This is a genomic window from Ferruginibacter lapsinanis (assembly GCF_020783315.1).
Lineage (GTDB): Bacteria > Bacteroidota > Bacteroidia > Chitinophagales > Chitinophagaceae > Ferruginibacter > Ferruginibacter lapsinanis.
In genome coordinates this window covers 403,700-519,042 of the sequence record NZ_CP086063.1, presented here as the reverse complement: position 1 = coordinate 519,042, position 115,343 = coordinate 403,700, and the positions used below count along the sequence as shown (strand labels likewise).

The 115,343-nt window shown below is 37.1% G+C and carries 90 protein-coding genes and 2 tRNA genes (2 of these 92 running past the window's edge); 56 read left to right on the top strand and 36 right to left on the bottom strand.

Features of this window, described 5'->3' with window-relative positions:
- Window positions 1-689: the final stretch of a methionine--tRNA ligase gene (gene metG, locus LK994_RS02180; RefSeq protein WP_229761243.1), read on the top strand. The gene continues 1,402 nt to the left of window position 1, outside the view; the window shows 689 of its 2,091 coding nt (coding positions 1,403-2,091); the start codon falls outside the window, past its left edge; the stop codon is at window positions 687-689.
- Window position 690: 1 nt separating this feature from the next.
- Here the strand turns inward: metG and LK994_RS02175 are convergent, their stop codons facing one another.
- Window positions 691-2,931 carry a PAS domain-containing sensor histidine kinase gene (locus LK994_RS02175; RefSeq protein WP_229761242.1) on the bottom strand — a complete coding sequence of 747 codons (2,241 nt, stop codon included), beginning with the start codon at window positions 2,929-2,931 and terminating at the stop codon, window positions 691-693.
- Window positions 2,932-3,200: 269 nt separating this feature from the next.
- On the opposite strand from LK994_RS02175, the gene LK994_RS02170 reads away from it, so the two are divergent.
- Both LK994_RS02170 and LK994_RS02165 read left to right on the top strand, forming a co-directional pair.
- Window positions 3,201-5,582: a 3-hydroxyacyl-CoA dehydrogenase/enoyl-CoA hydratase family protein gene (locus LK994_RS02170; RefSeq protein ID WP_229761241.1), complete on the top strand. Its 2,382-nt coding sequence runs from the start codon at window positions 3,201-3,203 to the stop codon at window positions 5,580-5,582.
- 45 nt (window positions 5,583-5,627) lie between these two features.
- Window positions 5,628-7,412 carry a chloride channel protein gene (locus tag LK994_RS02165; RefSeq protein ID WP_229761240.1) on the top strand — a complete coding sequence of 595 codons (1,785 nt, stop codon included), beginning with the start codon at window positions 5,628-5,630 and terminating at the stop codon, window positions 7,410-7,412.
- A 9-nt stretch (window positions 7,413-7,421) separates the two neighbouring features.
- Here the strand turns inward: LK994_RS02165 and LK994_RS02160 are convergent, their stop codons facing one another.
- Complete coding sequence (locus LK994_RS02160; RefSeq protein ID WP_229761239.1) at window positions 7,422-8,336, bottom strand: TIGR01777 family oxidoreductase; 915 nt, start codon at window positions 8,334-8,336, stop codon at window positions 7,422-7,424.
- A gap of 98 nt (window positions 8,337-8,434) precedes the next feature.
- Between LK994_RS02160 and LK994_RS02155 the strand changes: the two genes are divergently transcribed.
- From LK994_RS02155 to purQ, 3 genes are all read left to right on the top strand, one after another.
- Window positions 8,435-9,943 carry a hypothetical protein gene (locus LK994_RS02155; RefSeq protein WP_229761238.1) on the top strand — a complete coding sequence of 503 codons (1,509 nt, stop codon included), beginning with the start codon at window positions 8,435-8,437 and terminating at the stop codon, window positions 9,941-9,943.
- Between the two features lie 76 nt (window positions 9,944-10,019).
- On the top strand, window positions 10,020-11,000 hold the full coding sequence (locus LK994_RS02150) for a DUF6427 family protein (protein WP_229761237.1): 981 nt from the start codon (window positions 10,020-10,022) through the stop codon (window positions 10,998-11,000).
- Between the two features lie 75 nt (window positions 11,001-11,075).
- Window positions 11,076-11,747 carry a phosphoribosylformylglycinamidine synthase subunit PurQ gene (purQ, locus tag LK994_RS02145; protein ID WP_229761236.1) on the top strand — a complete coding sequence of 224 codons (672 nt, stop codon included), beginning with the start codon at window positions 11,076-11,078 and terminating at the stop codon, window positions 11,745-11,747.
- A 95-nt stretch (window positions 11,748-11,842) separates the two neighbouring features.
- Here purQ and LK994_RS02140 read toward each other — a convergent pair whose 3' ends face one another.
- On the bottom strand, window positions 11,843-12,424 hold the full coding sequence (locus LK994_RS02140) for an RNA polymerase sigma factor (protein ID WP_229761235.1): 582 nt from the start codon (window positions 12,422-12,424) through the stop codon (window positions 11,843-11,845).
- 300 nt (window positions 12,425-12,724) lie between these two features.
- Between LK994_RS02140 and uvrA (LK994_RS02135) the strand changes: the two genes are divergently transcribed.
- Window positions 12,725-15,571, top strand: a complete 2,847-nt coding sequence (uvrA, locus tag LK994_RS02135; protein ID WP_229761234.1) for an excinuclease ABC subunit UvrA — start codon at window positions 12,725-12,727, stop codon at window positions 15,569-15,571.
- 30 nt (window positions 15,572-15,601) lie between these two features.
- On the opposite strand, the gene LK994_RS02130 is transcribed toward uvrA (LK994_RS02135), so the two are convergent.
- The 3 genes from LK994_RS02130 to LK994_RS02120 form a co-directional block, all read right to left on the bottom strand.
- On the bottom strand, window positions 15,602-16,021 hold the full coding sequence (locus LK994_RS02130) for a hypothetical protein (RefSeq protein ID WP_229761233.1): 420 nt from the start codon (window positions 16,019-16,021) through the stop codon (window positions 15,602-15,604).
- Between the two features lie 46 nt (window positions 16,022-16,067).
- Window positions 16,068-16,481, bottom strand: a complete 414-nt coding sequence (locus LK994_RS02125; RefSeq protein WP_229761232.1) for a DUF4293 family protein — start codon at window positions 16,479-16,481, stop codon at window positions 16,068-16,070.
- 118 nt (window positions 16,482-16,599) lie between these two features.
- Window positions 16,600-17,880: a serine hydroxymethyltransferase gene (locus LK994_RS02120; protein WP_229761231.1), complete on the bottom strand. Its 1,281-nt coding sequence runs from the start codon at window positions 17,878-17,880 to the stop codon at window positions 16,600-16,602.
- A gap of 217 nt (window positions 17,881-18,097) precedes the next feature.
- Between LK994_RS02120 and LK994_RS02115 the strand changes: the two genes are divergently transcribed.
- The 4 genes from LK994_RS02115 to LK994_RS02100 all read left to right on the top strand — a co-directional run bounded on the left by LK994_RS02115 (window position 18,098) and on the right by LK994_RS02100 (window position 23,535).
- The gene (locus LK994_RS02115; protein ID WP_229761230.1) at window positions 18,098-19,090 is read left to right on the top strand and encodes a sugar phosphate nucleotidyltransferase; all 993 of its coding nucleotides are present in this window, start codon (window positions 18,098-18,100) and stop codon (window positions 19,088-19,090) included.
- Window positions 19,091-19,173: 83 nt separating this feature from the next.
- Window positions 19,174-20,115: an NAD(P)H-dependent flavin oxidoreductase gene (locus LK994_RS02110; RefSeq protein WP_229761229.1), complete on the top strand. Its 942-nt coding sequence runs from the start codon at window positions 19,174-19,176 to the stop codon at window positions 20,113-20,115.
- A gap of 48 nt (window positions 20,116-20,163) precedes the next feature.
- Complete coding sequence (locus tag LK994_RS02105) at window positions 20,164-22,518, top strand: polysaccharide biosynthesis/export family protein (RefSeq protein ID WP_229761228.1); 2,355 nt, start codon at window positions 20,164-20,166, stop codon at window positions 22,516-22,518.
- A gap of 9 nt (window positions 22,519-22,527) precedes the next feature.
- On the top strand, window positions 22,528-23,535 hold the full coding sequence (locus LK994_RS02100; RefSeq protein WP_229761227.1) for a Wzz/FepE/Etk N-terminal domain-containing protein: 1,008 nt from the start codon (window positions 22,528-22,530) through the stop codon (window positions 23,533-23,535).
- On the opposite strand, the gene LK994_RS02095 is transcribed toward LK994_RS02100, so the two are convergent.
- The 4 genes from LK994_RS02095 to LK994_RS02080 form a co-directional block, all read right to left on the bottom strand.
- A complete protein-coding gene (locus tag LK994_RS02095; protein WP_229761226.1) occupies window positions 23,536-24,873 on the bottom strand; it encodes an ABC transporter permease in 1,338 nt (445 codons plus the stop codon).
- A 93-nt stretch (window positions 24,874-24,966) separates the two neighbouring features.
- Window positions 24,967-25,887, bottom strand: coding sequence for an ABC transporter ATP-binding protein (locus LK994_RS02090; protein ID WP_229761225.1), 921 nt, complete (start codon window positions 25,885-25,887; stop codon window positions 24,967-24,969).
- Window positions 25,888-25,966: 79 nt separating this feature from the next.
- Window positions 25,967-27,535 (bottom strand): NAD(P)/FAD-dependent oxidoreductase, encoded by a 1,569-nt coding sequence (locus LK994_RS02085; protein WP_229761224.1) that lies wholly within the window; start codon window positions 27,533-27,535, stop codon window positions 25,967-25,969.
- 88 nt (window positions 27,536-27,623) lie between these two features.
- The gene (locus LK994_RS02080) at window positions 27,624-28,025 is read right to left on the bottom strand and encodes a DUF3127 domain-containing protein (protein WP_229761223.1); all 402 of its coding nucleotides are present in this window, start codon (window positions 28,023-28,025) and stop codon (window positions 27,624-27,626) included.
- A 115-nt stretch (window positions 28,026-28,140) separates the two neighbouring features.
- Here LK994_RS02080 and LK994_RS02075 point away from each other — a divergent pair, with 115 nt between their 5' ends.
- From LK994_RS02075 to LK994_RS02050, 6 genes are all read left to right on the top strand, one after another.
- Complete coding sequence (locus LK994_RS02075) at window positions 28,141-28,890, top strand: 5'-nucleotidase C-terminal domain-containing protein (RefSeq protein ID WP_229761222.1); 750 nt, start codon at window positions 28,141-28,143, stop codon at window positions 28,888-28,890.
- Window positions 28,880-29,809 (top strand): bifunctional metallophosphatase/5'-nucleotidase, encoded by a 930-nt coding sequence (locus LK994_RS02070; protein WP_229761221.1) that lies wholly within the window; start codon window positions 28,880-28,882, stop codon window positions 29,807-29,809. The genes LK994_RS02075 and LK994_RS02070 overlap by 11 nt, the downstream gene beginning before the upstream one ends.
- A 106-nt stretch (window positions 29,810-29,915) precedes the next feature.
- Window positions 29,916-31,352, top strand: a complete 1,437-nt coding sequence (gene dnaA / locus LK994_RS02065; protein ID WP_229761220.1) for a chromosomal replication initiator protein DnaA — start codon at window positions 29,916-29,918, stop codon at window positions 31,350-31,352.
- Between the two features lie 235 nt (window positions 31,353-31,587).
- A tRNA-Ser gene (locus LK994_RS02060) sits at window positions 31,588-31,676 on the top strand.
- 72 nt (window positions 31,677-31,748) lie between these two features.
- A tRNA-Pro gene (locus LK994_RS02055) sits at window positions 31,749-31,823 on the top strand.
- A 421-nt stretch (window positions 31,824-32,244) separates the two neighbouring features.
- The gene (locus LK994_RS02050; RefSeq protein ID WP_229761219.1) at window positions 32,245-37,395 is read left to right on the top strand and encodes a beta strand repeat-containing protein; all 5,151 of its coding nucleotides are present in this window, start codon (window positions 32,245-32,247) and stop codon (window positions 37,393-37,395) included.
- Between the two features lie 110 nt (window positions 37,396-37,505).
- Here the strand turns inward: LK994_RS02050 and LK994_RS02045 are convergent, their stop codons facing one another.
- A complete protein-coding gene (locus LK994_RS02045) occupies window positions 37,506-37,673 on the bottom strand; it encodes a hypothetical protein (protein WP_229761218.1) in 168 nt (55 codons plus the stop codon).
- Window positions 37,674-37,970: 297 nt separating this feature from the next.
- On the bottom strand, window positions 37,971-38,444 hold the full coding sequence (locus LK994_RS02040) for an Lrp/AsnC family transcriptional regulator (protein ID WP_229761217.1): 474 nt from the start codon (window positions 38,442-38,444) through the stop codon (window positions 37,971-37,973).
- Between the two features lie 126 nt (window positions 38,445-38,570).
- Here LK994_RS02040 and LK994_RS02035 point away from each other — a divergent pair, with 126 nt between their 5' ends.
- The 10 genes from LK994_RS02035 (at window position 38,571) to LK994_RS01990 (ending at window position 51,582) form a co-directional block, all read left to right on the top strand.
- On the top strand, window positions 38,571-40,028 hold the full coding sequence (locus tag LK994_RS02035; protein WP_229761216.1) for a CoA-acylating methylmalonate-semialdehyde dehydrogenase: 1,458 nt from the start codon (window positions 38,571-38,573) through the stop codon (window positions 40,026-40,028).
- 182 nt (window positions 40,029-40,210) lie between these two features.
- On the top strand, window positions 40,211-41,554 hold the full coding sequence (locus LK994_RS02030; protein ID WP_229761215.1) for an aminotransferase class III-fold pyridoxal phosphate-dependent enzyme: 1,344 nt from the start codon (window positions 40,211-40,213) through the stop codon (window positions 41,552-41,554).
- 44 nt (window positions 41,555-41,598) lie between these two features.
- Complete coding sequence (locus tag LK994_RS02025) at window positions 41,599-43,041, top strand: NCS1 family nucleobase:cation symporter-1 (RefSeq protein ID WP_229761214.1); 1,443 nt, start codon at window positions 41,599-41,601, stop codon at window positions 43,039-43,041.
- A 5-nt stretch (window positions 43,042-43,046) separates the two neighbouring features.
- Window positions 43,047-44,426 (top strand): dihydropyrimidinase, encoded by a 1,380-nt coding sequence (hydA, locus tag LK994_RS02020; RefSeq protein ID WP_229761213.1) that lies wholly within the window; start codon window positions 43,047-43,049, stop codon window positions 44,424-44,426.
- A 97-nt stretch (window positions 44,427-44,523) separates the two neighbouring features.
- Window positions 44,524-45,108, top strand: coding sequence for a TMEM175 family protein (locus LK994_RS02015; protein WP_229761212.1), 585 nt, complete (start codon window positions 44,524-44,526; stop codon window positions 45,106-45,108).
- An 84-nt stretch (window positions 45,109-45,192) separates the two neighbouring features.
- Complete coding sequence (locus LK994_RS02010) at window positions 45,193-46,059, top strand: nitrilase-related carbon-nitrogen hydrolase (RefSeq protein WP_229761211.1); 867 nt, start codon at window positions 45,193-45,195, stop codon at window positions 46,057-46,059.
- A gap of 27 nt (window positions 46,060-46,086) precedes the next feature.
- Window positions 46,087-47,427, top strand: coding sequence for an NAD(P)-dependent oxidoreductase (locus LK994_RS02005; protein ID WP_229761210.1), 1,341 nt, complete (start codon window positions 46,087-46,089; stop codon window positions 47,425-47,427).
- Window positions 47,428-47,560: 133 nt separating this feature from the next.
- Window positions 47,561-48,829 carry an NAD-dependent dihydropyrimidine dehydrogenase subunit PreA gene (gene preA, locus LK994_RS02000; RefSeq protein ID WP_229761209.1) on the top strand — a complete coding sequence of 423 codons (1,269 nt, stop codon included), beginning with the start codon at window positions 47,561-47,563 and terminating at the stop codon, window positions 48,827-48,829.
- Window positions 48,830-48,964: 135 nt separating this feature from the next.
- Window positions 48,965-50,200, top strand: a complete 1,236-nt coding sequence (locus LK994_RS01995; RefSeq protein ID WP_229761208.1) for a M20 family metallo-hydrolase — start codon at window positions 48,965-48,967, stop codon at window positions 50,198-50,200.
- A 5-nt stretch (window positions 50,201-50,205) separates the two neighbouring features.
- On the top strand, window positions 50,206-51,582 hold the full coding sequence (locus tag LK994_RS01990; RefSeq protein WP_229761207.1) for a hypothetical protein: 1,377 nt from the start codon (window positions 50,206-50,208) through the stop codon (window positions 51,580-51,582).
- Window positions 51,583-51,589: 7 nt separating this feature from the next.
- Here the strand turns inward: LK994_RS01990 and LK994_RS01985 are convergent, their stop codons facing one another.
- Together LK994_RS01985 and LK994_RS01980 are read right to left on the bottom strand one after the other, a co-directional pair.
- Window positions 51,590-52,870, bottom strand: a complete 1,281-nt coding sequence (locus LK994_RS01985) for a UDP-N-acetylmuramoyl-tripeptide--D-alanyl-D-alanine ligase (protein ID WP_229761206.1) — start codon at window positions 52,868-52,870, stop codon at window positions 51,590-51,592.
- 88 nt (window positions 52,871-52,958) lie between these two features.
- Window positions 52,959-54,530, bottom strand: a complete 1,572-nt coding sequence (locus tag LK994_RS01980) for an SUMF1/EgtB/PvdO family nonheme iron enzyme (protein ID WP_229761205.1) — start codon at window positions 54,528-54,530, stop codon at window positions 52,959-52,961.
- Between the two features lie 470 nt (window positions 54,531-55,000).
- On the opposite strand from LK994_RS01980, the gene porV reads away from it, so the two are divergent.
- The 5 genes from porV to LK994_RS01955 all read left to right on the top strand — a co-directional run bounded on the left by porV (window position 55,001) and on the right by LK994_RS01955 (window position 59,559).
- A complete protein-coding gene (porV, locus tag LK994_RS01975; RefSeq protein ID WP_229761204.1) occupies window positions 55,001-56,197 on the top strand; it encodes a type IX secretion system outer membrane channel protein PorV in 1,197 nt (398 codons plus the stop codon).
- A 111-nt stretch (window positions 56,198-56,308) separates the two neighbouring features.
- On the top strand, window positions 56,309-56,788 hold the full coding sequence (ispF, locus tag LK994_RS01970; RefSeq protein WP_229761203.1) for a 2-C-methyl-D-erythritol 2,4-cyclodiphosphate synthase: 480 nt from the start codon (window positions 56,309-56,311) through the stop codon (window positions 56,786-56,788).
- 60 nt (window positions 56,789-56,848) lie between these two features.
- Window positions 56,849-57,292 carry a dUTP diphosphatase gene (gene dut / locus LK994_RS01965; protein ID WP_229761202.1) on the top strand — a complete coding sequence of 148 codons (444 nt, stop codon included), beginning with the start codon at window positions 56,849-56,851 and terminating at the stop codon, window positions 57,290-57,292.
- Window positions 57,293-57,314: 22 nt separating this feature from the next.
- Window positions 57,315-58,133: a DUF4292 domain-containing protein gene (locus LK994_RS01960; protein ID WP_229761201.1), complete on the top strand. Its 819-nt coding sequence runs from the start codon at window positions 57,315-57,317 to the stop codon at window positions 58,131-58,133.
- 94 nt (window positions 58,134-58,227) lie between these two features.
- A complete protein-coding gene (locus LK994_RS01955) occupies window positions 58,228-59,559 on the top strand; it encodes a murein hydrolase activator EnvC family protein (protein WP_229761200.1) in 1,332 nt (443 codons plus the stop codon).
- On the opposite strand, the gene bshA is transcribed toward LK994_RS01955, so the two are convergent.
- Complete coding sequence (bshA, locus tag LK994_RS01950) at window positions 59,545-60,687, bottom strand: N-acetyl-alpha-D-glucosaminyl L-malate synthase BshA (protein ID WP_229761199.1); 1,143 nt, start codon at window positions 60,685-60,687, stop codon at window positions 59,545-59,547. The two genes, LK994_RS01955 and bshA, sit on opposite strands and share 15 nt — an antisense overlap.
- Window positions 60,688-60,808: 121 nt before the next feature.
- Between bshA and LK994_RS01945 the strand changes: the two genes are divergently transcribed.
- Complete coding sequence (locus LK994_RS01945) at window positions 60,809-61,240, top strand: hypothetical protein (RefSeq protein WP_229761198.1); 432 nt, start codon at window positions 60,809-60,811, stop codon at window positions 61,238-61,240.
- 5 nt (window positions 61,241-61,245) lie between these two features.
- Here the strand turns inward: LK994_RS01945 and LK994_RS01940 are convergent, their stop codons facing one another.
- The 10 genes from LK994_RS01940 to LK994_RS01895 form a co-directional block, all read right to left on the bottom strand.
- Window positions 61,246-61,947: an SAM-dependent methyltransferase gene (locus LK994_RS01940; protein WP_229761197.1), complete on the bottom strand. Its 702-nt coding sequence runs from the start codon at window positions 61,945-61,947 to the stop codon at window positions 61,246-61,248.
- Entirely contained in the window at window positions 61,944-62,711 is a 768-nt protein-coding gene (locus LK994_RS01935; protein ID WP_229761196.1) for an EI24 domain-containing protein, read from the bottom strand. The genes LK994_RS01940 and LK994_RS01935 overlap by 4 nt, the downstream gene beginning before the upstream one ends.
- 119 nt (window positions 62,712-62,830) lie before the next feature.
- Window positions 62,831-64,063, bottom strand: coding sequence for a cation:proton antiporter (locus tag LK994_RS01930; protein ID WP_229761195.1), 1,233 nt, complete (start codon window positions 64,061-64,063; stop codon window positions 62,831-62,833).
- 3 nt (window positions 64,064-64,066) lie between these two features.
- Entirely contained in the window at window positions 64,067-65,374 is a 1,308-nt protein-coding gene (locus LK994_RS01925) for a DUF389 domain-containing protein (protein WP_229761194.1), read from the bottom strand.
- A gap of 193 nt (window positions 65,375-65,567) precedes the next feature.
- A complete protein-coding gene (locus tag LK994_RS01920) occupies window positions 65,568-67,007 on the bottom strand; it encodes an amidohydrolase family protein (RefSeq protein WP_229761193.1) in 1,440 nt (479 codons plus the stop codon).
- Window positions 67,008-67,247: 240 nt separating this feature from the next.
- A complete protein-coding gene (locus LK994_RS01915) occupies window positions 67,248-67,889 on the bottom strand; it encodes a DUF4272 domain-containing protein (RefSeq protein ID WP_229761192.1) in 642 nt (213 codons plus the stop codon).
- A 245-nt stretch (window positions 67,890-68,134) separates the two neighbouring features.
- Entirely contained in the window at window positions 68,135-68,638 is a 504-nt protein-coding gene (locus tag LK994_RS01910) for a barstar family protein (RefSeq protein WP_229761191.1), read from the bottom strand.
- Between the two features lie 228 nt (window positions 68,639-68,866).
- Window positions 68,867-69,694, bottom strand: coding sequence for a hypothetical protein (locus LK994_RS01905; protein WP_229761190.1), 828 nt, complete (start codon window positions 69,692-69,694; stop codon window positions 68,867-68,869).
- 220 nt (window positions 69,695-69,914) lie between these two features.
- On the bottom strand, window positions 69,915-70,619 hold the full coding sequence (locus tag LK994_RS01900) for a TPM domain-containing protein (RefSeq protein ID WP_229761189.1): 705 nt from the start codon (window positions 70,617-70,619) through the stop codon (window positions 69,915-69,917).
- 199 nt (window positions 70,620-70,818) lie between these two features.
- Window positions 70,819-71,382 carry a hypothetical protein gene (locus LK994_RS01895; RefSeq protein ID WP_229761188.1) on the bottom strand — a complete coding sequence of 188 codons (564 nt, stop codon included), beginning with the start codon at window positions 71,380-71,382 and terminating at the stop codon, window positions 70,819-70,821.
- Window positions 71,383-71,948: 566 nt separating this feature from the next.
- On the opposite strand from LK994_RS01895, the gene LK994_RS01890 reads away from it, so the two are divergent.
- Entirely contained in the window at window positions 71,949-72,275 is a 327-nt protein-coding gene (locus tag LK994_RS01890) for an MmcQ/YjbR family DNA-binding protein (protein WP_229761187.1), read from the top strand.
- Here the strand turns inward: LK994_RS01890 and queA are convergent, their stop codons facing one another.
- Both queA and LK994_RS01880 read right to left on the bottom strand, forming a co-directional pair.
- Window positions 72,276-73,325 carry a tRNA preQ1(34) S-adenosylmethionine ribosyltransferase-isomerase QueA gene (queA, locus tag LK994_RS01885; protein ID WP_229761186.1) on the bottom strand — a complete coding sequence of 350 codons (1,050 nt, stop codon included), beginning with the start codon at window positions 73,323-73,325 and terminating at the stop codon, window positions 72,276-72,278. It abuts the gene before it with no gap.
- 249 nt (window positions 73,326-73,574) lie between these two features.
- Entirely contained in the window at window positions 73,575-75,257 is a 1,683-nt protein-coding gene (locus tag LK994_RS01880) for an ABC transporter ATP-binding protein (RefSeq protein ID WP_229761185.1), read from the bottom strand.
- Window positions 75,258-75,667: 410 nt separating this feature from the next.
- Here LK994_RS01880 and LK994_RS01875 point away from each other — a divergent pair, with 410 nt between their 5' ends.
- A complete protein-coding gene (locus tag LK994_RS01875) occupies window positions 75,668-76,378 on the top strand; it encodes a YebC/PmpR family DNA-binding transcriptional regulator (RefSeq protein WP_229761184.1) in 711 nt (236 codons plus the stop codon).
- Between the two features lie 74 nt (window positions 76,379-76,452).
- Here LK994_RS01875 and LK994_RS01870 read toward each other — a convergent pair whose 3' ends face one another.
- The 4 genes from LK994_RS01870 to LK994_RS01855 all read right to left on the bottom strand — a co-directional run bounded on the left by LK994_RS01870 (window position 76,453) and on the right by LK994_RS01855 (window position 80,305).
- Window positions 76,453-77,247 (bottom strand): PhzF family phenazine biosynthesis protein, encoded by a 795-nt coding sequence (locus LK994_RS01870; protein ID WP_229761183.1) that lies wholly within the window; start codon window positions 77,245-77,247, stop codon window positions 76,453-76,455.
- A gap of 148 nt (window positions 77,248-77,395) precedes the next feature.
- Window positions 77,396-77,752: a four helix bundle protein gene (locus tag LK994_RS01865; RefSeq protein ID WP_229761182.1), complete on the bottom strand. Its 357-nt coding sequence runs from the start codon at window positions 77,750-77,752 to the stop codon at window positions 77,396-77,398.
- Window positions 77,742-77,885 (bottom strand): hypothetical protein, encoded by a 144-nt coding sequence (locus tag LK994_RS01860; RefSeq protein ID WP_229761181.1) that lies wholly within the window; start codon window positions 77,883-77,885, stop codon window positions 77,742-77,744. The genes LK994_RS01865 and LK994_RS01860 overlap by 11 nt, the downstream gene beginning before the upstream one ends.
- Before the next feature lie 44 nt (window positions 77,886-77,929).
- Window positions 77,930-80,305, bottom strand: a complete 2,376-nt coding sequence (locus tag LK994_RS01855; protein WP_229761180.1) for an alpha-ketoacid dehydrogenase subunit alpha/beta — start codon at window positions 80,303-80,305, stop codon at window positions 77,930-77,932.
- Between the two features lie 116 nt (window positions 80,306-80,421).
- On the opposite strand from LK994_RS01855, the gene LK994_RS01850 reads away from it, so the two are divergent.
- The 6 genes from LK994_RS01850 to LK994_RS01825 all read left to right on the top strand — a co-directional run bounded on the left by LK994_RS01850 (window position 80,422) and on the right by LK994_RS01825 (window position 86,857).
- A complete protein-coding gene (locus LK994_RS01850; RefSeq protein ID WP_229761179.1) occupies window positions 80,422-80,859 on the top strand; it encodes a DUF1573 domain-containing protein in 438 nt (145 codons plus the stop codon).
- A gap of 32 nt (window positions 80,860-80,891) precedes the next feature.
- Window positions 80,892-81,380, top strand: a complete 489-nt coding sequence (locus tag LK994_RS01845; RefSeq protein WP_229761178.1) for a DUF1573 domain-containing protein — start codon at window positions 80,892-80,894, stop codon at window positions 81,378-81,380.
- A gap of 226 nt (window positions 81,381-81,606) precedes the next feature.
- On the top strand, window positions 81,607-82,929 hold the full coding sequence (locus LK994_RS01840; protein ID WP_229761177.1) for a glycoside hydrolase family 88/105 protein: 1,323 nt from the start codon (window positions 81,607-81,609) through the stop codon (window positions 82,927-82,929).
- A gap of 71 nt (window positions 82,930-83,000) precedes the next feature.
- A complete protein-coding gene (gene mnmA, locus LK994_RS01835) occupies window positions 83,001-84,116 on the top strand; it encodes a tRNA 2-thiouridine(34) synthase MnmA (RefSeq protein WP_229761176.1) in 1,116 nt (371 codons plus the stop codon).
- Between the two features lie 20 nt (window positions 84,117-84,136).
- Window positions 84,137-84,874 (top strand): hypothetical protein, encoded by a 738-nt coding sequence (locus LK994_RS01830; RefSeq protein WP_229761175.1) that lies wholly within the window; start codon window positions 84,137-84,139, stop codon window positions 84,872-84,874.
- 54 nt (window positions 84,875-84,928) lie between these two features.
- Entirely contained in the window at window positions 84,929-86,857 is a 1,929-nt protein-coding gene (locus LK994_RS01825; RefSeq protein ID WP_229761174.1) for a S8 family serine peptidase, read from the top strand.
- Window positions 86,858-86,859: 2 nt separating this feature from the next.
- Here LK994_RS01825 and LK994_RS01820 read toward each other — a convergent pair whose 3' ends face one another.
- Both LK994_RS01820 and odhB read right to left on the bottom strand, forming a co-directional pair.
- Window positions 86,860-88,035 carry an RsmB/NOP family class I SAM-dependent RNA methyltransferase gene (locus tag LK994_RS01820; RefSeq protein WP_229761173.1) on the bottom strand — a complete coding sequence of 392 codons (1,176 nt, stop codon included), beginning with the start codon at window positions 88,033-88,035 and terminating at the stop codon, window positions 86,860-86,862.
- 61 nt (window positions 88,036-88,096) lie between these two features.
- Window positions 88,097-89,305, bottom strand: coding sequence for a 2-oxoglutarate dehydrogenase complex dihydrolipoyllysine-residue succinyltransferase (odhB, locus tag LK994_RS01815; RefSeq protein ID WP_229761172.1), 1,209 nt, complete (start codon window positions 89,303-89,305; stop codon window positions 88,097-88,099).
- 309 nt (window positions 89,306-89,614) lie between these two features.
- Between odhB and LK994_RS01810 the strand changes: the two genes are divergently transcribed.
- Together LK994_RS01810 and LK994_RS01805 are read left to right on the top strand one after the other, a co-directional pair.
- Window positions 89,615-91,255, top strand: a complete 1,641-nt coding sequence (locus LK994_RS01810; protein ID WP_229761171.1) for a hypothetical protein — start codon at window positions 89,615-89,617, stop codon at window positions 91,253-91,255.
- Window positions 91,256-91,284: 29 nt separating this feature from the next.
- Window positions 91,285-92,445, top strand: a complete 1,161-nt coding sequence (locus LK994_RS01805; protein WP_229761170.1) for a T9SS type A sorting domain-containing protein — start codon at window positions 91,285-91,287, stop codon at window positions 92,443-92,445.
- 146 nt (window positions 92,446-92,591) lie between these two features.
- Here LK994_RS01805 and LK994_RS01800 read toward each other — a convergent pair whose 3' ends face one another.
- Together LK994_RS01800 and LK994_RS01795 are read right to left on the bottom strand one after the other, a co-directional pair.
- Window positions 92,592-95,336, bottom strand: coding sequence for a 2-oxoglutarate dehydrogenase E1 component (locus LK994_RS01800; RefSeq protein WP_229761169.1), 2,745 nt, complete (start codon window positions 95,334-95,336; stop codon window positions 92,592-92,594).
- Between the two features lie 70 nt (window positions 95,337-95,406).
- A complete protein-coding gene (locus LK994_RS01795) occupies window positions 95,407-95,829 on the bottom strand; it encodes a paraquat-inducible protein A (RefSeq protein WP_229761168.1) in 423 nt (140 codons plus the stop codon).
- A gap of 164 nt (window positions 95,830-95,993) precedes the next feature.
- Between LK994_RS01795 and rpsT the strand changes: the two genes are divergently transcribed.
- From rpsT to LK994_RS01745, 10 genes are all read left to right on the top strand, one after another.
- Complete coding sequence (gene rpsT, locus LK994_RS01790; protein WP_229761167.1) at window positions 95,994-96,251, top strand: 30S ribosomal protein S20; 258 nt, start codon at window positions 95,994-95,996, stop codon at window positions 96,249-96,251.
- 141 nt (window positions 96,252-96,392) lie between these two features.
- A complete protein-coding gene (locus LK994_RS01785; protein ID WP_229761166.1) occupies window positions 96,393-99,146 on the top strand; it encodes an endonuclease in 2,754 nt (917 codons plus the stop codon).
- Between the two features lie 88 nt (window positions 99,147-99,234).
- Window positions 99,235-99,630, top strand: a complete 396-nt coding sequence (locus tag LK994_RS01780) for a hypothetical protein (RefSeq protein WP_229761165.1) — start codon at window positions 99,235-99,237, stop codon at window positions 99,628-99,630.
- 70 nt (window positions 99,631-99,700) lie between these two features.
- Window positions 99,701-101,392 carry a c-type cytochrome gene (locus LK994_RS01775; protein ID WP_229761164.1) on the top strand — a complete coding sequence of 564 codons (1,692 nt, stop codon included), beginning with the start codon at window positions 99,701-99,703 and terminating at the stop codon, window positions 101,390-101,392.
- A gap of 76 nt (window positions 101,393-101,468) precedes the next feature.
- Window positions 101,469-103,298, top strand: coding sequence for an aspartate--tRNA ligase (gene aspS / locus LK994_RS01770; protein WP_229761163.1), 1,830 nt, complete (start codon window positions 101,469-101,471; stop codon window positions 103,296-103,298).
- A 90-nt stretch (window positions 103,299-103,388) separates the two neighbouring features.
- A complete protein-coding gene (locus tag LK994_RS01765; RefSeq protein WP_229761162.1) occupies window positions 103,389-104,648 on the top strand; it encodes a replication-associated recombination protein A in 1,260 nt (419 codons plus the stop codon).
- A 23-nt stretch (window positions 104,649-104,671) separates the two neighbouring features.
- A complete protein-coding gene (locus LK994_RS01760) occupies window positions 104,672-105,937 on the top strand; it encodes a hypothetical protein (protein WP_229761161.1) in 1,266 nt (421 codons plus the stop codon).
- A gap of 15 nt (window positions 105,938-105,952) precedes the next feature.
- A complete protein-coding gene (locus LK994_RS01755) occupies window positions 105,953-106,348 on the top strand; it encodes a group III truncated hemoglobin (protein WP_229761160.1) in 396 nt (131 codons plus the stop codon).
- Entirely contained in the window at window positions 106,348-106,803 is a 456-nt protein-coding gene (locus LK994_RS01750; protein WP_229761159.1) for a GNAT family N-acetyltransferase, read from the top strand. Before LK994_RS01755 ends, LK994_RS01750 begins: the two co-directional genes overlap by 1 nt.
- Before the next feature lie 110 nt (window positions 106,804-106,913).
- A complete protein-coding gene (locus tag LK994_RS01745) occupies window positions 106,914-107,930 on the top strand; it encodes a DUF6089 family protein (protein WP_229761158.1) in 1,017 nt (338 codons plus the stop codon).
- Here LK994_RS01745 and uvrA (LK994_RS01740) read toward each other — a convergent pair whose 3' ends face one another.
- A complete protein-coding gene (uvrA, locus tag LK994_RS01740) occupies window positions 107,931-110,798 on the bottom strand; it encodes an excinuclease ABC subunit UvrA (RefSeq protein WP_229761157.1) in 2,868 nt (955 codons plus the stop codon).
- 121 nt (window positions 110,799-110,919) lie between these two features.
- Between uvrA (LK994_RS01740) and LK994_RS01735 the strand changes: the two genes are divergently transcribed.
- From LK994_RS01735 to LK994_RS01725, 3 genes are all read left to right on the top strand, one after another.
- The gene (locus tag LK994_RS01735; protein WP_229761156.1) at window positions 110,920-114,351 is read left to right on the top strand and encodes a T9SS type A sorting domain-containing protein; all 3,432 of its coding nucleotides are present in this window, start codon (window positions 110,920-110,922) and stop codon (window positions 114,349-114,351) included.
- 4 nt (window positions 114,352-114,355) lie between these two features.
- Window positions 114,356-114,907 carry a hypothetical protein gene (locus LK994_RS01730; protein WP_229761155.1) on the top strand — a complete coding sequence of 184 codons (552 nt, stop codon included), beginning with the start codon at window positions 114,356-114,358 and terminating at the stop codon, window positions 114,905-114,907.
- A 261-nt stretch (window positions 114,908-115,168) separates the two neighbouring features.
- A protein-coding gene (locus tag LK994_RS01725; protein ID WP_229761154.1) for a tetratricopeptide repeat protein crosses the window boundary here: on the top strand, window positions 115,169-115,343 show its start. Its footprint extends 971 nt past the window's final position; only the first 175 of its 1,146 coding nucleotides appear in the window; the start codon lies at window positions 115,169-115,171; its stop codon lies beyond the right edge, outside the window.

Below are 115,343 nucleotides of genomic sequence, written 5' to 3'. Positions count from 1 at the left end.
TTGCAAAGCAGACGGCTGACGATGGCAGACCGACGACAGATGCACAGAAAAGTATTGACAATTGCTTACACTTATGTTTGCAATTAACGGCTAATCTGGCGATATTTATCAATCCGTTTTTGCCCACTACAGCCCAGAAGATGCTGGCGATGATGAAGGTAGTTGATAAAATGCTGGATTGGGACAATGCAGGGAAGATCAAATTATTGAGTGTTGGTTATAGTTTGAGAGAACCTCAATTGTTGTTCAGAAAAATTGAGGACGAAGAAATAGCGGCTCAAATTGAAAAATTAAAATCAGGATTAGTTAAAATGGAAACACCGAAAATTGAAGAAGCCACACCTCCGGTATCAAATCTAAAACCAGAAATAGTTTTCGATGATTTTGCAAAGATAGATCTGAAGGTAGGGACAATACTTTCTGCTGAAAAAGTAGAAAAGGCTGATAAATTATTGAAACTGGAAGTTGATCTTGGGTTTGAAAAGAGAACCATTGTTAGCGGTATTGCATTGCATTTTTCCCCGGATGAGATAGTTAATAAGCAAGTGGTAGTTGTAGCCAATCTAGCGCCTCGTAAAATGAGAGGCATAGAAAGCAACGGAATGATATTAATGGCAGAAGATACAGCCGGAAAGCTGCATTTTGTTAAGCCAGAAAATATCATTGATTCCGGAGCCGGAGTAAGTTGATTTAAAAGTATAAAAACGGAAAAGAAATAGTTATTGCACATCCATTTCCAGGAGAGGTTTCAATATCTACTTTACCATTATAGGCATCAGCACGATTAAAGATATTGATCAGGCCGATGCCTTTACTTTTTTGTGTTTTCTTGTCAAAACCTTTTCCGTTGTCGACAATACTAAGCTGGCATTTGCCATTTTTTTCATGGATAGATATAGATGTTTTGCTGGCACCAGAATACTTGATAATATTATTAGTTTGTTCCTGTACTATCCTGAATACCATTAATTTTTGCTCTGTGGAGAGCTTGTCTATTACTGCTTCACTAATATCTGTCTCAACGGTTATATTATTTAATTTTTCCAGATTCTCTGCTATATCAGCAATTCCTTTTTCGAGTCCTACTACAGATACCACTTTGGTGCTAAGTGATTTTGAAAGAGACCTGATCTCATCTACAGCCATCATTAAATATTCGGTTGCCTTGCTTAATAATTCATCCTGGTTGCCCTGATTTTTTTTAGCGGCACCAATATGTAATTTTGAACTCATCAATAATTGGTTAACATTATCGTGCAATTCTTCGCTGATCCTGTTTCTTTCTTTTTCCTGCGCTTCGATAGTGGCCTGATTGATCTGTTTTTGTTTTTGTATCTGTTCGTTCAATAATTCACTTTCAATTTTTTTTCTTTCGGTGATATCCAATGCATGTCCGCCAACAAATCTTTTTTTATTCCCAAAAGGGAGTAAGAAATAGTGAGCAATGAAATGTTTGACATTGCCATGTTTGTCGATCAATTTATCTTCAGATATGATTGCTTCTCCTGTGGCCAGTACTTTTTTATTTTTGATCAGAATTTGCTTTGCAATTCCCAAATAAGGTAGTGTTGTTATATTTCTTCCAAGGGCTTCTTCATCAATTCCTAGTGTTTCCATCAGTAAAGGATTGCCATAGACGAAATTTCCATCTTCATCATATACCCATCCAAGATTTTGGCTATTTGTCATAAAGCCTCTGAAGAGCACTTCACTGTCTTGTAATTTTTGAAGCGCATTTTTTTGTTCGGTGATGTCAATAGCCTGTCCACCGATCAATCTTTTATTTCCGGGTATTGTAATTAAAAAAAGATAAGATAAAAAACTTCTGTGAGAGCCATCTGCCTGTGGTAATGTGCTTTCAAAAATTGCAGGTTTGCCGGTTTCAAAAAAGTTTTTATTTCTTTCAATTAATTGCTTGCCATATTCATTCGGAAAGATCTCTGTGATATGTTTACCAATTGCATTTTCCGGGAAATTGCTTATTTTATTATATTCATTATTGGCTACCACTACATAACCATCCTCATCATAGATCCAATTGGCTGTTTGACTGTTATTGATAAATGAACTAAAAAGAATTTCGCTTTGTTGTAATTTTTTATTTGCTTCGATAATATTCGTTATATCTTCAAATGAAGCAACCACCGCATTTGGTTTTGTTGCCCCTTCTTTAAATATGCCTCTGCTATTGATCGATATCCATACAATATTACCATCTGGTTTTGCAATCCCCATTATTACATTATTTTGTTCAATTCCTGTTTCCAGTGTAACAATAGCGGGGAATTCATTTATGGGAAATGGGCTGCCATCTTGCTTGATTGTTTTCCAACTTGGGCAAGCTATCACTTTACCGTTAATTTCGTCTTCTGTTAATCCAAGGATCTCAATAGCTCTTTTGTTTGCAGTAGCAATTCTGCCATCAGCTCCAATCATCATTACACCATCAGACAATGATTCAACTACTGTTTCATATTTTTTTTCTGCCAGATCAAGATTTTTTCTTTGAATTACTTTCTCAGTTATATTACTGTTTACAATTACAATTCCGGATACTTTACCTGTATCATCTTTGATGAGTGTACAACGGGTATTAAAAAAAACTTTTTGATTTGTAGACGTGTAATAGATAATATCTCCACTCCAGAATTCATGTTTCTGTAAATGGCTGATTGCTTCTTCACGTGTAGTTGAGCCAATAAATTCGAATCTGATGAAGTCAAAAAGTGGTTGCCCAACAGCTTCATTTAAGGGGGAACCATAAATTTGTTCTGCAACAGGATTCAATCCGGTTATGTTGAAATGTGTGTCGGTCGTAATTATAGCTTCAGGAACTGAGTTTAACAAATCGCTGATACGAAACGACGACTTATAGATTACCGATAATTTCGATTCACTAGCGTTTACTAGTTTAGCAGCCAGGTTTGTCATTAGATTAAGGGATTTAACGGAAGTAAACGTATTTTCCGATGTATTATTGTAATTGCTACACATTAATATATATTAAAAAATCAATATAATTTTTTAATAAATTATTTCTTTCAATTATCCTTGTTCCAAACTATGTCTCTTTAATTGCTTTATACATATTGTTTATTTATAAATTGATTATAAAATAATTTACTCATCTTGAAAAAATATTTGCAGATAAAAACTACCTTAGAGGTATAATAGTTGTTTAACTAACTAATTTTTGCCATATGTCTAAAAGAAACATAAAAAAAGTCGCTGTATTAGGAAGTGGTGTAATGGGCAGCAGAATTGCTTGTCATTTTGCAGGGGTTGGTCTGCAGGTATTACTGTTGGATATTCAACCAAAAGATGTAGCCATTGATGCCAGACCAGCTGAAAAAAATAAAATCGTAAATGACGCATTGGCTGCTGCAATCAAATCAAATCCATCTCCGGTTTATACAAAGGATGTTAGTAAGAAAATTGCGACAGGAAATTTCACAGACAATATGAAAGATATTGCCGATTGTGATTGGGTGATAGAAGTAGTGGTAGAAAGATTAGATATCAAGCAAGCGGTTTTTACAGAAGTAGAGAAATATCGTAAACCCGGAACATTGATCACATCTAATACATCAGGGATTCCCATTCATATGATGACGGAAGGTAGAAGTGATGATTTTAAAAAGCATTTTTGCGGCACACATTTTTTTAATCCTCCAAGATATTTACGTTTATTGGAAATTATTCCAACACCGTTCACGGATAGTTCGGTCGTTGATTTTTTAATGAATTACGGAGATCTGTATCTAGGTAAAACGACAGTTCTTTGTAAAGATACACCTGCATTTATAGCAAATCGTATAGGTGTGTTTGGAATGATGGCTATAATGAATGCAATGGATAAGTTACAGTTAAGCATAGACGAAGTAGACGCATTAACAGGTCCGATCATCGGTCGGCCTAAATCAGCCACTTTCAGAACCGCAGATGTTGTAGGTATTGATACATTGGTAAAGGTAGCTAAAGGAGTGTATGATAATTGTCCTGATGACGAAGCAAAAGAACAGTTTGTTATCCCCTCTTGGTTAAATAAAATGGTAGAGAATAATTGGCTAGGAGATAAGACAGCACAGGGATTCTTTAAAAAAATAAAAGGAGCAGATGGCGCAAAGGATATTCAAACGTTGAATTTATCAACGATGACTTACGAACCGAGAGTGAAGGCAAAATTTGCTACGGTAGAAACAGCTAAACCAATAGAAGATCTCAAAACTAGATTGAAAGCCCTGTGTTCGGGTACAGATAAGGCAGGAGATTTTTATCGTCAGTTTCATTACAGTTTATTCTCTTATATTTCTCATCGTATTCCTGAAATAAGTGATGAATTATATAGGGTAGATGATGCGATGATGGCTGGTTTTGGTTGGGAGATAGGAGCTTTTGAAAGTTGGGATGTATTAGGTGTTGCAAAAACTGTCGAGGCGATGAAAGCTGCCGGTTATAAAGTAGCTTTTTGGATAGAAGATATGTTGGCAAGTGGTGCTAGATCTTTTTATAAAATCGAAAACGGAAAGCGTTTGTGCTATGATGTTAGTAGTAAGTCTTATTTAGCTATGCCAGGTGGTGATGCATTTATTGTAATGAAAAACTTTGAAGGTCAGACAGTTTGGAAAAACTCTGCCTGTAGAACGTATCATTTGGGGAATGATGTATTAGGGCTGGAATGGTATACCAAAATGGGTAGTATTGGCGGCGAGGTATTAGAAGGTATTCAAAGATCAATTGCATTAGCGGAAGAAAAATATAAAGGATTAGTAATAGCAAATGACGGGACCAATTTTAGTGCAGGAGCTAATGTTGGAATGATATTTATGCTGGCCATAGAACAAGATTATGATGAAATAGATATGGCTATTCGCCAGTTTCAGCAAACAATAATGAGGGTTAGATATTCGAGCATTCCGGTAGTAGTAGCTCCACACGGTTTAGCGTTGGGTGGTGCCTGCGAAATGAGTTTGCATGCGGATAAAGTGATTGCTGCTGCAGAAACTTATACCGGTTTGGTAGAAGTGGGCATTGGTGTTATTCCGGGTGGTGCAGGTACAAAAGAATTTGTATTAAGGGCCGCAGACGAAATGCATGTAGGAGAAGTGGATACGCTTACTTTACAAAATCGCTTTCTCACCATTGCTACAGCAAAAGTTGCTACCTCGGCACACGAAGCATTTGAACTAGGGATTTATAGAAATGGTAATGATAGAATTAGTATTAACCAGGGAAGAAGAATTGCAGAAGCAAAACAAGCTGTGATCGATCTGTTTGACGATGGGTATGTGATGCCGGTTCAGCGTAAGGATATTAAAGTTTTAGGGAGAACTGCTTTAGGAACATTGCTGGCTGGCATCAATGGTATGCAAACGGCTAACTATGCAACTGCACACGATGCCACTGTTGCTAAAAAATTAGCATATGTAATGTGTGGCGGTGATTTGAGTGAACCAACTTTAGTAAGTGAGCAATATTTACTTAATCTTGAGAGAGAAGCTTTTTTGTCATTATGTGGCGAAAAGAAAACTCTGGAAAGAATACAATCTGTACTCAAGAGTGGAAAGCCTTTGCGGAATTGATTTTTGCGACTGTATATTTGTATTCCAATTAAATGGATGTAATTGATGGCCATAAAAATACTTTATCAAAGAATTGCCAATTTATTACGAACTAAATTAAGCAGAATACAATTTATGATGCTGATCGCTACATTGGTAGGATTGGTGTCTGGTATGGTTGCCGTCTTATTAAAAACACTGGTGCATTATCTTCAACAGTGGATTGAAAGGATCCCTGTTTCACATTTCGCTTTTTTATTATTTCCCACTATAGGATTATTAGTAACAGTTTTTATTATCAGGTATCTTTTTGGCGGGCAGATAGACAAAGGGATTGCGATGGTATTAAAAGCTATTGCAAGAAAATCTTCTTTTATTCCGTTAAAGGATACGTATGCACATGTTCTTACAAGTTCCTTTACAGTAGGACTGGGAGGCTCGGTTGGGCTTGAAGCGCCAATTGTTGCAACAGGTTCTGCTGTTGGTTCAAATATTTCCCGAATCAGTGATCTGAATTATCAGGAAAGAACTTTATTAATTGCCTGCGGCGCTGCAGCCGGAATTTCTGCGGTATTTAATGCGCCGATCGCAGGAGTAATGTTTACCATTGAGGTATTACTTGCTGAAACTATTGTCAGTTATTTTATTCCTCTTATTATTTCTTCAGTAGTTGGAGCCTTGTGTTCGAAAATAATATTGCAGGAAGCATTTTTATTCAATTTTGTATTAAAGCAAAATTTCAATTATAAGAATATTCCATTCTATGTTTTATTAGGCTTGTTGGCGGGATTGATCTCTTTGTATTATGCCAGGATGTTTAAGTTTACAGAAAGAAGAGTGCATGGCTGGAAAATAAATGGGTATATAAAAGCAATAGTAGGAGGAATGTTATTGTTGTGTTTATATTTTTTATTTCCACCATTATTTGGTGAGGGGTACCACAGTATTAAGTTGCTTGCAGATGGATCCCTGAATACCTTTGATGATAATACGAGCTTGCTATCAAAACTGGGTGATCACTGGGGGTTGTTGTCTTTTGCTGCTTTGATCGTATTGTTTAAGCCGATCGCTGCTGCTATCACTATCGGTAGTGGAGGTAACGGAGGTAATTTTGCACCTTCGTTATTTGTTGGGTCATACCTTGGTTTCTTCTTTTCTAAACTGATCAACAGTATCCCATCGATAAAAATTCCCGAAGGAAATTTTACACTTATAGGGATGGCCGGTGTTTTAAGTGGAGTGATGTATTGCCCTTTAACAGCTATATTTTTAATTGCAGAAATCACCAACGGATATGAGCTGTTCATCCCGTTAATGATCGTTTCATCGATTTCTTTTTTCATTGTTAAAACATATGAGCCTTTTTCGATGGAGACAAAAAAACTGGCTATGGATGGAGAGATATTCACCCATAAGAAAGAAAAGAATATTTTAACCTCAATACAAATAGATGATATTATTCAGGATAAATATGAAAGTATCTGCATTGATAAGAAATTGAAAGACCTGGTTGAAATAATCAAGCATAGTGAGAAAAATATATTTGCAGTACATGATAATAAGGGGAGGTTTGCAGGTATTATAGAGTTGAATGATGTTAAACAAAAATTATTTCAACCTGAGCGGTTTGATAAAATTTCTGTTAAGTCATTGATGAGAAAACCTCCGGAAGTATTAAGAAGAGGAGAAGATGCCAATACAGTGATGCAAAAGTTTGATGCTACTCAAAGTTGGTATTTACCAGTATTGGAAGAGGATAAAAAGTTTGTCGGATTTATTTCCAAGACAAAGCTTTTCAGTAAATACAGAGAGATACTTTCTTCACAAGGAGACTTATATGATACTGAATAAAATCAAAGATTAACTACATAGGTCTTCTACAGCTTCTTTACAGGTGGGATATAAAAATTCGAACCCCGTTCGTTGAACTTTAGTACTGCTCACTTCATTACTCTTTAATACTTCAATGCTCCTGTTGCCCATTATTATTTTTAAAACGAATGCAGGGATATGTACAGGGATAAAAAACTTTCCTTTCATTTTATTAGCTAGTAGCAGTGTAAGTTCTTTGTTGCTGACGGGTGTTGGTGCAACCGCATTGTAGGTCCCTGTCCATTGCTCATTTTCAATAGCATTGATGAAAAGATTGCATAGGTCATTAATATGTATCCAGCTAACGATTTGCTTCCCGGTTCCTAAAATTGCAGCTATACCCAATCGGATAGGTTTTTTAAATTCAACTAAAGCGCCACCATCATTACTCAATACAATACCTATCCTTAACGTCACCAGTCTTTTATCAAGTGCTGCAAATGGCAATACGCTTTCTTCCCAAAGCTTACAGGTTTCACCTAAGAAGCTTTCGTCTGCAGGCTCATCCTCTGTATGTAATTTATCTGTTGGTTTGTACCAGCCAATAGCAGATGCACTCACAACTGCTTTTACTTTATTCGTATTGTCTCTTAAAGTATCAATTAATAGTTTACTGCTTAATGTACGACTGTTGCGTATTTCAGCTTTATAAGAATCTGTCCATTTTTTGTCTACCACTCCTGCACCTGCCAAATGAATGATGTAATCTGCTTTTTGCACAGCGGCAATATCAACGGTTTGTTCATCTACATTCCATTGGGCAAATTCAATGTTTGCATCACTATTTGCTGAAGGATTTTTTTTTCTGCTAAGGATAATTACATGGTATCCTTTTTGCAGCAAAAATTTAGTAAGTGTTTTACCTACTAATCCGGTACCTCCTGTAATTAAAACAGTTTTCATGATTATAATACAAAATAAGTTAAATAAAGTTTATTTGCTTAAAAATTAATGAGCTGTAAATTTTTATGCCGTAAATTTAGAGTGCAAAAAATCATCGTATGAGAGCAGGATTGCTGAAGATATTATTGTTTTTGTTATTGCCGGTTTTTTCATCTGCTCAGCGGATTCTTTATACTGAACCTTTAGCAGTGGATAATCGTGATATGGATTTTGAAATTATCGGCAAGGTAAAAAGCAATATCCTGATATTTAAAAATATTCGTTTTAAGTATGCTATTTCTGTATATGATGATAGCATGAAATTGATAGAAAAGAAACCACTTGATTTTATAGAAGGTAAAACTTTCAATGTTGATTTTATTACTTATCCGGATTTTCTCTATCTAATTTATCAATATCAGAAAAAGCGGGTCGTTTATTGTAAGGCAGTTAAGCTGGATGCAGCAGGTAATATGTTAGATAAGCCTGTTACGTTAGATACTACTGAAATCGGTTTCCTGGGGGATAATAAGATTTACAGTGTCATTAACAGTGAGAACAAACAATATATTTCTATTTTCAAAATTCAGAATAAGAATGAGAAATTGAACTTTGCAACACTGCTGTTCGATAATCAATTGCAAAAAATAAGTAAAGACAATTATACATTACCTTATATAGAAAGAAGAGATGTATACAATAATTTTTCGCTGGATAATGAAGGTAATTTTGTATTTACCAAGTCTTCAACGATAGGCAATACTGAAGTGCTGGCCAATCTTCAAATTTTAGTGAAGCCTCCGATAAAGGATACATTATTATGGCATAAAATACAATTGAATGATCTTTTTCTGGATGAGGTTAAGTTAAAAATAGATAATGCGAACAAGCGATATCTCCTGAATTCATTTTACTATAAGCAAAAGCGAGGCAATGTTGTTGGCTTGTTTTCGGCGATATGGGATCGGCCGGCAGATTCTGTTGTAGTGAATAGTTACTTGCCATTAGATGATACTATTCGGTCTTTGGCGAAGAAAGATGCTTCTGTAAAAGCGGCATTCAACAATTATTTTATTAAAAATATAATAGTGAGAAAAGATGGTGGCTACATACTGATAGCTGAAGATTATTATACCCAAACACTCAATACTAATCCCTGGAACCGATGGGATAATTTGTATTCTCCTTATGCAAATTACTATCGATACTATAATTATTATGATCCTTTCTACCGGTCGTTTTATAGCTTTAATAACACACCCAATACAAAATTCATTTACAATAATATAATTGCAATAAGCTTTGATAAGCATTCAGCTATGGAATGGTGCAGGATAATCAGCAAGGAGCAATTTGCGGAAGAAAATGACAACTATCTGTCGTTCATTAATTTTAATACAGGCGGACAAATTCATTTTTTATATAACCTTGTGGAAAGAAAAAGGCAATTATTATCGGACTATAGTATAGCTGCCGATGGAACAACTAAACGTAATCCGGTATTCAGAACATTAGACGAAGGGTATGAATTTATGCCCCAATTCAGTAAGCAGGTAAGTTCCAGGCAATTGATATTACCCTGCACGTACAGAGGGAATTTGATCTGTTTCGCAAAAGTTGATTACTAAAGGATTTTTTAAACCCACAATTATTATTGACTTTTGCAGAACAAATACATTTACGTTTATCATTTAATCTAAGACAGTGACGGGCACATTTAAAGCCAACAATCCTTATAATACTTTTCTGCTGCTGGTTTATGGGCTTTTATTAAAGCTGCATATGTTTTTGTATCCCGTAATCCCGACACCACAGCAAACAGATGGTTTCTTATTTAAAGCCTTATTGGAGCAATTGTCCGGATTAGGAAAAAGCATCCCGGCAATTTACCCCGCCATTGTTTTTGTGCTCTTATATACTCAGGCGATTGCATTCAATAAATTAGTGATCGATCAACGATTAATGTCCAAACCTAATTACCTGACTGCGATGAGTTACTTACTCATTACTTCTTTATTTAGCGAATGGAGTGTGTTATCAGCGCCGCTCATTATAAATACCCTATTGATATGGGTTTGGGCCAGAATGAGTGGCTTATACAACAATCAAAAACCCAAAGCTTCTCTCTTTAATATTGGTGTTGCTATTGGTATTTCAACGTTTTTTTATTTTCCATCCATTGCTTTTTCCGCATTGATCGTTTTTGGATTGGTTGTTACCAGACCTTTTAAACTGGCCGAATGGCTGATTGCCTTATTGGGGATCTTTACACCTTATTATTTTGTGCTGGCTTGGGCTTTTTTAACGGATAAATTGCATGGGTATAAATTTCCGGGAATTGCTATTAGTTTTCCAAAGTTTTATGAGTCTTCATGGGCATTGGCAGCTATCATTATTGTATTGTTTGCTACAGTGATCGGACTTTATTTTATCCAGAAGAATTTTTTGCGTCAACTGGTGCAATCCCGTAAAAGCTGGCAGTTGGTATTTCTGTATTTTTTGGTAGCAGTTTTTATCCCATTTATCAACGCCACACACACTTTTCATTACTGGATACTGTGTGCTGTGCCTTTATCTGCCTTTGTAGCATGTGCTTTTCTCTATCCTCAAAAAAAATGGTTTCCCACTTTGCTGCATTGGTTAATGGTGGCTTTTGTAATTGCATTCAGCTACTTCGTAAAATAATGCTAAATGAATTACATTTGCATCGATTTTCAAGAAATATACCATAATCAATAACATATTGTAAAATAATAGCACATGAAATTTGGCGTAGTGGTTTTTCCGGGTAGTAATTGTGATAGAGACATGATCGAATCTTTAAAGAAAGATCTGGGACAGGAAGTGATTGAGCTTTGGCATAAGGATAAGGATCTGAGCATGTTTACTACAGAAGACTGTATCGTTTTGCCGGGTGGATTTAGTTATGGAGATTATTTACGTTGCGGTGCAATCGCAAAATTTAGCCCTATGATGCAAAGTGTGATCGATTTTGCTAATAAAGGTGGAAAAGTACTGGGTATTTGCAATGGCTTTCAGATTTTATGCGAAAGTGGTCTGTTGCCCGGAGCATTACTGCGTAATCAACAGCAGCAATTTGTTTGTAAGAATGTTTTTATAAAAGAAGCAGCCTCTGAAGGAGGAGCGGCTTTAAAGATTCCGGTAGCACACGGAGAAGGTAGGTATTTTGCCGATGATAAAACATTAGAAGAACTTGAAATGCATCGCCAGATCATTTATCGTTATTGCGATGAAAAAGGAAGTGTGGTAACTGCAGCAAATCCTAATGGAGCCACACACAATATTGCCGGTGTTTGTAATAAAGAAAGAAATGTTTTTGGTATGATGCCTCATCCAGAAAGAGCTACAAGTAATATTTTAGGTAATGAGGATGGAAGAAAAGTGTTTGCACACTTGTTTGGTATCAATTAAATTAAGGGTCGGACAAAAGTGCTGACCTCAACCTATAATAAAAATAAAACCCTCCAAATTTTGGAGGGTTTTTTTAGTGTTCAGGGGGTTTAATATTATAAAGCGATTTGTTTTTCTGTCATCATTCTGCGTAGGTTGATCAAACCGTAACGCATACGACCCAATGCTGTGTTGATGCTGCATTTGGTTAGGTCAGCTATTTCTTTAAAACTCAGATCAGCATAGTGACGCATGATAATTACTTCACGTTGATCTTCAGGAAGCATATCGATCAGTCTTCTTACTCTTTCGTGGCTTTGGTTCTGCATAATTTTATGCTCAGCACCAGGCTCAGAAAAATTAAGTACTTCAAAAATGTCACGATCGTCGCTTGTTTTAATACTTGGACTACGTTTTACTTTTCTGAAATGATCTACGCACATATTGTGTGCAATACGTAAAGCCCATGGTAAAAATTTACCTTCATCAGTGTATCTACCCGATTTCAGGGTATCAATTACACGGATGAATACGTCCTGGAACATATCTTCAGCTAAATATTTATCTTTTACTAATAAATAGATAGATGTGAAGATCTTGTCTTTGTAACGTAAAACTAAAGTTGAAAGGGCATCTGCATTGCCATCCATGTATAAATGGATCAATTGCTGATCAGTAAGGGCGGTAAGGTTTTTCATAAACTGTGTAGTTTAAAATTAAGATTAAGGATTTTGTGTACCGATATCAACTGTAAGGAGAAGTTAGGGAGAAGCTTATGTGTGTGGGCTTCTTGTTTTTCACTTTACTGTGATATTGGACTGTAAAAATATAATGGCTTTTTCAAATATTATAGAGTAAAAGTGACCGATTTTTAATGAATTTTTATCGTAAAACTACTTAGTAAAACTCTGTTTTTCAATGTGGGTAAGGGTTTCAGGAAAGCTTATACAAAAAATGGTACTGATGCGCCAACACACTAAATTTGCAGATACAATAAAATGAGCACCAAACCGATAAGTAAAAAAGGCAGGGAAATCCCATCTACACCCAATGATGGAATTTACATAAAAGGCGCAAGAGTACACAACCTCAAAAATGTAACGGTTACTATACCACGAAATAAATTAGTGGTTGTTACCGGTGTGTCTGGTTCCGGAAAATCTTCTTTAACTATTGATACTTTATTTGCCGAAGGGCAGCGACGTTATGCAGAAAGCCTGAGTGCATATGCCAGACAATTCATGCAACGTATGAACAAGCCCGATGTGGATTTTATCAAAGGACTTTGCCCGGCTATTGCCATAGAACAAAAAGTAACTACACGTACACCTCGTAGTACGGTAGGCAGCATGACAGAAATTTATGATTACTTGCGTTTGTTGTTTGCAAGAGCAGGGAAAACAATTTCACCCATTAGTGGTAAAGAAGTGCAGAAAGATGATGTGGCCGATGTGATCAAAGCAATTGAAAAATTAAAAGAAGGAGATAAGGTTTTATTGATCGTTCCTTTTAAACAACATATCAAAAGAGATATAAAAGAAGAATTAAATATTTTATTACAAAAAGGATTTACAAGATTGGCGATACCGGGTTCATCTAAAGAAGGAGCATTAGAACCTGTGCGTATAGAAGAGTTGTTAGAGTTAAATGAAAAAGACTTAAAGAAAAAACTAACCCTCAACTCCCAGGCCCCAACCTCTTATATTCTTATAGATAGATTAGTAGTAAAAATTTTTGATGAAGATGACAAGCACCGTATATCTGATTCTGTAGGTACTGCATTTTATGAAGGTGAAGGAGAGATGATGCTGGAAATTAATGGGAAGAAAAAAATACATTTCAGTAATAAATTTGAATTAGATGGAATTGTGTTTGAAGAGCCGGTACCTAATTTATTTTCATTCAATAACCCTTTTGGAGCCTGCCCTACCTGCGAAGGTTTTAGCCAGGTACTCGGATTAGATGAAGACCTCATCATCCCCAATAAACAGTTGAGTTTATATGAAAGTGCGGTGGCCCCCTGGAAAGGAGAAAAATTAAGCTGGTGGAAAGAACAATTTATCAAAGCATCTTCCAAAACAAAATTCCCTATTCACAAACCGATCATAGACCTGTCAGCGGAGCAATTAAAATTATTGTGGGAAGGTAGTGCAGATGTACACGGTATCAATGATTTTTTCAAAGAAGTAGAAGCCAATCTATATAAAGTGCAATACCGAGTTTTGTTGAGCAGGTACAGAGGCAGAACAACTTGTACAGATTGTAAAGGATATCGTTTACGCAAAGAAGCATTATATGTAAGGGTTGATAAAAAGCATATCGGAGAATTATGTGAAATGCCTGTAAGAGACCTTCAGCAATGGTTCAATGATCTGAAATTGTCCGAATATGATACGTCAGTGGCCAAAAGGATTTTGTTGGAGATCAACCATCGCTTAAAAACATTGATGGATGTGGGCTTGGGTTATCTTACGTTAAATCGGTTGGCAAATTCTTTGAGCGGTGGCGAAAGCCAGCGGATACAGCTTACAAGAAGTTTGGGAAGTAATCTTACTAACTCTCTGTATATTTTAGATGAACCATCTATTGGTTTGCACAGCAGAGATACAGAAAGATTGATCAACGTGTTGAAAGAATTAAGAGATCTTGGAAATACAGTGGTAGTGGTAGAGCATGATGAAATGATGATGAGAGAAGCGGATTATATTATTGATATGGGCCCATTGGCCAGTCATCTAGGAGGTGAAGTTGTTGCTTGTGGCAATTATGATGAATTGATCGCTAATGAAAAAAGTTTGACTGGTAAATATTTGAGCGGAGCCTTACAAATTGAACCGCCTAAAATTTTGCGTAAATGGAATCGAAGTATCAAAATAGAATCAGCCAGACAAAATAATTTGAAAAATATCACTGTTGAATTTCCGCTGAACGTTTTATGTGTGGTAAGTGGTGTAAGCGGCAGCGGTAAAACAACTCTGGTAAAACAGATTTTATATCCTGCATTACAAAAAATAAAGGGAGAGGTTGCCGATAGACCAGGTTTACACCGGGCCATCACCGGAGATATTGATACCATTTCACAAATAGAGATGGTTGATCAAAATCCGATCGGTAAATCATCACGTAGTAATCCCGTTACTTACATAAAAGCATATGATGAGATAAGAGACTTGTTTGCGAAGCAACCACTTAGTAAGATGAGAGGATTTCAACCAAAACATTTTTCTTTTAATGTAGATGGGGGTAGGTGTGATGCCTGCAAAGGTGAAGGAGAACAAATTGTTGAGATGCAGTTTTTGGCTGATGTGCATTTAACCTGTGATGTGTGCGGGGGTAAAAAATTTAAAGAAGAAGTACTGGAAGTAAAATATGATGATAAAAATATTTATGAGATACTGGAATTAAGTGTAGATGAAGCCATTGATTTTTTTCGTGCCGAGAAAGATGTGGCAAAAAAAATTCAACCACTAAGTGATGTTGGCCTGGGTTATGTAAAACTAGGTCAATCGAGTAACACGCTTTCCGGAGGAGAAGCGCAGAGAGTAAAGCTGGCTTCCTTTTTAGGCAAGGGGAAATCTCAGGGGAATATTTTATTTATTTTTGATGAACCAACAACGGGGCTGCATTTTAATGATATAAAAAAATTACTCACTTCCTTCAATGCACTTATAGAACAGGGGCATACTATTTTAGTGATAGAGCATAATACAGACGTAATAAAAAGTGCAGACTGGGTAATTGATCTTGGCCCCGAAGCCGGTGATGGCGGAGGTAGTTTAGTTTTCGCAGGTAAACCTACAGATTTAAAGAAGTGTAAAGAAAGTTATACCGGAAGGTTTTTGTAGGGGTTAAGCCGTTAAAAGCCTAAATCTTGATTAATCATTCAATTTAATATAAGTTAAATCGGATGAAATTGCTTTGGCAAATGATTCTACCTCATCCCATAGTCTTGCTTTCCAGCCTACACGCCCTGCAAATTCAATAGGTTCAAATTTTGTAGAACTACTATTTCCAAATTCAGTATTTTCTACTCCTTTGGTGAAATAGCCTCTAACTAGCGTGAAACTATCAGTAAATGTTATAACAAATGACATTTCTGAATAATTTGACCTCTTTCTATAATTTATCGTATGTAAAACTTTACCATCGACATAAGAAATTTTTTGAAACCTGTCCGAGAGGATTTGTTTTAAAGTATCAATGTCAACTACTTTTTTCACAACAATCGTATTGTCATTTTTCTTTTGTGCAACTGTAATTAGAGGAAAAAATAAAAGTATAAACAGGGTTCTCATTCTTTTTGATCTTTTTGGCTGGTGATTAATTTCAAGACAGTAAAAATTATCTTAACCTATCACTATCCTCAATTATTTTTTTATCCTGCATAATACCTCTTACGGCCAAAATAAAAAACAACAATATTCCTACATGTAGTAACGCACTTAATGATAATGTTCCCTGCGAAAATGTAGTTACTTTTTTGTAGTATAAATAAAGTAATAACAACTCTGTTACTATACCGGCTGCACATAGCCACAATTGTGTATTCCTGTTCTTAAAAAGAAAAATAGTAATTGCAGCAAGTAGTCCGATAAGGATCGTTAAGGTTAAAATTAAAAATCCTCCTGTAGCTGCTGTTAGTTTTTGATAAGGAATATTATTAATATCTGTGCCGCTATAAAATGAAAACTGAATCGTAAAAAATGCACATACACCTACCAATAAAAGCCAGACTGATTGAATACGTTGTATCATGATCTTTATCGTTTAAGGGTTTAACGTTTAATGGTTGTATAAAACTGTTACAATTGTTGTATAAGGTAATGATTCTATTAACGTTAAACGATTTAAACCATTAAACGTTGAAACCTTTTTAGCCTAATTCAGGATAAAGTACAAACTGCTTCATAAACTCATTCACCTCACCACGAACTTTTGTGATCAATTGTTCATCATCAGCATTCATCAATACTTTATCAATTGAGTCAACAACAAATCCCATGTGCTCTTCTTTAAAGCCTCTTGTAGTGATAGCGGCAGTACCTACACGAATACCCGATGTTACAAAAGCGCTTTTGTCATCAAAAGGTACCATGTTTTTATTTAAGGTGATATCTGCTTTCACTAAAGCCTGTTCAGCTTTTTTACCACTGATATTTTTATTACGCAGATCGATCAACATTAAATGATTATCGGTTCCGTTACTGATCAATTGATATCCTTTATCAACAAATGCTTTTGCCATTGCCTGGGCATTGCTTACCACTTGTTTTGCATACACTGTAAAATCATCTGATAAAATTTCGCCAAATGCAACAGCTTTAGCTGCAATTACGTGTTCTAACGGACCACCTTGAATTCCAGGAAATACAGCCATATCCAGCAGATTGCTCATCATGCGGATATTGCCTTTTACATCTTTCAATCCCCATGGGTTTTCAAAATCTTTTTTCATTAAGATGATACCACCTCTTGGTCCACGTAGTGTTTTATGTGTGGTAGAGGTAACGATCTGGCAATGTTCAAATGGAGAGTTCAATAATCCTTTAGCAATCAATCCGGCAGGATGTGCCATATCGCAATGTACCAATGCGCCTACTTCATCAGCTACTTTTCTTATTCTTGCATAATCCCAATCGCGGCTATAAGCACTGGCTCCGCAGATGATTAGTTTTGGTTTTAATTCTCTTGCTTTTTGTTCTAAAGTATCATAATCTACCAGGCCTGTTTCTTTTACCACACCATAAAAATGAGGTTCATATAATTTACCTGAGTAGTTAACCGCAGATCCATGTGTAAGATGTCCGCCCATACTTAGGTCCAATCCTAAGATTCTATCACCGGGCTGCAATACCGCTAAAGCCACGGCAGCATTTGCCTGTGCACCACTATGCGGTTGAACATTTGAATATTCACAACCAAAGATCTGATTTAATCTGTCGATAGCTAATTGTTCGGTCTGATCTACAATTTCGCAGCCTGCATAATATCTTCTTCCGGGATATCCTTCGGCATACTTATTTGTCATCACACCACCCATTGCCTGCATCACCTGTAGTGACGTGAAATTTTCTGAAGCGATCAACTCAATTCCATGACGCTGACGTTCAAGTTCTTTACGGATTAAATCGAAAACCAATGTGTCTTTTTGCATAATTATATAGTATTCGGTAATTTTTTGCAAATATACAAAGGTTTGGTTGGAGAACTAGGCTGGTGTAGTAGTTATTCTATATTTATCTCCTCTTTGTAATTAACCTGTTTATAAAAATTTGATTTACTTAAAATGTATTACTTTCACACACTGATTTTGAGAGAATTGATAGTTTATTGTAAATAAAAATGCTGCATTTGCAGATTGTAGTTTTATCATGAAGGCAATAATCCCCGTGGCCGGAGCCGGTACAAAGTTACGACCACATACATATACACAACCTAAAGCGCTAATTCCTCTTGCCGGTAAAACGGTGTTGAGTATAATTGTAGATCAACTGCACAGTGCTGGTATCAATGAATTTATTTTTATTGTTGGATATCTGGGAGAAAAGATCCAGGATTATGTAAAAGCTAAATACCCCGATCTTACCTGCCATTTTGTATATCAGAATGAAAGATATGGAACTGGTCATGCCATCGATTTGGCAAAAGAGATCGTAGGCACGGATGAAGTATTTATTGTTTTAGGAGATACCATTGCAGAGTACGATGTGAAAGAAGTGATCGACTCTCCTTACTCGATGTTGGGGGTAAAAAAAGTAGATGATCCAAGAAATTTTGGTGTTGCAGAAATAGAAGAAGATGGATTTATTTCAAGAGTGGTAGAAAAACCTTCGATACCCAAAAGTAATATGGCTTTAGTTGGTATCTATAAAATAAAAGAAACAGATTTTTTATTTAACTGTCTTAAGAAGATCATCGAAAAGGCAGAAGCATTGGTTAAAGAGTTAAGTCTTACTGATGCGTTGGAATGCATGATACAGAGCGGTGCAAAATTCAAATCATTTAAAGTGCAAAGCTGGTTTGATTGCGGAAAGAAAGAAACCCTGTTGGAATCCAATGCCACACTACTGAAAAAATTCGGCGGTGGTCTTGCCGATAATCATCACTTTGAAAATACTATTATCATTCCTCCCGTTAGTATCGGCGAAGGCTGCGATATCAGAAACTCCGTAATAGGTCCAAATGTTACTATTGGAGAACATACTATTTTAAATTATACCATCGTTAAAGAATCTATCATTGGTTCATTTTCTAAATTGTTTGACGTAGTGTTGGATGATTCTTTGATTGGTAGTGATACCGGTGTAAAAGGCGAAACCCGTTCTCTCAATATCGGAGATAATACTGATATTGATCTGGGGTAACAGCGCTTAACGTGTAAATCGTTTAACGTTGTTAGCATAACATTTTTCAATGACTCTTCTAAATAACTTAACAGTTAAACGATTTGTATACTAACAAAATAACGACTCTCTTCAAGATCGATTATCCCATCATACAAGCTGGTATGGTATGGGCAAGCGGCTGGCGTTTGGCAAGTGCAGTGAGTAATGCAGGGGGATTGGGATTAATAGGGAGCGGTAGTATGTATCCAGATGTATTGAAAGAACACATTCAAAAATGCAAAGCAGCTACAGATAAACCCTTTGGTGTAAATGTTCCGTTATTATATCCGGATACCGACAAACATATTCAAACCATCATTGCCGAAAAAGTGCCGATCGTATTCACATCAGCCGGCAATCCCAACACATGGACATCTATCTTAAAACAACATGGCGTTACGGTAGTGCATGTGGTGAGCAGCAGCAAGTTTGCCCAAAAGGCGCAGGTGGCAGGATGTGATGCTGTTGTGGCAGAAGGGTTCGAGGCAGGCGGTCACAATGGGAGGGAAGAGACAACAACAATGGTTTTGGTGCCTGCGGTTTGTAATGCGGTTACAATACCCGTTATAGCAGCCGGGGGCATTGCCACCGGCAAACAGATGTTGGCAGCAATGGTATTAGGTGCAGAGGCGGTGCAAATAGGCAGCAGGTTTGTAGCAAGTGAAGAGGCTTCGTCCCACCCGGCATTTAAAAATGCTGTTATAAATGCAACAGAAGGAGATACAATGCTATCTTTAAAGAAAATTACACCTGTGCGACTGTTGAAAAATGATTTTTTCGCTATTGTACAGCAGGCAGAAGCTGACTGTGTTTCTGCGGATAAACTAAAAGAATTATTAGGTAAAGGCAGGGCAAAAAAAGGTATGTTTGAAGGAGATTTGAAAAATGGAGAGTTGGAAATTGGCCAGGTAAGCGCAATTATTGATAAAATTCAGCCTGCCGGCGATATTGTAAAAGAGGTTTGGGAAGAATTTACAATGTTACTTCAAAAGCCTCTCAAATAAATTATTGATATATTTGCTCCGATTTATTTATAAACTAACCCTTAATAAATGTCATTTAATTTGAAGTTATTGGTAAATATGAGAGTAAAACTGTTGCTTGTTATATTGATGGGTTCCTCATTAAGTGCATTTTGTCAACCACCCGTTACTACCCCTGTGCAGGAAGAAGTTAAGGGGATACTTACAGAGCCATCTCTACAAGCTCCGCAAAAAAATTTAAAGGAAATTTTTGGCGACAATAATAAAAGTATTATAGCCGGAGAAGACAAGAATAAACAAACAACAACCCCTGTTGTGATCAGAGATACGTTAATTGAAGACAACGTTAAGTCTAATAGTTATAAATCTGACGATACTTACGGAACAAATATTTTCAAAAATGCTGCAATGATGAACATTGCGGAACTTTCTACACCTCCATTGGATTATCCGATAGGAGTGGGTGATCATATTATCGTAGCACTTTGGGGCGGTGGTGAATACCAGGAAGATTACGTTGTAGCAAAAGATGGCTCGATCTTTCCCGCAAGTCTGGGTAAAATAACAGTGCAGGGGTTAACCTTTGAATCTGCCAGATCATTAATCTATTCCAGATTCAAAAGTGTTGTTCCGGCTACTACCAACGTACAGATAACTCTTGGTCAACCAAGAACGATCAATGTAAACGTAGGAGGAGAAGTAAACAATCCGGGCCCTGTAACCGTTTCTGCATTTTCCAATGCATTCAATGTAATTGGTTTGGCCGGCGGAGTTACGCAGTATGGTAATTTAAGAGAGATACAGGTTAAAAGAAATGGAAAAGTGATAGAAACACTTGACGTATACAAATATTTAACATCAGGAGATATAGGCGGCCGCATCTATTTACAAAATAATGATTTTGTATTGGTTCGTTTTGTTGATAAAAAAGTATTGGCTACCGGGCAATTTAAACGCCCTATGTATTATCAACTGAAAAAGGATGAAGGGATAAAAGCATTAATAAGTTTTGCAGGAGGATTTACACCAGATGCATATTCATCTGATGTGAAAGTAGTGAGAACCGATGATGAGAAGCAGGTGATATATGATGTAAATGCCACGGCCATCCTAAAACAAAATAAGGCTGATTATTTACTGAAAGATGGGGATGTGGTGAAAGTAAATTTGATCAATCCGGGGATTATTAATAAAGTAGAAGTAACCGGTGAAGTATCTTATCCGGGCTTATATGAAATAAAAAAGAATGACCGTCTGTTTGATGTTATCAACCGTGCAGGAGGAATTACAAGAAATACTTATCTGCCAAGGGCATATATATTTAGAAAAGGAGCCGATTCAACCAATCTTAAGGCAGATAAAATTGAGATCAGTTTAAGAGACATTGAAAATGGTTCTGGTGTTGATAATGTTTTGTTGGAGCCAAATGATATGATACAATTGTTTTCGAATGCAGAGTTTGGTGAACAACAATTTGTAGAGATCTCCGGAGAAGTTCGTAAACCTGGAAAACTCAAAAGATACGGAGGCATGACATTGCAGGACCTGATCTACTTATCCGGCGGGTTAAAGTCTTCAGCAGAATTCGGAAGATTGGAAATATCAAGTATTGTTGACATGGACTCTGCACAAAAAGGACTTAAACCAACTCAAACAGTTATTAAGTCGTATTCAGTCTTACAAAATCTTGAACTTGATTCAGTGGCATCAAAGGTTTTGCTGAAACCTTATGACCAGGTTTTTGTAAGAAAAAATCCAACATTTCAATTACAGCAAAATGTAACTATAGAGGGCCTCGTTAAATATCCGGGTAATTATCCTCGTTTGAGTAAAGATGAAAAACTGTCGTCATATATACAAAGGGCCGGAGGGGTTTTGGATAATGCAGATCTGACCGGTGCAGTTTTGATTCGGAACAAAAAAGATCCTTACAGAGTAAATCAAGCTGCCCCTTCTGTTGATGCAGCGGGTAATCCTGTATCTAATAGTGCGGATAAGCCTGTTAGCATCGATCTTGAAAAAGCATTACAAGAAAAAAATACAAAGTATGATATTGTGCTTCAGGAAAGAGATATCATCTACATACCGGAAGTAAATCCTTTTGTAACAATACAAGGCCGTGTACAGTCGCCTGTAAAGATAACTTTTGATAAGGAGTACAATCGACTGATGTACTATATCGACAAAGCGGGAGGGTTTGGTGTGAAACCTTGGCGTAAAAGGATTTATGTTACCTATGCCAATGGAAAAAGCAGAAGGACAAGGAACTTCTTCTTCATGCACTTTTATCCTAAAGTAAAAGAAGGAAGCACCATAACAGTGCCTGAAAAACAAGAGGGCAAAGATTTTGGAAATGTGATCGTACAATCAATAACAGCCAGCATTCCAATTATCATCGGTGCAATAATTATTCGAAATCTTTAAATATTGATCGTGGATACAGCAGAACTAACAAGAGCTTTATTTATCAGACTCGGCAAGTCTAAAATGCTGATTTTACTAACTGCAGGTATTTTTGCTGTTTTGCTTTTCTTTTATGCCTATACCTCAAAGCCATCATACACCTCAAAGGCATCTGTATTTCCACTGACTAATCCAACCGAATCGGCTCTTTCGGGAGGTGGTCTTAGCAGTCTTTTAGGAATGAATGGTTCAGCACAAAGTTTCAGTAGTGATGCCTCGATCAATATTATTGAATTGGCATTAAGCCGAAACGTTAGAGAAGCTGTAGCTTCAACAAGGTTGCCAAATAGAGATAATAGAACTATTGCAGAGTTATTGATCAATGAGAAAAATAAACAGAGTGGTTTGTTTAGTTCAAAATCTAATGTCCCTACAGATAGTGTATCGTTGGCAACTGTAGGAGGAAGTATGTTGAAAAATGCGATCGACGCAAAAATTAATAAGAACGGTGTACTTGAATTAAATTTTACCAGCACAGATGAAAGTCTGGTGAAACCGGTTACCGAAGTACTTATTTCTAAAATATCTCAGTTTTATATCAACCTGAGAATACAAAAAGCTTCTGCAGATTATGATTTTATTGTAAAAAAAATAGATTCTTTAAATGGCGTTGTAGGTATTTATGATAAAAGAGCCATAGGAATGCAGAACTCTACATTTTTTACCCCTGATAGATTGGAATATTCATTACCAAAAGAAAATCTGACAGAAGATAAAGAAAGAATCAAAGCACAAAGAAATGCTGCTATCAGCAACAGGGATGAGGCGCTTTGGCGGTTACAAAAAGTTACTCCGATTATTGCAACTTTGGATAAGCCTGATCCCCCTTTCGCAGTTGATAAAAAATCAGAAATTGTTTGGGCCATCCTTGGTTTTATATTAGGTGCAATATTAGCTGCTGTTTTTTCTGTTAGTGGGTTGTTGTATAAATATGTAAAGGCAGAGATACATCGTTCTGTTTTTGGCACTGCTGCTTAACTAAGATCTTCTGAAAGCCCATTTAAACATTTCTTTCCACGAACCTTTTTTGCCGTACATCAATATGCCGGTGTGATATATCTTGGCTGCCAGCCAGGTAGTTATTAAAAAACCCGACACCAACAGCAACATCGATAAACCTAGCTCCCACCAGGGAACTGCGCCGGGGGCCGGTATGCGGCCCATCATTACAATAGGCGAAGTGAATGGTATCATACTTCCCCAAAATGCCAGTGAGGTATTGGGGTTTTGAGCAGCCTGCGTCATAATAATAAATCCAAAAATGATCGGCATGGTGATGGGTAATATTAATGACTGGGCTTCTTGCGGATCTTCATTGATAACACTACCTACTGCCGCAAATAACGATGAATAAAATAGATAACCTCCTAAAAAGAAAAACAGAAAACATCCTAGTATCAGCGGCCAGTTAATAGAATTCAAAGCATCTTTTGCTTCAGCAATATTCTTTGCAGCTTCGCTGATCTGCATAGCACTATTACTCTGTATTCCGGGATTGCTTTGCAGTTGTTGTACCTGCAGCATGATATCGTGTGGTATAAATATCTGCGCAACAGAAAAAATACCTGCAACTAAAATGACCCAAAGTAAGAACTGTGTTAGTCCTACGGCACCAATGCCAATTATTTTACCCATCATTAACTGAAATGGTTTTACAGAACTTACTATAACTTCTGCAATACGATTTGTTTTTTCTTCCATCACCCCACGCATCACCTGAGTGCCATATATCAGCATCGTAATGTAAATTAATATACCACAAAAGAAGCCGATAGCTGATGTTAGTCCTGAATATATTTGTTGTTTGCCTTTCCCTTCATCCTTTGATTGTATCAGGTCAATGTTTTTTGCGCTGTTACGCATAGAGTCTAATGCTGTAAGTGGTAATTGGAAATTTTCCTGCAGCATTTTATTTTCTAAAACCAGGTTCATCTGGTTTCTGATATAGTCTTCTGCTTCTGTACTGATCTGTTTTTTTACTTCAATGGAGATTGTGCCTGGAGATTTTTTTTGCAGATCTTTTACATGTATGTAAGCATCATATTCTTTGTTCAACAAAGCATCAAAAGCTGTATCTGAGGTGTAAATAAAAGTAACCGATTGGTCAGCTTTGTTTTTCAATTTGTTTTTAAACACTCCTGTCTCATCATTGAATGCTACCAGGCATTTCCCAGAAGAGCCTTTTGCAGAAATAAAAATTGTTCCGGCGATAAATAATACGATCACCAATGGCAACAGGAAGGTTGATAACAAAAATGTTTTATTTCTTACCCGTGTAATATATTCTCTTTGTATGATTAGCCAGGTTTTGCTCATAATATTAATTGTATATATTTAAAAAAATCCTAAGCGAAAAAAAACAGATCAACAATAATAACACATTCGTAAATCGTAAATCAAAAATCGTAATTAAATGAATTGCCTTGCTTCAGGCGACCCTTCTACCAACTTGATGAAGATGTCATTTAAAGAAGGCAATACTTCGTGAAATGAATGAATATTGATATGTTGACTGATAAAGTGTTTTAAAACATCATTTGTTGAAACATCGGGTTGCAACTTTATTAATAATTGATCGGGTTGATGTTTTACTACTTCAAACAAGGATGTAAATAAATGTTCTGCGGAAGTGGTGGCGTTGATCTGGTAAATATTTTCTTTGAATTGATCTTTTACGTCGGACACTGTGCCATCTAAAATTTTGTGTCCTTTATTCACTAATACAATATGGTTACAAATCTCTTCTACCTGCTCCATTCGATGTGTACTGAAAATTACGGTGCAGCCATTTTTTGCAAGATTAAATATTTCATCCTTTATCAGGTTAGCATTGACAGGGTCTAAGCCACTGAAGGGTTCATCCAGTATGATCAATTTTGGTTCATGCAATACAGTTGTTACAAATTGCAATTTCTGACTCATCCCTTTGCTAAGGTCTTCTACTTTTTTATTCCACCAGCTTTGCATCTCAAATTTTTCAAACCATATTTTGAGTTTTTGCATGGCATCGGCTTTGCTTAAACCTTTTAACCTGGCCAGGTACAATGCCTGCTCACCAATTTTCATTTTTTTATATAAACCTCTTTCCTCGGGCATATAGCCAATCAGTGCAGCATCATTACTGGGGTCAAATTTTTTTCCGTTGAAAATGATCTCACCGCTATCGGGATAGAATATGCCTGTGATCATTCGCAGCAATGTTGTTTTGCCGGCACCATTTGGGCCAAGTAGACCAAAAATATTTCCTTGCTCAATATTGAAGCTGATATCATCAACAGCTTTTTGTGTTGCAAAATACTTTCTGAGATCGTGTAATTCTAATAAGTTCATAAGAAAAAAGTTAAGCAAAAATATTGTTTAGCCTAAAGCAAAAATGATAGATTATATAAGCGGTAATTATATCTCCAAATCAGCACATCAGCAAGCCGGCAATTTGCTTCGCCACTCTTTCTCCATCCATTGCAGCACTTACAATACCTCCTGCATACCCTGCACCTTCTGCACAAGGGTATAAATTTTTTATTTGAGGGTGGTGTAAATTTCCTGCATCTCTCGGAATACGGACAGGCGAAGAGGTGCGACTTTCAGTTGCTACCACAACTGCATCATTGGTAAAATAACCCTTCATCTTTTTACCAAATTCAACAAACCCCTTTGCTAAAGCACTGTAAACAAAATCAGGTAATACTTCATTTAATTGTACAGAATTGAGTCCCGGTTGATAAGAACAATCAGGTAAGTCTGCAGATATTTTTTTGTTAGAAAAATCGACCATACGTTGTGCAGGTGCTACAAACTTTCCTCCGCCGGCATTAAAACTTTTTTGTTCTACCATCTGCTGAAAGCGCATCATAGCTAAAGCATCCCCTTTCATTTTTTCATTCTTGATCACATCACTCAACTCTATCTGTACTACCATTCCGCTATTTGCATATGGGTTATTTCTTTTAGATGGGCTCCATCCATTTACCACCAATTCACCCGAAGTTGTTGCTGCTGGAGCAATGATACCGCCGGGGCACATACAAAAAGAAAACACACCTCTGTTATTAACTTGTTGCACCAGACTGTAAGATGCAGGAGGTAAAAATTCTCCTCTTGCATCACAATGATATTGAACACTGTCAATTAATTGTTGCGGATGTTCTACTCTTACTCCTAATGCAAAAGGTTTTGCTTCAATTAAAATATTCTTGGTGTGCAGCAACTCAAAAATATCTCTTGCGGAGTGCCCTGTAGCAAGAATAAAAGCATCTGCTGTAAAAGTATTCCCATCCGCTGTTTTTACTGCTTTTATTTTTTCGTTGGTTATTTCGAAATCAACTACTTTTTTTTCAAATAAAAACTCGCCGCCACAGTCTAAAATTCGTTTACGCATTTCAGTTATGATGTGCGGTAATTTATTGGTACCGATATGTGGATGAGCTTCGTATAAAATTTTTTCCTCAGCGCCGAAATGTACAAACAGATTCAATATTCTGTCAATATCTCCTCTTTTATTACTACGAGTGTATAGTTTACCATCACTGTATGTTCCGGCACCACCTTCACCAAAACAATAATTACTCTCAGGATTAACAATTCCTTCTTTATTCAAAGCAGCTAGATCTCTGCGTCGTGCTCTTACATCTTTTCCTCTTTCTAAAATAATGGGTTTAATGCCTGTTTCTATCAATTGCAATGCAGCAAATAGCCCGGCTGGTCCGGCACCGATGATAATGACTCTTTTTGGTGCGTTACGTATGTCATTAAAAGTAAAAGTTTGAATTTCTCTGTGATGATAAGGTTCATCAATAAAAGCATTTACAGTAAGATTTACCCAGATGGTCTTTGCCCTGGCATCAATAGATCTTTTTGTAATGGTATATCCTGAAACGGAAGATACTTTTTTACTGCAGCTGTTTGCGATCAGTCGTTTTATTATAGAATCGTCTGCAGCTTCTGAAGGAAGTGTTTTTAAAGAGATTTTTTGTTGCATATTCAATGCCGGATAATTATCCCGGAAATTTTATTGTTGCTTACAAATAGTTAAACTCCAAATTTCTCCGTCGTGGAGGAGTGGCGTCTTAAAATGGCAGGTCATCTATCGCATCAGGTGAAGATGCAGTGAATGTATCCAATGGTTCCAGGTAATCGTTGTCGATAGCTGTTTCTTTTGGAGATGCTGCACCACCTTGCAAGATCTGTTCTATTCTCCATGCATCTAAATTGGTAATGTAGTTTATCTTACCATCTTTTTCCCATTTGGTTCCTTTAATGTTAAAATGAACTTTTATATCGTCACCAACATTCACTTTGTCAATAATGGTGGTTTTATCCTGCACAGATTGAAACTTGATAAAATTGCTGATGGTTCTTCCTCCGATCTCATCTGTTTTTTCAACCACAAACTCTCTTGTTTTAAAAGTTTCTTTACGTTGTACCGTATCAAATTTGGCAACTAGTTTGCCTGTTAATTCGTAGCTCATTGTTGTTATTTATGTCGTCAAAAGTAAACTTATTTATTCTAAAAATTTTATCTCTTTTTTATATTAGTTTCTTTAAAATATGCCTACCTTCCCTTACTCATTTAAGTTCATTTTCATGCGTACAATATTCTATAGTTTTTATCTTTTTGCGATAGCCGCTCTGTTTACAGCCTGCGATCCTGTTTACCAGGCACAGACAGTTCAATACAAAGATTACCGAATCAAACAGGAGGCAAAGCCTTCTAATGAATTATCAACTTTACTAAAGCCATATTCTGATAATGTCAATGCTAAGATGAATGATCTGATCGCAGTTGCAGGAATGACACTGGAAAAAAAATCTCCCGAAGGAACATTAAACAATGTGTTAACAGATGCAATGCTTCAAATGGCAAAAGAAAAATATCAAATGCCGGTTGATGCAGCATTTCTTAATTATGGAGCAATTAGATTACCAATCGTGTCACAAGGCAATATAACCAGGGGTAAAGTATATGAAATAGCGCCTTTTGATAATATCCTGGTGCTGCAACAGTTAACAGGGGCGGTTTTACAGCAAGTGTTGGATAATGCGGCATCCAGAGGAGGTTGGCCATGTGCAGGAATGAGCTACCAGATAAAAGATAAAAAAGCGATCAATATTAAAATAGGTGGGGTGGCATTGAATGAGTCCACTACTTATACGATTGCATTAGTAGATTATATTGCCAATGGCGGAGATGATTGCGAAATGTTGAAAACTATTCCCCAAATGAATAATGGTTACTTGTACAGAGACGCTGTTATGGAGTATTTCGCCAGATTAAACAGCCAGGGAAAACAAATTATTTCTAAACTAGAAAACAGGGTATCCAATGCAGAGTAGAAGAAAATTTATTACCCAATCTTTATTAGCAACCGGTGCTTTATTAGGCAGCAGGTCGGTATTGGCAGAAGAATTGAGCGAAGTCAGAAAGCTTACCATACTCCATACAAATGACGTACATAGCCGTTTAGAGCCCTTTCCTATGGATGGAGGTAAGAATCAGGGGCTGGGTGGGGTAGAAGCAAGAGCAGAGATCATTAAGCAAATACGTAGCGAAGAAGAGCATGTTTTACTGCTCGATGCCGGTGATATTTTCCAGGGAACACCCTATTTTAACCTCTATAAGGGAGAGCCGGAGATAAAAGCAATGGCTTTAATGGGGTATGATGCAGCCACAATGGGTAATCATGATTTTGATGCCGGAATGGAAGATTTTGCCACACAATTACATCATGCAAATTTCCCAATCGTACTATGTAATTATGATTTCACTAACACGCCGATGGAGTTTAAATCGCAACCATATAAAATATTCAAAAAAGGGAAACTTAAAATTGGGGTCACCGGAGTGGGAATTGAAATGAAAGGATTAGTTCCCGATGCATTATATGGCAACACTAAATATTTAGACCCGATCGAAAATGCAAATCGGATTGCAGATATGTTGAAGAGAGAAAAAGGCTGCGATATGGTAATATGTTTAAGTCATCTTGGGTATAAGTATTCTGATAATAAAATAAGTGACATAGTTTTTGCCAAAGAAACGGCGAATATTGATTTAATCATTGGAGGACACACACATACTTTCTTAGATGCTCCTGTAACGTACACAAATAAAAACGGAAGTGACGTTTTAGTGAATCAGGTAGGCTGGGCGGGCATTGTATTAGGAAGGCTGGATTTTGAATTTTCAAAATTCAAAAAGAAAAATTTACAAAAATCCCATACTGTGGTGGTAAGTAAAAAAACAAGAGAATAAAAAATTTTTTTTTCAACAATTTATCTTGATATTCGCTGTCCTGCTGATAATTTGTTGGCAATTATTCGGAATAATTTTACTCAATATATAAACTGCTTAAGGAATAATGGATAAAGTTTTTGATAAGGTATGGGCTAACTGTTTGGATATAATCAAAGACATAGTAGAGTGGCAACATTTTAAAACTTGGTTCGAACCGATTAAACCGGTAGCATTAAAAGATAAAGTTTTAACGATTCAGGTTCCCAGTCAATTCTTTTTTGAATACCTGGAAGAACACTATATTAGTTTATTGGCTAAAACATTAAAAAGAGAGTTAGGAAAAGAGGCAAGACTGGAATATCGTATCATGGTAGATAGCGGTAACAGTAAAAATAAACCATTAACAATGGATGTTCCCGGACAACAGGGATATAAATCATATTCAAATAACGAAATGGATTTCCCGTTAGTAATTAATAACCCAGTTAAGAACCCGTTTGTAATACCGGGTCTTAAAAAAATGCAGATCGACCCTCAGTTGAATCATGCATATACTTTTGATAGTTTTATCGAAGGTGACTGTAACCGTGTAGCTCGTAGAGCCGGCAAAACGGTAGCAGAAAAACCGGGAGGTACTTCCTTTAATCCATTGGTGATTTATGGCGGTGTGGGGCTTGGAAAAACCCATCTGGCACAGGCAATCGGGAATGAGGTAAAACGCCTGCATAATAATAAGGTTGTATTATATGTAAGTTCAGAAAAATTCATCAATCAGTTTATCGATCACGGACGTAATGGCGCTATCAACGATTTTATTCATTTTTATCAAATGATAGATGTATTGATCATTGATGATGTGCAATTTTTTAACAGAGCAGAAAAATCACAAGATGCTTTCTTCTCAATATTCAATCATTTACACCAAAGCGGAAAACAATTGATACTTACCAGTGATAAACCACCAAAAGATCTGGAAGGTGTACAGGAAAGGTTGTTAAGTCGTTTCCGTTGGGGGTTAAGTGCTGATCTGCAGGCTCCGGATTATGAAACCAAAATTGATATTTTGGATAGAAAAATGAAGAGTGACGGATTGGAAATGCCAAAAGAAGTAGTTAAGTATATTGCTTACAATATTAACAGTAACGTAAGAGAATTAGAAGGAGCATTAATATCATTATTGGCACAATCTTCGCTGAATAAAAGAGAAATTGATCTCGAATTGGCAAAAAAAGTATTACGCAATTTTGTAAAATCTTCCAGTAAAGAAATTACCATCGATGCCATTCAAAAAATGGTATGCGATTACTTTGATGTGCCTTATGACAAGCTGTTACAAAAAACACGTAAGCGTGAAATTGTGCAGGCTCGTCAGATCACCATGTTCCTAGCCAAATCATTTACAAAAAATTCGCTTAAAACAATAGGAGAGCATTTCGGCGGACGGGATCATACTACTGTAATACATAGTTGTCAAACAGTAAAGGATCTGATGGATACAGATACACTATTCAAAGAAAGTGTGGTTGAGTTGCAGCAAAAAGTGCAGTTAGCAGCCATGTAGGCCTTCTTTAAAAATAATTGATCCATCCTGCCACCGGCAGGATGGATTTTTTTTGAACCAAGCTTTTGTACTACTATTAAGCTTCACAGGCGTCGCACACTTGTACATCTGTTCCTTAATCAGCAAGGCTTTCGGCAGACCTTAAAATTATTTACACATATTTTGCATTTAGTTTTGGGTATTACATTTCCGATTAGTATTTTTGCAACCCCTTAGTTAAGCAAGGGGCAGGTTAGGAGAGGTGCCTGAGTGGCCGAAAGGAACGGTTTGCTAAATCGTCGTACGGGTAACACTGTACCGTGGGTTCGAATCCCACCCTCTCCGCACTAAGTTCTTATAGTTTATTACATTGTTTTGGTGTTCCCAATAAACCTCAACAAATAAGTGTTTACAGTTCGGGATGTAGCGTAGCCCGGTTATCGCGCCTGGTTTGGGACCAGGAGGTCGCAAGTTCGAATCTTGCCATCCCGACAAGAGCCTCTTTGATTAATTTCAGAGAGGCTTTTTTATTGTCTTTATACGTCAAAATCTATACGAATAACATTAATTATACAGCTATGTATATCACCCCGGCTTAGTATTAGTCATTTCTGTTCATTGATAAAACAATTAAAAAATGCTTGCATTTTTATAAAAATTGTATTTCCTTTATGTAAGAAAACATTCCGTGCTGAATGCTATACTTGTATTCATATATTATTATTGCTTGAAATTTGTCCGAAATTCCTGTGGACAATCTAACTCCACTTCCGTCTAAAACACATTATTACTAGAGTTATTGGTATATGAACTTATGAACTAAGTTTATTTGTTGTTAACGATTCTATCTTCTTTGAGTCTTTATCTACAAGTTTAGGACCTGTAGTATTTTATGATCTTAAAATAAAATATTATGAAGAAGTTTGCCTTAATTGAAATAGCTAGTACTTGCCTAACGAACTGCTATCAAGAAATTTTTTTACATAAATTTTATAAAGTCGCCTTCAAATTATTATTTCTGATTTGTGCAACTGCAACTCTTCATGGGCAAACAATAAAAACACGAGTTACGGGGGCAGCTAACTGGAATACGGCAGCTACATGGGTTAAAGCTCTCACAGGAACTGTTACTGCTGCAACTAATAGTAAGAACATAACGGGATCCGGTACATCATTTACAACACAAGTTACAATTGGCGATGTTTTAGCGCTTGATGCCGGGGGTTTGTTAGGAACAGTTGCTACGATAACAGATAATACACATTTAATTTTAGTCGCTAATTCAATCACTGCCGCAACTACTCTTGCTTATGGTGTAGAGACAGTACCAACGGCTTCCGATGATGTACAAATTGGTAATGCTGCATTGGCTGCGGTTACAGTAACCCTTAATGTTTCTAGTGCTACAGTAAATTCTGTTATGTGGGTAAGGGATAATACTGCGAATACACTTACACTTAGCGGAACCAATGCGTTAAATGTTACAAATGATGTAACTCTAACAGCTCCATCTGCGGGAGCAACAATTGTATGGAATATTAACGGCGGCACGGCAACAATTGGAGGAAATGTTTTGCTGGCATCTTCTTCAACAGGGAATCAGTCTAATCGTGTTGCTAAAATTGTGATCACTACGGGTTTATTAGATATTACCGGAGACCTCCGGTATAGTCTTTCTGTTGCAGGCACAACGGCGGCAAGTGCAATAGTAGATATGAGCGGGGGTGCAGGCACAATGAAAATTGGTGGCAATATAACTTTTCCAAGCCTTTCTATTGGGACTTTAACTCCAGGCACTACCAGTATAGTTAATTTTGATGGATCATCAGCCATCACTATTCCTATTGGGGTTAGTTCAGTGATTTATAATGACCTTAAGATAAATAATACGAATGCCACAACAGGTGTGACTTTAGGGGCGGCAGTATCTGCAACAAATGTTACCAGAGATATTTATGTCGGTGATGAAAACAGTGGAAGTTTATTGACAACAAATAATCTGGCTATTGCAAGAGGAGCTTCTGATGCTATTACTGTATCGGTCGGTTCTACAATGAATGCTGGAACAACCTCGATAGTCTGGGGAGGTGCAAGCGGGGCGATTACTATTAACGGCATCTTTAAAACTGCAAATACAGCGGGGTTTTCAGGTGCAGCAGGTACTGCAATCAGTTCAACCAATTCGCCAGGCATAACACTCGGTACCAATTCGACTGTAGAATATACCTCGGCCAGTCCTCAGGCAATAACAGCCAGAACTGACTATGCTTTTCTTACAACTTCCGGGGCAGGAACCAAGACGCTTGGAAACATTACCACGGTTAATAAAGACCTTACCACCAGTGGAGGCGGATTAGCCGACGGTGGATTTACACTTACTGTTAAAGGGGCTATTTCAAATAATGTTGCACATACCGGTTCAGGAAAAATGTATCTCAATGGAGGCAGTGCTTCACACACATTATCAGGTGCAGGCAGTTTTACTAATCTTGAACTAAATGATGTAAATGGAGCCACTCTTACTAGTAGTCTAACCGTTAATGGCATCCTAACGATCAGGGCTGGATCAACACTTGCATTGGCATCATTTAATCTTGGTTCACCAACAAGTCTGGTAATGGAAAGTGGAGCTATATCAGGGGCTTCAATAACAGGTTCGGGAACATTAACTCTCGGGGGAAACGTGACCATAAATGATATCGCTACAGGAACTACAGGAGCAAGTATCGCATCTTTTCTTGCACTAGGTGGATCAGACAGAACGTTTACAATTGCAGATAATGCAGGTACAACAAATGATCTTATAATAAGTGGACCTATCAGTGGTTTGGGGGGCATAATAAAATCTGGTTCTGGTAGTAGTATGATGTTTTCGGCATCTAATAATAACTACACAGGTACAACAACCATTAATGCTGGTGAAATAAGATTGAATCCTTCTGCGAATGCAACATTTGCTTCACAGATAATCTTAAACGGAGGGAAATTGTCTACGGTAAATATTACTTCAGGCAGAACGTTTACTAGTTCATCTACTTTAAAACTGGATGCTTCCTCAACCATCGATTTAGGCAATAATGTCCATTCTGTTACTTTCTCTAACAGTAGTGCCGTTACATGGGCAGGTACAACGCTGGCAATAACCGGATGGATAGGTACTGGAGGCTCTTCCGGTACCGGAGGTAGAGTTTTTGTTGGATCGGGAGGATTACTATCAACACAATTGAACAAGGTCAATTTTTCAGGCTATGCCCCAGGAGCAGTGATCGTCAGTGGAGAGGTAGTGCCCACTCCTCCTCCCGTTATCAACAGCACACTCATTGCAGGGAATACTTACGGTACCGCATCTTCCTACCAGATAACGGCAACGAATATCCCAACAGGTTATAATGCCACAAGTTTGCCAACTGGAATGTCAGTAAACATATCCTCGGGGTTGATCACTGTAAATGCAACTACAGGAGCTGGTGTATATAACATCACGATATCTGCAACAAATGCAAGTGGAACAGGTAATGCGATACTTGTCTATACAGTTAGTAAAGCAACGGTTATTGTGACTGCAGATGATAAGAGCAAAACTTATGGAGCCGCCAACCCCACATTTACTGCATCTTACAACAATTTTGTGAATGGAGAGAATTTAGGTACGAGTGGCATAACCGGTGCACCACAATTAACCACAACAGCTACAACGTTCAGTCCATTAGGCACATACCCTATTACTGCGTCATTGGGGACATTGTCTGCATCCAATTATCAATTCAGTTTTGCAGATGGAACATTAACTATTACTTGCAGTGGCGGATATGTTTGGACAGGTGCTGCTAATGATAACAATTTCAATAATGTGGTTAACTGGAATTGTGGTATTGTTCCTTCAAACGGGGCGGATATATCAATTAATTCAGGAAAGACATTGACATTAAGCAATGATGTATCATTGAATAATATTGGTTTCGGAACTGGGTCGATAATAAATTTGAATAATACTGAACTTACAATTACCGGAAATGTAAGTGGAACTACACCTACATTCATTGGATCATCAGCATCAGATATAGTCATAGCTTCCGGGACGCCATTTACATTGAATTTTACAGGTGCCGGAGGGCATGTTTTACACGATCTGGTAATAAACCGGAATATAAGTTTGGGGAATGTATTAGCTATAACAGCAGGAGCTGATCCCGGATCAATAACTGTTGGAAGTGGAGCTACTTTTACAACCAATGATTTTCTTACATTGAAATCGGATACAAATGGAACGGCAAGAGTAGGAATTTCCCCTGGAATTATTGATGGTAAGGTTGAAGTAGAAAGATATATACCTCAGAATTCAAACAGGGGTTGGCGTATGCTTGCTATACCAACTCAGGGAGCTCAGTCAATACATGCTTCCTGGCAGGAGAATGCTGCAACATATGAAGCAGATCCGGCTCCGGGTTACGGTACAAGGATCACAGCCAATACAACTACAGCTGTTGCAGATGGGTATGATGCTCAAACTTACGGAAACTCCTTACTAAGGTATAATCCCGGAGGTTCTCCAACATGGCCGGGTGTAACAAATAATACCACAACAACTCCTGTGGCAACAACATCCGGATGGATGCTGTATATAAGAGGAGACAGAACAGTTGATACTGCAGCATTTATTACAGGATCAAAAGCAACAACTTTACGTACTAAAGGACCATTGTATCAGGGAACACAAACAGCAATAAATCTTGCAGCCGGGGCTTCAGCATTAGTAGGCAATATCTATGCATCTGAAATTGATTTTACTGGTATAATCAAAAACGGTGGAATAGACAATACATACTATGTATGGGATCCATTGATTTACGGATCATATGGATTAGGAGCGTTTGTGACCTTCAGTGCACCAGACTGGTTACCTAATCCATCCGGAGGAAGTTATACAAATGCACCAAATACAAAGATCAAATCAGGTATGGCTTTTATTGTACACGCCACCGGAAGTGGAAGTTTGCAACTAACAGAGGCATGCAAGTCAGATAGTGTGGGGAATTCTATTTCGTTAGGTTTCCGTCCTCAATCAACTACTGCCTATTTTAAGACAAATCTTTATGCGATCAATGGAACGATGGCAAACCTGGCAGATGGGAATACAGTTGCATATAATAATATTTATTCGAATGGTGTAGATGGGAATGATGCTATAAAAGTGACAAATTTTGGAGAAGGTATTGGTTTAGTTAGAGAAAATAAAATATTGGCAATAGAAAGAAGAAAAGAGATTACAGATAAAGATTCAATTTTCTTCAGATTAACAGGTTTGAAAACAATGAACTATAAACTGGAGTTTACGCCAATTACAATGAATTCGAATGGAATGCTTGCGTTTCTGGAAGACAATTATTTGTCTACTACTAAACCTATAGATCTGAATACCACCAGTTCAATAGTTTTTTCAGTGAACGCTGCAAATAAGGCAACATTTACTGACAGGTTCAGAGTAGTATTCAAAGCAGCAAATACAGTCCCTGTATCTTTCATAAAACTGGAAGTTTCACAACAAAGCAGAGGTATGAACATTGCGTGGGCTGTAACAGCCGAAAATGGTATTAGTAGTTATAATATTGAAAGATCTTCAGATGGTATCAACTTCAGATCAGTAGGCAACGTAACAGCAAAAGGTATTAGCAACGAAACAATCAATTATACTTGGTTAGATGCATCTTCTTCACCTGGTGTTAATTATTACAGAATTAAAAGTTTGAATATTTCAGGAGAGTCAATATACACTTCTATAGTTAAAGTGATCAATGGTAAGGATGTGCCTTCCATAACTATAGCGTGTAATCTTGTGCAAAACGGAAGATATGATCTGCAGTTTAATGATAAGGATAGGGGCACTTATTTAATAAAGCTGATCAATGCAAATGGGCAACTGATACAAAAGAAGCAGATAGTGTATAATGGAGGTAACAGTACAGAAGTTATCGCTTTGCCTGCTACGTTAGTTAATGGATTGTACCATCTGGAAGTGCGGTCCCCTAACGGAACTAAAGAAGTTATAAAACTACTTGTAGAATAATTTAGAGCAATTGTATGGTTCTTGTTTACAGGAGCAATCTTTTATGAAATGCAATGAAGAAAATAAAATAGCCCTGCTATTGCAGGGCTATTTTATACAGTATTTTATTTTTAAAAAAGATTTTCTACCATAGCGCCTATCTGGCTTTCCGGAGATATCGTTACAACTATTGCCAGGGCAATTAAAGTAAAGATGTAGACTGAACCTATCAGGCTGATTGCTGATAAGACAGGGTGTTTTCTAAAGGTTGTAAAAACCTCTTGTTTTAAGTTTTCCATAGTTTTGTTTTTTGGTACGTGATATTGGATATTAATACAACTATTGTGTACTATATAACAATTTAGAACGAAATCTTTCTGTCAGTATTGTGTGCCAATCAATAAATTTATTTTCAATTTCACAGGTTGAAAAATAGTGGTAAGATTTTTTTGTATAAAATGTTGATAGATAGTAACATGTAGAGCATTTTGCTATTAGGGTATCATAAACTATTTCGGATAACAAACACATGGTTAAAATATGAAACCCTGCAATTGCAGGGTTTCATATTTTATATTTTAATATTTGGGCAGGAGTTATTTTAACAGATCCAAATCCGGCTGAGCATATTTGAATACTTTAAAGTACATGGTTGTTTTTGTTTGATGTACACCATCAATTTTAGCCAGTTCATCAATAAATTGAACCAGGTGGTCGTTATCCCGGCACATTACATCCACTTCTAAGTCATAATCTCCAGATGTCATTGCCAAAAAGCTAACCTCAGGCATTTTTAATATTTTTTGGGCAACTTTTTCATTTAAGCTGGCCGGTCTTACAAATACGGCAATATGTGCATATGCATGAAAACCAACCTTTTCGGGGTTAACTCTACCAACGATGTTAATGGTGCCATCTTCAATTAGTTTGTTAAACCTGGTACGTATAGTACCAATAGAAACTTTTAATTTTTCTGCAATTACAGTAAAAGACATCCTCCCATCCTGCTGTAAATAAGACAGAATAGCAAAGTCAAGATCGTCTAATTTAAGTGTGTCATTTTTTTCCATAATAAGTGTAAGGTAAAAAAAATTATTAAAAAATGAAAAAATTGCTAATATTTATAAAAAAAATGTATTATTTTTATTTTGTTAGAAAAATTCTACATTATTTATATTTTATAAAAACACTAAAAAATGAAATACCCGGCAATTCAAAATTTTATAGGCGGAAAGATAACAAAAGTAAGCACAGATAAAAAATTAGATGTGATTTCTCCTATTGATGGCACGTTGTTATCTACTGTACCGATGAGCTCAGCTAAAGACTTAAATGATGCTGTGATGGCCGCCAAGGCTGCATTTCCGGCCTGGAGTAAAACGCCGATCAAAGAAAGAGTGCAAGTGTTTTTCAGGTACAAAACTTTGTTAGAAAAAAACCTCAAAGAGCTGGCAGAATTATGCAGTGAAGAAAATGGAAAAACATATGGAGAGTCTGTCGCAGAGATAGAAAAATGTATCGAATTGACTGAATTTGCAACTTCATTGCCTCAATTAGTAACTGGCGAAGTCTTGGAAGTGAGTCGTGGCGTGGAATGCAGGACAGAACATGTGCCTTTAGGGGTTGTTGCTTCTATTGTTCCTTTTAACTTCCCTAGTATGGTTCCTAACTGGACATTACCCAACGCTATTGCATTAGGTAATTGTATGATCATGAAACCTTCAGAAAAAGTGCCTTTAAGTTGTGTAAGAATAGCAGAGTTATTGAAAGAAGCAGGCTTACCTGATGGCGTTTTCAATATTGTAAATGGTGATGTTGAAATTGTGAATGCAATCTGCGATCATCCCGATATTGAAGCAGTATCATTTGTAGGCAGTACAAAAATTGCCAAAATTGTTTATCAAAGAGCAACGTCTAACTATAAACGCTGTTTAGCATTAGGTGGTGCAAAAAATCACTTGATGGTTTTACCAGATGCAAAGGTTGATATGACTGCAAGTAATGTAGTAGCAAGTATGAGTGGCTGTGCTGGCCAACGTTGTATGGCAGCAAGTGCTATGATCGGAGTAGGTAATGTGGATGCGGTGATAAGCAGAATTTGTGAAGAAGCATTGAAAATTATTCCGGGTAAAAACTTAGGAGCGGTTATCAATAAAGAATCGAAAGACAGAATTGAACAATACATTGCTGATGCTGAAAAGCAAGGAGCAAAAATTTTAGTAGATGGCAGAAAAGTAGTCGTTGAAGGAAAAGAAAAAGGAACGTATGTTGGTCCAACAGTAATCGATCATGTAACACCGGAAATGAGTGTGGCTAAAGAAGAAATTTTCGGGCCGGTAATTTCTATCATGCGTACCAATACAATTGATGAAGCCCTTGCCATTGAAAATGCAAACCCTTACGGAAATGCAGCAAGTGTGTTCACTCAAAATGGAGGTGCTGCAAGATATATCATTGATAACGCCAGTGCTGGTATGATCGGTGTGAACGTGGGCGTGCCTGTTCCTCGTGAGCCATTTAGTTTTGGTGGATGGAATGAAAGTAAATTTGGCGTAGGTGATATCACGGGTAAAAGTTCTATCGAATTCTGGACCAAGTTGAAAAAATCAACTACGAAATGGAGTGCTGAAGCTGGGGTGAACTGGATGAGTTAACCCCTGTCCCCTAAATGGGAACATAGGTCTTTAGTTTATTCAAGAATCGAATTAGAATAAAAATTGTAAGCGTGTGATTTTTGGGTGACGAGCATTTGTTTTTCATGGCATCATCGTTGTGTCACTCACTTGTACCGCATACCAATATTGAACAAATAACTTGTAACATAATAACTAGTAACATGAGTACTCAAACATTATCAGAAGCAGCAGAAATAGTTCAAAACAGTATGGACTATACATTGTTTAGCTGGAGCAAACAAAAAGGCCATAGCCCCATTGCAGTTGAAAGGGCAGAAGGCGTTTATTTATATGATTACGATGGAAAAAAGTATATCGATTTTTCCAGCGGATTGATCAACATGAATATTGGTCATGGTAATCAGCGTATAACCGAAGCCGTTGTAAGGCAAATGCAAGAGGTTTCTTATGTTACACCATCGTGTGTTACAAAAGTTCGTGGAGAATTAGGAAAGAAATTAGCAGAGATCTGTCCGGGTGATCTGAATAAATCTTTCTTTACTTTATGTGGAGCGACATCAATAGAAAACGGAATTAAATTAGCAAGACTATACACGGGCAAACATAAAATATTAACCCGTTATCAATCTTATCATGGAGCTACAATGGGTGTTATTTCCGCAGGAGGCGATCCTCGTAAATTACCTGTTGATTCTCAACAAGCGCCAAATTTTGTACATTTTGATCTGCCTAATTTATATCGTTGGGAGTATGGTGAAGAAAATTTATTGAAAGAAGCTGTTGCACAATTTGAACGCATGGTTGCTTATGAAGGGCCAGGAAATATTGCTGCTGTTGTGTTAGAAGGCGAATCAGGAACATCAGGTTGTCTGCAGTATCCCAAAGGATATTTAAAAGCGGTAAGAGAAATCACACAAAAGAATGGTATCTTAATGATCATGGATGAAGTGATGAGTGGCTTTGGCAGAACAGGGCAATGGTTCGGTTTCCAAAATCACGGAATTGTTCCGGATATGATCGCAATGGCGAAAGGAATGACCTGCGGTTATTTGCCATTCGGTTGTTTACAGGTAAGCGATAAAATTGCTGCTAAGTATGATGATCAAATGTTAGCATTAGGTTTAACGTATTCTGCACACCCTGTTTGTTGTGCTGCTGCATTAGAAACTCTAAAAATTTACGAAGAAGATAACCTGATAGAAAATGCAAGAAACATGGGTAAATACATGGAGCAGCAGGTTGAAAAATTAAAAGCAAAACATCCTTCAATAGGCGATTTTAGAAATACAGGATTATTAGGTTGTATTGAATTAGTGAAGAACAGAACAACCAAAGAACCAATGGCTCCATTCAATGCAAAGCCTGATGAGATGGCGGTGATGAATAAAGTAGCTGCAAAAATTAAAGAGTTAGGCATGTATACGTTTGTACGTTGGGGCTTCATATTTTGTGCGCCACCGTTGACCGTTACTAAAGAGCAAATTGATGAAGGGTTAGCAATAATTTCTGAAGCAATTGCAATTGCAGATGAACATGTGAATTAAATTCAATAAATTGTAATTTAATTTTTTCATTACCAAAAAACTTAATGCAGGAGAACACAAACATAACGTCTTCTTCGTTGTACAACGAAGACCTGGCACCTGTTTTACCCAACCAGCGTAAATGGGGTACGTGGAATTATGCGGCGTTATGGATAAGCATGAGCTTATGTATCCCAACTTATATGTTGGCCAGTTCTCTGATCGAAGGGGGAATGAATTGGTGGCAATCCATCCTCACAATTTTCATTGCAAATACGATCGTTTTAATTCCCATGATCTTAAACGGTCATGCAGGTGCTAAATACGGAATACCATTTCCTGTTTTGGCAAGAGCAAGTTTTGGAACAAGTGGTGCAAATATTCCTGCAATACTAAGAGCGATTGTTGCATGTGGCTGGTTTGGTATTCAAACATGGATCGGTGGTAAAGCTGTTTATTACCTGATAAGGGTTTGGTTTCCTTCCATGTCAGAAACATTAGTTACAGGTATCTTGCCGGATATAATTCCTTTTGCTTGTTTTTTTGCTTTCTGGTTATTGAATATGCTGGTGGTTTATCTTGGGGTAGAAAGCATCAGGAAATTACTTGTATTCAAAGCATTCTTTTTACCATTAGCTGCTTTAGCATTATTGTTATGGGCCATTTCGGCAGCAGATGGACTGGGAGCAATTTTAAGTCAGCCTTCAAAATTTGCAGATACGGGCTCTTTCTTTAAATTCTTTTTTCCTGCATTAACAGGGATGGTTGGTTTTTGGGCAACGCTCTCTTTAAACATTCCGGATTTTACTCGTTATGCAAAAAGTCAAAAGGCGCAAATTAACGGACAAGCATTGGGCTTGCCAACTTCTATGACCTTCTTTGCTTTTGTTGGAGTTGTGGTAACATCTGCTACAACAATTGTATTTGGAACTACTATTTGGGATCCTGTTGTATTAGCAGGGAAATTTGATAGTAAGGTGATCGTAAGCTTTGCGATGATAGCCATAGCAATATCTACATTAGCAACAAATATTGCTGCAAATATTGTTAGTCCTGCAAATGATTTTGCTAATCTAGCCCCATCAAAAATTAATTTTAAAGTTGGTGGATTTATTACGGGTATCATAGGCTTGCTTATCTTTCCATGGAAGCTGGCAGAAGATCCAAGCGGATATATTTTTACATGGCTTGTTGGATATTCCAGTTTATTGGGTCCGATAGGTGGTATCATGATTTCTGATTATTATTTTGTAAAAAAGCAGCAATTAAATGTAGCTGATCTGTATAACCCAAAAGGCCAATACAGTTTTTCAAATGGGTTTAACAGAAATGCAGTGATTGCTTTACTAGCAGGGATATTACCGAATGTACCCGGCTTTTTATTGCAAATAAAAGTTATATCTGCAACAGCATTTCCAGAGTGGATATCACATTTATATAGTTATGCATGGTTTGTTGGTTTTTTTGTTAGTGGTGTCGTATATTTATTGTTGATGAAGAAAAAATAAATTACATGAGTATCTTAATAAAAAACGGAAATATTATTACAGCTACAGATAATTATGTAGCTGATATTTTCATAGAAGGAGAAACCATTTCTGCTATTGGCAAAAATTTATCTGTTAAGGCCGATAAAGAAATTGATGCGACAGGCAAATTAGTTATGCCCGGTGGTATTGATCCACATGTGCATCTGGATATGCCTTTCATGGGTACATTCAGCAGCGATAGTTATGAAACAGGAACAAGGGCTGCATTGTACGGAGGTACAACTACCGTTATTGATTTCATTTTACAAACACAAGGTAAAAGCTTACAGTCAGCATTAGATGATTGGAATGGCAGAGCCAATGGTACTGCTGTAGGTGATTATAGTTTTCATATGGCGGTGACTGATTTTAATGACGAAACAAAAAAAGAAATAAAAACCTTCATCGAACAACATGGCATTACCTCTTTCAAAACCTTTATGGCGTATAAAGGTGCGTTGATGATCGATGACAGACAGATGATCGGTTTGATGGAGGAAGTGAAAAAGAATGGCGGTTTAATTAATGTTCATGCTACCAATGGAGACATGATCGATTACCTTGTTCAGAAACACAGAAGCGAAGGTAAATTGTCTCCGTTATATCATTATTTATCTCAACCGGAAATAACAGAAGCAGAAGCAAGCGAACGTTTTGTGGATATGGCAAGTTATACCGGTTGTCCGGGTTATATAGTGCATTTGACTTGCGAAGGAGCATTGAACGCAGTACGTAATGCAACTAAGCGTAATCAGAAAATGTTTGTAGAAACTTGTATTCAATATTTAATTATTGATGCTTCATTATACGAACAGGAAGATGGTGCTAAATGGGTAATGAGTCCGCCATTAAGAGAGAAGAAAGATCAGGCTACATTATGGGCGGGCATTAACCAGGGAATTGTGAATGTTGTTGCTACAGATCACTGTCCGTTTATGTGGGAACAGAAATTAATGGGTAAAGATGACTTTAGTAAAATACCAAACGGTCATCCTGCCATAGAAAACAGAATGGAATTATTATTCAGTGAAGGTGTTGCAAAAGGAAAAATCACTTTGAATAAATATGTAGAAGTTGCATCAACAAACGCTGCAAAAATATTTGGCATGTTCCCTCGTAAAGGAACTATTGCAATTGGTAGTGATGCGGATATTGTGATTTTTGATCCTAAAGAAAAACATACACTGTCTGCTAAAACGCATCACATGAATGTTGATTACAGTGGTTATGAAGGATGGGAATTAACAGGTAAAGTAAAAACTGTTCTATTAAGAGGACAGGTTGCGATCGATAATAATGATTGTAAAGTTCCAAAAGGATACGGACAATTTATAAAACGTAATAAAGTAAGTCAAATAATTTGATGATTTGAAAATTTGGGGATTTGAAGATGAGTGGAACTTCATAAGTTGAAAGCCATTTCCAAATCTCCAAATCATCAAATCTCCAAATCGAGAGCAGATGAATAAAACAAGATTAGAAGCATTCAGCGATGGAGTAATAGCGATCATTATCACGATAATGGTGTTGGAAATGAGGGCACCGGAAGGGACAAGTTGGGTTGAGATAAAACCATTGGTGCCGAAGTTTATTTGTTATGCTTTAAGTTTTTTATTTGTTGCAATTTATTGGGGAAACCATCATCATTTGGTTCACACGGTAAAGAGAGTAACGCCGGGTATCATTTGGTCTAATATGAATTTGTTGTTTTGGTTGTCGTTGATCCCTTTTGCAACAGCATGGATGGGAGAGAATCATTTTGAAAGAATTACGGTTGCGACTTATGCTGTACTTGCTTTGCTTTGTGGTGCTTCGTATACGATATTAGAAAAGCAGATAATTAAGCATTATGATGAATCGCCTGAGTTTAAACCGACTTTAGGTAGAAGAAAGTTTAAAGCGTTTGCATCAATAGTTCTTTACACGCTTGCAATTCCGATTGCATTGTATGTGAATCCGGTGATATCAGGATGTTTATTTTTAACTGTTTCGATCATGTGGCTGATACCAGAAAGTAGTATTGCTAAAGTGATAGAGAAAAAATGATGAATAGAAAATAAATGTACAAGAGTGCGACGCCAATGAAGCTTAATAGTAGTACAAAAGCTTAGTACATAAAATAAAATAATTATGCCAAGAATTATTAAATCAGGTCTTATTCAAATGAGCCTTGCTAAAACAGAAGGGGAAGGAACTATTCCTGAGATCATGGAAGCAATGGTGCAAAAACATATTCCATTGATTGAAGAAGCCGGCAGACAAGGGGTTCAAATTCTTTGTTTCCAGGAAATTTTCAATACACCGTATTTCTGTCCGGGACAAGATGCAAAATGGTATGCAAGCGCTGAAACTATTCCGGGGCCTACAACAGAGCGTATGCAGGAATATGCAAAGAAATATAACATGGTGATCATTGTTCCGATCTATGAAAAAGAACAAGCAGGTGTGTTGTATAATTCTGCTGCGGTGATCGATGCTGATGGAACTTATTTAGGCAAGTATAGAAAAAATCACATACCCCATACCGGTGGTTTCTGGGAGAAATTTTTCTTCAAACCGGGCAACTTAGGTTATCCTGTTTTTCAAACGAAGTATGCAAAAGTTGGTGTGTATATTTGTTATGATCGGCACTTCCCGGATGGTGCAAGATGTTTAGGTTTGAATGGCGCAGAGATCGTTTACAATCCTTCTGCAACAACAGTTGGTCAATCGCAATATTTGTGGAAGTTAGAGCAGCCTGCACATGCAGTGGCTAATGGCAATTTCTGGGGATGCATCAATCGTGTTGGTACAGAAGCTCCGTGGAATCACGGAAAGTTTTACGGGAATTCGTATTTTGTAAATCCGCTTGGAGAAATTATTGCCTGCGGATCGGAAGATAAAGATGAATTGATCGTTGCAGAATTTGATCTTGATCTGATAGAACAGGTTAGAAGCAAATGGCAGTTCTTCAGAGACAGAAGGCCCGAGACTTATGGAAAAATTACTGAGCTATAAAAATTAACTTACTATCAAATCAATTATATGTCAATTAAAAACAACCGTTTAACACCCGAGCAGTATGCAGAGAATTTCAGCGACATTCATCCGCCGTTTGATTCATACACTGCTGCATTAGTAGATGCTAACCGTTGCTTATTTTGCTACGATGCACCATGTACAAAAAGTTGTCCGACAGGAATCAATGTTCCTAAATTTATCAAGCAGATAACAACTGAAAATATTAAGGGTTCAGCGCATACAATTTTGTCGAGCAATATTATGGGAGCAAGCTGCAGTAAAGTCTGCCCCGTAGAAAAATTATGCGAAGGTGCTTGTGTGTATAATTTTGTAGAACACGAAGCTGTTATACCGATTGCTAAACTGCAACGTTACAGTACAGAAATTGCTATGAAAAATAACTGGCAGTTATTTGATCGCAAACCAAGCAATGGTAAAAAAGTTGCGGTGATAGGAGCTGGTCCTGCAGGCTTGAGCTGTGCTCATGTATTATCACGTGAAGGCATAGACGTAACTGTTTATGAAAAAGAAGCAAAAGGCGGCGGGTTGATGACCTACGGTATTGCTGCTTATAAAGTAACACCGGGATTTTGTGAAGAAGAAGTAGACTACATCTTAGGCATCGGTGGAATTGAAATAAAATATAAACAAGAATTAGGAAAAGATATTCAATTAGCTGATCTGCAAAAACAATACGATGCAGTGTATTTGGCGATTGGTGTGGGGTTGGCTCGTCAATTAGAAATCCCCGGAGAGCATTTAGAAGGCGTTGAAGATGCTATTTCATTCATCTACAATCTGCGTAGCAATGATTACAGCAAAATTCCTGTGGGAGATAAAGTAGCAGTAATTGGTATGGGTATGACGGCAATTGATGCTGCAACACAAGCAAAACGTTTAGGTGCGAAAGAAGTAACCATGTTATATCGTCGTACCGAAGCTGAAAAACCTTGTACTGATGTTGAATTGGATATTGCGAAATTAGATGGCTGCCAGGTGATCTGGTTAGCAGCTCCTAAAGAAATCAAAGGCGACGGAAAAGTAAATGAAATTGTTTGCAGTGTAATGAAATTAGGAGAACCTGATGCAAGCGGCAGAAGAAGCCCTGTTGATACCGGAGAAACTTTTTCTTTAGCTGTTGATATGGTGATTAAAGCTGCAGGTCAAATGCCTTTTGAAGAATTGATAAAATCTAGTGGCATTGATAATAAAGGAGGTAAAGTAACTGTAAGTGATAAAGCTGTGTCAAGCGTTGCCGGTGTATTTGCAGGTGGTGATTGTGTCAACGGTGGTAAAGAAGTGGTGGATGCGGTTCAAGCGGGTAAAGATGGTGCAGCAGCGATCATTAAACATCTTGGGTTATAGCCCTCATCCCCTAAAGGGGATTTATTCATAGAGAATAATTTTATTTAAATATTTTAAAATTTAGATGAAAATAATAAACTAAAAACTTTAACACTCTAGTTCCCCGTTAGGGGATAGGGGCAAATATTAATTTATGGCAGATATATCATCAAATTTCCTCGGTATCAAATCTCCTAATCCATTTTGGTTAGCGAGTGCACCACCAACAGATAAAAAAATAAATGTAGTTCGTGCTTTTGAAGCAGGCTGGGGTGGCGTAGTTTGGAAAACATTGGGTAGCCAAGTAAAGAATGTTTCTTCACGTTACTCTGCAGTTAATTTTAACGGCGGAAGAGTAATGGGTTTCAATAATATTGAGTTGATCAGTGATCGACCTTTGGAAATAAATCTTAGAGAAATTACTGAGGTTGTAAAAATGTTTCCCGACAGAGCAATGATCGTTTCTCTCATGGCGGATAACAACCGTGAAGCATGGCATGAATTAATTAAGAAATGCGAAGATGCCGGCGCCATGGGTTTTGAATTGAACTTCGGATGCCCTCATGGTATGACAGAACGTGGTATGGGTGCGGCTGTAGGACAAGATCCTGAAATTGCCGGCATGGTAGTAGAATGGGTGATGGAAAAAGCAACCATTCCGGTTATTACCAAACTTACACCAAACGTGCACTCTCCAGTACCTACAGGAATTAAATGTGTGCAGGCAGGTAGTAATGCATTGTCTTTGATCAATACTATACAATCTGTTACCGGAATTAACCTGGATACACTTGTGCCAAACCCTTATGTAGCGGGCAAGTCAGTTTTTGGCGGTTATTGCGGTCCTGCAGTAAAACCAATTGCATTGAAAATGTTGACTACTATCAGTCAAGATCCGGTTACATCTAAAGTGCCTATTTCGGGTATAGGTGGCGTTAGTACATGGAAAGATGCGGTGGAATTTATGCTATTAGGTGCATCTAACGTACAGGTATGTACAGCTGCAATGAAACATGGTTTTAGAATTGTAGAAGATATGTGCGAAGGGTTGAATAACTGGATGGATGAAAAAGGCTACAAAAAATTGGATGACTTCATCGGAAAATCAGTTGAAAAAATTACGCATTGGGAAGATCTTGATATCAACTATCACCACATTGCCAATATCAACCAGGATAAATGTATTCATTGCGGTTTGTGTTACATCGCTTGCGAAGACACATCTCATCAATCTATCAATTTAGAATTTGGCAAGCCTTATAATAAATACACTATCAAAGAAGAAGAATGTGTTGGTTGTAATCTTTGCCAGTTAATGTGCCCAGTTGATGATTGTATCACCATGGTAGAACATAGAGTAGCACCGGATTACGTGAACTGGAAAATGTGGCAGGCAGAAGGTCGTCCTTTAAATGATCATTAATATTTTTTGTAACAAGCTGTAGTGCTACTATTAAACATCGTTGTGTCACTCACTTGTACGGCATACCAATATTGAACTTTTCTCTTAAGGTCGACCCTCATCAAAAGTAGGTCGACCTTTTTAAAAATAAGCATTATGAAAATTAACCCCACCCGCCTCCAGCAGCATTTTGAGGCAATGAGTAAAATAGGTAAGATCGGTGAAACCGGCACTAATCGTCCGGCTCATTCTCCAACAGAAAAAGAAGGATTTAAAATCGCCGCTTCATGGATGGAAGAAGCCGGCATGAAAACACGTATCGATAATTTCGGAAACCTTATAGGAAGATTAGAAGGAAAGAATCCGGAACTACCTGTTTTAATGATGGGGTCACATCTTGATTCACAACCTTATGGCGGAAGATTCGATGGAGTGGCAGGTGTATTATGTGCCATCGAAGTTGTAAAAACTTTATCTGAAAATAATATCATTCCTGAAAGAAGCATTGAAGTCGTTTCTTTTGCAGATGAAGAAGGTTGGCGTTTTAATAAAGGGTTATATGGTTCTAAAGGAATCACCGGAAGATTGGATCCAGAGGATATAGAAAGGAAAGATAAAGATGGCATTAGCAGAAGACAAGCATTGATAGATTTTGGTTGTGATGTTTCCAGATCAAAGGAAGATGAATATAAACCCGGTAGTATTTTTTGTTTTTTAGAATTGCATATTGAACAAGGACCTGTATTAGATGTAGCTAATAAACCAATCGGCATTGTATCAGGTATCTCTGGCCCTTTGTGGCAAACATTGAAATTAAAAGGAATGGCGGGCCACGCTGGCTCAGTTCCTATGCACATGCGTAAAGATGCTTTGGTAGGCGCAGCAGAAGTTATTATTGCCTTGAATGAAATTGCCACGCAGATCCCAGGAGCGCCAACTGTTGGTACTGTTGGTACATTGAATGTTTTTCCTGCCTCTAGAAATATTATTCCTGAAGAAGTTACATTGACCCTAGACCTGAGAGATATTGATCTGGATAGAAGACATCGCTATGAAAAGCAATTAATGGATAAAATTGAGGCCATTACTCAAAAACATAAATTAACTTACACTATATCCGAAGATACCAATAGCGAACCACGTTATTGTGCCGATTGGATAAAAGCGATCATAAAAGATGAATGTACCAAGCTTAATCTGGATGCTCCTGAACTAATGAGCGGACCGTTTCATGATGCATTGACACTTTCTTATGTATGTGATTATGGAATGATATTTGTTCGTTGCAAAGATGGAATAAGCCATAATCCGCTGGAGTATTCATCATACGAAGATCTGGCATTAGGTACAGAAGTCTTATATGGCACTGTATTAGGGATACTAAAAAAATAATATACTTGAGTCTAGTGGGTCTTTTTAAATTTATTAGTAATAAATGGAGAATACATATCATCATTCTCCATTCATGTCTTTTTTTATTGTCTTCTTTTTGTTTGTCTGCTCAGGAGATAACCGGTGTTTGGAAAGGGAGCATCTTTGATGATAGTACAAAAACAAATTCTCCTGTAGAAATTGTCATTACCGGTAACCCTGATTTTTTCAGGGGATACGTATATCTCACCTATACTGATAAAGGGAAACCTATAAGCTATCTAAAGAAGATCAAGGTCAATTACCGAAAAGGTAATATAGCATTTGAGGAATTTGCTTTGTTATCAGGAGATAGTATCATTTTGAATAATCAAAATGCTAACCTTACTTATGCTGCGGCTTTTTCCAGCGCAGAGCAAATAAACGGAATATGGAAATCTGTTAAAAAGAAAGCGGGAGCATTTACTACAGGGGCGATTAAGTTATTAAAGGAGTACGATTTTGAAGAGGCTGCTATTTATAAAAAACTGCAGGAACTCGATCTAACCAAAGATTTGTCATTTAATAAAAAAGAACCTGAACCTGAAACGCTTGCAAAACTTCCTGCAGTACAATTCAAAAAACTAACAATCAATTCGGCATTAATAAAAGCAAAGGCAAAGGAAATTGCTGTGGCAAGAAAATCACCGGCAGTTATTGTTAAGCCTCCGGTGATTACAGAAGAACCTAAAGTGGAGATTGCTGTAGTGGAGAAAAAAATAACACCTCCGGTTGTTGTTAAACCTGTAGTTGAGAAGAAACCAGAACCTGTTGTTAAAAAAGAAGTGCCAACTGTTGCAGTTAAACCTTCTGTAGAAAAGAAATTACCGCCACCTCCTCCAAAGAAAGAGGTAGTAGCAGCACCGAAGCCTCAACCGGTAGCAGCAAAAGTACCTCTACCTAAAAAAGAAACGGTCGTACAGGCGCCACCTCCGCCACCTGTTGTTAAAAAAGAAACACCTGTGGTTGCTGCAGTATTACCATCCGCTAAAACCGGGGCAGTTGAAGTATCTAGTAGAAAGACATCTACTATTCAAACCGTAGAATATCAGTCTGATAGTTTAACGCTTACATTGTATGATAATGGCGAAGTTGATGGAGATACTGTAAGTGTATTAATGAACGGTAAAGTTATTTTTTCTAAAGTAGGACTAACAACGAAGCCTAATCGAAAAACAATTTATATTGATAAAGACACACCAGACTCTTTAACCATGGTGATGTATGCAGAGAATCTGGGTAGTATACCGCCTAATACCGGCTTATTGGTAGTATGGGATGGAGAGTTGGTATACGAAGTAAGATTTTCAGCCGATCTGAAATCCAATGCAGCCATTATATTCAGGCGAAAACCAAAAGAATAAAGGCGGCTTATGGCTCTAACACTTTTTCCATTTGCATACTCCTTGATCCTTTTATAAGCATAGCTGTATTGGCAAAATGCTGTTGTTGTAACCAGGTCTTGGCTTCGGTAGAGTTAGCAAGATTTATATAATGATGATCTATCTTATTGAAGTCTCCGCCAACAAGTACCACACTTTTCCATTTGTAGGTATCTATTAGTGCTGCAATAGATTTATGTTCGGCAATACTTTCTTCACCTAATTCCATCATGCCTCCTAATATCAACACTTTATCACTTCCCTGCATTTTGGCAAAATTTTCAATGGCAGCTTTCATGCTTGTGGGATTAGCATTATAGGCATCCAATATAATTTTGTTGCTATCTTTTTCAATTAATTGAGATCGGCTGTTAGAAGGGATATAATTTTCCAATGCCGATTTTATCTTAGTATCAGGCACTTTAAAATACTCTCCGAGTAAAATGGCTAATAACACATTTGGTAAGTTGTACTCACCCACTAAGTTTGTTTGTATATTTTTTATATCACTTCCTTTCTTAATAGAAACCTCCAAAAATTTATTGCTTTCATTTACCGTACCTACCAGATCTGCATCCTTGGTACCATATGTTTTTATCTCCTTTATCCCTTTACTCATTTCAATGAGATAGTCATAATCATTCATGATAAAAGCTGTGCCATTCGTTTTTCTTAAATAATCAAATAGCTCGCCCTTTCCTTTTTTAACTCCTTCAATTCCTCCAAATCCTTCCAGGTGTGCTTTGCCGCAATTAGTTATGATGCCATGTGTAGGCAATGTATATGTACAATACGCTTCAATTTCTTTTTGATGATTAGCTCCCATTTCTATTACTGCGATCTCTGCATCTTTTTTTACCGATAATATTGTAAGAGGGATACCAATATGATTATTTAAATTTCCTTTGGTGGTATATGTTTTATAAGTAGTAGACAGGACCTCATGTACCAATTCTTTTGTAGTCGTTTTTCCATTGCTTCCGGTAATAGCAATAAACGGGATTTTGAATTGCACTCTGTGATGTTTTGCCAGCGCCTGAAGTGTTGCCAATACATTGTCTGTTTTGATCAATCTTGGATCGGTATCATCAACAGGTTCATCGATGATGGCATAGGCTGCACCTGAAGCAAGTGCCTGCTTAGCAAAAAGGTTACCGTTAAAGTTATCTCCCTTTAAAGCAAAAAACAGATCTCCCTGTTGTAATTTTCTCGTATCAGTTTGTATTGAAGGGTACTCAATAAATATTTTGTAAAGTGCTTCTATTTGCATGTATCAAAAATAGTATAGAAAGTAGAATATTGTATAAATAAAAAACCCTTCAATAAGATTGAAGGGTTTTTTATAAAGAGTTTATTACTTAGTATTTTGTTTTTCTTTTACTTGTTTGTCTACGTTTACCGAAGATATTACCTTCTTTAAATCCTGCACCTTCCGGCGGACCTAAGTAAGTTTGTGCACAACGGAAACCAATAGTGCTTGAAGATTGATATTCTTCTAAGAATCTACGAGCACCTGGTGATAACCAATACGCTCTGTCATTCCAGCTACCACCTTTAAATACTCTTGAACTATCGCTGATCAATGTGGTAACACCATATTGATAGAAAGATCCGCTTAATGAATCACCATCCATAAATCCTAAAGCATTGTTATGTTGATAGTTTCTTCTGTTTTTAGATTCTTCATCACTAACGTCAACTTTTTTCAAAAGACCTAAACTGTCTCTTTTGTAAGCACCATTTTCTTTGTAATAATTTTGGAATTTATTACCACGGAAGTAGTTGAAATCTTCTGCATCTGAAGGCGTTAATGGACGATACACATCTTGTACCCACTCACTAACGTTACCACTCATGTTGTACAAACCAAAGGCATTTGGATAGAATGCTTTGATATTACCCGGAATTGCAGAACGGTCATTCAAACCACCGGCAACACCCATATTATCTCCACTACCACGTTTGAAGTTAGCTAAGAATTTACCTTGCCAGCTTCCTCTGCGGTTATCTCTTAAACCATTTGGATTTTTACTCCATGAATAAATTTGTTGATTAGATAATAACTCTTCACCACTTTTACTTTCTTTTTTACGAGGATTAGGGTTTTGAGCAATCATACCGTAAGCAGCATATTCCCACTCAGCCTCAGTTGGTAAACGATATCCCATATTTAAGATACCATCTTCCATTTTAACAGTAGTACGAGGCTTATTATTTACATCTCTACCAACTGCTCTGCCTTTTCCTTTGTTTTGGATAAGATCCGGGCTTAATAAATATGTTTCAGTATTGAAAGTAGAACCACCTTCACCACCTGTACCACCTTTATTCATTTCTTTTTTGATAGCTTCTTTTTTAAGGAAACCTTTTTCTACCAATTTTAATTCATTTACTCTGTCTGTTCTCCAAACAGCAAAGTCATGAGCCTGACGCCAGTTAACACCAACTACAGGATAATAATTGTAAGAAGGATACCTGAAATAGTACTCAACGTATGGCTCATTGTAAGCCAATTCTTCACGCCAGCAAAGCGTATCAGGTAAAGCTTTTTTCATTATGGTAGAGTCATTATCAAATGTATTCTCTAACCAATAAATATACTCACGGTAATGAACGTTAGCTACCTCAGTTTCATCAATAAAAAATGAAGGAATAGTGATACGGCGGGGAACATTATTCCAATCACCCATAACATCTTCATCTTTTGCCCCCATAACAAACGTACCACCCTGTACAAACACTAAGCCTGGACCGGCTTTAGGGTATTTAATTTTTGATACGTGGTAATTACCTCTGTTTTTGTCATCATAGCTCCATCCGGTAACAGAAGATTTCTCTTTCTTCTTACCAAACAGGCCTTTACAAGAACTTAACCCGATTGCAGCTACACCCACAATCAACAGAGTTTTAACGGAAAATAATTTTTGCATGTGCATTCGTTTTGCCATTATTGCTTAACGCAATGGTTTATAAAATATTGTATTTAAAATTTTACAGTTGCGAATATAAATCTTTTACGTGAAATTAGGCAAAACGGCTATTTTTTATTTATGCAAACGATATTTTAACACAAAATTGTAAATGTTTATCCAAAGCAACTATTCGGCTCTTTTTTCGGTCTAAATATTAGTAAAAAAGCAATATAGAATAATAATTGACGTTATATACATGATTATCAAATAAAAAACAGATGTGTAAAAAATACACATTTATTTTTTGAAATAAAAGATATTTCGGCTATTTTTGAAAAATTAAATGATTGAATAAGGGTTTATCGGGCAAATAGTTATATCTTGTTTGTCCGTTTTATTTGCCTTTTTTATCAAAACTAATATAACCAACAAAAAATATTTATCTATTGAGTGTATGTCTACCCTTAATTTAAGACAAAAAAATACGCATGAAAAGAGCAAAATTGAAACTAACAGGTTTATTGTTGTTGGTTAGTATAGCAGGTATTGTAAATGCACAGGAAGCTGATCAGATTAATGTTGTTACCTCCGCAGTTCCATTTTTAAGAATTTCTCCCGATGCCCGTAGTGGCGGTATGGGTGATGTTGGTGTTGCTACCACACCTGATGCCAGTTCCGGTTTTTGGAATTTGGCTAAAACCCCCTTTAATACAAGTCAGGCAGGGATTTGCTTAACTTATACACCATGGTTGAAAGACCTGGGATTAAATGATGTAAACCTGATAACAGCAGGAGGGTACTATAAGCTCGACGAAATGCAGGCTGTAACTGCTTCCATTCGCTACTTTAATTTAGGTAATATACAGTTTACTGATTTTTTGGGTAATGAATTAGGCTCATTCCGTCCGAGAGAATTTTCTATCGATGCAGGTTATTCAAGAAAATTGTCTTCTAAACTCGGTATCGGGATAGCGTTAAGATATATCAATTCAAGATTGGCAAGTGGTGATCCTAATAATAGCGGTACTTCTTACAAACCAGGTAGCTCTGTTGCCGGCGACCTTAGTTTATTCCATACCGGAGTAAAAGATAATGGAGAAGGATTGAATTATGGAATTGCTTTAACCAATTTAGGTTCTAAGATTGCGTATACAAATGACGCATCGCAAAAAGATTACATCCCTGCCAATTTAGGATTGGGAGTAGCGTATACTAAAGTAATGGATGAAGCAAATAAATTGACTTTTGCTCTGGATGTACATAAATTGTTAGTGCCAACACCTCCGGTTGCTACAGGTGTTGAAGAAACAGATCAAGCTAACTTGGAAAAATACAGAACACAAGGTGTGGTAAGTAGCTGGTTCAAATCGTTTGGCGATGCTCCGGGTGGATTTAAAGAAGAATTAAGAGAGTTTCAAATTTCTGCAGGAGCCGAATATTGGTATAATAATCAATTTGCTTTACGTGGCGGATATTTTTACGAGCACCCAACCAAAGGGAACCGTAAATACTTTTCACTTGGCGCAGGATTAAAATATAACAACTTCGGATTAAATTTCTCTTATCTATTACCTTCTGGTAACGGTACTAATCGTAATCCTTTATCTAATACATTGAGATTTAGCTTAGTTTTTGATTTTGATGGAACAGCAGGATCAACTACTACGCCAACGACAACAAAATAAGTAACCCAACAATATTTATAAAAGGGATTGATCGTTTCAATCCCTTTTTCTATGCATAGATTCATCGCAATACATACATTTGCAGATAATCTTTATTAAACAGCATTTATAATGAATATAAGAATAGGCTTTGGAATAGATTTTCATCAATTGGTAACAGACAGGGAGTTTTGGTTAGGAGGTGTATTGATACCTCATACTAAAGGGGCCTTGGGTCATAGTGATGCTGATGTTTTGTTGCATGCTATATGCGATGCTATGTTGGGAGCCGCATGTTTAGGTGATATTGGTGTTCATTTTCCGGATACAGATGCAGCATTGAAAAATATCGACAGTAAAATATTATTACAAAAAAGTTTTGAGTTGATCTCCAAAGAAGGATATAAGATCATAAATATTGATAGCTCACTTTGCCTGCAGGCACCTAAAATAAAAAACTATATTCCTGCAATGCAACAAACAATAGCAGATATCCTTTCATTAAAAGTAACTGATGTTTCTATTAAAGCCACCACCACCGAAAAAATGGGGTTTGTTGGCAGAGAAGAAGGGCTGGTAGCCTATGCTTCCATATTGTTACAAAAAATATAGCAGCTTGTTAAAATATTTTATACTGAACTAAATCTTAACTACATCATTACCTTTGCAGCCATGCCAACTATTCCCGTAAATATTGTCAATAAATCAACGAATCCTTTGCCTGCTTATGCTACCGCCGGAGCAGCGGGTATGGATATAAGAGCAAACCTGGAGCAGCCTGTTACGCTACAATCGCTGGAACGTTACCTGGTTCCTACCGGATTATTTATTGAGTTACCCGAAGGGTACGAAGCACAAATAAGACCGAGGAGCGGCTTAGCTGTTAAACAGGGAATTACCTGTTTGAATACTCCCGGAACAATTGATAGTGATTACAGAGGTGAGATTAAAGTGATCCTGATAAATCTTGGTAAGGAAGAACAGGTGATCAATCACGGAGATCGTATTGCCCAAATGGTATTTAGTAAAACAGAAGATGCAGCATTGATCCCTGTAGAACAATTAGGAGAGAGCATAAGAGGTGCCGGAGGTTTTGGACATACAGGCAAAAGTTAATATCCTATTTAATTTAAAATAAATGAAAAATAAAATTTTAGTATTCTTAATAATTGTTGCAGGAATATTTTTTGCCAGCTGCAGATCTACAAAAAAAATACAGACTGCTATGAGCAAAAAGGATACTACTGCTATTGTGGTAACAAATCAATCTGCTGCAGATTCAGTTCTATTAATAAAGAAAACAATTGACACACTTAAAAGCAAGTATATCGACTTTAAGACGTTTGCTGCAAAAGTAAAAGTAGAATATGAAGATAGTAAAGGAAAGCAACCTAACGTTACGGCTTATGTTCATATTATAAAAGACAGCGTGGTTTGGGTATCGATGTATGCTACTATTTTTAATATTGAAGCTTTCAGGATACTTATAAATAAAGACAGTGTTTTTTTAGTTGATAAAATAAATAAGGAAGTACAACTAAGATCCCTGGATTATCTGCAGGAAATAACACAATTGCCTTTTGATTTTGAAACATTGCAGGATCTGTTAGTAGGCAATCCCGTATTCATGCATGATAGTGTCGTTTCTTACAGAAAAACAGAAGACAGGATCTTGCTGGCATCAGCAGGGAAATTTTTCAAGCATTTACTAACGCTGGATAATAACGGTACTTTGTTGCACAGCAAACTGGATGACATCGACATCACTAAAAATCGTACAGCTGATATTACGTATGATGATTATGAAAATAAGACAGGGGTAAACTTTTCTACCTTTAGAGAGATCACTGTTTCTGAAAAGAACAGACTTGATATCCGGTTGAACTATAAGCAATATGAGTTTAACAAAGATTTGTCAGTTTCATTTAATATCCCCAAAAGTTATAAGCGAAAATAATTGTAGTTTGCAATTATACACAGTGTGTTAGTTATTACTTTACCTTTTATAGGTGTTGAGATAGTATTTTTGGTCAGACCCCTAAAAATTATCAATGTTAAAATTCATTATACCGATATTAATAATTGTACTAACGGCCTTTAACAGTGCTGCACAGCCTCCTAAAACAAAAGAACAACTAGAGCTGGAAAGACAAAGACAGGAGATAAAAAAAGAGATAGAACAAACCCAACAACTACGGGATAAAAACAAAAAAGTCACTAAATTAAGTTTGGCAGATCTGGCATTGATCAATCGTAAACTCGATCTGCAGGGTAATGTCATCGAGAACATCAATCGTGATATCAATATACTTGATAACAATATATATCGCTCTCAAAGAGATATCAATAAACTTTCCTTATTGCTGGATACATTGAAAAGAGAGTATGCCAAAAGTATGGTGTATGCATACAAGAACAGAAGCAATTCTGATTTTTTAAATTTCATTTTTTCTGCCTCAAGTTTTAATGATGCGATCAAACGCATCACCTATCTAAAGAGCTATAGGGCATACAGAGAAATGCAGGGTGAAAACATTTTGCGTACACAACAATTATTACACGGACGTGTTCAGGATCTGAACGGTACTAAAATAAGAAAAAGTGAAACGCTGCAGGTGCAGAGTAAAGAGTTGGATCTGTTGGCACAGCAACAGGAAGAGAAGAACCAGGTTGTATCAAAATTAAAGGCGCAAGGAAAAGAACTGGATAATCATATTGCTGCAGCAAAAAAACAAATGGCCAAAGTAAGTGCTGCTATTGCGGTTGCTATTAAAAGAGCAAGAGATGAGGCTATTGCTAAAGCCAAAGCAGAAGCCAAGGCAGAAGCGGATAGGATTAAAAAAGAAGAAGCATTGGCTAAATCTAAAGCGGCAGCTAATCCAACAGCAAAACCTGTTACGGCGCCTGTTGTTAAACCTAAAGCGGTTGTAAAAAAACCTGAGAGTGTGTTGTTGTCATCGCCTGAATTGGTGACCCTGAATACAAGTTTTGAAAATAATAAAGGCTCACTTCCATGGCCGGTGGAAAGAGGGTATGTGATGGTAAAATACGGCACACAAAAATTAGATATTGGTGTTACAATTGATAACCCCGGTATTACCATTGGTAGTGATATTGGCAGTCCTGTAAAAGCGATTTTTGATGGAGAGGTGTCATCTGTAAGTAATATTGATAATATGCAGGTGGTTATCATCAAGCATGGTCGTTACTTTAGTACATACAGTAATTTATCAGGTGTAAATTTATCAAGAGGTCAGTCAGTACATACCGGGCAAACCATTGGTCGTGTTGCAGCAAATGACGAAGGGGTTGGATCAATAGATCTCATCACCAGTACTGAAAGCAGCAATATGAATCCGGAAAGCTGGTTAAGAAGAAGGTAGCATACTTTCCGCAAGCACTCTTTCATACAGTTGCTCATACTGCGGCACAATATTTACAATATCAAATTTCTTAGCTTGCGCCAATGCATTTGCTTTAAACTGATTAGTAGTAGCTTCATCTTTAAAAATAAGCAGCGCATTTTTGCTCATATCTTCGATATCACCCACGTTACTCATATAACCACTGTAACCATTAATAATTATTTCGGGTAAACCACCGGCATTGGTTGATATCACCGGTACTTCTGCTGCCATTGCTTCTAATGCAGCCAGCCCGAAACTTTCGTATTCACTGGTCAATAAAAACAGATCTGCAATTGGCAAGATATCTTCCATTTGTTCCTGCTTACCTAAAAATTTAATATTTTCTGCCGATACGCAATCTCTGCAAATGCTTTCTACATATGGCCTTTCGGGGCCATCACCCAATAATAATAATTTAGAAGGCAATTGTTTGTTGATCAGCATAAATGCTTTTACAACATCATCTACCCGTTTTACTTTTCTGAAATTACTGGCGTGTACAATTATTTTTTCGCCATTAGGAGAAATTAATTTTTTAAAAGCATCTACCGGTTTTCTGTGAAAACGATCTACGTCTACAAAATTGTGAATGACCTCAATATTTTTTTCGATCACAAAATTCTTATAGGTCTCATCTCTTAAGTTATCCGATACTGCCGTCAATGCGTCACTTTCATTCATCGAAAATGTAACAACAGGGCTATAGGTTTTATCTCTGCCCACCAACGTAATATCAGTGCCATGCAGTGTAGTGATCACCGGAATATTCTTGCCTTCTTTCTTTAAGATCTGTTTTGCCATATAGGCTGCCGATGCATGAGGGATGGCATAATGTACATGCAATAATTCAATGTTGTGATTGTTGATCACATCTACCATCATGCTGGACAAAGCCGTTTCATAAGGAGGAAAATCAAATAACGGATAAGTGGGTACTCTTACCTCGTGGTAAAAAATATTAGCATGAAAACCGCTCAATCTTACCGGTTGTTGGTAGGTAATAAAATGTATGCTGTGTCCTTTATCTGCCAGCGCTTTTCCTAATTCTGTAGCCAATACACCACTACCGCCAAATGTAGGGTAACAAACAATCGCAATATTCATATTCAGTATTTTGTGAGATGCAATTTACCACTTTATTAGGTATATATTTTATACATTGATAAACGGCAATTCTATATATAAGTTTAACAAATAATATATTTACCTTGCAATAAAAAATACCATGGCTGAGATACAACAGATAACACAACCGATTGCACCCAAAAGAGCAGGTGCTTTTAAAAGATTTTTGCGCTGGGTAGTTTTTATCGCATTTATGATAGGCGCATTGTTTTTCTGGTGGAAATATTTTTATGTATTTGGAGAAGGAGTGAAGTCGGGTGAACTAAACTATGTGGTGAAGAAAGGAAATATCTTTAAAACCTATGAAGGAAAATTGATCCAATCCGGTTTTCGTTCAAAAGCAGCCGGTACAGTACAATCGTACGAGTTTGAATTTTCTGTGACCAATGACAGCATTGCCAATTTATTGATGAATAACAGCGGCAAATATTTCGACCTGCATTATAAGGAGTATAAAGGCACTATTCCGTGGAGAGGATATAGCGTATACGTTGTAGATAAAATAATTTTGATGAAAGATATTGATCGCTAAAAAGATTAACCAGCATACAATAAAAATATGACCGGCTTTTTATGAAAGTCGGTTTTTTCTTTTCTCCAATCGCTGATGGTTTTTGTTTGTACAAATTCGTTCGTACCTGTCAGCTCAGCAGCAATACAGATCTTAGTGGAGGGCTTGCAGGTTTTAAAAATAGTTTCCAGTAACTGGTTGTTGCGATAAGGTGTTTCAATAAAGATCTGTGTACTCTTCTTTTTCTCAGAATATATTTCCAATTCCTTCAGTGCTTTTATTCTTTCGTGGTTATCTATAGGCAGATAACCAACAAAATTAAATTGCTGCCCGTTCATGCCGCTTGCCATCAGGGCCAGCAAGATAGAACTTGGTCCTACCAATGGTTTTACAATGGCATTTTGCTGGTGTGCTACTTCCACCAATATCTGCCCCGGATCAGCAACACCCGGACAACCGGCTTCGCTGATGATCGCAATATTTTTCTCTTCTTTTATCTTTTGTTTAAAATGATTGATCTGTTCTTCCTCTGCTTTATGAATAGTGAACCATTCATAATCGTCTATAACAATTTCCTTACAGATACTTTTTAAAAATCGTCTTGCCGTTCTTTCATTTTCTGCAAAAATCACTTTGCAATCTTTTACCGCATCAATGATATATAAAGGAATAGTTTGAGTGGCCGATTCATCCAAAACACAAGGAACTAAGTATACGGTAGGTCTCATGAAATTGATTTTTTTTCTGCATTGTATAAACTAAGTGTAGCCGCAATCACAGCATAGCTGGGGGCTAATATCCAACCAACTATTGCCACCAGGTGCATCAGGTAAAATACAATGCCGTTGCCAATAGCCAACCCTTTGTGTTGCCCGATGAATGCAATGCTTTGAGAAGTGGTTAGCTTATTTCTTTCGCAGCTGTAATCCAGCATTGAAAAACCGAGGTAATAACATTCTATTAAAATAGCGATCAGCGGAGTAAACCATCCTAGCAAGGGAATAAAAGAAAGTATAAGAATAGATACCGTATAGACCGTTTGCCAAAGTGCATTTCTCATTGCCAGCCTGATGCCTCGTAGAATATCTTTTAACAGCTGACTAAAACTGAAAGGAAAATCTTTTCCTTCGATGATAGCTTCTGTTTTTTCACTTAAATAAGCAAAAAGCGGAGAGCCGATAATGAGGAATAAATATTTGAACAGAGAGAAATACAATAACATTAATACGATCTGTAAAACGATCTGGCCAAAGATGAATAAAAATTTAAGCCAGCTTTCTTCCATGGCAACCATCCATTTTTTTGCACCCGATGCCGACAGCATATAATCTATTGCCTGCCCGCTGCTATGCCAGAACAGATAGATGCCCACGCAAAACATGATAGAATAGATCAGTCCGGGTATTAATATCCATTTCCACAATCGGTGTTTTACAATAAACCGGTGAGCCTGTAAATAAGATTGTATGGCTATAATGATTTCTTTCAGCATTATGAGTAAAGGTTTTCAGTTATGGCTTGAAGCGATAAAATTACTGATAAAAAAAGGATATTGGTATAAAAGATAACTGATTATGAGGAACGGAAAGACTTTGTAAGCATGTATATTCATCAACCTAAATGCTTTGCCAATTTTCCAATGGTCAAGCCCTGAACTAAAATACTGAACAAGACACAAATGTATGTTGATATTAATAAAATATTTTTCGCCTCACTGTCTGGTAATGATAAAACTAGTGCAATGGAAAGTCCTCCACGAAGACCACCCCATACAATGATCTTAGATTCCCTTTTATTCAGGTCAATTGTCTTAGGAAGTAAAAATTTTGGCAGATAAACAACAATAATTCGTGAAAGCATTACAACGAAAACAGATACTAAGCCCAAAAGGAAATAGTTCATTTTAAAATCTATGACAATTAAAACCAAAGCAATAATAATAAACAAAACTGCATTTAATATAACGTCTATAAGTTCCCAAAACTTATGAACGTATTCTTGTGTCTGGTCACTCATTGCTCTATCTTGTTTATAGTTGCCAACTAATAGCCCCATAACTACCATAGCCAATGCTCCCGAAAGATGTAAAAACAAACAAAGGTTGTATCCTACCATTACAAAAGCAATTGTTAGCAGAACTTCTGTTTCATAATGGTCAATAGATTTTAAAAGTTTATGAAGTGCAAAGCCAAATACAAGCCCAAAAATAATTCCTCCCACAGCCTCTTGTAAAAAAAGTAAACCAAAATGAGAATAATTTATTGCTGAACTTCCTGAATGAAGTGTCTCAAGTAGCGCAATAAAAATTACTACGCCAATACCGTCATTAAATAAAGATTCACCTACTATTATCGATTCGATTTTTTTAGGAACATTTGCTTTTGTCAATATTCCTAAAACTGCAATAGGGTCGGTTGGTGAAATTAAAGCTCCAAATAATAAACAATAAATAAAGTCAATTTCAATATGCAATAAATTACAAATACCATACACAAATGCGGCAATAATAATCGTGGAAAGAATAACACCTCCGATTGCAAATAAGGCGATTTGTTTAAGATGCTTTTTTACATTGCTCCAATCGGTATGTAATGAACCTGCAAAAAGTAAAAATCCCAACATTATTTCAAGAATGAACTTGCTAATATCAGTCTGTTGAACGATCGCTTTTAAATCAGTAAAAGGTTGAACAAACCAAAACTTACTTATAAAAACGAGCATAGAAATAATAGTGGAAAGAAAAAAGAGTCCTATTACAAAGGGCATTTTAAGGTACTTGTAATTGATGTATGCAAATGCTGCTGAAATGCCTATAAGTATGGTTAAGATAATGTGTATACTCACAATTTATTTTTTAATCAGTTCTATTTTCTCCAATGATAAGCGTTTTTTTAACCAATTCTCAAACTTTGTTTTATCATCATTGGTAAGTTCGTTCTGTGCCTGATAAATAAATATAGTAGAATTGTTCGTGCTGTCGTTACTATAATAGAATGTATTATTTGAAATGGATAGTGATTGAATGGTGGGGAAAATTATTTTCGTTTCCTGTAATATCTGTTTGCCGTCAAATGTGTTTTTGGTAATCTCGTTTTCTAACGCTTGAATCTTTTTGTCTTTTTCATCAACAATTATATCCTTGTTTTTGATTTCATTTAAAATATTATTTCTTAACAATTGGATTCTGTCGGCACTGTCTTGCCTTATTAGGAGTTTTGTTGTAGGAATGCTCATGGCATATAACTTGGTATTTAAACTGTCAATTTCTTCTTTAGTAAACCGCTTTGATAAAAATGCTAATTCAATTGTTTTTGGCCTGCTGTTGTAATTTGTTTTTTTGTAAACAATAGTATTGCCTTTGTCGATAAATTCCCGCTCAATAAAATTATTTACAGATTGCTGGTATTGTTGTTCTACAAATAGCTTGTATGCAAAATAAATACTTGGCAACAGCATGAGGATCACAACAAAGCTAATACCGTATCTTACCTGCTTTTGATGCTTTTTGTCTACTTCTTCTTTGGCAGGATATTTTAAGAATTTTACAATACTATATGTGGCAATGCAGATAAAAACACAATTGATGCCGTAAAGAAAAATAGCACCAAAAAAAAATTTGAAATTACCTGTTGCCAATCCATAACCTGCTGTACAAAGTGGCGGCATTAAGGCAGTAGCAATAGCTACACCTGGAATTGGATTTCCTTTTTCTACTCTTGTAACTGCAATAACCCCAACAAGCCCGCCAAAGAATGCAATAAGAATGTCATAAATATTTGGAGAAGTTCTTGCTAATATTTCCGACTGAACTTCTTTGAAAGGACTGATAAAAAAATATATAGAGGAAACAAGCAATCCTGCAAGCGTAGCAATAAACAAGTTTCTTAATGATCTTTTTAAAAGGTCAAAATCATACATGCCTAAAGCAAAACCAGATGCCACAATTGGTCCCATTAAAGGAGAGATAAGCATTGCGCCAATAATAACGGCAGTTGAGTTAACATTTAGTCCAACAGACGCCACTAAAATAGCACAAGCCAAAATCCAAAGATTAGCACCAGTAAATGTAATATTACTTTTTACACTTTCTAATGTTTTTTGTTTATCATCCTCGCCGTTGTGGAGGTTAAAAAGGGTATTTAAAAGTGTACTCATATCTCTTTATATATTTAATTTCCCAACGGACAGAACTTGCTGCTGTGCTGGTATTTATTTAGTGTTCAGCCCGGAACCATTGCTGCGGTGAAAATATGAAGATGAAGATAATAACAAAAAAACAAATGGAATTATGCTCCTTGGTCGGCGGAGACACCGACCAAGGAGCAATACGATTCAGCAGTGCATTACATCAATTAAAACCCACTTTCCCCTTTACAGATTCAAACAATTTTCTTGAGTTGTAACCCACTCCTTTTTTAAAAACAAACTGCACTTTACGAATGTCACTGATGTTTTTTGATGGGTCTCCGTCAATAATTAACAGGTCAGCGTTTTTACCTGTTTCAATCGTGCCTATATTTTTGTTGAAGCCTAATGCAATTGCCCCGTTTAGTGTTGCTATTTTTATGGCTTCCAGTGGAGTAAAACCATCTGACTCTACCAGTAATTCTATGGCTCGCCAATTACCAAACCCTGCAATAGTGCCGCCGTTTCCTGTTGGGTCTGTGCCTACGGTAAGTAAGCCTCCCATAGTGTAAAATAGTTTTTCCATTTTTGCATTATTTACAAACGCTCTGTCATCGTCACTGGGTGCTTTGCCGGATTTTATCCGTGCAAATAATTTTAAATAGAAATCTCTGCTATCTGGTGAAAAATAATTTAATAGTTCTGCTGTTGGCGCAGGTTGTGTGGTAGTAAATCCTTCAAACACAGCCAGGGTAGATGTTATAATAACTTTTTTATCGACTAATAACTGCAGCAGATTTTTTACGCTGTCGCTCTCAACATTGAGATTCGCAATTACCTCATCTGCATTAGCAGGACATTGATTCTCTTTTTTGTCTGTTACAAAATCCGTACTGGCAAAAAAACCGTGTTCTAATTGGTCAATACCCATTTCGGCAGCTTCCCGATAAGTGACTGCACACAAATGAGCAGTAACCTTTAGCTTTCTTTTGTGTGCTGCTTCAATGGCAGCCCTTAAAGTAGGTTTGTCAATAAACATATACCCCTTGAAAGAAGTAAAGCCCTGGTCAGCCCAATAGTTTACAAACGATACAGCATCTGCCGGCTTATCCAATCTGTTCATCTGCTGTATGGGTGATTGGTTTCCTTCCATATAAGGAGCAGTTGCTTCTATTGATGGCCCGGGTATTTTACCTGCATCAATATCTTTCTTAAGATTTATATCAGAGTAGGGTTCAATATTTCCGGCCGTGCGTATGGTGGTTGCGCCTGCTGCCAAATAGAGGCGTGGAAAAGTTGCCGGCAATTGATGTACAAAATATTGCCTGGTTTCCATGGAAGGGGCTGATATATACATGTGTTCATGCAGCATAACTAAGCCGGGCATTAAGGCTTTTCCATTCAGGTCAATTGTATTTGCAACTTTTGGAATAATGGCATTGACATCATCGCCTATCCAATTGATCTTACCATTAACAATGATAACTGTTTGATGTGATTTGGCAGCATTGCCAGTTCCATCAATCAATAAAGCATTTTTGAATGCGATAACGGAGTCGCTATACTCAATATATTTTTTTGTTTCGTCGCTGAATTTTAATTGAGAAAAAACATTCGTGGCGAAGAATGGAAGGAGTACTAATGCAAGCAAAGATTTTTTCATTATCGCAGTTTTAGTTGATAAAGTTGAGTTAGTGAGTGGTCAACGGGCAGGGCTTTATGCAGGTTGGGAATTAGTATTACGTCTGCCCACAACCGCTACCAATTGAAAATATGTTGATGAAGTTATGTACAAAAGTTGATAGATATTCGTCTGCTAGGACTGAAGCTGGGATTTGCAATTAGCTGATGTCACAAGGTCAAGCCCAACTTGCATAAAACCCCAATGTTGGTAGCACTTTTTTTAAGTGTCGGTTAGAATGTCGTCCCAATTTTCGTCATAGTATGTAATCCAGTTTATTGCATAATGCCACTTTTGTATAATTCCAATATCAATGTTTCCTGGAATATCTTCATCTTTTGAATCAGCCTCTCTTGCGGCCCAATGTAGCCTATAAATCAAGTCAGATTTGTCTAATATTTCTGCGGTTGGTCTAACCGTAGCATTTTGTATAAAGTCTTTAGTCGAGTCAAAAGCATTTGGCAATAAGTCAAGCATTTCGCCAATATTACATTGGTCAATTGGTAAACCTAAATGATCTATTTTATTTATAGCCCAAAGCATTAGATAAATTCCCTCTGACTGCCACGAAATATCGATTTTATCTTTCTCTGTTAATTTCTTTTTCGACAGTAGTTTTTTTTCGTATTCAGAAACTGAATCCCAAAGTCCTTCTGATTTGAAAAATTCTATTATTTCTTCTTTATCACCATCTTCGGCATAGACACCTAAGTAAACTAAAATAAAAACTCTTTTTGCAATATCTGCAGCAGTCCGAATAATAGCTTCACTTTCTTCTTCAATTGGCGGAAGCCCAAAGTTGAATGGAATATCAAGTTCTTTTAAATAAGCTTCTGTTTTTTCCTTACGCTCTTGTGCAGTCATAGTGTGTCTGTAAAGTTGCTACCAACGGGCAGGTATTGCCGATGGTGGGGAATTAGAAATCCGTCCGCCGGAACTACTGCCTGGCTTTTGATAAAGTTAAATATTAAGAACTAAAGCTGGGCTTTATTCGTCGAGCCCCGAACTACAGTACAACAGAATTACCGCTGCTGATTGCTCCAATGTCAAGCCCCACTATTGGCAATACCAATGTTGTGTGCCGTGCTAATCTGTCAAACGGATTCTTATTATAAACCTCTTTTTGAGTCTAACCATTCTGCACCATTCCATAAAACCGGACTTGAACCTACTGGATCAATTTGATAATTTGGGTTGTCAACTTGCACAAGTGTCAAAAGGCGTTGACCAAACAAATTATGTAGCCTTGAATTACGAGCAAAAATGTCAAGCAATCCATGAGCAATATCCGTGTTAACAATTTGAAAATGCCGAAACACAATTACAAGTCCTGTGTCGGTAATTTCGAGGTTGGATAGGCAATCATTTAAGACATTGAAATTTTCGCCGTAATAGTCTGGAAAAACAAGTTCCTTTTTAATGTCTTTATGTATTTGATCTGTGTCTGTCCAATTTTGGCAGTCAAAATCAATGATGTTATACTTTTCGTTTTTAAACCAGTCAATGTCATTGTTTAAAACACTCTGGTGCCAGTATAAACTTGTCCAGCCATTTTGTAAAATTAGCCAGTCAAGTCTTTGCCATTGGTCAGGATTATTTTCAAAAATTGCCATAAGGTTTGAGGTTTGTCAGAGCATAGCACACAACGACCGAGGCTTTGTGCAGTTGGGGAATTGACCAACTGTCCGCCCAGTACTGAAGCTAAATTACTAACAAAATATTGAAATTAAAAACTACTAATCAACAGCATTCCGTCTGCCGGATATGCAGACTGGATCTGTATTGCAGCCGATTGAACTTCCGTCAAGCCCCAATTGCACAAAACCGTTTGTTATGGGCAGTTATATATATGTTGCTATATAAGTTTCTTTTAAAGGTAATTCAGTAGGTACAATGCTTTTTGCTTTCAAACTGTCCAACACATCATTAACCATTTCAGTTTCTTGCTGCAAATATCTTGAATAAGATTCTGCTGTAAATCGCATTATGTCAACCATTAAAATTTTTACTGCAAGGTTTTTCCAGTTCGAAATGTTGACAGAGTATTCTGATTTGTTTGAATGTACAAAAGGGCATACATTTTTATCGAGATCTTTGATGATTGAATTAATACGATTTGCTTCTTCCAAAAATTTGTTATCGAACAACACTAGTTCAAGTTCCATAAAAAGTCTTGTAAGATTAATATTGTTACCATTAGGGTTTTCAAAAGTTTGATCAAGTTTAGATGGTAGCGCAGACAATATACGTAAGGCGCTTAAATAATTTTGAATTAAAAGCCTTAACTGTCTAAGTCGAGTGTCTTGTGTTACCAAACTTTCAACATAAGTCTCTGCATCGAATTTCCATTTAATTAATTCTTCCTTTTTATAAATACTTTGATTGTCGTCTACTTCTCTTGCACACTTGTCACATAACCAAATGCCATTGTCAAAAGACCGAATAAAGTGAGGGGATTTTGTATCGTCTGCACGAGGTCCGTTTGGCGAAGCAGAAATAATGTGTGAAGCTTTTCCCGATTTGATTGCAATATTTTTGTCAGAACTGGGCTTAATAGTTAATTTCCTACAATAGGGATTACTACACATGTATGCAACCCGCTCCGCAAGATTTATTCTGGTGGATTTAAGGAATTCCTTTCCATGTCTATTTGTTATTTTGGATGGCATAGCTCAATAATAATTGCCCATAACGAGCAGGGCTTTATGCAGGTTGGGAATTAGAATTCCGTCTGCCCACAACCGCTGCTGATTGAAAATATAATGTTGAATTTAAGAACTAAAGTTGAAAGTTGATTGTCCAGCCCAAACTACAGCTTGGATTTGCAACTGGCTGATGTTTGCTGGTCGAACCCAACTTGCACAAAACCCAATGTTGTACGCCGCTTTGTTAACGGACTTTTTGCATTAAAGTCAATAGTCCGTTTTTTGTCCCTACAAAATAATTCCCTTTCTTAAATTCGGGAAGTATAATGTCGTCAATTATTTTTTTTGTTTCCGCGTCTGTCAACTTTACTTCAATTCCATAGCCGTTGCAAATTCTAATTTTTCTAAGTCCTGTGCTTATGCCAATTGTAATTCCATTATTCAAACTTTTTTTACCAACGCCCCAATTATTTGAAATTGTCAATATTAAGTTGTCAAACTCTTCTTTTGTTGTACTCGAACTGTCAATTGTTACAATTGCGATTTCGTTTTTTGTTTCCTTTTCAAACCCGCTAATTATTGAGTCCAACTCAAAGATTTGGTCACTTGTAAAAATTTGCTCAAAATCACTTGTCCACCCTAAAGGTCTTGCAGGAAAACGAATTTTATGTTCAGGCTTTGCAAATTTCCCGTACCCAAATATAGAAGTGTCACCAATTGATTTTAAAAAATTTGTGTCATTCGATAAACTGTCAACAATTGTCAAAATACTGTCTGCATAAAATCTTACAAAATGGTTTAAAAATGCAGTGTCTTTGATTGGGTTTTGTGTGGTGTCAACAGTTTTGGTAGTTGCAGATACATTTGGTTTTTTCGCCTTCGGTTTTTGTCCAAAGGAAGTGTCAAACAATGCAGTCAAAAAAAATAGTATGATTAGTAGACGGGTCATATTAAAGTGGCGTACAACGGGCAGGGCTTTATGCAGGTTGGGAATTAGTATTCCGTCCGCCTAAAACCGCTGCTGATTGAAAATATAAAGTCGAATTTAAGAACTAAAGTTGAAAGCTGTTTGTCCAGCCCGAACCACAACTTGGATTTGCAATTAGTTGATGTTTGCTGGTCATGCCCAACTTGCACGAAACCCAATGTTAGCGGCAGCATATTGGTCCACCGTAAGAGTCACAACCAAAAAATCTATAACCTTCTTTCGTCTTGATAAAATCAAATGTCATTGTCCAAGCTCCGTCAGGTGTAAATTCTTTAACTACTTGAAATTGTTTCAACGTAATAGCGTCACCAGTAAAGTCAGCTTTATTAGGTACAGATTTAGTAAAGTATCCAAGTTCCATTTCTTTGTCAAGCTGATTAATTTCTGTCGGGATTGTAATCTTTCTCAAAAGTAAAGTGTCAAAAATTTCTTTGTAGCAGTTTTTAATAAATTTAGTTGTGCTCAAAGTTGTGTCGCAAGAGTATAAACTGTCAAGTGAAAGTTGTCTGAATTGCGAAATATTATTTGTCGAAACTGCCTGTTGAAATGCAGACCAAATTTTAAGAAGAGCTGTGTCTACTGGTTTCGAATTGGCAATTTGTTTTCCTGTGTCAACCGACTTACTTGTGTCAAGAGTGTTTGCCTCGCTGGTGTGTGTCGAATTGTTGCCACACGAAGAAAATAAAACTGTCAATAAAAGAATTAAATATTTAGGAACTGTCATTTTATGTTGCTGCTAACACAAATATATTTGATATCACACGCTATCCGTAAAAAAAGTCACCATTGAAAACCAACGGTTTAGTAGTATAGTTTTTGTATTGTTATTGCGCCAATACAATTTTCCTTTCCTTAAAATCACTCAAAAACTTCAATTTTCCACCAGCTAGGTAAAAAGCTGTTGTTTAAGATGTTATTTTCCCACTACACTGCCATTTTATTTGCCCGAAAGCTTCCCCAGACCTCCGGCAGCCCGTCGGGTAATCCCGAAAGCTTCCCCAGGCTTCCGGCAGCCCGTCGGGTGTTCCCGAAACCTTCCCCGGACTTCCGGCAAGCTTTCGGTATCATACCGAAGCCTTCCCCAGACTTCCGGCAAGCTTTCGGTATGATACCGAAGCCTTCCCCAGACTTCCGGCAGGCTTTCGGTATCATACCGAAGCCTTCACCGACCGGCTACTAAAAAAATTATTCGGTCAGGGCTTGTCTTTTTTTTATACTCCGTTAGAGCGGATACCAACCGTGGGGTACGGGGCAATAAAAATTGTATATTCAAATAGAAAATACATTCTAATGAATATCGAAACACTCAGAGACTATGTGTTACAAAAACCAAATGTTACAGAAGGATTCCCCTTTGGAGATGCTGTAGTTGTATTTAAGGTGAATGGTAAAATGTTTTTATTAGTGCCGTTAGATACGGAGCAACTACAGTTCAATGCCAAATGCGATCCCGATCATGCCATCGAATTAAGAGAACAGTACGATTGTGTGCAGCCCGGTTTTCACATGAATAAAAAACACTGGAATACTGTTATCGTTGATGGCACAATAAAAAACAACCAGCTGCTGGAGCTGGTTGATGAATCTTATGATCTTGTATCTAAAAAGAAAAAATAATTAGATGATCAATAACGCATCTCCATAACTGAAGAAACGGTATTTATCTTTAATGGCTTTTTTGTAAGCTTCCATTACCAGGTCGTATCCTGCAAAAGCACAGGTCATAATTAATAGACTTGTTTTTGGTAAATGGAAATTGGTAACCAATGAATCTGCAATTGAAAAATTATATGGAGGATGAATGAACATATTGGTCCATCCTTCAGAAGGTTTCAATAATTTTTGTGCAGTGAAAGATGATTCCATCGCTCTCATAGTGGTAGTACCAACAGAGCAGATCCTTCTTCCATCTTCTTTAGCTTTATTTACAATTTTGCAGGCAGTTTCATCAATGCCGTAATATTCAGCATCCATTTTATGTTTGCTCAGGTCTTCCACTTCAATAGGTCTGAAAGTGCCAAGCCCTGTATGTAAAGTAACTTCTGCAAAACGGATACCTTTAATTTCAAGGCGTTTGATCAACTCCTTGCTAAAGTGTAAGCCTGCAGTAGGTGCTGCAACAGCGCCTTCATGCTTTGCATAAACGGTTTGGTAACGTTCTTTATCTTCTTCGTCCGGTTTGCGTTTGATGTATTTTGGCAGTGGGGTTTCTCCCATAAAATCAAGCATCTTTCTGAAAGACTCTTCCGTATCTTCCCATAAGAAACGGATAGTACGGCCACGGCTGGTGGTGTTGTCAATTACTTCAGCAACCAGTTCATCATTTTCTCCAAAATATAATTTGTTGCCCACACGGATCTTACGGGCAGGATCAACGATCACATCCCATAAACGGTTTGGCTTGTTTAATTCTCTTAATAAAAAAACTTCAATTTTAGCACCGGTCTTTTCTTTACGTCCGTACATACGGGCAGGAAAAACTTTAGTGTTGTTAACTACCATCACATCTTTATCATCAAAATACTCGATGATGTCTCTGAAATTGCGGTTTTCGATGTTGCCGGTTTTACGGTTCACCACCATCATTCGGCTGTCTTCTCTTCTTTTGGTGGGGTTTTGGGCAATCAGATTAAGTGGGAGGTCGAATCTAAACTGTGATAATTTCATGTGTATCAATAAATTTTTTTAATGATAATCAGACCTTGTACTGTAGAGTTTACAGAGATAGTAGCCTGTTTAAAAGGCGCTTATCATGTTACGGCATGATTTTAAGACTGCAAAGGTAGTACTTTTTCACTTGTCTGAATAAGGATTTTCAGGATTGATCGATTTTCGGGATCAGCTTCTGCCATTTCGAAACACTTCTCAATATTTATTGTCTGATCCTGCACATCTTCAAATGCCGGAAATTCTGATTCAGACAATGTTCTTCCCCAGGATAGAATCGATCAATTTTTTTGTGTAGTCCATTTTTGGGGAAAAGTACACCTGGTCTGCATCTCCTTCTTCTATGATCTTACCCCGGTTCATTACCAGTATGCGGTTGCTGATATAGCGTACCACTGCAAGATCATGCGATATAAAGATCCCCGTAAATTGGAATTCCTGTTTCAGGTCGTTGATCAGATTGAGTACCTGTGCCTGTACGCTTACATCCAGCGCACTCACGCTTTCATCAAACACTAAAAAAGAGGGGTTAAGTGCCAATGCCCTAGCAATACAGATACGCTGTCTTTGCCCGCCGCTGAACTGATGGGGATAGCGATCATAGAAACCGGCATCCAGATCTACCTTTTCCAGTAATTCGATCACTTTTTCTTTTCGCTGTTTGTTGTTGGCTAAAAGTGAGTGAACTGTCATCGGTTCAAGTATCGCTTCACCAATGGTAAGCCGTGGGTTTAAAGAACCATATGGGTCCTGAAAAACTATCTGCACGTCTTTGCGTAAATTTCTTAATGCTGTTTTGGGTAAATGAGATAAATTTTTCTCCTGTAGTAGTATACTCCCGGAAGTAACCTGCTGCAGGTGTAAAATGGCCCTGCCTAATGTGGTCTTGCCGCAACCGCTTTCACCAACCAGGCCCACGATCTCACCTTTACTAACGGTAAACGATACATCATCTACAGCCTTAAAAGGTTCAGGCGTTTTTCCAAACAATGTTCTCTTACCCGGATAATACACTTTTACATGTTCCACTTTCAACACTATTTCATTGGAGGTTGTATTGATGGCGGCGTGTTCTTTTTGTTGTTTAAGAGAAGAAGGATCAGTTTCAAGGAAATCACTGATCAAAGGCAGCCGTTCTCCTTTAGGATGCAATCCGGGCCTGCATGCCAGTAAGGCTTTTGTGTAAGGATGTTGTGGATCGGTCAGGATATTTTTTGCATTTGCCTGTTCAACGATCTGTCCTTTATGCATGACAATGATCTTGTCTGCAACATCGGCAACCAGTCCGAGATCATGTGTGATGATAATAACAGACATGCCATTTTGTTGCTGTAATTCTTTTATTAAGTCAAGAATTGTTTTTTGTACGGTTACATCCAAAGCAGTGGTAGGCTCATCAGCTATCAGCAACGAAGGATTGCAACTGATTGCCATCGCTATCATTACCCGTTGCTTTTGTCCGCCACTCAGTTGATGAGGGTATCGGTCAATGATAGCAGCAGGATCAGGTAACTTTACTTTTTCAAACAATTCAATGGTTTTCTTTTTTGCTTCTTTGGCAGATAGCTGCTGGTGTAATTGAATGGCTTCCATCACCTGGTAGCCGCAGGTAAATACGGGGTTTAAGGAGGTCATCGGTTCCTGAAAGATCATACCGATATCTTTACCTCTGATCGTGTTGATTTCTTTGGGAGATAACTGAGCTAAATTTTTACCGGCAAATAAGATGTTGCCGGATAGAGTGCTTTGTTTGGGCAACAATTGCATTATTGATAAAGCAGTCACCGATTTTCCCGAACCCGATTCTCCAACGATGGCAACTGTTTGTGCCGGTTCTACCAAAAACGAAATATCTTTTACGGCATTGGTGGTATTGCCATCAGCAGAAAAGCTGATAGATATATTCTCTACTTGTAAAACAGGTTCGGTCATACTGCTTAAAATTACTAATCATCTGATAAAGAGTAGGAAGTTTTTCATATAAGTAGTGGGTCAGTTTGAAAATTATAATGAAAACAGTTTTAAGGTAACAGCTCTTCTGTTACTTTTTTTGCGGAAAAAAAGTAACCAAAAAAGCCGCCCCAAAACGATTACATCCCGTTTTGGGGATGGTTCCCTGATTAAACTTTTGTACTACTGTAAACTGAACATTGGTAATTCTACATTATAATATATTTTAAAACCGACCCACTACTCAGATTATATGTTCTTTTCAGGCAAGATGATTTTCCCTAAATTTGCATCCCGGCAACGATTCACAAATAGTAGAGTGAAGGCAGTTGGTTACGGAATAAATAACCTTAAAACGTATTAAACCTTAAACGTTTTTAACGATTAAAATTATGGGAAGAATATTTGAAGTAAGAAAAGGTGCCATGTTTGCACGTTGGGATAAAATGGCGAAAGACTTTACCCGTATCGGTAAAGAGATCAATATTGCTGTTAAAGCCGGAGGACCGGATCCTGATAGTAATCCTGCACTACGTAGATGCTACCTGAATGCGAAGGCTTGTAATATGCCAAAAGATAGGGTGGAAGCAGCTATTAAGAGAGCGATGGGTAAAGATACCAGCAATTATGATGAAGTAGTTTACGAAGGATATGCGCCACATGGTGTAGCAGTATTGGTAGAAACAGCAACAGATAATCCTACCAGAACGGTGGCGAATGTGCGTATGCATTTTACTAAAAGTGGCGGATCATTGGGTACAAGTGGTAGTGTTGCTTTTACTTTTACTCGTATGGGTGAATTTAAAGTAAAGAATACCGGATTGAATGTTGATGATCTTGAATTAGAACTAATAGATTATGGTTTAGAAGAAATAGGAGAAGATAGCGAAGGGAATATTATTATCCGTACGGCCTTTTCAGAATTCGGGCATATGGCCAAGGCGCTGGAAGAAAAAAAGATAGAAGTGATCACGGCTGAACTTACCCGTATACCAATGAATTTGACCGAGCTGGATGAAGAGGCAGCAAATGATGTGTTGAAATTAGTGGATAAATTAGAGCAGGATGAAGATGTGCAGAAAGTGTATCACAATCTGAAATAATCAAGGATTTTGTCTTTATAAAAAAACAGCATCTTCTATCAGAAGATGCTGTTTTTTATTTTAGTATTGATCACTTAAGATAAACTGATCTCACCTTTCATATAGTACACACACTTGCCGCTCATTGTCACTCTTTCGGGAGAAACCTGCTCACACCATATTTCACCGCCACGTTTTGATAATTGCAAGGCATGCATTGTTGATTTATGTAATTTTTCACTCCAGAAAGGGATCAACTGAGAGTGAGCTGATCCGGTAACAGGATCTTCATCAATGCCTGCACCCGGCGCAAAAAATCTTGATACAAAATCTACTGACTTACCCGGTGCAGTAATGATCATCTTATCAAAATGTTTTTTCATCAATGTAAAATCCGGGATACAGTTTTTTACAGCAGCTTCATCTTGTAGCTCAACTAAATAATCTCTGTTTTTATATACACCTATAATTTCTGCACCACCTAAAATAGTTGGTAACAGTTCTGCATCATAGGCATCAAAACGTTCCGGTTTCCAGCTAGGGAAATCCATAATGATCAGGTCGTTTTGCCTGGTAACTTTTAGTATACCACTTTTAGAACTGAAGCGTATCTCAGGTTTGTTAAAAGAAAGAATATTGAACAGCACATAGGCACTTGCCAATGTAGCATGGCCACACAGATTGATCTCTATCTCAGGAGTAAACCATCTTATTTCATAATCTGCATCGGCAGAAGCGGAAGGAACGATAAATACGGTTTCGCTTAAATTATTTTCCAGTGCAATTGTTTGCATTAATTCGGTGTCCAGCCATTTTTCTAATGGTATAACAGCAGCGGGGTTTCCGCCGAATAATTTACTGGTGAATGCGTCGATTTGATATAACGTCATAAGCAATGGGCAATTAGTAATGAGCAATAAGCAATGAGCAATATGCAATGAGCAATATGCAAAATGCAAAATGCAAAATGCAAAATGCAATATGCAATATGCAATATGCAATATGCAATATGCAAAATGCAAATTTGTGGGTACTAAATTAATATTTTTCGGGGTTATTTATCATATGGCTTAATAATCTGCCTATTTCTGCATTTCTTGAAACAAGTGAACAATGTTTTTCTGCATCAATGTATTTACATTCTAAAGAGAAATCTAACCAGACACCGGTCTCTGTATTTTCAGCATCACAATCAGTAGCCTTGGAGATAAAATTAGCAGGATATCTTTTCTTTCGGTATGCTTCGGCAATATTTGCACAAACACTTCTGGACGAACGTCTGATTTGATCGGTTAGTGAATAGGTTTCATCTTTCGGCAAATTTTTAGAAAGATGAAATATCTCCATTGCCTGTTCAAAGGCAAGTATATAAACTTTCGTTTGTTTAAAATTCATTACTCCCATCGAATATCGGATTGCTTATTGCCCATTGCCCATTGCTCATTGCCCATTGCCTATTGCTCATTGCCCATTGCTCATTGCTCATTGCCCATTGCTCATTGCCCATTGCCCATTGCTCATTGCTCATTGCCTATTGCCCATTGCCTATTGCCTATTGCTCATTGCCCTTCATCACTCCGCCATCATCTCCTTCACAGCGGCTACCACATCTTCCATATTAGGTTTGCTGAAATAATCGCCATCACTGCCATAGGCTGGTCGGTGGGCTTTTGACGTAATTGTTCTGGGAGCAACGTCAAGATATTTATAGCCTTTTTGTTCTTCCATTACTTTGTTGAACATATAGCCGGCAGCACCCCCCGGAACATCTTCATCAACGAAAATGATACGGCTGGTCTTTTTGAGAGATTCTACAATGATATGATTGATATCAAAAGGCAATAAGGTTTGCACATCGATCACTTCGCAACTGATCTGAAGTTTTTCCAGGTATTCCGCTGCTTCAGATACGATACGCAGCGTGGCTCCGTAAGACACCAGTGTAATATCCGTTCCTTCTTTTAATATCTCAGGTATACCTAACGGCGTAGTATATGCTAAAAGATTAGCAGGTAGTTTTTCTTTTATTCTGTAGCCATTCAAACATTCTATCATCAATGCAGGGTCATTGCTTTGCAATAAAGTATTGTACATTCCAACAGCCTGCACCATATTACGTGGTACGCATACATACATTCCTCTTAAAGCATGTATGATCATACCCATAGGAGAGCCGCTGTGCCAGATGCCCTCCAGTCTGTGCCCACGTGTACGAATGATCACAGGGCAACTTTGTAAACCGGCTGTTCTGTAATGTATCGTGCTAACATCGTCACTTAATTGTTGTAAGCCATATAATAAGTAATCCAGGTATTGTACTTCTGCAATAGGACGAAGCCCACGCATAGCCAATCCGATCCCCTGTCCCATAATGGTCAATTCTCTGATGCCGGTATCAAAGATCCGTTTGTCGCCATGTTTGTTTTGTAAGCCATTAAAGCCCTGGTTCACATCACCGATCTTACCAACATCTTCACCAAATGCGATCACTTTTTTATTAGCAGCAAATAGCTGGTCAAAATAATTATTCAATACTTCGTATCCATTTACCATACGACTTTCTTCGTCGTAGTAAGGACTGATATTATTTACTTTAAGCGCAGATTTTGCCCCTTCATTATATAATTGAGTACTATAAAATTTCGAACATTTATTTTTCAGTTCAGCATAAAAACTTTTAATAGCATCCGTATTCACTTCTCTCGGAATAATATCCAATGCGTTTGACAATGCTTTTAAAATATCTTTTCTAACAGGCTCTCTATTTCCTGAAAGCTCGGCTGTTAGTTTTACCAGTTCTTCGTTATTATCAGCAACAGCATTGATCAAATTAACAGCAATTGCCAGTTCTTCTTTTATTGGATTGATATATTTTTCCCAGGCTCTTTGTTTACTTTCCTTAACATGATTTTTTGCCTCCAGTTCAATGTCGGTTAATTCTTCTTCACTTGCCAGTTCATTTGTAATGATCCAGTTGCGCATTTGTTTTACACAATCCCATTCTTTTTCCCATGCTAATCTTTCGGGTGTTTTATAACGTTCATGACTACCTGAAGTGGAGTGTCCCTGTGGTTGAGTCAGTTCCTGAACATGAAAAACTGCAGGAGTATGTGTGTCTCTTATTTTTTGGATCGCTGTTTCCAGTACTTCACACATACCGGCATAATCCCAGCCTTTTATTTTGTAAATATCCACACCGTTGGTTCCTTCTTTCTTTTGAAAACCGGATAGGGCTGCAGATATAGAGCCTTTGGTAGTTTGTAATTTTGTTGGCACAGAAATACCATACCCATCATCCCATACAAAAACAGCTAATGGCACTTGTAACACGCCGGCTGCATTAATGGTTTCCCAAAAATGCCCTTCGCTTGTAGATGCATCACCAATTGTACAAAAGCAAACTTCATTGCCATTGTTACTTAAGTGCGTAAGATCTTTTAATTCGGGAATTTCTCTGAAAGCTTTAGAAGCGAAAGCCAAACCAAATCCCCTGGGCATTTGCGAAGCAGTAGGAGGGATATCACTGGTAGTGTTCTTTCTGTTTGCCAGGTCAAGCCATTCTCCGTTTTCGTCTACCATTTTGGTAGCAAAGTGAGCGTTCATCTGCCTGCCACCACTAAACACATCATGCACCGGATCGGCAAATAATTGAGAAAAATACTCTTCGATGCTGGCTAATCCTGCAGCAAACATAAAGGTTTGATCTCTGTAATAACCCGATCTGAAATCGCCGGGTTTGAAAAATTTAGCAACAGCTACCTGTGCCACTTCTTTGCCATCGCCAAAAATGCCAAATTTAGCCTTGCCTGTCAATACTTCCTTTCTTCCCAATAAACTAGTTTCACGGCTGTTGCATACAAAACGATAGTCTTGAAGCACTGCCATTCTGAAATTATCAAAACTCAGTTTCTCCTGTAAAGCAATATCATTTGTAATGGCATTATCCATGGTACAAATGTAAAATATTACTGTTAAGATTGTTAATAAAATCCTAACCCCCTGATAAAATATTCTTTATTTATTGCTTTTAGTATCTTTGAAAAGACAATCGAATAATTTTGCGAATGAAAAAACTGGCAGTTTTTATTTTTTCAGGTATAGTGATGCTTACGGCAAATGCACAAACCGGGCTTGCTAAAGGTGATGTGTTGGGGCTTAAAGAAACACAGTTTGATTTTGGAAGAATTCCTCAAGGAAAGCCTGTAACGCATGTATTTGAAGTAGTCAATAATGGTCAGGATTCTTTACGAATTGTAAATATAGAAGCAAGTTGTGGTTGTACTACTCCTGAATGGGAGAGAGAAAAAGTACAGGGCCCGGGTGAACAAACTGCAATAACTGTTGGGTTTAATGCAGGTGTGAGTGGAAAATTTGAGAAGACCATTACAGTAGTGTATAACAACAATCAAAAAAAACAGATTATAATTAAAGGTGATGTATGGGCAACTCCGGGCACCTCGGCTCCTGAAAATAAAGAAGCCGCTAGTTTAAAGGATTTATAAAAACAATTACATAAAAACATAAACAGAATAAAATGAAAAAAATCGTATTATCATTGGCATTAGTTTCTTTAAGTATCTTAACGTTTGCTCAAACAGCAAAGTTTGCTACAGAAACAATTGATTTGGGAAAAATTAAGCAAGGTAATCCAACCAAAGGAACTTTTGTTGTTACTAATATTGGTACAACTCCGCTAATTATAGAGCAAGCAAATCCTACATGTGGATGTACAATCTCTGATTTTACAAAATCACCTATTCCTGTAGGTAAAACAGGTACTATTGACGCAACTTACAATGCAGCTAACGCTGGTCATTTCGAAAAACATTTAACAGTAAAATTTGCTGGTGTTGATGAAGTTAAAAGCATTACACTTACAGGTGATGTATTGAGTGCAGACGACTATGCAAAATGGGAAGCTGAAAATGCTGCTAAAGTGAAAGTAGCTCCGGTTGAAAACAAGGTAGTTCCTGCTCCTGCAAAAAAGGTAACTAAAACTAAAAAGAAAACTAAGAAAAGTTAATTCATGGCACTAGAAGTAGTGCACTTGAACAAAATATTAAATAAAAGGTCCCGGATCAATCCGGGACCTTTTATTTAAGGAATAACCGATAACGATTGCATCATATTTTTTCGGGATATTTTTTTTCGCAGTTACCTTTAGTAAGCATATGAAGAATTTTACTTTAACGGTAAGCTTATTTTGTCTATTCTCTTTTCATTTGGTTGCCCAATCCAATACATGGTCTGTGAAATTTTCAGATGCTATACTGACCAGATATACCCCCACGATCAATAGCATGACGAACAAACAGTGGGAATACTCCAATAGTATTGTATTGCATGGAATAGAAAAAGTATATGCCAACACCAGGGATACTAATTATCTTAAATATATAAAGACATATGTTGATGCCTATGTGAATGGCGCCGGTGCTATTACAGGATTGGCACCAACTTTAGACAAGATCCATCCCGGGATTTTGTGTCTCTTTTTATACCAGGAAACAGGACTTACCAGATACAAAACAGCCGCCACTAATATCCGGAATTATATACTGGCGACAACTAATTTTGCCAAAACACCTGATGGTGGCTTTTGGCATAAGAACATCGGCTACGATAATATAATGATGCTGGATGGTATTTACATGGCACATCCCTTCTTGGCAAAATACGGGCAGATGTTCAAAGATGATTCCGCAATGAATACAGCGTGCCGACAAACATTATTACTGGCATCACATACATATGACAGCAGTTTGCACCTGGCAAAACATGCCTGGAATTATTATCATTCATCCACCTGGTCAGATCCGGTTACAGGAGCATCAAGTGAAGTATGGAGCAGGGCAATGGGTTGGTACGCAATGGCGATTGTAGATATTCTGCAATACCTGCCATCTACTCATCAGGATTATAAAAAGATGAGAGATCTATTAGATAGTTTGGCGATAGGTATAAAGAATACACAAGACCCGGCCTCAGGTTTATGGTACCAGGTAATGGATAAAAAAGATTCAGCGGGAAATTATTTGGAAAGCTCCGGCAGTGGGATGTTAATCTATGCCTTGAAAAAAGCAGTGGATAATGAATGGATTGATACAAGCTATTTATCTGTTTGCAGAAAAGGCTGGGAAGGGTTAAAAACAAAAATTGCAACTTACACTGATGGCAGGCCACAGATAACATCTTTTGCCCCTGCAATGAGTGTGCAAAATAATTATACAGCTTATGTAAGCTCGCCATATTTACCTGTGAATTGTCCTTCGCCGCCTGTTTCCACACAACATCCGCACGGGTATTGTGGTTTGTTAATGGCTGCTTCTGCAATGGAATTCCCAATTACTACATATACTTTTATTGGAGATGGGGATTGGAATGTAGCCGCAAATTGGGAAGCTAATAAGATTCCACCTGATACACTCCCTAAATGCGAAGCCATTGTAATTGACCCTGTTACGAATGGTCAATGCCTTCTTCCCGGTGTACAGCATATTTCTACAGGAGCCCGGCTTACAGTTAAAAAAGATAAGAAATTTGTGATTTCAGGTAATCTGATCATTCAATAAAGTCATTGTTTTGGCAATGATTTATTGCAGACAAAGCCTACTACTGTATCTTTGCATCGACAAATTTCGATATGAATAAGAAAGGTAAAGTTTTGATGGCAATGAGCGGCGGTATTGATAGTACTGTAGCAGCTCTCATGTTGCATAAAGAAGGGTATGAGGTTGTAGGCATTACCATGAAAACCTGGGATTATGCAAGCAGCGGTGGCACAAAGAGTAATAAAGAAACAGGCTGCTGTAATATTGATTCATTTAATGATGCAAGAGCCGCAGCTGTTGAGCATGGGTTTCCTCACTATATTTTAGATATAAGAGATGAGTTCGGAGATTTTGTGATTGATAATTTTGTAGAAGAATATCTGGCAGGCCGTACTCCTAATCCTTGTGTAATGTGCAATACGCACATCAAGTGGAGAGCACTGCTCAAAAGAGCCGACGCCTTAGGTTGCGATTTTATTGCAACAGGCCACTATGCACAAATACATCAACATAATAATGGAAGATATTTTATCCGTAAAGGCATAGACGAAACCAAGGATCAGAGCTATGTACTTTGGGGCTTGCAACAAGATCTGTTAAGTCGTACGTTATTGCCATTGGGTACTTATCATAAAACAGCTATCCGTCAAATGGCACATGATTTCGGTTATCCGGAACTGGCTAAAAAAAATGAGAGCTATGAGATCTGTTTTGTTCCTGATAATGATTATCGTGGATTTTTAAAACGTCGTGTAGAAGGATTAGAAGAAAGAGTAGATGGCGGAAATTTTGTTGATACTAAAGGGAATATCCTGGGTAAACACAAAGGATATCCTTTTTATACAATTGGTCAACGTAAAGGCCTGGACATAGCATTGGGGAAACCCGCTTTTGTAACAGCGATTGACCCTGATACAAACACTGTGGTTTTGGGTGAAGAAGAAGACCTGAAAGGAAGTGAAATGAAGGTTGCCAAAATTAACTGGATAAAATATGATGGCATATCCGATGGAATGGAAGTATTAACTAAAATACGATATAAAGACAAAGGAGCACTTAGTAATTTATTTGCAACACCCAATGGCGTTAGTGTACGTTTTTATGAAGATGTAAAAGGAATCGCACCCGGACAGAGTGCTGTTTTTTATGAAGGCGATGATGTTATCGGTGGCGGAATTATTCAACGGGTAGAGCAGCATTTAGGGTAAAATATGTATCTTTCCTTTTTATGAAGAAATACTTTTTTTTAATTGGCATTGTAACAACAGTTTTTTTTAGCAGTTGCACTAAAACCGATACGTTTAGCTCAGCTGATTTAAATGAATATAATCCTACTATAGTAGGGAAGTACATTGTTTATAATCTCGACTCTACTAAATTTATCAACTTTGGTACGAAAGATACTGTTATTAAGTATCAGGTAAAATTCCAGGTTGATGCAGCCATTACAGATAATTTAAACAGACCGGCATACCGTGTTTTTCGATATATAAGAAAAACTGCTGCCGACAGTTGGCAACCTGATAATTCATTTTTGATGGTCAACACCACCTCATCTCTTGAATTTGTTGAAAACAATATGCGTTTCATAAAACTAAAGCAGCCTATAAGAAGTGATTTTTCATGGAAAGGCAATGTTTTTATAGATACTTATTCTGCAGATTCTGAAGTTAAATATTTGGATGATTGGGAGTACACCTACGAGAATATTAATGAACCGCTTACACTGGGAGCTATCACATTGGATAGCACTATTACCGTAAATCAACGAAACGAAATAGTAGGAGATCCCTCAAATGTACTTAGCTATAGCGAATTGAACATAGGGGTAGAAAAATATGCTAAGAATATAGGGCTGGTATACAAAAATTTTTTACACAGAGAATATCAGCCTCCAACTACTATAGGCGGTACTGGCTATGCATTAGGTTATGGAATAACACTCACAATGATCGATCATAACTAAGCTGTATTCTTCTTCATGTTCAAATAGTTGTTATTGACTGTTTTATTAAATACGATGAAGAAATTTTTGCTTTCTTTTTTACTGTTATTTTTGATTGTGGCAAGTGCTTTTGCTCAATACAGTCGTTATATTATTCAGTTTAAAGACAAGGGAAATAACCCGTATTCAATTAACAACCCATCCCAGTTTCTCTCCCAACGCTCTATAGATAGAAGAATTTTATACAATATACCTGTCGATTCAACTGACCTGCCGATAGCTCCTGATTATATTGATAGTATTCGGTTATCCGGTAACGTTAGATTGCTGAATAGTAGTAAGTGGCTGAATATGATCTGTATCCAAACAACAGATGCGGCGGCGTTGGCCAAAATAAATTCTTTTCCTTTTGTGGTTGCATTTGATCCTGTTGCGGCCAGACCTCAAAAAAACAACATTATTGTAAATAAAAAATTGAGTTTGCCTGCGGGTGTCTCTCAGAATATTCCTTTAGCAGTGCAGGGTGTTAATAATTATTATAATTACGGTCAGTCGTATACGCAGATACATTTAAATAACGGTGAATTTTTGCATAATCATGGTTTCAGAGGAGAGCAGATGTTAGTCGGTATTTTTGATGTTGGATTCTATCATTATAAAACCTTGTCTACTTTCGATAGCGTAAGAAATAATAATCAAATTATCAGCACCTGGGATTTTGTAGCCAATGATACCAGTATCAATGAAGATGCCTCTCATGGTGTAGAGTGCTTTAGTACGATAGCGGCTAATATGCCCGGGAAATTTGTTGGTACTGCCCCTAAATCGTCATATTATTTATACATTACCGAGGATAATAATAGCGAAACTGTTATTGAAGAGTTGAATTGGGCAAATGGAGCGGAACGGGCGGATAGTGCAGGTATAAATCTAATCTCAACTTCATTAGGGTATACAACATTTAGCTATGGTCTTTTTGATCACACATATAGTGATATGAATGGTGATATAACGATCGCTGCCCGGGCAGTAGATTATGCAGCGCAAAAAGGAATACTCGTCTTATGTGCTGTAGGCAATAGTGGAAATGAGGCATGGCATTACTTAACAACACCCGCAGATGCTGATAGTTGTTTAGCAGTAGGTGCTGTAAATGTATACGGACAGGTGGTTGATTTTAGCAGTTATGGTCCTAGTAGTGATGGACAAATAAAACCGGATGTAGCGGCACTAGGGTTGAATGCCACTGTTGTGAATGCCAATACCGGGCAACCAACATTGGGTAATGGAACATCTTTTGCGACACCTATCTTGGCAGGCATTGCCACATGTTTATGGCAGGCATTTCCGGAAGTTAATAATATGACTGTTATTGATGCATTGAGAAGATCGTCTAATAATTACCTTACTCCGAATGATAGAGTTGGGTATGGGATACCGGATGCCAAAAAAGCGTTTGTTGATTTGATAAAACGACTGTGTATAAAAAATGCTGTGCTGAGTAAATGTAATTTGAATATTAGCTGGTCTGCTAAATGTGCAGCTGATATGAATTTTATTGTGGAGAGAAAATTGCCTGCAGATCCGGCGTATTTACCTGTAGCTATAAAAAATAATGAAGGAGGGTTTGCTGTTAAAAATTTTTCTTTTTCGGATGACTTGTCCTTACTGGATACTCCTTCAACTGTACAGTATCGTATACAAATGAATATCGCTTCAGATACAAGTTTTTATCTGGACTCTTTCGTGGTTAATTACACAGAACCTTGTACTATCTATACCTTTACAGGAAACGGCAATTGGGATGTGACAGAGAATTGGAACAACAACAATATTCCTCCTGACACTTTATCTGCAGGTGAAAAAATTATAATTGACCATATTGAAAATGGAGCATGTGTGTTAAATAAAACGCAGCATATCGGTGCCGGTTCAATTATTAAAATAAATGAGGGTAAAAAATTATTGATTCCTGAGAATCTGATTATTCATACAGATCAATAATTCTATTTTTTTCGAAAGATTGTTACAAACATTGAGTCAGCTTTTTTGTCGTACCCTTTTAAAATTTCCATTTGCAATAATTCAAGATCGAAATCTTTCATTAAGGAATTTGCCACCTCTTCATTTTCTTTTTTGAAAACTGAGCAGGTAATGTAAATAAAAAGTCCGTCTTTTTTCAGGTATGGGATAACGTTAGAAGCTATTTTTTTTTGGCGGTCACTAAATGATTCGATTGTTTCTTTATTGAAGTAATGCAATTGTTCCGGCGTTCTTCCCCATGTGCCGCTGCCAGTACAGGGAGCATCACAAACAATGATATCTGTTTCGGCAATAGGGTGCTGAAATCCCGCTTTTTCAATATCAGAAATAAAATAGTTGTATGATTTTATACCCGCTTTTTTAAAACGTTGATGCAGGTTTAAAATAATTGACGGTCTGATGTCGGAAACGGTCAGGTCTATTTTATGATTAAAAAGATCCATCAGTAAAATAGATTTACCTCCACTTGCCGCACAGCAATCCCAGACAGCAGTGTGCATGGTTTGATTGATTATGTTATCCGTTCTTAAATGATCAAACACTTTCTGCGAATTATAATCCTGCACTATTATTTCTTTGTCGAGGATAAAATGTTCTTCCACTTTACTTGTATTTGGTAAAACCAGGCAATCTTCATCCAGGATAGTGTGATCAAGGTTGGCTTTCTCCAGTTTTTTCAAGAAACCAATTCTGGTTTTGGGCCGTATGCGTAAAAATAGATCTGGTTGGATTAAATAAGATCTGCAAAAAAGTTCTGGATCGATCCCATTACTTAATTCTTCTTTAAAAGGAAAAATGTCTTGAATGTTAATAGCGTTATTAATAGCGCTTATTTTTTTATCGATGGGTTGATCAATTATCTTATTCCATTCCGAAGCAAGGCTTTCCATCAGATCGGAAGGAGCTGTTTCACATAAAAAATTACCCAAAAGGATCCTGTTTTCTATAGGTTCATCTGCCGCTACATGTCCTGTTCTGAAATAATTGTAACAGAGCGAAGCAATTTGCTTGCGATCTCTGGATCCATACTTTTTATTTGCACCGAAATAGGTTCTTAAAAAAATTGCAAAAGGAGTTTCGCCTTTGTAATTTTTGATAAGATGGGAAGCAGTATTGATATATGAATTAAAACGACTCATTAGTACAAATATAAACGGCTAAGATTTGCTTAGCCGTGAATGTAATTGATAAATATCATTGTTATAACTCCAATAAACTTTTTACAGGATCTTTACCAAATAAAAGTAAAGAAGGGTTTTCGAGTAATTCTTTTACACGTACTAAAAAACTAACAGACTCTCTACCGTCAATAATCCGGTGATCATAACTTAAAGCAAGGTACATCATTGGTTTTACTACTACCTGCCCATTTACCACCATTGGTCTTTCCTGTATTTTGTGCATTCCTAAAATAGCTGACTGAGGAATATTAATGATCGGCGTACTCATCAGTGATCCAAAAACGCCACCGTTCGTGATTGTGAATGTGCCCCCACTCATTTCTTCAATAGTTAATTTATTGTCCTTTGCTTTACCTGCAAGTTCTACCACTTTCTTTTCTATTTCAGCCATACTCATACTTTCTGCATTTCTGATTACCGGCACAACCAATCCTTTTGGAGCACTCACGGCAATGGATATATCACAATAGTCATGATAGGTGATACTTTCTCCGTCTATCATTGCATTAACAGCCGGCCATTCCTGCAAAGCGAAGCAACATGCTTTTGTAAAGAAACTCATGAAACCAAGGTTAACGCCATGTGTTTCTTTAAATTTATCTTTATTCTTTGCTCTTATTTCCATAATGGCGCTCATGTCTACTTCATTAAAAGTAGTCAGCATCGCTGTAGTGTTCTTAGCTTCAACCAAACGACGACTGATCGTTTTACGCAGGTTGCTCATTTTCTCAGTTTTGTTGTTTCTTGTAAACAACTCTGTGCCGGGTTTTCTCCCTGGATTATTTAAGGCATCAAGAACATCTTGCTTAACTATTTTTCCATTACTTCCGCTAGGGGTAACTTTTTTAGGGTCTAATTTTTTATCAGAAATAATAGCGGCAGCGACAGGCGAAGCTTTAACATCTGCAGGTATTGGCTCATTAGTTGCGGAAGGCGCAGGAGCAGCTACAGTTTTTACAGGTTCAGGTGTAGTGATGCCTTCAGGTTTTTGAGTTTCTGTATCGATAGTGCAGGCTAAATCTCCTATTTTCAAGGTGTCTCCCTCTTTCGCAACAGTTTTTAAAATACCGCCTTGTTCTGCATTGATCTCAAATGTGGCTTTTTCACTTTCTAATTCAGCAATTACCTCGTCTCTTTCTACCCAATCCCCGTCGTTTTTGATCCATTTTACAAGAGTAACTTCTGTAATACTTTCGCCAACTGTTGGAACTTTTATTTCTATTGCCATTTTTTTGATGTTAAATGTAATTTTGTGCCACAAATGTCGGTTAAAAGGGCAAGACTTTGGTAAATTTTTTGGTATAAAAATTGTGCTAATATGAGAAAATAAAAAATACTGGTATTGTAGATTTGGTAATTAAAAATTATCCCTTACCTTTATCGTGTCAAAGATACACATTACGATTGTTTGGTAAATCCTGTCATTTATCAAAAAAAACTACATATTTTTTCAACTTTTATTTTTCTTATGAAAAAAAAGAGTATTTTTATTTCGAATATTAAAAATTGTATAGATAATTAATTAAAAACAAGCTAAATGATACGGAAAAATTTACATTTCGTTTTGATGATTGCCGGTCTTGCTTTCTGCAATATAGCCTCAGCTCAGCTTTACATCGATAACGCACAGTTCTTTATTCAATCCGGGGCTACCGTAACGGTACAGGGGAATGTTACAAGCAATGCCGATATTCAAGGCACTGGTAAACTTCAGTTGAAAGGTTCATCTATTCAAACGGTTAGTATGGCCGGGAAAAAAATTCCGAATCTAGAAATTGACAATGTAAGCAATGCTACTTTGTCAACTTCAGCAGAGGTTGTGGGGGATTTATTATTTACAAATGGTCACCTGATCTTAGGTTCAAACAATTTATCAATTGGAAGTGCCGGAACAATTACAACGCCTACAATTGCAAAACATGTGGTGACTGACGGTACAGGAAAATTGAGAAAAGCCGCTTTAGCTGCTGCCTTTACTTTTCCTGTAGGTAATTCTACGACTACATACAATCCGGTTTCAATCACAAACAGTGGCACAGCAGATACAATTGCTGTAAGATGCTTGGCAAATGCATTAACGCAAGGAACCACAGGTGTAGCTTATAACAAAGAAGTTGTAGATGCTAGTTGGGATATCTCTGAATCTGTTGCGGGAGCAAGTAATTTGTCAGTAACAGCGAATTGGGCAACTTCTGATCAATTGGCTCCATTTAATGCGGCTAAAGTTGGTTTATCTTATTATGTAACTACCCCCGCAGGAAATGTAGGTTGGGATTTATTAAATAGTCAATTGGGTGCAGCTGCAGCAGGGACGCCTAATTCAAGTGTTACACGTACAGGTATCACAAGTTTAGGAACATTCGCTGTTGGTTTCAGACCGGTTTTAAGTCCTTTACTTACCAATACAAAAATATTTTTACAAGGGCCTCAATATACAGCGGGTATAATGTCTAATGCGCTTGCTACCAAAAGCCTTATTCCTACAACTGAACCTTATACAGGTATGACAGGAACTCCAGCGTTTACACATGCTGGAAGTGGCGGAGGAGAAACTGTAGCAAATTCAGCTTTCTTTACTACTAATAATATCGTAGACTGGATATTTGTAGAATTACGTGATGCTGGTACAGGAGCTGTTGTTTCAACTCGTTCAGCATTACTTAAAAATGATGGTTCTATTGTAGAGCCTGATGTTGCTGGTACTGGTGTTACTCCATTAAGTATGGGAGGAAATGCTCCAGGTAATTATTATATATCAGTAAGACACAGAAACCACTTAGCTGCAAGAAGTACAGCAGTGATTGATTATTCAGCAGCTAAAACGACTGCAAAAGCTTACGATTTCACTACATCTCTTGCTTCTGCATATTCTACAGGGATTACCAATAATGCTTTAGCTACTGTTTCTACAGGTGTGTTTGGATTGTGGAGTATCAATGCTAATAGTGATAGAACAAGTAAAAAAATCGGTTCTTCAACCACTAATGATTATTCCTTGTTTCAGACCTCTGTTAATTCAGCGGCTTCTCCTGGTCCTACTAATGTATATGTTCGTGAGGATTTCAATATGGACGGAAATGTTAGAAAAACTGGTGCAAGTGCTAATACAAATGATTATACTAAATTATTAGGTGTATTGCCGGGAACCACAACGACGATTACACAGCCTACTTACTAAAATATATACATCAATCTAAAATTATTATAATGAAAAAAATATTTATATCAACTCTTTCTCTTGTTCTCTTGGCTAGTGTGTCTTTTGCACAGAAATTCTCTACCAAAGTCACTAAAAGTTTGGCAGGAGATGCTATAACATTTTCCATCGTTCCTGATGCTGATGTTACTACAGATTTTTCTGTTGTTGAGTTTTTTATTAAATACCCTATAGCATCACCACAAGCTACTTACGGAACTATAGCAGTAAATACTACTAACTTCCCAGGGATGACTATTGCTGGTGCTTTAGGAGAGTGGTTCATTGAAAAAGATAATGCGGCATACACAATACCTGGATATCATGTTGACCATCTTGTTTATACTGCTCCGGCGGCTGTTACTACCTCTCGTTTGTATTCTGCAGGTACTGTATATGATATGATCACTATTCCTATCAGCGGCGTTACTTTAGATGATAATTTCAGAGTTGTACACCAAGATTCTGAAGCTAGTTTTTATGTGGCTTTAAGTAGTGGTGGTGGAGCCGATTTACGTCCGGCCTCTTTAAATAGCATGTTCGTTAATACATTGACAGAAGGCGGTCCTGATGGTTCAACTATCTATTACACTAATATTCCTTTTATTACTCCTGTTAAATTTACCACTTTTTCTGCTTCAAGAAAAGATAACAATGCGTCTCTTTTATGGCAAATAACCAATGAAGACGTAAATGTTGCTTCTTATGAAGTTGAGAGAAGTGATAATGGCGTTAGCTTTACAAAAGTGGCTACTGTTGCACCTAAAAACAATGGCTCTACCAGCAATTCTTACAACATCCTTGATAATTTATCTACTGTTAAAAATGCAGGTATAGTTTACTACCGTATCAAACAAATCGATAAAGATGGCAGATTGACTTATTCTGATATCAGAAGTGTTCGTATCAGTGCTAGTGGTATTGCGATAGGCGTTTATCCTAACCCAGTTAAAAACACAGCTAATCTTACTTTAGATCTTACAGAAGATGCTCCTGTGACAATTAATGTTACTGACATTACTGGTAAAGAAGTTAAACGTTTAAGCATGAATGCGTTGAAAGGATTAAATGTTAAATCTGTTGATATGAGTTCTTTCGCTTCTGGCAGCTACTTAATTAAAGTACAAGCCGGAGCTGATGTGAAAACTTTATCAGTTGTAAAAGCTAATTAAGTCTTTAAGCAAAAAGTGAAAATATATCGCTTTAAAGCCCTGCGAAGCAGGGCTTTTTTATGTTCATAATAAAGAGAATGGATCATAATAGAAAAGCCCCTGATAATTAAATCAGGGGCTTTTCTATTATGTGTTGTATAGATTTATTAAATACTAAAGGCTGTGTTTAAAATCTCCAACTGCTCTTTTGCATGCACTTTCGCATACCCTGTGGCGGTAGCAGCACTTGGTTGTCTGCTAATGATATAGAAATTAATATTCTTAACATTCATTCTTAAAAATGTAGCAGCTCCCATATTCAATGGCTCTTCCTGTACCCAATGCCAAATAGCTTTACTGTATTTGCTGTAGAGGGTGTCTAATTTTTGTTGTGGTAAAGGATAGATCTGTTCCAGGCGAATGATGGCGATATCAGTTCTGTTTTCTTTTTGTTGTTTTTCCAATAAGTCAAAATAAACTTTACCAGTACAGAATAGAACTTTTTTTACTTCTGCAGGATCCTCTACCCATTCATCATCAATTACTTCCTTAAACCCACCAGAAGTAAATTCATTCATTTTACTGTAACTACCGGCGTGGCGAAGATTGGCTTTTGGAGAAAAATTGATCAAGGGTTTTCTAAATTGCCAGGTCAACTGTCTTCTTAGTGCATGGAAAAAGTTTGCCGCTGTGGTAATGTTGGTAATAACCATATTCATTTCAGCACACATTTGTAAAAAACGCTCCATCCTTGCACTGCTATGTTCCGGTCCTTGTCCTTCATATCCATGAGGTAATAACATTACAACACCATTCATTCTTTGCCATTTGGTTTCTGCAGCAGCAATGAACTGATCAATGATAGTTTGTGCGCCATTACAGAAGTCACCAAATTGAGCTTCCCAGATGGTCAATGCATTTGGATTGGCCATTGCATATCCATATTCAAAGCCCAGAACAGCATATTCACTCAGAAGTGAATTAAATATCCTGAAAGGAGCTTGCGTCTCTGAAAAATGATTTAATCTGTTATAGGGAGTATTAGTATTTTCGTCTTGTATCACTGCATGACGGTGGCTAAAAGTGCCTCTTTGTACATCCTGGCCGCTCATACGTACATCTTTTCCATCTAGAAGCAAACTTCCATATGCCATTAACTCTCCAGTTGCCCAATCTATTTTTTGCTCATCAGTAAATAGTTTGATCTTATCCTGCAATAATTTTTCTACTTTACGTAAAGGTTTAAAATCTGCCGGCCACTGCATTAATTTATCAAACAATAATTTGAAATCTGCTTCGCTAATAGCTGTATCAGGGGATTGTTCAAAATCTGCCGGAGTTGCTCTCCGTAAACTTTGCCACCACAATTCAGGCTTTTGATAGGAATAAGGAAGAGGGTTTTGTTTCACTTCGTCTAATCGTTCCTGTAAGTCTGCAAGAAACTTCTTTTCCATCTCCTTCGCTAAGGCTTGAGCATCCGCTTCACCGTTCTGCATCAGGTATTGCGTATATACTTCTCTAGGGTTAAGGTGTTTGTCAATAAGTGCATACAATTGTGGCTGAGTGAATTTTGGCTCATCACCTTCGTTATGCCCATGTCTGCGATAGCAAACCATATCGATGAAAATATCACTGTTGAATTCCTGGCGATAGTGTGTAGCAATTTGAGCAGCCTTGACTACAGCTTCAGGATCATCTCCATTAACATGTAATACAGGAGCCTTCACCATGGCGGCAGCAGATGTACAATAGTCAGCAGTACGGGCATCATCAAAATCTGTAGTAAAACCAATTTGATTGTTGATCACAAAGTGAACAGTACCGCCGGTATAGTATCCTTTTAACCCACTCATTTGTAAAACTTCATATACAATACCTTGTCCGGCTACAGAAGCATCGCCATGTATAAGAATAGGCAATATTTTATCGTAATCACTGCTGTACATTACATCTGCCTTACTGCGGGCAAACCCCAGCACCAGCGGGTCAACGGCTTCTAAATGCGATGGATTTGGACAAAGTTTTAAATTTATTTTATTCCCCGAATCGGTAATTACATCACTACTAAATCCTAAATGGTATTTTACATCACCACTTCCCATTGTTGTATCCGGGGTAGCGGTTCCTTCAAATTCGCTAAAGATCTGTTCATAGGTTTTACCCATGATATTTGCCAGTACATTTAATCTGCCTCTGTGAGCCATACCAATAACTACCTCCTGAACACCGTTAGAAGAAGCTGTATTAATGATAGCGTCTAATGCTGCAATTGTTGTTTCGCCTCCTTCTAATGAAAACCTTTTCTGGCCGATATATTTTGTATGAAGGAATTTTTCAAACATCACCCCTTCATTTAATTTTTGTAAGATCCTTTTTTTCTGTTCCAGAGGAATAGACTGCTGCATCTTGTTTTCTACAGCGTCAATGATCCAGTCAATTTTTCGACGACTATTTACAGCACTGAATTCTATTCCAAGATGAGCAGTATAGCATTTTTGTAAATGAGCAACGATGTTTTGTAAACTCGTTTTACCCAAGCCTACAAATTTTCCTGCTTCAAATTCAGTAGACAGATCATTTGTTAATCCGAAATTTTCAAGTCCCAGATTTGCCATGCGGTCTTTACGCTCTCTAATAGGATTTGTTTGTGCGATAAGATGTCCTTTGTGTCTGTATGCTTGAATCAGTTGATACACAGAAAACTCTTTATCTAAATTTGATATCGATACTGAAGTGCCATTTGTAGTGGCAGGAGCACTTGTTTTTCCATTTGTATTACTTACAGCAAAATCAAATCCTTCAAAAAATTTTCTCAGATCTGCATCTACTGTTTCGGGATCTTTTACAAAATCATTATAAAGATTTTCTATATACTGAGGGTGAGCGTTTGTGATGTACTGAAAGTCTTTCATGTTGAACTGAAAATTTATTAAATCCTTTTGGGGTTTATTGGCAATAAATGCGAAAGCAAATATCGGTAAATTAACTGTTGATTGGTGATTGATTACCGACGATTTTACCTAATAATGTGGTAACGATTGCGCTGAGGAGAACATATGATGAAAAAAAATAAAAGCCTGGTTCCAAATTTGCATTTATATTTTCCATGGCATTTGCACTGAAAAAGGCGACTAATATACTGATAGCAAATACATCTGCCATAGCCCATTTGCTAATTACGGTCATATATCTATAAAGATTTATATTTTCCTTTTTATCCAATAAAATATAGAAAATAACACCCGATTTCAAAAGAGGGATAATCATACCAAAGAATGCTATCAGGCAAAAAGGAAAGTAATTAGCTCCTACCCAAAGCGATCTGAGCATACTTATAATACTTCTTTTTTCATTAAAAAGAGAAAGATCTACGACAAAATGAGCCGAAATGTCAATTTTTAGCATATCCATTACCCATCCAAAACCCAATAAAACAAGGGATATACAGTGTAAAACCAATAAAAACAGGCGATTATACAATTTTTACGTTTAAGAAGTAAAATTATTCAATCTTAAATAACATTTATCAAATAGTTTTCCCTATCTTTGCAGCCCAAAAAAAGAATTAAATGGCAAATCACTCAGCTACAAAAAAAGATGTCCGTCAAAGTCGTAAACGTAACGAGCGTAACCGTTATTACGGAAAGACTACTCGTAATGCAATACGTGATATCAGAGCAATTGATGAAAAAGCAGCTGCTGCAGATAAATTACCTGGAGTTGCTTCGATGATTGATAAATTAGCTAAAAGAGGAACTATTCACAAAAATAAAGCTGCTAATCTGAAAAGAAAGCTGGCTAAAAAAGTGAATGCTCTAGCAAAGTAATCTACAATAATCAAAAAATACTATACAGTCTGTCGAATTTACTCGGCAGGCTTTTTTTGTTAATTAAGGGTATACATTTTGTTGATTTAAAATAACAATTCGTATCTTTATTTTTGCAAATTTTTTATAATCAATATGCATATGAAAAAAATATTACATTTTGTTGCCTTGTTTTTGACAGTTTTGACATTTTCTGCAAAATCTCAAGTAGTTATAACAAATACGATTACTCCTTATACTCAAGACTTTAATACTTTGGCGAGCACCGGCGCAACGGGTAGTGCAATGCCTTCAGGGTGGACTTTTTTGGAAACAGGTAGTGGTAGCCCTAATACAACTTATGGGGTAGATGCCGGAGGTGCTTCTTCAGGGAACACATATAGCTATGGAGCAGCATCAAATTCAGAAAGAGCATTAGGCTCATTAACCTCAGGAAGTTTGCACTCAGTATATGGCGTTTCATTTACCAATAATACAGGTTCAATATTAACCTCCATTACTGTTACTTATGTAGGAGAACAATGGAGATTAGGTGCTAATAGCGGTCGTTTAGATACTTTGAATTTTCAATACAGTACTGATGCAACAAGTCTTTCATCCGGTACATGGACTGATGAAAATAATCTTGATTTTACATCGCCTAAAACCAGCGGTACCGTTGGTGCTTTGGATGGTAACGCTGCAGGAAACAAAACTGCTGTAACCTTTACCATATCAGGTTTAAATATTACTAACGGAACAACATTTTGGTTTAGATGGGATGATGTTGATGCTACAGGAGCAGATGATGGGCTTTCGATAGATGATGTGGCTATTACATTTGGCTCTGTTGCAACACCAGCTTGCGCTGAACCTGCTGCACAACCTACAGCATTATTACTTACTCCAAGTCCAACAAGTATTTCGGGGTCATTTACTGCACCAGTTACTACACCAGATCAATATCTCGTAGTGAGAAGCACCAGCAATTCTTTATCTGCTTCACCTGTTGATGCAACAACGTATACAGTAGGTCAATCGTTTGGGGGAGGCTCGGTTGTTTTTGTAGGGTCTGCCACGAATTTCAGCGATGCAGGATTATCATCAAGTACATTGTATTATTATTTTGTGTTTGCTTTTAATTCTGAGGATTGTCTGAACGGGCCTAATTATTTATCAACTGCTCCGTTAACCAATAATGTATCCACATTGGCTTTGCCTGCCTGCACTACGCCTGCGGCTTCTCCAACGGTGTTGAATCTTACTCCATCCAATAATACAATTTTAGGAAGTTTTACAGCTTCTGCTACAGCCAATAGATATTTGATTGTAAGAAGTACCAGTAGTTCTTTAAGCGTTAATCCGACAAATGGTACAACATATGCAACAAATCAAACGCTAGGCAATGGAGTGGTAGTAGACTATACTTCAAATACATCTTTTGTAGCGAATGGTTTAACAGTAGGAACCAAATATTATTTTTACGTTTTTGCTGCCAATGCAGATTGTAATGGTGCTCCTTTTTACAGAACCACAACCCCTTTAACTGGTAATACTACAACAACCAATACAGCTACTGGTATTCCTGCAGGTTATTATAATGCCGCAACTGGGTTAACATGCGCATCTTTAAAAACCGCTTTAAAAACGATCATTTCTGCCAACACTACACAATTAACATATACTCCCGGAGTTTGGAACGCCATTAATTCAATAGATAAGCACAGAAATGATGCTAATACTGCTGATATTATCTGGGATATTTATACTGATAATCCTACTGCTGCAGAAGTATATACTTTTACACCAATAACAGATCAGTGCGGAACATATAGTAAAGAAGGTGATTGTTATAACAGAGAACATAGTTTTCCGAGAGAATGGTTTGGTGGTAATGTATATCCTATGTATTCAGATATTCATCACATTTTTCCTGTTGATGGATGGGTAAATGGAAAGCATGATAGTAATCCTTATGGTGAAGTAACTTCTCCAACCTTTACATCTATTTCAAACAAAAGCAAATTAGGACCGAACACTACGGGTTGTTATACCGGTACTGTATTTGAGCCTGTTGATGCTTACAAAGGTGATATAGCCCGTGCTCAATTGTACATGATCACCCGTTATCAGGATTCGATGGTAAAATGGAAAAATAATGGCCTTGCAGACGCAGCATTAAATGGTACTACATATCCTTCTTTAGATGATTGGTATATTCAGTTGTTGCTTAAATGGCATCATTTGGATCCTGTAAGTCAAAAAGAAATTGACAGAAACAATGCGATCTACGCTTTACAAGGCAACAGAAATCCTTTTGTTGATGTTCCCAGTTTTGCAGACGATATGTTCTCATGCGTAACATTCTCGTGTATCATACCTGTTAAATTAATTGATTTTTCTGCAGTAAAAAATACCAAAAATATTTCATTGAACTGGTCAGCAAATGCAGAAGTTGGATTTAAAAATTACCAGGTGGAAAGAAGTATAGATGGTGCTAATTTTTATGCAATAGGTAATATTCCCGCCCAAAATTTAAGTAATTATTCTTTTGAAGACAATGCTTTAACCGGTGCAAATCTGATTGTTTACTACAGATTAAAAATGATCGATATTGATGGAAGAGCATCTTTTAGTAAGATCGTTTCTGTGAGATTGGATAATACAGTAAAAGCTACGCTGATATATCCTAATCCTGCAAGAGATGTATTAACGATCAAATTATTACAAAACTTAAAGGCAAATAGTATTTTAACTATCACAGATGCAATAGGTAGAACTATTATGCAGAAGAATGTTACAACAACACAAAATATTATTCCGTTGAACATACAAACTTTAGCAGCGGGCAAATATTTTGTTACTATAAAAAATGAGGGTGAATTGATTCATCAGTCATTTGTCAAAATTAAATAGTCATCATTTTTAGTCATAGGTTGAGAGCTGCTTGTAAAAGCAGCTCTTTTTTATTGCTCATATTTATATATTTGTTGCAAAAAAACAAATGCCAACAGAAACCTATTCCATCCCTTTACGATATCGTAAAATGGAAAATCTGCATATTATTTTCTGGTTGTTGAAAGATATCAGCTGGTGCATGATATGGAAACCTTTGGGAATAGCAATGATCTTTCCTACCTTGATCATTGCCATCGTCATTGCTATCCGAACCAGGCAGTATATGAGTGAAGTATGTCATAATCTTGCAATAGTTGTCTGGATAACGGCCAACTCTTACTGGATGATCAGTGAATTTTTACATTTTGATGCGTTACCATTATTTGGTGAATATACCTACAAGCATCTGGCCATCATTCCATTTATAACAGGAGTAGTTATCCTGGCATATTATTATATTTGGTGGAAGCCAATGCATAAGGATGCAATAGAAACGATGTGATCAAATAAAAGTGATGGTATGGAATTGGTTACTTTATTGCATCTTTAGTAATTAATAATAAAATACTGTTATGAGATCATATTTGCTATTAATTGCCATACTAACCTGTTTCTTTTTTTCCTGCACTGATAAAGAAAATAAGATAGTTTCAAAATTGCTGAACGAGGATAATCTTCAATCGCAATTTTTTACGATAGATATAAACAGAGATACTGTTGTGCAAACAGCAAAAGGTTGCATTATTCAAATACCCAAAGGCAGTTTACTAAGCGACAGCAACAAAGTAAGGCTGGAAATTAAAGAAGCCCTTAGCAATACAGATATTGTATTGGCAGGACTTAGTACCATGGCTGGTAAGCAGGCATTGAGTAGTGGAGGAATGATCTATTTCGATGCAGCTAGCGGATATAAAGTTGAAATAAAAAAACAACTATCTATATTGGTGCCTACAAAAACTTACAATCGTGAGATGAAAGTTTTTAAAGGAGATACTGTAGACGGAAAGATAAACTGGACCAATCCTTCGCCGCTGCCGGAAGATGAAACAACAAAAAAATTGGATCATGGTAAAGATCTGTTTACTGCAAATTGCGGTAATTGCCATAAAGTGTATGAAGAGCTTACGGGGCCTGCGTTGTATGGTATTACAGATAAAAGGAGCAAAGAATGGATCTACGCTTTTACAAGACATAATTTTTTTACCGCTGATTCTGAAAAAGAGGGAGAAGGCGTGTATAAAAGTAATGAGGCAAATACGCCTGCGCCGGAAAATATGTACAAACAAGTACAACTACATGATGGGCATCCGGGATATTTATCTGAAGAAGATGAGGCTTATATCTATCATGAATGTCAGAAGAAAAAATACGGTGCTGAAATGACTGCATTTCCTAATTTATCAAATAAAGATATTGATGTCATATTTAGTTATATCAAAAATGAAACTGATAAACGTCCCGATCTGAAAGAAAAATTGAAAGACAATTGTTGTGATAGTTGTATTGCGTATTATAAAGCCAGTGCACGTATTAACGAAATAGAAAATAAAAGAAAACAACTGATCAGAGAGAATGAAAATTTTTTCTCTTTGAACAGAGTGATACCTAATCTGCCTCCGGCACCACCTGATACGATACCTGCTGCTCCTGCGTTAGAACAAAACACAAAAGTTACTCCTGTTAATACCGGTGCTACCTATTATACTATCAATATTACTGCCACAGGCTGGTACAATATTGATATATTGATGAAAGATTATAGTAATTGTGTACCCAGTGAATTGATGGTACATTTGCAGGGAAATTACTCGATAGATTTTAATGTTACCCTGATCATTCCATCGGTAAAAGCATTTATTAATGGAGGAAAATTAGGTGATGGTAAAGGATATGGTTTTGATGAGGCTGATGGCAGGATACCTTTACCACAGGGAGCAAATTGTATAGTGTTGGCATTTGCTGAAAATGATGGTAAGATAGTATATGGGAAGGCTGTTTTTAATGCACAAACCAAGCAAACAATAAATATTTCTATTTCAGCGATCACCAAAGATGAACTGAAAAAGGAGATCATGGCTTTGGGCTTGGATAATGTATCTGCCGATATCACAGATTCAAAGAATGCTGACAAAATAAGAGAAGCGGATAAAGAATTGAAAGAAATAGAAAGGCTTAAACCCAAGAACTGCGATTGTGGCATTACATTGGCTTCAACTATGCAAATGGATATGCCGGTGAAGGTGCCAACAGCAGGAAATTATTAATACAATCGGGTATTTTAGTCTATCCCTTAATTTGTATCTTTGCCGCCAATTCTTAATTTATAACTGATTATTAGTAATGTACAGATCTCACACCTGCGGCGAATTAAGGTTAGCCGATGCAAATAAGGAAGTAACACTCAGCGGATGGGTGCAAACCGTTCGTAAATTCGGTAGCATCACATTTGTAGATATCCGTGATCGCTACGGTATTACGCAATTACTTTTTTCTGAAAAATTAAATGCCCAGTTGGATGCCAATCCATTGGGTAGGGAATTTGTTTTGCAGGTAAAAGGAGTAGTGAATGAGCGTAGTAATAAAAATGCCAATATTCCTACCGGAGACATTGAAATACTGGTAAATGAATTTGCTATTTTAAATAAATCTGCCGTACCTCCATTTTCTATCCAGGATGATACAGATGGCGGCGACGAATTGAGAATGAAATATCGATTTTTAGATCTGCGTAGAAATATCGTAAAAAAGAATCTGGAGTTGCGTTATGCAGTTGGTCGCAGTACCAGGAATTATTTGCATGAAAATAACTTCATGGATATTGAAACGCCATTCTTAATTAAATCTACACCCGAAGGCGCAAGAGATTTTGTGGTGCCAAGCAGAATGAATCCGGGACAGTTTTACGCATTACCACAATCGCCGCAAACATTTAAACAATTGTTGATGGTAAGTGGGTACGATAGATACTATCAAATTGTAAAATGTTTCAGAGATGAAGATCTGAGAGCTGATCGTCAGCCCGAGTTTACACAGATTGATTGTGAGATGAGTTTTGTAGAGCAGGAAGATATTTTGAATATGTTTGAAGGATTGGTAAAACGGATCTTTAAAGATGTAAAGAATATTGATTACACAGATGTGGTAGAACGTACTACCTGGGAAGAAGCAATGTGGCAATATGGAAATGACAAGCCTGATATTCGTTTTGATATCAAATTGTGTAATCTGAAATTCCCTCAACATACTTTCCCGTCTAAGCAAAATAAAGCAGACCTGATCGGTGGCGTATCGTTTGGTGTGTTTGATGATGCTGAAACAGTGATCGCTATTGCAGTGCCGGGCTGTAGCGAATATACCCGTAAGCAAACTGATGAACTAACGGAGTGGGTAAAACGACCACAGATCGGTATGAAAGGATTGGTGTTCATTAAATGTAATGCTGATGGCACTTTTAAAAGCAGTGTAGATAAATTTTATAGTGAAGAAAAACTGAAGGCGATTGCTGAAGCTGCTAATGCTAAAGCAGGCGATCTTATTTTAATATTGGCAGGTGCAGAAGAAAAAACAAGAAAAGCAAGTAGTGATCTGCGTATGTATATGGCGGATAAATTAGGTATGCGTAAAGCAGATGAATTCAAATTATTATGGGTACTTGATTTCCCATTGTTTGAATATGCAGAAGAAGATAATCGCTGGGTAGCAAGACATCATCCGTTCACATCACCTAAGCCGGATCATATACCGGTTATGATCAATAACAATCCTGTAATTGAAGACGCAGCCAATTACCTGGCGCATCCATATGCCGGCATCAAAGCCAATGCGTATGATATGGTATTGAATGGCAATGAGATCGGTGGTGGTAGTATTCGTATCTTCCAAAGAGAATTACAGGAAAAAATGTTTGCCGCATTAGGAATGGATGAACAAGAGCAACAACATAAATTCGGATTCTTATTAGGCGCTTTTGAATACGGTGCACCTCCTCATGGTGGATTGGCTTTTGGCTTCGATAGATTATGTGCTATCTTGGGTGGAAGCGAAAGTATCCGTGATTTTATTGCTTTCCCTAAAAATAACAGCGGCAGAGATGTAATGTTAGATGCGCCTTCAAGTATTGATGCAAAACAATTTGATGAATTGCAGATAAAGTTAGATCTGAAAGCATAAAATTCTCTTTTGACAAATCTATAAATGGTCGATCAGTCTTTGGTCGGCCATTTTATTTACAACAAACATTTTACGGTAAATTTGTAGTCTATGAGTCTTCCTCCTCTCGCCGAACGTTTACGACCTTCATCATTGGATGAATTGACCGGACAACAACACCTGACCGGACAAGGAAGTATTTTGCGTAAAGCCATCGAGCAGGGAAAAGTGCCTAGCATGATATTATGGGGCCCTCCGGGTGTTGGTAAAACAACTATCGCTAATATTATTGCCAATACATTGCAAGTTCCTTTCTATACATTAAGTGCCATCAGTAGTGGAGTGAAAGAAGTAAGGGAAGTGATTGATCTGGCAAAAAAGCAAAGCAATGTTATTTTATTCATCGATGAAATTCATCGCTTTAATAAAGGTCAGCAGGATGCATTGCTTGGTGCTGTTGAAAAAGGGATCATCACTTTAATTGGCGCTACTACAGAGAATCCCTCCTTTGAAGTGAACAGTGCGTTGTTAAGTAGAAGTCAGGTATATATTTTAAAAGCATTGGATAAGAATGATCTGATCGCTTTATTGCATCATGCCATTGAAAAAGATGTTGTTTTGCAAACAAAAAAAATTGACTTAAAAGAAACAGAAGCACTGATCAATATTTCAGGAGGAGATGCAAGAAAGCTCCTGAATCTTTTTGAACTGGTAACGGATACATTGGGAAATAATGTAGTGGTTACTGATGAGGCGGTGATGGAGATAGCACAACAAAGGATTGCTTTGTATGATAAAAAAGGAGAACAGCATTATGATGTGATCTCTGCATTTATCAAATCAATTCGTGGCAGCGATCCCAATGCAGCAGTATATTGGTTGGCAAGAATGATAGAGGGGGGAGAAGATGTGAAATTTATTGCCAGGCGTTTGCTGATATTAGCAAGTGAAGATATTGGTAATGCCAATCCAAATGCATTATTATTTGCCAATGCCACATTCGATGCGGTGAATAAAATTGGTTATCCCGAATCAAGGATTATCTTGTCTCAATGCGTTACTTACCTGGCCTCTTCGCCAAAGAGCAATGCTGCGTATATGGCTATCAATACAGCTATGGCAGCTGTACAGCAGTTTGGAGACTTATCAGTTCCATTACATATTAGAAATGCACCAACCAAATTAATGAAGAATGAAGGGTATGGTAAAGACTATCAATACTCACATAATTATGAAAGTAATTTTTCTGCTCAGGAGTATTTACCAAATGAGATCAGCGGTACAACGTTTTATGATCCTGGAAAAAATGCAAGAGAAGAAGAGTTAAGAAAGTTTTTAAAAACTTTGTGGAAAGAGAAATACGGCTACTAATGCAAATCATTTATTTTGTACTGATGAAAAAAAATCAATTTATTATACTTAGTGTTTTGTTGCTTTTGTCGACAGTTTCTTTTGCACAAAAAGATACGATCCCTTTTTTTAAAGGAGCATTGAAAGAAAATAGAGATAAGCATTATAAAAATCTCATTAATAATACGATCACAAAAAACCTGGAACTACCACTGGCTGATAGTACAGAAGCCAACTGGGAAGATGCTTTCTGGGCAATGGAATTAACCCTGTACCGATCTCCGTTGCTTACGCCACGTATCAGACTGGCATTGGATTCTGCTAAAGTAAGAAGTTATGAATTTCAACGAAGTTTATTAGAAATGGTATATGCATTATATCCAAAAGAATTTACAAAAGAAGTAAGTGGATTGATAACCTCTGATAGTGCGAAAATATTTGCGATGGCAGCAGAATATTTGCTGAGGGCAGGATATAACAAAGCGGAGATAATTAAAGCTGTTACATCGAGAAGTAAAGCACAACCGAATGACCCCATCATAAAAAGTTTGTTGAATACTATTCAGCCTGTATCTCAAAAATTAAGTAAGCAAATGTTAGCTGATCTGTTGAGTAAAAAATTCTTGCCAGGTAATGTAATTGTATACAGCCTTCAACGAAAGAACAGAAATTATCCGGGTATTACTATCATCAGAGATAAAGCAGGAAATTTTTACAAGACGGGGGTATCCAATATTTTTTATGTATCGCAACTTACGAGGAGTATCAGCAATCTTCCCGGCTATTTAACAAAAGGCAATACACCACAAGGTATTTTCAGGATGTTTGGTTTTGATGTATCAAGGGCAGCTTATATCGGTCCTACAAAAAATATTCAACTGACAATGCCCGGTGAAGCAAGTCTGCAACACTTCTTAAAAGATTCAACTATTACGGATTCTATCTGGACAGAAAATTATTACAAAAAATTGTTGCCGGCAAGTTGTAAAAAATATGTTCCGCTTTCTCAATCATATTATGCAGGAATGGCGGGGAGAAACGAGATCATTGCTCATGGTACAACAGTAAACCCTGAGTATTACAAGGGCCAGCCTTATTATCCCTATACGCCTACTGAGGGGTGTTTGTGTACAAAAGAAATATGGAGTGAGGGTACAGGAAGATTAACAGTGAGTGATCAACAAAAGTTGGTAGATGCTGTGCAGGCTGCCGGAGGACCAGATGGCTATTGCGTTGTGATTGAGCTGGATGATCAGCAAAAGCCGGTATCTATTAATGAAATTTTACCTTTACTAAAACCGGCTAAATAACTGCAACAGTTTTACATGGAGAAAGATATAACAACAAGAGCTGATATAGAAAAACTGATCATTCATTTTTACGAAAAAGTAAAAGCAGATGATGTGATCGGTTTTATTTTTAATGAGGTGGTTAAAATGGATTGGGAGCATCATACCCAGGTGATCGTTGACTTTTGGGAGAGCATTATTTTAGATAATCCTGTTTATCAAAATAATGCAATGGAGAAACATTATATATTGAATGATAAAGTAGCATTAACGAAAATTCATTTTGAGAGATGGTTGCATTTGTTCAATAGTTCTGTTGATGATTTTTATCTTGGAGAAAAAGCCATGCTCGCCAAAAAAAGAGCAAGATCAATCGCTGATCTGATGCTGTTTAAAATGAATACCATCAATGATAAAAAAACGAACGTCTGATGCAATTAGAATGGCAATACAAGTATTTTGATGAGTTAAGTGTAACGGAATTATACTCGATTTTAAAATTGAGAAATGAAGTATTTGTACTAGAGCAAAATTGTGTATACCAGGATGCAGATGATAAGGATCAACTATCTTTTCATTTGATGGGATATGCAAACAATGAGCTTGCTGCATATTGTCGTATTTTGCCACCGGGGCTTGCTTTTCCTGAAGCAAGCATTGGCAGGGTGCTCACCTCTCCTCAATACCGAAAAGCAGGTGCAGGCAGGGCTTTGATGACATTAGCCATTAGTAAAACGCTCAAGCAATTTTCCGTAGGTAAAATTGCGATTGGTGCACAATTATACTTGAAAAAATTCTACTCTTCTTTAGGGTTTGTACCTGTTGGTAATGTCTATCTGGAAGATGGCATTGAGCATATCGAAATGCTGTTGGAACAACCTGTTTGAAAATTTCTTTATTTGAAATAGATTTACTGCAGAAAAAATAAGCAATGAAAATTGTTATTTATTTTTTCTGCAAATTAATATCCGTAAATCCTATTTAAATTTTCTACAGCATGAAAAACCGGTTGCGCTGTTTCATGGCTAAGGCCGCTGCAGCTATTCTTTTTTTATGTGTAACACAAACACCTTCCTTTTCTCAGCATTTAATTTTCGGTGATGAAAAACAAAGCCTGGAGGTTGGTGTAACATTTGGACCAAGTTTTTTTCTGGGCGACCTGGGAGGCAATAGGGGTATAGGTAAAAGATTCATCAAGGATCTTAACCTGGAATTGACCAAATTGATGAAAGGTGCATTTATAACGTATAATCCTAATGAATGGTTAGGTATTAAATTTTCTGCAGGCTATACTTATCTTGAAGGGAAGGATGAAATTATACAAAATAACGGTGGGCAAGAATTATGGAGAAAGCAACGAAACCTCGATTTCAAAAGTGATGTGTGGGAGGCCAGTGTTGCAGTAGAATTTTGTCCTACAGCCTACCTTTTAAGAAATAGTGACAATGAAACAAGATTACGGCCGTATTTTTTTGCAGGTATTGGCGCTTTTCATTTTAATCCGAAAGGGTCGCTTACGGATGATGAAGGTAATAAACGTTGGTATGAACTTAAACCATTACGTACAGAAGGACAAGGGATGCTAGAATATCCGCAAAGAAAAGAATACAAACTTACACAAGTAAATATGCCGATGGGTGCCGGTTTAAAATATTTCCTTAGTCCTAAATTATCTGTTGGGGTAGAAGTATCTTATAGAAAAACGTATACAGATTATATAGATGATGTAAGTACTAAATATATTGACTCTAAATATTTCTATCGATACCTTAGTGAAGAGAATGCTGATATTGCCAAGCAGATATATGCAAAAGTTGACAAGACCTATTTCAGGGGCACCGTGGATAATCCCGGAGATAAACGAGGCAATTCTAATAATATGGATACCTATTTTAGTGTAGGATTGAAAATAGGTGTACGCATTGGGCACGGTGTTTCTGATGGTGATGGAGAAGGTTTCAGCATCTTTCGTTTTCGAAATCGTGGCTCTGTGGCTTGCCCGGTAAGATTTTAATTATTTCAATTCTGCCTTAAGATATTTTCCGGTAAAACTTTTTTCAACTTTTACCAGGTCTTCAGGAACGCCTTCAAATAATACCAATCCACCGCCATCGCCACCTTCCGGTCCGATATCAATGATATGATCCGCCACTTTTATTACATCCATATTATGTTCGATCACCAATACGGTATTGCCTCTGTCAACTAATTTGGTCAATACTTCCAACAGATGTTGGATATCCTGAAAATGCAAGCCGGTAGTAGGTTCATCTAAAATGTAAAATGTTTTTCCGGTATCTTTTTTTCCTAACTCCGTAGAAAGTTTTACACGCTGTGCTTCACCACCACTAAGGGTTACAGCACTTTGGCCTAATGTGATGTAACCTAAACCAACTTCCTGTAATACTTTTATTTTTCGGTAGATATAGGGCACTGCCTGAAAAAATTCTACCGCTTCATCAACAGTCATGTCCAATACATCGCTGATGCTTTTTCCTTTGTATCTTATTTCAAGTGTTTCTCTGTTGTAACGTCTGCCATTACATTTTTCACAATGCACATATACATCCGGTAAAAAATTCATTTCAATCACCCTCATGCCACCGCCTTCACAAACATCACACCTGCCGCTTTTTACATTAAAAGAAAAACGACCTGCATTATAACCACGGATCTTTGCTTCGGGTACTGCTGCAAATAATGTTCTTATGTCTGTAAAAAAACCACAGTAAGTAGCAGGGTTGCTTCTTGGTGTACGACCGATCGGAGATTGATCTATCTCAATCACCTTGTCTATCTGCTCTAAACCCTTGATGGATTTATATTCCAGCGGATTGGCTTTTGAGTTGTAACAAAATTTATTCAGCAGGGGATACAATGTTTCATTGATCAAAGTTGATTTACCACTGCCGCTTACACCGGTAACAACAATTAATTTTCCTAAAGGAAATTGTACAGAAATATTTTGAAGATTATTGCCTTTCACCCCATTCAGTTCAATGAATTTTCCGTTTCCTTTTCTTCTTTCTTTAGGGACCTCAATACTTTTTTCGCCGCTTAAATAAAGTGCAGTATCTGATCTTGAATCGAGTACTTCCTGTGGTGTACCCATTGCCACAATTTCTCCGCCATGCTTGCCGGCTTTGGGACCGATGTCAACGAGGTAATCAGCAGCCATCATAATATCTTTATCATGTTCTACTACCAATACACTGTTTCCGATATCTCTTAAGTTTTGCAATGCACTGATCAATCGCTGATTGTCTCTTTGATGCAAACCAATACTCGGTTCATCTAAGATATACGTGATGCCTTGTAATTGTGATCCTATTTGTGTTGCCAGTCGGATACGCTGAGATTCTCCACCACTAAGGCTTTTAGAAGATCTGTTTAAGGTGAGATAAGTAAGTCCTACATCTAATAAAAATTGCAAACGCTCTCTTATCTCTTTCAATACATCTTTAGCGATCGCATTTTGTTTATCACTTAAACGTAATTCGATGCCGTCGAACCATGCCGCCAGATTGTCTAAATTCAAGTTGCTGAGTTCTGTGATATTTCTTTTATCTATTTTAAACCAAAGGCTTTCCTTTCTTAATCTGGCACCATTGCAGGTAGCACAGGTTTTTAATGTCATGAATTTTTCTACCCACTCACGCAATGCTTCATTGCTTTGCGGAGAAGAGAACCAACGCTTCAGCATTGGTATGATGCCTTCATAACTTCCCGTGTATTCCATCGGAACAGTATCATCACTCAGGTCCATTTCTAATGCAGGATTAATTTCCTGGTCGCCATATAAAAGCAGGTCGACTTGAGCTTTCGGCAGATCCTTTAGCGGCTTGTCTAAATTTATTTTATGTTTTTTTGCAAATGCAACCACCTGTTGAAATACACTGGCATCTCTTTCTTCACCTAGTGGTATGATGGCGCCTTCTTTTACACTTTTTGCACTGTCGGGCAAAACAGATTCCATATCGATGGTGTATACATTGCCTAAACCCTTACAGGTAGGGCAGGCGCCATAAGGGCTGTTGAACGAGAAAGCATTAGGAGATGGCTCTTCATAGCTGATACCCGTTTCATCACACATCAACATCTTGCTGAATTGCACCGGCTTGTCAATTCCTTCCACTAAAACAAACATCAGGTCTTTACCCATTTGTAAAGTCTTTACAACACTCTGGCTCAGCCGAAGTTTCATATCATCATTTACCGGTAACCGGTCTATCACTAATTCAATATCATGTATCTGATAACGGTCAACCTGCATTTTAGGCGTGAGGTCTTTTACCTCGCCGTCAATTCTAACTTTTACAAATCCTTTTTTTCTTACATCTTCAAATAACTCTCTGTAATGTCCCTTTCTTCCCCTTACCAGTGGTGCTAACAAACTTATTTTTTTGCCATCAAATTTTTTGTAAATATTATTTACAATTTCTTCTTCGCTGAACTTCACCATTCTTTTTCCGGTGTTGTAACTGTAAGCCTCGCCAACCCTGGCATATAGCAAACGAAGGAAATCATATATCTCTGTAATGGTACCAACGGTACTACGTGGATTTTTGTTGGTTGTTTTTTGTTCGATAGAAATTACTGGAGATAAGCCGGTTATTTTATCTACATCCGGACGTTCCATATCACCCATAAACTGCCTGGCATAGGCGCTGAAACTTTCCATGTACCTACGCTGACCTTCATTGTATATAGTATCAAATGCCAATGAAGATTTTCCGCTGCCACTTACACCGGTAAACACCACTAATTTATTTTTAGGAATGTTGATGTCAATGTTCTTGAGATTGTGTTCTCTTGCACCGAATACTTCAATAAAATCGTTGTGGATTATCTCCTCTTCAGCGTTTTTTTTTGCTCTTGCCATTTTGTATAACCAGGATAAAATATGTAGTAAAGATATATATAAATTATGGAGCTTAATAAGTAGTTAATCTGCAGGAAATCAACTACATTTATGAACCCTTATAAGTACCAATACTTTTTATATGAAACTGCGCCTGGTTTGTCTATTCATTATTCTTCAGCTAAATTCTTTTTCTCAATCTAACGTACCTCATTGGGAATGGATAAAGTCAATAGGCGGTTCGGGTAACGATAGTGTTGTTGATATACGTTTCAAGAATAATTTTTTATATGTTGCCGGTAATTTTTCTTCTCCTACAATTGAATGGGACCATACAACTTTAACAAACAGTGGAGGGAGCGACATATTTATTGCAAAGTTAGATACCAATGGCAATACGATCTGGGTAAAATCTTTTGGAGGAGCGGGGAATGATAATGTACAACAACTTGAAGTTAACAATAATGGAGTTGTCGTATTATTAGGTAAATCTTTGAGTGAAGTATTGACGATTGGTGCAATACATTTAGATACAGCAAAACATTTCTACGCTACATTTAATGAAAACGGAAATGTGCAAACGGCCAATCGTTTATTGAGCCATCTGAATTATACTGACGTAGAAATTGATGAAGATGGAAATGTTTATTTAGCAGGCAAATACCAGCAAGCATTTACATTTGGAGATAGTGTGGTAACCTTGAACCCACCCGCCACTTATCCGGATGGAGTACCACGGATCGAAATATCTCCGGGGAATTTTATCTATTATTATTTGACAACTCCGGCAGATTATACAAAAGGTTCTGTATTATTAAAATATAATATAGCAGGAAATCCGGATTGGTTAAAACTTTTTCACTCCTATCTCACTCCTGAAGAATCATATTTAGGCCTTGGAATTGAGTATGATAATGTAAATCATAACTTGGTTGCAATGCTGGATTACCAGTATTCTCTTGATTTTAATAATACATTTTATATTTATTCCAGCTCTCCTTTCCCTGTATATGGCATTTATAAAACGCTTATAACACAGATATCTAAAACCGGAAATATCATCTCTGTAGGTAATAGTAGTGGTTCGGCATTAAACTTTGAAATGAATAATAAAGGTCTGGGGCATACTTTAAGAGTTTCAGGTCGTGGCGTTGGCTCAACATCTTCTACATCTTTATATATTTTAAAAAATGGCATTGAGGTTCGACATAGAACTGAATATTCCGGCCCATACGAGGATCAAAGTAATAATATATTCAATTTCCCACTGTATTTAAGATCAGATGATCTTGGTAATGTATTATCAGATTTTAAAGTTATGGATACTAATTTTTTGGTGGTGGATAGTTTTGCAATTCCCGGATCCCATGATCTGTTTTTGAGTAAAAGAGAAATAGCCGGAAAAAATGCACTGTATATCGGCGACTCGTTTATAAATGATACATTATTTATTAAGAAACATACTGCATCTACAGATACTGCATTTGTTTTGTATAACCAGGGAGGTAGCGATATCTTTTTAGGAAGATATAAACGAAGGGGGTACATGCCACTTGAGTTTAAACCTTTTAAGGATACCATTAAAGTTTGTGATGGCAGTATAAGTGTAACGATGGATAGTGCTTATTTGCTTAAATATTATGGAGCAAAGAATCTGTCTTATCATTGGGAACCTGCTGCAAGTTTTACTGCCCCTGATAAATTACAGACAGATGTAAAAATTGTTCTTGATACTTTGGTAAGTACATTAACAGTAACTGACGCAGAAGGAAATAGTATTTCAAAAAGAATTGTTTTTTATGGCAGACATAAGTCAGATCTATACCTTACCACTTCTTACGACACGTCAATTTGTGATAATAATTTTGCAACATTCACTTTGCATGGTACAACTTTTTCCCAATGCTATCTTTCTAATAGTCCGGTAACTGAAAACAACAATGGCTATGGTCTGGTTAGTAATTATTTTGATTCCTTGAATCAAGAACAAACTATTTACATCAACTATCCAAAATATTATCTGGCATATACTCCTTCAAATTACTGTACGGTTGCTGATACTACTCCAATAATAATTAACAGAAAAAGTTCTAAGAATGTATATACATATGCTGAAATTTGTTCAGGCAGTAATTATACAATACCCGGAGACACAACTTATATCAATGTTACTGAAGGCTTCAGGCGTGTGAGGAAATTGCAAACATTGCAAGGATGTGATAGCACTGTTACAACGGATGTGGGTATAATATTCGCTCATCATAGTTGGGAAAACGTAAATATTTGCCCCGGTAATAATTATACTTTTTCTGATGGTACTAAGGTTTACAATGTTCAGCAAAATACCAGTCATGACAAGATGTATTACGGAGTAGGAGGTTGCGATAGTCTCGTGTTTACTACTTATCTTAACGTTTTGCCTGCATACAATCAAACAGAACATATTTCAGTTTGTGCCGGCAGTAGTTATGTTTTCCCTGACAACACCGTCTTTATTAATATTTTTTCAGATACATTTCATGTTAGTCATTTGGGCAGAAATGGAATTAATTGTGACAGTATTATTAATACTTTCATTACAGTAAATCCTCTCTATGGGAAGACGGAAAATATTTCGCTTTGTCCGGGCGCTAATTACACTTTCCCTGATAACAGCATAGTAAATAATATTACTTCAGCAATTGATCGTTACAGTCATTTATATGCACAAACAGGTTGTGATAGTTTTATTCATACGTATATTACCATCAATACAGATTATACCCAAACAGAAAATAAAACTGTTTGTTCCGGAAGTAATTATACTTTCCCTGATGGTAGTGTTGCCAATAATATCGTATCAGATGTTAATCATATCAGCCATCTAAGCACTGTTGCTGGTTGTGATAGTGTGATCACCACAAATATTACAGTTGTTTCAGGCTATACTCAAACAGAAAATAAAACTGTTTGTTCCGGCAGCAATTATACTTTCCCTGATGGTAGTGTTGCCAATAATATCACTTCAACTATTACGCATATTAGCCACTTAAGCACTGTTGCAGGTTGTGATAGTGTGATCACCACAAATATTTCTGTTGTAGCGGTTGATACAGCACTCGTTAAAGAGGGCTTACTGTTGTCTGCCGCTGATATTACAGCTTTGCAGTATCAATGGCTTGATTGTAACACCGGTGATCCTATTCCGTTGGCTACACACCCAACTTATACGGTAACTACAGCAGGCGCTTATGCATTGGATATAACCAAAGTAGGGAATTGCAGAGATACATCAAGCTGTTATATTTTTACAGCTGCTGATTTTGAGTCTGCTACTAGCTTTCTTACAAACATGTATCCGCAACCTGCGAATAATACCTTAACGATCGTTGTTCAAACAACTGCTGCAACAAATTTAAATTTATCTTTGTCTGATATTTCCGGCGGCGTAGTTGATACAGAAAAATATTCTCTGATTGTTGGAACAAATACGATCACATTGGATATAAGCAACCTCACTAGCGGAATATATTTATTAAAATTGTTTAAAGAAGATACACAGCAAACTGTTATCCAAAAAGTGATCAAAAATTAATCGGATGTTTTTCAATTTATTCGGAAAAAAAGAAGACTCGGGCAATAATAATATTTTTAGCGACAAGGCATATATCAATGCTGAAGGTAAAAGAAATGGTTGTTTGCAATTAGCTAAAGAGCAGCCTGAAACAGTATTTATTGCGTGGTTCAGCGATACAGCAAAAGAGTATAAAGATTTTTTTACAAAAAACGGTGTTGAAGAAAGCAGGGTGATAGAAGTGCGTCACTTACATACCTCTAAGCTGGAAAATAAAACACCCGTTTTTTTAGAACATTATCCTTTGCATGAAAAGGAATTGGAATTAGTTGCTAACTGGTCGCAACAAAAAATCATCGTATACAATTCTTTGGATGAAGCACTCTTTAAACATTTCGGCAGTGATAAAATGATTCCATTAATTAAGATGCTGGGTATGAAAGAAGATGAAGCAATAGAACATAGTTACGTAACACAATCCATCACCAGAGGGCAACAAAAAATTGCCGACATGGTAACATTGGAGCAATCTGCATCATCGCAGGCGGAATGGATGGAGCGGAATATAAAAGGATAGGTGTTACTACAAATAGTTTTACCTCTTGTATACTTGCCGCTATCGGGTGTAGTTTTGATGATCCCACTTCCTTCATCTGTCAAAATTTCAAATTTTTACTATAGAACGTACCTGTTGTTGATCGCCTGACCAAAAACAGAGAGTAATAAATACCCTTGTCGCCATTGTTGGTCGCCTGACCAACAACAGGGTGGTAATAAATACCCAATGGATGGTATAGAGTTTATTATCCCTTTTTTTATTTTTACAAAAATCTATTGTATGAAACAATGGTCTTTTGTATGGGGGCTATTATTTTGTTTGTTAAATAATCAGCTACTCATGGCACAAACACCTGCTGTAAAAAAGCAAGCAGATGATCTTTGTGAAAAGGGGAAGTCTGCGTTGGCAAATAAACAGTATGATAAAGCCATTTTTTTTCTAACAAATGCCATTA

Coding starts and splice junctions, on each gene's coding strand:
- LK994_RS01845 (WP_229761178.1), top strand. CDS start 80,892: ATGAAAAAAATCGTATTATCATTGGCATTAGTTTCTTTAAGTATCTTA.
- LK994_RS01920 (WP_229761193.1), bottom strand. CDS start 67,007: ATGAAAAAATCTTTGCTTGCATTAGTACTCCTTCCATTCTTCGCCACG.
- dut (WP_229761202.1), top strand. CDS start 56,849: ATGCCAACTATTCCCGTAAATATTGTCAATAAATCAACGAATCCTTTG.
- LK994_RS01915 (WP_229761192.1), bottom strand. CDS start 67,889: ATGACTGCACAAGAGCGTAAGGAAAAAACAGAAGCTTATTTAAAAGAA.
- LK994_RS02090 (WP_229761225.1), bottom strand. CDS start 25,887: ATGAACTTATTAGAATTACACGATCTCAGAAAGTATTTTGCAACACAA.
- LK994_RS01785 (WP_229761166.1), top strand. CDS start 96,393: ATGAAAAAAATATTACATTTTGTTGCCTTGTTTTTGACAGTTTTGACA.
- porV (WP_229761204.1), top strand. CDS start 55,001: ATGAAAAGAGCAAAATTGAAACTAACAGGTTTATTGTTGTTGGTTAGT.
- LK994_RS01955 (WP_229761200.1), top strand. CDS start 58,228: ATGTTAAAATTCATTATACCGATATTAATAATTGTACTAACGGCCTTT.
- LK994_RS02045 (WP_229761218.1), bottom strand. CDS start 37,673: ATGGAAAACTTAAAACAAGAGGTTTTTACAACCTTTAGAAAACACCCT.
- LK994_RS01750 (WP_229761159.1), top strand. CDS start 106,348: ATGCAATTAGAATGGCAATACAAGTATTTTGATGAGTTAAGTGTAACG.
- LK994_RS01980 (WP_229761205.1), bottom strand. CDS start 54,530: ATGCAAAAATTATTTTCCGTTAAAACTCTGTTGATTGTGGGTGTAGCT.
- LK994_RS01900 (WP_229761189.1), bottom strand. CDS start 70,619: ATGACCCGTCTACTAATCATACTATTTTTTTTGACTGCATTGTTTGAC.
- LK994_RS02005 (WP_229761210.1), top strand. CDS start 46,087: ATGTCAATTAAAAACAACCGTTTAACACCCGAGCAGTATGCAGAGAAT.
- LK994_RS01745 (WP_229761158.1), top strand. CDS start 106,914: ATGAAAAACCGGTTGCGCTGTTTCATGGCTAAGGCCGCTGCAGCTATT.
- LK994_RS01905 (WP_229761190.1), bottom strand. CDS start 69,694: ATGCCATCCAAAATAACAAATAGACATGGAAAGGAATTCCTTAAATCC.
- LK994_RS01830 (WP_229761175.1), top strand. CDS start 84,137: ATGAAGAAATACTTTTTTTTAATTGGCATTGTAACAACAGTTTTTTTT.
- odhB (WP_229761172.1), bottom strand. CDS start 89,305: ATGGCAATAGAAATAAAAGTTCCAACAGTTGGCGAAAGTATTACAGAA.
- LK994_RS02080 (WP_229761223.1), bottom strand. CDS start 28,025: ATGAGCTACGAATTAACAGGCAAACTAGTTGCCAAATTTGATACGGTA.
- LK994_RS01850 (WP_229761179.1), top strand. CDS start 80,422: ATGAAAAAACTGGCAGTTTTTATTTTTTCAGGTATAGTGATGCTTACG.
- ispF (WP_229761203.1), top strand. CDS start 56,309: ATGAATATAAGAATAGGCTTTGGAATAGATTTTCATCAATTGGTAACA.
- LK994_RS02025 (WP_229761214.1), top strand. CDS start 41,599: ATGCAGGAGAACACAAACATAACGTCTTCTTCGTTGTACAACGAAGAC.
- LK994_RS02160 (WP_229761239.1), bottom strand. CDS start 8,336: ATGAAAACTGTTTTAATTACAGGAGGTACCGGATTAGTAGGTAAAACA.
- LK994_RS01960 (WP_229761201.1), top strand. CDS start 57,315: ATGAAAAATAAAATTTTAGTATTCTTAATAATTGTTGCAGGAATATTT.
- uvrA (WP_229761234.1), top strand. CDS start 12,725: ATGAGCACCAAACCGATAAGTAAAAAAGGCAGGGAAATCCCATCTACA.
- purQ (WP_229761236.1), top strand. CDS start 11,076: ATGAAATTTGGCGTAGTGGTTTTTCCGGGTAGTAATTGTGATAGAGAC.
- LK994_RS01820 (WP_229761173.1), bottom strand. CDS start 88,035: ATGAGTCGTTTTAATTCATATATCAATACTGCTTCCCATCTTATCAAA.
- LK994_RS02070 (WP_229761221.1), top strand. CDS start 28,880: ATGCAGAGTAGAAGAAAATTTATTACCCAATCTTTATTAGCAACCGGT.
- LK994_RS01865 (WP_229761182.1), bottom strand. CDS start 77,752: ATGAATTTTAAACAAACGAAAGTTTATATACTTGCCTTTGAACAGGCA.
- LK994_RS01735 (WP_229761156.1), top strand. CDS start 110,920: ATGAAACTGCGCCTGGTTTGTCTATTCATTATTCTTCAGCTAAATTCT.
- LK994_RS01805 (WP_229761170.1), top strand. CDS start 91,285: ATGAAAAAAATATTTATATCAACTCTTTCTCTTGTTCTCTTGGCTAGT.
- mnmA (WP_229761176.1), top strand. CDS start 83,001: ATGAATAAGAAAGGTAAAGTTTTGATGGCAATGAGCGGCGGTATTGAT.
- LK994_RS02170 (WP_229761241.1), top strand. CDS start 3,201: ATGTCTAAAAGAAACATAAAAAAAGTCGCTGTATTAGGAAGTGGTGTA.
- LK994_RS01780 (WP_229761165.1), top strand. CDS start 99,235: ATGCCAACAGAAACCTATTCCATCCCTTTACGATATCGTAAAATGGAA.
- LK994_RS01940 (WP_229761197.1), bottom strand. CDS start 61,947: ATGAGACCTACCGTATACTTAGTTCCTTGTGTTTTGGATGAATCGGCC.
- LK994_RS01910 (WP_229761191.1), bottom strand. CDS start 68,638: ATGGCAATTTTTGAAAATAATCCTGACCAATGGCAAAGACTTGACTGG.
- LK994_RS02125 (WP_229761232.1), bottom strand. CDS start 16,481: ATGATACAACGTATTCAATCAGTCTGGCTTTTATTGGTAGGTGTATGT.
- LK994_RS02095 (WP_229761226.1), bottom strand. CDS start 24,873: ATGAGCAAAACCTGGCTAATCATACAAAGAGAATATATTACACGGGTA.
- LK994_RS01995 (WP_229761208.1), top strand. CDS start 48,965: ATGAAAATTAACCCCACCCGCCTCCAGCAGCATTTTGAGGCAATGAGT.
- LK994_RS02175 (WP_229761242.1), bottom strand. CDS start 2,931: ATGACAAACCTGGCTGCTAAACTAGTAAACGCTAGTGAATCGAAATTA.
- LK994_RS01875 (WP_229761184.1), top strand. CDS start 75,668: ATGGGAAGAATATTTGAAGTAAGAAAAGGTGCCATGTTTGCACGTTGG.
- LK994_RS02085 (WP_229761224.1), bottom strand. CDS start 27,535: ATGCAACAAAAAATCTCTTTAAAAACACTTCCTTCAGAAGCTGCAGAC.
- LK994_RS01795 (WP_229761168.1), bottom strand. CDS start 95,829: ATGCTAAAAATTGACATTTCGGCTCATTTTGTCGTAGATCTTTCTCTT.
- preA (WP_229761209.1), top strand. CDS start 47,561: ATGGCAGATATATCATCAAATTTCCTCGGTATCAAATCTCCTAATCCA.
- LK994_RS01800 (WP_229761169.1), bottom strand. CDS start 95,336: ATGAAAGACTTTCAGTACATCACAAACGCTCACCCTCAGTATATAGAA.
- LK994_RS02040 (WP_229761217.1), bottom strand. CDS start 38,444: ATGGAAAAAAATGACACACTTAAATTAGACGATCTTGACTTTGCTATT.
- LK994_RS02010 (WP_229761211.1), top strand. CDS start 45,193: ATGCCAAGAATTATTAAATCAGGTCTTATTCAAATGAGCCTTGCTAAA.
- LK994_RS01985 (WP_229761206.1), bottom strand. CDS start 52,870: ATGCAAATAGAAGCACTTTACAAAATATTTATTGAGTACCCTTCAATA.
- LK994_RS02115 (WP_229761230.1), top strand. CDS start 18,098: ATGAAGGCAATAATCCCCGTGGCCGGAGCCGGTACAAAGTTACGACCA.
- LK994_RS01825 (WP_229761174.1), top strand. CDS start 84,929: ATGAAGAAATTTTTGCTTTCTTTTTTACTGTTATTTTTGATTGTGGCA.
- LK994_RS01730 (WP_229761155.1), top strand. CDS start 114,356: ATGTTTTTCAATTTATTCGGAAAAAAAGAAGACTCGGGCAATAATAAT.
- LK994_RS01765 (WP_229761162.1), top strand. CDS start 103,389: ATGAGTCTTCCTCCTCTCGCCGAACGTTTACGACCTTCATCATTGGAT.
- LK994_RS02030 (WP_229761215.1), top strand. CDS start 40,211: ATGAGTACTCAAACATTATCAGAAGCAGCAGAAATAGTTCAAAACAGT.
- LK994_RS01895 (WP_229761188.1), bottom strand. CDS start 71,382: ATGACAGTTCCTAAATATTTAATTCTTTTATTGACAGTTTTATTTTCT.
- LK994_RS01760 (WP_229761161.1), top strand. CDS start 104,672: ATGAAAAAAAATCAATTTATTATACTTAGTGTTTTGTTGCTTTTGTCG.
- aspS (WP_229761163.1), top strand. CDS start 101,469: ATGTACAGATCTCACACCTGCGGCGAATTAAGGTTAGCCGATGCAAAT.
- LK994_RS02165 (WP_229761240.1), top strand. CDS start 5,628: ATGGCCATAAAAATACTTTATCAAAGAATTGCCAATTTATTACGAACT.
- LK994_RS01755 (WP_229761160.1), top strand. CDS start 105,953: ATGGAGAAAGATATAACAACAAGAGCTGATATAGAAAAACTGATCATT.
- LK994_RS01925 (WP_229761194.1), bottom strand. CDS start 65,374: ATGAGTACACTTTTAAATACCCTTTTTAACCTCCACAACGGCGAGGAT.
- LK994_RS02075 (WP_229761222.1), top strand. CDS start 28,141: ATGCGTACAATATTCTATAGTTTTTATCTTTTTGCGATAGCCGCTCTG.
- LK994_RS01890 (WP_229761187.1), top strand. CDS start 71,949: ATGAATATCGAAACACTCAGAGACTATGTGTTACAAAAACCAAATGTT.
- LK994_RS02120 (WP_229761231.1), bottom strand. CDS start 17,880: ATGCAAAAAGACACATTGGTTTTCGATTTAATCCGTAAAGAACTTGAA.
- LK994_RS02105 (WP_229761228.1), top strand. CDS start 20,164: ATGTCATTTAATTTGAAGTTATTGGTAAATATGAGAGTAAAACTGTTG.
- queA (WP_229761186.1), bottom strand. CDS start 73,325: ATGAAATTATCACAGTTTAGATTCGACCTCCCACTTAATCTGATTGCC.
- LK994_RS01855 (WP_229761180.1), bottom strand. CDS start 80,305: ATGGATAATGCCATTACAAATGATATTGCTTTACAGGAGAAACTGAGT.
- LK994_RS01810 (WP_229761171.1), top strand. CDS start 89,615: ATGATACGGAAAAATTTACATTTCGTTTTGATGATTGCCGGTCTTGCT.
- LK994_RS01945 (WP_229761198.1), top strand. CDS start 60,809: ATGGCTGAGATACAACAGATAACACAACCGATTGCACCCAAAAGAGCA.
- LK994_RS02155 (WP_229761238.1), top strand. CDS start 8,435: ATGAGAGCAGGATTGCTGAAGATATTATTGTTTTTGTTATTGCCGGTT.
- LK994_RS02130 (WP_229761233.1), bottom strand. CDS start 16,021: ATGAGAACCCTGTTTATACTTTTATTTTTTCCTCTAATTACAGTTGCA.
- LK994_RS01935 (WP_229761196.1), bottom strand. CDS start 62,711: ATGCTGAAAGAAATCATTATAGCCATACAATCTTATTTACAGGCTCAC.
- hydA (WP_229761213.1), top strand. CDS start 43,047: ATGAGTATCTTAATAAAAAACGGAAATATTATTACAGCTACAGATAAT.
- LK994_RS02140 (WP_229761235.1), bottom strand. CDS start 12,424: ATGAAAAACCTTACCGCCCTTACTGATCAGCAATTGATCCATTTATAC.
- rpsT (WP_229761167.1), top strand. CDS start 95,994: ATGGCAAATCACTCAGCTACAAAAAAAGATGTCCGTCAAAGTCGTAAA.
- bshA (WP_229761199.1), bottom strand. CDS start 60,687: ATGAATATTGCGATTGTTTGTTACCCTACATTTGGCGGTAGTGGTGTA.
- LK994_RS01860 (WP_229761181.1), bottom strand. CDS start 77,885: ATGAGCAATGAGCAATGGGCAATGGGCAATGAGCAATGGGCAATGAGC.
- LK994_RS01880 (WP_229761185.1), bottom strand. CDS start 75,257: ATGACCGAACCTGTTTTACAAGTAGAGAATATATCTATCAGCTTTTCT.
- uvrA (WP_229761157.1), bottom strand. CDS start 110,798: ATGGCAAGAGCAAAAAAAAACGCTGAAGAGGAGATAATCCACAACGAT.
- LK994_RS02035 (WP_229761216.1), top strand. CDS start 38,571: ATGAAATACCCGGCAATTCAAAATTTTATAGGCGGAAAGATAACAAAA.
- LK994_RS01870 (WP_229761183.1), bottom strand. CDS start 77,247: ATGACGTTATATCAAATCGACGCATTCACCAGTAAATTATTCGGCGGA.
- LK994_RS01775 (WP_229761164.1), top strand. CDS start 99,701: ATGAGATCATATTTGCTATTAATTGCCATACTAACCTGTTTCTTTTTT.
- LK994_RS02015 (WP_229761212.1), top strand. CDS start 44,524: ATGAATAAAACAAGATTAGAAGCATTCAGCGATGGAGTAATAGCGATC.
- dnaA (WP_229761220.1), top strand. CDS start 29,916: ATGGATAAAGTTTTTGATAAGGTATGGGCTAACTGTTTGGATATAATC.
- LK994_RS02050 (WP_229761219.1), top strand. CDS start 32,245: ATGAAGAAGTTTGCCTTAATTGAAATAGCTAGTACTTGCCTAACGAAC.